This is a genomic window from Streptomyces sp. BJ20, from assembly GCF_022869105.1.
Lineage (GTDB): Bacteria > Actinomycetota > Actinomycetes > Streptomycetales > Streptomycetaceae > Streptomyces > Streptomyces griseoincarnatus.
In genome coordinates this window covers 168,083-280,548 of sequence record NZ_CP094918.1, presented here as the reverse complement: position 1 = coordinate 280,548, position 112,466 = coordinate 168,083, and the positions used below count along the sequence as shown (strand labels likewise).

Annotated in this window: 103 protein-coding genes, 1 tRNA gene and 4 pseudogenes (2 of these 108 running past the window's edge); 39 read left to right on the top strand and 69 right to left on the bottom strand. The window is 72.5% G+C overall.

Going from position 1 to position 112,466, the window contains the following annotated elements; translation table 11 throughout:
• From topA to bldG, 7 genes are all read right to left on the bottom strand, one after another.
• Positions 1-657, bottom strand: the beginning of a protein-coding gene (gene topA, locus MTR79_RS01375) for a type I DNA topoisomerase (protein WP_244788824.1). 2,172 nt of this gene lie to the left of the window's left edge; only the first 657 of its 2,829 coding nucleotides appear in the window; its start codon is at positions 655-657; its stop codon lies off the left edge, out of view.
• 244 nt (positions 658-901) lie between these two features.
• On the bottom strand, positions 902-1,099 hold the full coding sequence (locus MTR79_RS01370) for a hypothetical protein (RefSeq protein WP_244788822.1): 198 nt from the start codon (positions 1,097-1,099) through the stop codon (positions 902-904).
• A gap of 443 nt (positions 1,100-1,542) precedes the next feature.
• Positions 1,543-3,072 carry a methyltransferase gene (locus MTR79_RS01365; protein ID WP_189363862.1) on the bottom strand — a complete coding sequence of 510 codons (1,530 nt, stop codon included), beginning with the start codon at positions 3,070-3,072 and terminating at the stop codon, positions 1,543-1,545.
• Between the two features lie 82 nt (positions 3,073-3,154).
• Entirely contained in the window at positions 3,155-3,745 is a 591-nt protein-coding gene (locus MTR79_RS01360; RefSeq protein WP_086703791.1) for a small secreted protein, read from the bottom strand.
• A gap of 181 nt (positions 3,746-3,926) precedes the next feature.
• The gene (locus MTR79_RS01355) at positions 3,927-6,338 is read right to left on the bottom strand and encodes a sodium-translocating pyrophosphatase (protein ID WP_244788820.1); all 2,412 of its coding nucleotides are present in this window, start codon (positions 6,336-6,338) and stop codon (positions 3,927-3,929) included.
• Positions 6,339-6,658: 320 nt separating this feature from the next.
• A complete protein-coding gene (locus tag MTR79_RS01350; protein ID WP_086703794.1) occupies positions 6,659-7,096 on the bottom strand; it encodes an ATP-binding protein in 438 nt (145 codons plus the stop codon).
• A 110-nt stretch (positions 7,097-7,206) separates the two neighbouring features.
• A complete protein-coding gene (gene bldG / locus MTR79_RS01345; RefSeq protein WP_244788818.1) occupies positions 7,207-7,548 on the bottom strand; it encodes an anti-sigma factor antagonist BldG in 342 nt (113 codons plus the stop codon).
• A gap of 79 nt (positions 7,549-7,627) precedes the next feature.
• Here bldG and MTR79_RS01340 point away from each other — a divergent pair, with 79 nt between their 5' ends.
• Entirely contained in the window at positions 7,628-10,234 is a 2,607-nt protein-coding gene (locus tag MTR79_RS01340; protein ID WP_244788816.1) for a DEAD/DEAH box helicase, read from the top strand.
• On the opposite strand, the gene MTR79_RS01335 is transcribed toward MTR79_RS01340, so the two are convergent.
• From MTR79_RS01335 to ssd, 7 genes are all read right to left on the bottom strand, one after another.
• On the bottom strand, positions 10,170-10,550 hold the full coding sequence (locus tag MTR79_RS01335) for an Rv3654c family TadE-like protein (protein ID WP_086705505.1): 381 nt from the start codon (positions 10,548-10,550) through the stop codon (positions 10,170-10,172). The two genes, MTR79_RS01340 and MTR79_RS01335, sit on opposite strands and share 65 nt — an antisense overlap.
• The gene (locus MTR79_RS01330; RefSeq protein ID WP_244788814.1) at positions 10,547-10,993 is read right to left on the bottom strand and encodes a TadE family type IV pilus minor pilin; all 447 of its coding nucleotides are present in this window, start codon (positions 10,991-10,993) and stop codon (positions 10,547-10,549) included. The genes MTR79_RS01335 and MTR79_RS01330 overlap by 4 nt, the downstream gene beginning before the upstream one ends.
• Complete coding sequence (locus tag MTR79_RS01325; RefSeq protein ID WP_048457243.1) at positions 10,980-11,189, bottom strand: DUF4244 domain-containing protein; 210 nt, start codon at positions 11,187-11,189, stop codon at positions 10,980-10,982. Before MTR79_RS01325 ends, MTR79_RS01330 begins: the two co-directional genes overlap by 14 nt.
• A gap of 92 nt (positions 11,190-11,281) precedes the next feature.
• A complete protein-coding gene (locus MTR79_RS01320; RefSeq protein ID WP_189363859.1) occupies positions 11,282-12,067 on the bottom strand; it encodes a type II secretion system F family protein in 786 nt (261 codons plus the stop codon).
• Entirely contained in the window at positions 12,064-12,924 is an 861-nt protein-coding gene (locus MTR79_RS01315) for a type II secretion system F family protein (RefSeq protein WP_189363858.1), read from the bottom strand. Before MTR79_RS01315 ends, MTR79_RS01320 begins: the two co-directional genes overlap by 4 nt.
• Entirely contained in the window at positions 12,921-14,138 is a 1,218-nt protein-coding gene (locus MTR79_RS01310; protein ID WP_244788812.1) for a TadA family conjugal transfer-associated ATPase, read from the bottom strand. The genes MTR79_RS01315 and MTR79_RS01310 overlap by 4 nt, the downstream gene beginning before the upstream one ends.
• Positions 14,135-15,235: a septum site-determining protein Ssd gene (ssd, locus tag MTR79_RS01305; RefSeq protein ID WP_244788810.1), complete on the bottom strand. Its 1,101-nt coding sequence runs from the start codon at positions 15,233-15,235 to the stop codon at positions 14,135-14,137. Before ssd ends, MTR79_RS01310 begins: the two co-directional genes overlap by 4 nt.
• A gap of 575 nt (positions 15,236-15,810) precedes the next feature.
• Here ssd and MTR79_RS01300 point away from each other — a divergent pair.
• On the top strand, positions 15,811-16,644 hold the full coding sequence (locus tag MTR79_RS01300; protein WP_086704966.1) for an HAD-IB family hydrolase: 834 nt from the start codon (positions 15,811-15,813) through the stop codon (positions 16,642-16,644).
• Between the two features lie 410 nt (positions 16,645-17,054).
• Here the strand turns inward: MTR79_RS01300 and MTR79_RS01295 are convergent, their stop codons facing one another.
• A complete protein-coding gene (locus MTR79_RS01295; RefSeq protein WP_086704967.1) occupies positions 17,055-17,879 on the bottom strand; it encodes an oxidoreductase in 825 nt (274 codons plus the stop codon).
• Positions 17,880-17,980: 101 nt separating this feature from the next.
• Here MTR79_RS01295 and MTR79_RS01290 point away from each other — a divergent pair, with 101 nt between their 5' ends.
• Complete coding sequence (locus tag MTR79_RS01290; protein ID WP_244788808.1) at positions 17,981-18,961, top strand: ATP-binding protein; 981 nt, start codon at positions 17,981-17,983, stop codon at positions 18,959-18,961.
• Between the two features lie 3 nt (positions 18,962-18,964).
• Here the strand turns inward: MTR79_RS01290 and MTR79_RS01285 are convergent, their stop codons facing one another.
• Complete coding sequence (locus tag MTR79_RS01285) at positions 18,965-20,233, bottom strand: hypothetical protein (RefSeq protein WP_086704969.1); 1,269 nt, start codon at positions 20,231-20,233, stop codon at positions 18,965-18,967.
• A 329-nt stretch (positions 20,234-20,562) separates the two neighbouring features.
• Here MTR79_RS01285 and MTR79_RS01280 point away from each other — a divergent pair, with 329 nt between their 5' ends.
• From MTR79_RS01280 to MTR79_RS01255, 6 genes are all read left to right on the top strand, one after another.
• Positions 20,563-23,001 (top strand): SulP family inorganic anion transporter, encoded by a 2,439-nt coding sequence (locus MTR79_RS01280; protein WP_244788806.1) that lies wholly within the window; start codon positions 20,563-20,565, stop codon positions 22,999-23,001.
• A 195-nt stretch (positions 23,002-23,196) separates the two neighbouring features.
• Positions 23,197-25,152 (top strand): acetate--CoA ligase, encoded by a 1,956-nt coding sequence (gene acs, locus MTR79_RS01275; RefSeq protein ID WP_086704971.1) that lies wholly within the window; start codon positions 23,197-23,199, stop codon positions 25,150-25,152.
• A gap of 406 nt (positions 25,153-25,558) precedes the next feature.
• Positions 25,559-26,992, top strand: a complete 1,434-nt coding sequence (nhaA, locus tag MTR79_RS01270; protein WP_244788804.1) for a Na+/H+ antiporter NhaA — start codon at positions 25,559-25,561, stop codon at positions 26,990-26,992.
• An 86-nt stretch (positions 26,993-27,078) separates the two neighbouring features.
• Positions 27,079-27,567 (top strand): phage holin family protein, encoded by a 489-nt coding sequence (locus tag MTR79_RS01265; protein ID WP_086703670.1) that lies wholly within the window; start codon positions 27,079-27,081, stop codon positions 27,565-27,567.
• Complete coding sequence (locus MTR79_RS01260) at positions 27,564-28,514, top strand: alpha/beta hydrolase (protein ID WP_086703672.1); 951 nt, start codon at positions 27,564-27,566, stop codon at positions 28,512-28,514. Before MTR79_RS01265 ends, MTR79_RS01260 begins: the two co-directional genes overlap by 4 nt.
• A 99-nt stretch (positions 28,515-28,613) precedes the next feature.
• On the top strand, positions 28,614-28,796 hold the full coding sequence (locus MTR79_RS01255; RefSeq protein ID WP_078492825.1) for a hypothetical protein: 183 nt from the start codon (positions 28,614-28,616) through the stop codon (positions 28,794-28,796).
• Between the two features lie 46 nt (positions 28,797-28,842).
• On the opposite strand, the gene MTR79_RS01250 is transcribed toward MTR79_RS01255, so the two are convergent.
• The 3 genes from MTR79_RS01250 to nth all read right to left on the bottom strand — a co-directional run bounded on the left by MTR79_RS01250 (position 28,843) and on the right by nth (position 31,960).
• On the bottom strand, positions 28,843-30,042 hold the full coding sequence (locus tag MTR79_RS01250; protein WP_244788802.1) for a MarP family serine protease: 1,200 nt from the start codon (positions 30,040-30,042) through the stop codon (positions 28,843-28,845).
• Positions 30,043-30,087: 45 nt separating this feature from the next.
• On the bottom strand, positions 30,088-30,783 hold the full coding sequence (locus MTR79_RS01245) for a CoA pyrophosphatase (protein WP_086703689.1): 696 nt from the start codon (positions 30,781-30,783) through the stop codon (positions 30,088-30,090).
• Positions 30,784-30,874: 91 nt separating this feature from the next.
• The gene (gene nth / locus MTR79_RS01240; RefSeq protein ID WP_244793021.1) at positions 30,875-31,960 is read right to left on the bottom strand and encodes an endonuclease III; all 1,086 of its coding nucleotides are present in this window, start codon (positions 31,958-31,960) and stop codon (positions 30,875-30,877) included.
• Positions 31,961-32,248: 288 nt separating this feature from the next.
• On the opposite strand from nth, the gene MTR79_RS01235 reads away from it, so the two are divergent.
• Positions 32,249-32,923 carry a Crp/Fnr family transcriptional regulator gene (locus MTR79_RS01235; protein WP_006132548.1) on the top strand — a complete coding sequence of 225 codons (675 nt, stop codon included), beginning with the start codon at positions 32,249-32,251 and terminating at the stop codon, positions 32,921-32,923.
• 63 nt (positions 32,924-32,986) lie between these two features.
• On the opposite strand, the gene MTR79_RS01230 is transcribed toward MTR79_RS01235, so the two are convergent.
• The 4 genes from MTR79_RS01230 to MTR79_RS01215 all read right to left on the bottom strand — a co-directional run bounded on the left by MTR79_RS01230 (position 32,987) and on the right by MTR79_RS01215 (position 36,048).
• Positions 32,987-33,817 (bottom strand): MBL fold metallo-hydrolase, encoded by an 831-nt coding sequence (locus tag MTR79_RS01230; protein WP_086703677.1) that lies wholly within the window; start codon positions 33,815-33,817, stop codon positions 32,987-32,989.
• Positions 33,814-34,695 carry an NUDIX hydrolase gene (locus MTR79_RS01225; protein ID WP_189363852.1) on the bottom strand — a complete coding sequence of 294 codons (882 nt, stop codon included), beginning with the start codon at positions 34,693-34,695 and terminating at the stop codon, positions 33,814-33,816. The genes MTR79_RS01230 and MTR79_RS01225 overlap by 4 nt, the downstream gene beginning before the upstream one ends.
• Positions 34,696-35,419: 724 nt before the next feature.
• A complete protein-coding gene (locus tag MTR79_RS01220) occupies positions 35,420-35,890 on the bottom strand; it encodes a RidA family protein (RefSeq protein WP_122214470.1) in 471 nt (156 codons plus the stop codon).
• On the bottom strand, positions 35,887-36,048 hold the full coding sequence (locus tag MTR79_RS01215) for a DUF4177 domain-containing protein (RefSeq protein WP_003975360.1): 162 nt from the start codon (positions 36,046-36,048) through the stop codon (positions 35,887-35,889). Before MTR79_RS01215 ends, MTR79_RS01220 begins: the two co-directional genes overlap by 4 nt.
• Positions 36,049-36,175: 127 nt before the next feature.
• On the opposite strand from MTR79_RS01215, the gene MTR79_RS01210 reads away from it, so the two are divergent.
• Positions 36,176-37,153 carry an ArsA-related P-loop ATPase gene (locus MTR79_RS01210; protein ID WP_163041093.1) on the top strand — a complete coding sequence of 326 codons (978 nt, stop codon included), beginning with the start codon at positions 36,176-36,178 and terminating at the stop codon, positions 37,151-37,153.
• Positions 37,154-37,310: 157 nt separating this feature from the next.
• A complete protein-coding gene (locus MTR79_RS01205; protein WP_086703684.1) occupies positions 37,311-38,687 on the top strand; it encodes an ArsA family ATPase in 1,377 nt (458 codons plus the stop codon).
• A gap of 480 nt (positions 38,688-39,167) precedes the next feature.
• Here MTR79_RS01205 and wblA read toward each other — a convergent pair whose 3' ends face one another.
• Complete coding sequence (gene wblA, locus MTR79_RS01200; protein ID WP_037640829.1) at positions 39,168-39,506, bottom strand: transcriptional regulator WblA; 339 nt, start codon at positions 39,504-39,506, stop codon at positions 39,168-39,170.
• Between the two features lie 428 nt (positions 39,507-39,934).
• Here wblA and MTR79_RS01195 point away from each other — a divergent pair, with 428 nt between their 5' ends.
• A complete protein-coding gene (locus tag MTR79_RS01195) occupies positions 39,935-42,229 on the top strand; it encodes a transglycosylase domain-containing protein (protein ID WP_086703687.1) in 2,295 nt (764 codons plus the stop codon).
• Positions 42,230-42,338: 109 nt separating this feature from the next.
• Here MTR79_RS01195 and MTR79_RS01190 read toward each other — a convergent pair whose 3' ends face one another.
• Positions 42,339-42,803 carry a GatB/YqeY domain-containing protein gene (locus tag MTR79_RS01190; protein WP_048456992.1) on the bottom strand — a complete coding sequence of 155 codons (465 nt, stop codon included), beginning with the start codon at positions 42,801-42,803 and terminating at the stop codon, positions 42,339-42,341.
• Between the two features lie 139 nt (positions 42,804-42,942).
• Between MTR79_RS01190 and MTR79_RS01185 the strand changes: the two genes are divergently transcribed.
• The 3 genes from MTR79_RS01185 to MTR79_RS01175 all read left to right on the top strand — a co-directional run bounded on the left by MTR79_RS01185 (position 42,943) and on the right by MTR79_RS01175 (position 44,869).
• On the top strand, positions 42,943-43,866 hold the full coding sequence (locus MTR79_RS01185; protein ID WP_244788800.1) for a metallophosphoesterase: 924 nt from the start codon (positions 42,943-42,945) through the stop codon (positions 43,864-43,866).
• Positions 43,867-43,994: 128 nt separating this feature from the next.
• The gene (locus MTR79_RS01180) at positions 43,995-44,747 is read left to right on the top strand and encodes a Pr6Pr family membrane protein (protein ID WP_175446766.1); all 753 of its coding nucleotides are present in this window, start codon (positions 43,995-43,997) and stop codon (positions 44,745-44,747) included.
• Between the two features lie 48 nt (positions 44,748-44,795).
• Positions 44,796-44,869: transfer RNA gene (locus MTR79_RS01175), tRNA-Pro, on the top strand.
• Positions 44,870-44,966: 97 nt separating this feature from the next.
• Here the strand turns inward: MTR79_RS01175 and MTR79_RS01170 are convergent.
• A pseudogene (locus MTR79_RS01170) lies at positions 44,967-45,433 on the bottom strand (tyrosine-type recombinase/integrase); the annotation flags it as partial.
• Positions 45,434-45,447: 14 nt separating this feature from the next.
• Between MTR79_RS01170 and MTR79_RS01165 the strand changes: the two are divergent.
• From MTR79_RS01165 to MTR79_RS33675, 5 genes and pseudogenes are all read left to right on the top strand, one after another.
• Positions 45,448-45,855: pseudogene (locus MTR79_RS01165) on the top strand (HNH endonuclease); the annotation flags it as partial.
• A gap of 64 nt (positions 45,856-45,919) precedes the next feature.
• A complete protein-coding gene (locus MTR79_RS01160; RefSeq protein WP_086699592.1) occupies positions 45,920-46,195 on the top strand; it encodes a CopG family transcriptional regulator in 276 nt (91 codons plus the stop codon).
• Entirely contained in the window at positions 46,192-46,617 is a 426-nt protein-coding gene (locus MTR79_RS01155) for a PIN domain-containing protein (RefSeq protein WP_244788798.1), read from the top strand. The genes MTR79_RS01160 and MTR79_RS01155 overlap by 4 nt, the downstream gene beginning before the upstream one ends.
• A gap of 491 nt (positions 46,618-47,108) precedes the next feature.
• Complete coding sequence (locus MTR79_RS01150) at positions 47,109-47,702, top strand: DM13 domain-containing protein (protein WP_244788796.1); 594 nt, start codon at positions 47,109-47,111, stop codon at positions 47,700-47,702.
• Positions 47,703-47,787: 85 nt separating this feature from the next.
• Positions 47,788-47,880, top strand: a pseudogene (locus tag MTR79_RS33675) (IclR family transcriptional regulator); the annotation flags it as partial.
• 37 nt (positions 47,881-47,917) lie between these two features.
• Here the strand turns inward: MTR79_RS33675 and MTR79_RS33670 are convergent.
• A pseudogene (locus tag MTR79_RS33670) lies at positions 47,918-48,001 on the bottom strand (VapC toxin family PIN domain ribonuclease); the annotation flags it as partial.
• A gap of 162 nt (positions 48,002-48,163) precedes the next feature.
• Here MTR79_RS33670 and MTR79_RS01140 point away from each other — a divergent pair.
• Positions 48,164-48,634, top strand: coding sequence for a TrkA C-terminal domain-containing protein (locus MTR79_RS01140; RefSeq protein WP_244788794.1), 471 nt, complete (start codon positions 48,164-48,166; stop codon positions 48,632-48,634).
• 18 nt (positions 48,635-48,652) lie between these two features.
• Here the strand turns inward: MTR79_RS01140 and MTR79_RS01135 are convergent, their stop codons facing one another.
• On the bottom strand, positions 48,653-49,855 hold the full coding sequence (locus MTR79_RS01135) for a cation:proton antiporter (protein ID WP_244788793.1): 1,203 nt from the start codon (positions 49,853-49,855) through the stop codon (positions 48,653-48,655).
• A 698-nt stretch (positions 49,856-50,553) separates the two neighbouring features.
• Here MTR79_RS01135 and MTR79_RS01130 point away from each other — a divergent pair.
• The gene (locus MTR79_RS01130; protein WP_244793019.1) at positions 50,554-52,470 is read left to right on the top strand and encodes an NAD(P)-binding protein; all 1,917 of its coding nucleotides are present in this window, start codon (positions 50,554-50,556) and stop codon (positions 52,468-52,470) included.
• A 473-nt stretch (positions 52,471-52,943) separates the two neighbouring features.
• Here the strand turns inward: MTR79_RS01130 and MTR79_RS01125 are convergent, their stop codons facing one another.
• Positions 52,944-54,791, bottom strand: a complete 1,848-nt coding sequence (locus MTR79_RS01125) for a prolyl oligopeptidase family serine peptidase (RefSeq protein ID WP_244788791.1) — start codon at positions 54,789-54,791, stop codon at positions 52,944-52,946.
• Positions 54,792-55,003: 212 nt separating this feature from the next.
• Between MTR79_RS01125 and MTR79_RS01120 the strand changes: the two genes are divergently transcribed.
• The gene (locus MTR79_RS01120; protein ID WP_086703946.1) at positions 55,004-55,849 is read left to right on the top strand and encodes an SURF1 family protein; all 846 of its coding nucleotides are present in this window, start codon (positions 55,004-55,006) and stop codon (positions 55,847-55,849) included.
• A 118-nt stretch (positions 55,850-55,967) separates the two neighbouring features.
• On the opposite strand, the gene MTR79_RS01115 is transcribed toward MTR79_RS01120, so the two are convergent.
• From MTR79_RS01115 to MTR79_RS01100, 4 genes are all read right to left on the bottom strand, one after another.
• Entirely contained in the window at positions 55,968-57,470 is a 1,503-nt protein-coding gene (locus MTR79_RS01115; RefSeq protein WP_244788789.1) for a hypothetical protein, read from the bottom strand.
• Positions 57,467-58,042, bottom strand: coding sequence for a SigE family RNA polymerase sigma factor (locus tag MTR79_RS01110; protein WP_048457251.1), 576 nt, complete (start codon positions 58,040-58,042; stop codon positions 57,467-57,469). The genes MTR79_RS01115 and MTR79_RS01110 overlap by 4 nt, the downstream gene beginning before the upstream one ends.
• Before the next feature lie 523 nt (positions 58,043-58,565).
• On the bottom strand, positions 58,566-59,648 hold the full coding sequence (locus MTR79_RS01105; protein ID WP_244788787.1) for an aspartate-semialdehyde dehydrogenase: 1,083 nt from the start codon (positions 59,646-59,648) through the stop codon (positions 58,566-58,568).
• Positions 59,648-60,925 carry an aspartate kinase gene (locus MTR79_RS01100; RefSeq protein ID WP_048457023.1) on the bottom strand — a complete coding sequence of 426 codons (1,278 nt, stop codon included), beginning with the start codon at positions 60,923-60,925 and terminating at the stop codon, positions 59,648-59,650. Before MTR79_RS01100 ends, MTR79_RS01105 begins: the two co-directional genes overlap by 1 nt.
• A 382-nt stretch (positions 60,926-61,307) precedes the next feature.
• Here MTR79_RS01100 and MTR79_RS01095 point away from each other — a divergent pair, with 382 nt between their 5' ends.
• Both MTR79_RS01095 and MTR79_RS01090 read left to right on the top strand, forming a co-directional pair.
• Entirely contained in the window at positions 61,308-61,595 is a 288-nt protein-coding gene (locus tag MTR79_RS01095) for a hypothetical protein (protein WP_244788785.1), read from the top strand.
• Positions 61,596-61,602: 7 nt separating this feature from the next.
• A complete protein-coding gene (locus tag MTR79_RS01090; RefSeq protein WP_244788783.1) occupies positions 61,603-62,220 on the top strand; it encodes an ankyrin repeat domain-containing protein in 618 nt (205 codons plus the stop codon).
• A 3-nt stretch (positions 62,221-62,223) separates the two neighbouring features.
• Here MTR79_RS01090 and MTR79_RS01085 read toward each other — a convergent pair whose 3' ends face one another.
• The 3 genes from MTR79_RS01085 to MTR79_RS01075 all read right to left on the bottom strand — a co-directional run bounded on the left by MTR79_RS01085 (position 62,224) and on the right by MTR79_RS01075 (position 63,921).
• A complete protein-coding gene (locus tag MTR79_RS01085; RefSeq protein WP_048457025.1) occupies positions 62,224-62,883 on the bottom strand; it encodes a DUF5063 domain-containing protein in 660 nt (219 codons plus the stop codon).
• On the bottom strand, positions 62,876-63,475 hold the full coding sequence (recR, locus tag MTR79_RS01080; protein ID WP_048457026.1) for a recombination mediator RecR: 600 nt from the start codon (positions 63,473-63,475) through the stop codon (positions 62,876-62,878). Before recR ends, MTR79_RS01085 begins: the two co-directional genes overlap by 8 nt.
• Before the next feature lie 104 nt (positions 63,476-63,579).
• Entirely contained in the window at positions 63,580-63,921 is a 342-nt protein-coding gene (locus MTR79_RS01075; protein ID WP_078492938.1) for a YbaB/EbfC family nucleoid-associated protein, read from the bottom strand.
• A gap of 302 nt (positions 63,922-64,223) precedes the next feature.
• Between MTR79_RS01075 and MTR79_RS01070 the strand changes: the two genes are divergently transcribed.
• Positions 64,224-64,967 carry an SLATT domain-containing protein gene (locus MTR79_RS01070; protein ID WP_189363842.1) on the top strand — a complete coding sequence of 248 codons (744 nt, stop codon included), beginning with the start codon at positions 64,224-64,226 and terminating at the stop codon, positions 64,965-64,967.
• A 234-nt stretch (positions 64,968-65,201) separates the two neighbouring features.
• On the opposite strand, the gene MTR79_RS01065 is transcribed toward MTR79_RS01070, so the two are convergent.
• The 3 genes from MTR79_RS01065 to MTR79_RS01055 all read right to left on the bottom strand — a co-directional run bounded on the left by MTR79_RS01065 (position 65,202) and on the right by MTR79_RS01055 (position 68,197).
• Entirely contained in the window at positions 65,202-67,046 is a 1,845-nt protein-coding gene (locus MTR79_RS01065; protein WP_244788781.1) for a serine/threonine-protein kinase, read from the bottom strand.
• 78 nt (positions 67,047-67,124) lie between these two features.
• Positions 67,125-67,595, bottom strand: a complete 471-nt coding sequence (locus MTR79_RS01060; RefSeq protein WP_244788779.1) for a MarR family transcriptional regulator — start codon at positions 67,593-67,595, stop codon at positions 67,125-67,127.
• Complete coding sequence (locus MTR79_RS01055; RefSeq protein ID WP_244788777.1) at positions 67,592-68,197, bottom strand: DJ-1/PfpI family protein; 606 nt, start codon at positions 68,195-68,197, stop codon at positions 67,592-67,594. Before MTR79_RS01055 ends, MTR79_RS01060 begins: the two co-directional genes overlap by 4 nt.
• 194 nt (positions 68,198-68,391) lie before the next feature.
• On the opposite strand from MTR79_RS01055, the gene MTR79_RS01050 reads away from it, so the two are divergent.
• The 3 genes from MTR79_RS01050 to MTR79_RS01040 all read left to right on the top strand — a co-directional run bounded on the left by MTR79_RS01050 (position 68,392) and on the right by MTR79_RS01040 (position 71,391).
• The gene (locus MTR79_RS01050; RefSeq protein WP_086704072.1) at positions 68,392-69,747 is read left to right on the top strand and encodes an aspartate aminotransferase family protein; all 1,356 of its coding nucleotides are present in this window, start codon (positions 68,392-68,394) and stop codon (positions 69,745-69,747) included.
• A gap of 151 nt (positions 69,748-69,898) precedes the next feature.
• Positions 69,899-70,669, top strand: coding sequence for a GntR family transcriptional regulator (locus MTR79_RS01045; protein WP_086704071.1), 771 nt, complete (start codon positions 69,899-69,901; stop codon positions 70,667-70,669).
• Positions 70,670-70,740: 71 nt separating this feature from the next.
• Complete coding sequence (locus tag MTR79_RS01040; RefSeq protein WP_048457033.1) at positions 70,741-71,391, top strand: hypothetical protein; 651 nt, start codon at positions 70,741-70,743, stop codon at positions 71,389-71,391.
• Between the two features lie 68 nt (positions 71,392-71,459).
• Here MTR79_RS01040 and MTR79_RS01035 read toward each other — a convergent pair whose 3' ends face one another.
• The gene (locus MTR79_RS01035) at positions 71,460-72,743 is read right to left on the bottom strand and encodes an adenylosuccinate synthase (RefSeq protein ID WP_086704070.1); all 1,284 of its coding nucleotides are present in this window, start codon (positions 72,741-72,743) and stop codon (positions 71,460-71,462) included.
• Between the two features lie 240 nt (positions 72,744-72,983).
• Between MTR79_RS01035 and MTR79_RS01030 the strand changes: the two genes are divergently transcribed.
• Complete coding sequence (locus MTR79_RS01030; RefSeq protein ID WP_244788775.1) at positions 72,984-73,790, top strand: diacylglycerol kinase family protein; 807 nt, start codon at positions 72,984-72,986, stop codon at positions 73,788-73,790.
• Positions 73,791-73,804: 14 nt separating this feature from the next.
• Here the strand turns inward: MTR79_RS01030 and MTR79_RS01025 are convergent, their stop codons facing one another.
• Positions 73,805-74,353, bottom strand: a complete 549-nt coding sequence (locus MTR79_RS01025) for a MarR family transcriptional regulator (RefSeq protein ID WP_086704067.1) — start codon at positions 74,351-74,353, stop codon at positions 73,805-73,807.
• Between the two features lie 103 nt (positions 74,354-74,456).
• Here MTR79_RS01025 and MTR79_RS01020 point away from each other — a divergent pair, with 103 nt between their 5' ends.
• On the top strand, positions 74,457-75,422 hold the full coding sequence (locus MTR79_RS01020) for an ABC transporter ATP-binding protein (protein ID WP_189363838.1): 966 nt from the start codon (positions 74,457-74,459) through the stop codon (positions 75,420-75,422).
• Entirely contained in the window at positions 75,419-77,080 is a 1,662-nt protein-coding gene (locus tag MTR79_RS01015; RefSeq protein WP_244788773.1) for an ABC transporter permease, read from the top strand. Before MTR79_RS01020 ends, MTR79_RS01015 begins: the two co-directional genes overlap by 4 nt.
• A 31-nt stretch (positions 77,081-77,111) precedes the next feature.
• On the opposite strand, the gene MTR79_RS01010 is transcribed toward MTR79_RS01015, so the two are convergent.
• The 19 genes from MTR79_RS01010 to MTR79_RS00920 all read right to left on the bottom strand — a co-directional run bounded on the left by MTR79_RS01010 (position 77,112) and on the right by MTR79_RS00920 (position 97,236).
• Complete coding sequence (locus MTR79_RS01010; protein WP_086704061.1) at positions 77,112-78,332, bottom strand: cytochrome P450; 1,221 nt, start codon at positions 78,330-78,332, stop codon at positions 77,112-77,114.
• Between the two features lie 54 nt (positions 78,333-78,386).
• Positions 78,387-78,821: a VOC family protein gene (locus MTR79_RS01005; RefSeq protein ID WP_244788771.1), complete on the bottom strand. Its 435-nt coding sequence runs from the start codon at positions 78,819-78,821 to the stop codon at positions 78,387-78,389.
• Positions 78,822-78,846: 25 nt separating this feature from the next.
• Positions 78,847-79,512: a response regulator transcription factor gene (locus MTR79_RS01000; RefSeq protein WP_048457041.1), complete on the bottom strand. Its 666-nt coding sequence runs from the start codon at positions 79,510-79,512 to the stop codon at positions 78,847-78,849.
• The gene (locus tag MTR79_RS00995; RefSeq protein ID WP_244788769.1) at positions 79,509-80,903 is read right to left on the bottom strand and encodes a histidine kinase; all 1,395 of its coding nucleotides are present in this window, start codon (positions 80,901-80,903) and stop codon (positions 79,509-79,511) included. Before MTR79_RS00995 ends, MTR79_RS01000 begins: the two co-directional genes overlap by 4 nt.
• A gap of 115 nt (positions 80,904-81,018) precedes the next feature.
• Positions 81,019-81,681: a response regulator transcription factor gene (locus tag MTR79_RS00990; protein ID WP_086704057.1), complete on the bottom strand. Its 663-nt coding sequence runs from the start codon at positions 81,679-81,681 to the stop codon at positions 81,019-81,021.
• Positions 81,678-83,000, bottom strand: a complete 1,323-nt coding sequence (locus MTR79_RS00985) for a sensor histidine kinase (RefSeq protein WP_244788767.1) — start codon at positions 82,998-83,000, stop codon at positions 81,678-81,680. The genes MTR79_RS00990 and MTR79_RS00985 overlap by 4 nt, the downstream gene beginning before the upstream one ends.
• Positions 82,993-84,180, bottom strand: a complete 1,188-nt coding sequence (locus MTR79_RS00980; RefSeq protein ID WP_244788765.1) for an acyltransferase — start codon at positions 84,178-84,180, stop codon at positions 82,993-82,995. Before MTR79_RS00980 ends, MTR79_RS00985 begins: the two co-directional genes overlap by 8 nt.
• Positions 84,177-85,193: an alpha/beta hydrolase gene (locus MTR79_RS00975; protein WP_086704052.1), complete on the bottom strand. Its 1,017-nt coding sequence runs from the start codon at positions 85,191-85,193 to the stop codon at positions 84,177-84,179. Before MTR79_RS00975 ends, MTR79_RS00980 begins: the two co-directional genes overlap by 4 nt.
• A 159-nt stretch (positions 85,194-85,352) precedes the next feature.
• Positions 85,353-86,222 carry an alpha/beta hydrolase gene (locus MTR79_RS00970; RefSeq protein WP_189363833.1) on the bottom strand — a complete coding sequence of 290 codons (870 nt, stop codon included), beginning with the start codon at positions 86,220-86,222 and terminating at the stop codon, positions 85,353-85,355.
• A 160-nt stretch (positions 86,223-86,382) separates the two neighbouring features.
• A complete protein-coding gene (gene kynU, locus MTR79_RS00965) occupies positions 86,383-87,585 on the bottom strand; it encodes a kynureninase (RefSeq protein WP_244788763.1) in 1,203 nt (400 codons plus the stop codon).
• Positions 87,578-88,408, bottom strand: coding sequence for a tryptophan 2,3-dioxygenase family protein (locus MTR79_RS00960; RefSeq protein WP_086704048.1), 831 nt, complete (start codon positions 88,406-88,408; stop codon positions 87,578-87,580). Before MTR79_RS00960 ends, kynU begins: the two co-directional genes overlap by 8 nt.
• 165 nt (positions 88,409-88,573) lie before the next feature.
• A complete protein-coding gene (locus tag MTR79_RS00955) occupies positions 88,574-88,987 on the bottom strand; it encodes a DUF3151 domain-containing protein (RefSeq protein ID WP_086704046.1) in 414 nt (137 codons plus the stop codon).
• A 17-nt stretch (positions 88,988-89,004) separates the two neighbouring features.
• Positions 89,005-90,474: an MFS transporter gene (locus tag MTR79_RS00950; RefSeq protein ID WP_086704045.1), complete on the bottom strand. Its 1,470-nt coding sequence runs from the start codon at positions 90,472-90,474 to the stop codon at positions 89,005-89,007.
• 81 nt (positions 90,475-90,555) lie between these two features.
• Complete coding sequence (fbaA, locus tag MTR79_RS00945) at positions 90,556-91,587, bottom strand: class II fructose-bisphosphate aldolase (RefSeq protein WP_048457049.1); 1,032 nt, start codon at positions 91,585-91,587, stop codon at positions 90,556-90,558.
• 148 nt (positions 91,588-91,735) lie between these two features.
• Positions 91,736-92,284: an orotate phosphoribosyltransferase gene (gene pyrE / locus MTR79_RS00940; RefSeq protein ID WP_086704043.1), complete on the bottom strand. Its 549-nt coding sequence runs from the start codon at positions 92,282-92,284 to the stop codon at positions 91,736-91,738.
• A 10-nt stretch (positions 92,285-92,294) separates the two neighbouring features.
• Positions 92,295-93,083, bottom strand: coding sequence for an aldose 1-epimerase (locus MTR79_RS00935; protein WP_244788760.1), 789 nt, complete (start codon positions 93,081-93,083; stop codon positions 92,295-92,297).
• 522 nt (positions 93,084-93,605) lie between these two features.
• Positions 93,606-94,892, bottom strand: coding sequence for an SRPBCC domain-containing protein (locus tag MTR79_RS00930; protein ID WP_244788758.1), 1,287 nt, complete (start codon positions 94,890-94,892; stop codon positions 93,606-93,608).
• A gap of 62 nt (positions 94,893-94,954) precedes the next feature.
• Positions 94,955-96,643: a polyamine aminopropyltransferase gene (locus tag MTR79_RS00925; protein WP_107500473.1), complete on the bottom strand. Its 1,689-nt coding sequence runs from the start codon at positions 96,641-96,643 to the stop codon at positions 94,955-94,957.
• A 59-nt stretch (positions 96,644-96,702) separates the two neighbouring features.
• The gene (locus MTR79_RS00920) at positions 96,703-97,236 is read right to left on the bottom strand and encodes a DUF2617 family protein (protein ID WP_244788756.1); all 534 of its coding nucleotides are present in this window, start codon (positions 97,234-97,236) and stop codon (positions 96,703-96,705) included.
• A gap of 820 nt (positions 97,237-98,056) precedes the next feature.
• Here MTR79_RS00920 and MTR79_RS00915 point away from each other — a divergent pair.
• Complete coding sequence (locus MTR79_RS00915; protein WP_086703576.1) at positions 98,057-99,253, top strand: pyridoxal phosphate-dependent aminotransferase; 1,197 nt, start codon at positions 98,057-98,059, stop codon at positions 99,251-99,253.
• 17 nt (positions 99,254-99,270) lie between these two features.
• Here MTR79_RS00915 and MTR79_RS00910 read toward each other — a convergent pair.
• Positions 99,271-100,133, bottom strand: a protein-coding gene (locus tag MTR79_RS00910; RefSeq protein ID WP_107115281.1) for an IS5 family transposase whose coding sequence is annotated in 2 segments (ribosomal slippage) — positions 99,271-99,774 and positions 99,777-100,133 — 861 coding nt in all. Because the reading frame shifts where the segments join, the coding sequence is not laid out codon by codon here.
• 335 nt (positions 100,134-100,468) lie between these two features.
• Here MTR79_RS00910 and MTR79_RS00905 point away from each other — a divergent pair.
• Complete coding sequence (locus MTR79_RS00905) at positions 100,469-101,080, top strand: hypothetical protein (RefSeq protein WP_086703581.1); 612 nt, start codon at positions 100,469-100,471, stop codon at positions 101,078-101,080.
• Between the two features lie 367 nt (positions 101,081-101,447).
• A complete protein-coding gene (locus MTR79_RS00900; protein WP_244788754.1) occupies positions 101,448-102,170 on the top strand; it encodes a hypothetical protein in 723 nt (240 codons plus the stop codon).
• Here the strand turns inward: MTR79_RS00900 and MTR79_RS00895 are convergent.
• The 3 genes from MTR79_RS00895 to clpB form a co-directional block, all read right to left on the bottom strand.
• Entirely contained in the window at positions 102,167-102,775 is a 609-nt protein-coding gene (locus MTR79_RS00895) for a DUF1707 domain-containing protein (RefSeq protein WP_086701240.1), read from the bottom strand. The two genes, MTR79_RS00900 and MTR79_RS00895, sit on opposite strands and share 4 nt — an antisense overlap.
• 148 nt (positions 102,776-102,923) lie before the next feature.
• Positions 102,924-103,454 carry a YbjN domain-containing protein gene (locus MTR79_RS00890; protein WP_048457056.1) on the bottom strand — a complete coding sequence of 177 codons (531 nt, stop codon included), beginning with the start codon at positions 103,452-103,454 and terminating at the stop codon, positions 102,924-102,926.
• Positions 103,455-103,644: 190 nt separating this feature from the next.
• On the bottom strand, positions 103,645-106,242 hold the full coding sequence (gene clpB / locus MTR79_RS00885) for an ATP-dependent chaperone ClpB (RefSeq protein ID WP_244788752.1): 2,598 nt from the start codon (positions 106,240-106,242) through the stop codon (positions 103,645-103,647).
• 133 nt (positions 106,243-106,375) lie between these two features.
• Here clpB and MTR79_RS00880 point away from each other — a divergent pair, with 133 nt between their 5' ends.
• Positions 106,376-106,792, top strand: a complete 417-nt coding sequence (locus tag MTR79_RS00880; RefSeq protein ID WP_086701243.1) for a TIGR03618 family F420-dependent PPOX class oxidoreductase — start codon at positions 106,376-106,378, stop codon at positions 106,790-106,792.
• Between the two features lie 167 nt (positions 106,793-106,959).
• Here MTR79_RS00880 and MTR79_RS00875 read toward each other — a convergent pair whose 3' ends face one another.
• Positions 106,960-107,295: a hypothetical protein gene (locus tag MTR79_RS00875; protein ID WP_048457059.1), complete on the bottom strand. Its 336-nt coding sequence runs from the start codon at positions 107,293-107,295 to the stop codon at positions 106,960-106,962.
• Position 107,296: 1 nt separating this feature from the next.
• On the bottom strand, positions 107,297-107,491 hold the full coding sequence (locus tag MTR79_RS00870; protein WP_233226822.1) for a hypothetical protein: 195 nt from the start codon (positions 107,489-107,491) through the stop codon (positions 107,297-107,299).
• A gap of 170 nt (positions 107,492-107,661) precedes the next feature.
• Here MTR79_RS00870 and MTR79_RS00865 point away from each other — a divergent pair, with 170 nt between their 5' ends.
• Positions 107,662-108,606: a helix-turn-helix transcriptional regulator gene (locus MTR79_RS00865; RefSeq protein WP_175449583.1), complete on the top strand. Its 945-nt coding sequence runs from the start codon at positions 107,662-107,664 to the stop codon at positions 108,604-108,606.
• 16 nt (positions 108,607-108,622) lie between these two features.
• Complete coding sequence (locus tag MTR79_RS00860; RefSeq protein WP_086701247.1) at positions 108,623-109,597, top strand: helix-turn-helix transcriptional regulator; 975 nt, start codon at positions 108,623-108,625, stop codon at positions 109,595-109,597.
• Here MTR79_RS00860 and MTR79_RS00855 read toward each other — a convergent pair.
• The 3 genes from MTR79_RS00855 to MTR79_RS00845 all read right to left on the bottom strand — a co-directional run.
• Positions 109,560-110,591, bottom strand: a complete 1,032-nt coding sequence (locus MTR79_RS00855; RefSeq protein WP_086701249.1) for a helix-turn-helix transcriptional regulator — start codon at positions 110,589-110,591, stop codon at positions 109,560-109,562. The two genes, MTR79_RS00860 and MTR79_RS00855, sit on opposite strands and share 38 nt — an antisense overlap.
• A 138-nt stretch (positions 110,592-110,729) precedes the next feature.
• The gene (locus MTR79_RS00850; RefSeq protein ID WP_244788750.1) at positions 110,730-111,836 is read right to left on the bottom strand and encodes a substrate-binding domain-containing protein; all 1,107 of its coding nucleotides are present in this window, start codon (positions 111,834-111,836) and stop codon (positions 110,730-110,732) included.
• A gap of 273 nt (positions 111,837-112,109) precedes the next feature.
• Positions 112,110-112,466 carry the 3' portion of a helix-turn-helix domain-containing protein gene (locus tag MTR79_RS00845; RefSeq protein ID WP_006134641.1) on the bottom strand. Its footprint extends 96 nt past the window's final position, so the window shows 357 of its 453 coding nt (coding positions 97-453); the start codon falls outside the window, past its right edge; the stop codon is at positions 112,110-112,112.

Genomic DNA, 112,466 nt, shown 5'->3' with positions numbered 1-112,466 from the left:
GGAGAAGGTGCCGGTCAGGTCCCAGTACTCGGCGGAGCGGAACGCCATGCGCTCGCGCTCCCGCTCGACCACGAGCCGGGTGGCGACGGACTGCACGCGGCCGGCGGACAGCCGCGGCATGACCTTCTTCCACAGGACCGGCGAGACCTCGTAGCCGTAGAGACGGTCGAGGATGCGGCGGGTCTCCTGGGCGTCGACCAGCTTCTGGTTGAGCTCGCGCGGGTTGGCCACGGCCTCCCGGATCGCGTCCTTGGTGATCTCGTGGAACACCATGCGCTTGACCGGGATCTTCGGCTTGAGCACTTCCTGGAGGTGCCACGCGATGGCCTCGCCCTCGCGGTCCTCATCGGTGGCGAGGAAGAGCTCGTCGGACTCCTTCAGCAGGTCCTTGAGCTTCTTGACCTGCGCCTTCTTGTCCGCGTTGACCACATAGATCGGCTGGAAGTCATGGTCGACGTCCACACCGAGGCGGCGCACCTCGCCCGTGTACTTGTCCGGAACCTCGGCAGCGCCGTTGGGGAGGTCGCGAATGTGCCCGACGCTCGCCTCGACGATGTAACCGGGGCCGAGATAGCCCTTGATCGTCTTCGCCTTGGCAGGCGACTCGACGATGACGAGTCGGCGGCCGCCGTTCGCGGTCTCGCTGGTCGGGGACAACTTCGCTCTTCTCTCCGTCGACGCTCGGGCCTCCCCAGGCGCTTCTCCCCGGGGTCGGGTCATGGTGACGCTGCGGAGTGTGACGGTACATCCCGCCCCCGTGTCAAACGGGAAAAGCCCGCAACGGCCACTCGAACGGTAACCCGACTACCACCGTTCCTGCCGCCCGGAGTGTCCAGACTCCGCCCGCTCTCATGCGGAGGGCGACCCTTCGGTTACTGCGGGGTGCGGATCCCGGCGCGCCTCAGAGACGGCCGAAGCACCAGACGCCGAGGGCCAGGGAGACCAGCGCGACGGCCCCGGCGACCGTGGCCGATGGGACGCGGCTCACACCGAGCGCGACCGGGCGGTGCTGCCGCGCACGGGACACCGTCCAGGCCAGCAAACCGGCACCGAACAGGCAGAACACCGTCCCCGCGTAGATCGCCGGCCCGCTCTCCATGGTCGCCCGCGCCCCCTCTCGTCCGTCCCTGCGCCGACTGCTCGGGACGCTGCCACGCGTGGGCGGCGGGAGGACGAACCGGAGGTGAACGGAGCGGCTCGGGAGGGCGGCGAGGCGTCCGGAAGCGGGCGCGCGCGGTCCGCTTCCGGAAATTTTCACCGGGATCCGGACGGTCCCGCACCGGGACCGACAGGGGCGTGAAAGATGCGGCGCACGACACAGGGGCGTACGGGACCCGGTCACCGTGGCGTGTGTGCTTCGAGGGGCGCGTGTGGGTTGGTGTGGCGCGGTCTCGTTGCCGTCCGCGGGGCGGTGGGGGCTGGTCGCGCAGTTCCCCGCGCCCCTTGCGGGTGCTGCGGTGAACGCGACCCGAAGGGGCCTGGGGAACTGCCCGAGCAACCCACGACTGCCCGCACCCGGGCGGGCCGCCCGTGCCGGACCTCTCAGTCCACCGGGTCCAGGAACCCCTGCTCGACCAGCAGCCGGATCTGCGCCGGGGTGCGGTCGCGCAGCAGGACGGGGTCCTCGCCGAGAAGCTGGGCGATGGCGTCCAGGATCCGGCCCGCGGTCATGGTGCCGTCGCAGACGCCGGCGAAGCCCGCGCCGATGGTGTCGACCTTGGTCGCCCGGCGCATGCCGCGGTTCTGCCGCAGCACGACATGCTCGGGGTCCTCGGCGCCCGGCAGCCCGACCTGCTCCTGCACCACCTCGGGCGCCAGCGCGAAACGCGCCTCCAGCAGCGCGGCGTCGTCGTGCGACCGCAGGTAGTCCAGCCGATCGAAGTGGGCGCGGACCGTGTCGCCGAGCGGCTGCTCCACCGGGTGCGGCCACTCCTCCACCGTGACCGACGGCACGGCCGCGTCCGACCGGCGCAGGGTGATCCACCCGAAGCCGACCGCCTTCACCCCGCGCGCCTCGAACTCGTCCAGCCACGCGTCGTACCGCGCCCGGTACTCCGCCTCGTCCCCGCGGTGGTCGCCCGCGTCCCGCAGCCACAGCTCGGCGTACTGCGTCACGTCCTGCACCTCGCGCTGCACGATCCACGCGTCGCAGCCGCGCGGCACCCAGGAGCGGAGCCGGTCCTGCCAGTCCTCCCCCTCCACGTGCTGCCAGTTGGCGAGGAACTGCGCGTACCCGCCCCCGTTGAGCCGCCGGCCCGCCTGCTGCACCAGCGTGCGGCAGAGGTCGTCCCCGCCCATCCCGCCGTCGCGGTAGGTGAGCCGCGCCCCGGGCGAGATGACGAACGGCGGGTTGGACACGATCAGGTCGTACGTCTCGTCGTCCCGCAGCGGGGCGAACAGCGACCCCTCGCGCAGACCGGCGGCCGGGACCCCGGACAGCGCGAGGGTGAGCGCCGTGATGTGCAGGGCGCGCGGGTTCACGTCGGTGGCGGTCACGCGTGTGGCGTGCCGGGCGGCGTGCAGCGCCTGGATGCCGGAGCCCGTGCCGACGTCGAGCGCGGAGTCGACGGGCGTACGGACGGTGATGCCGGCCAGGGTCATGGAGGCGCCGCCGACGCCGAGCACCACGCCCGCGTCCCGGCTGCCGATGCCCCCGGCACCGCCGACCGCGCACCCGAGGTCCGACACCACGAACCAGTCCTCGCCGTCGGACCCGCCGTACGGCCGGACGTCCACGGTGGCCGCGAGCGTGTCGCCGCCCACGGGGCGGAGCCAGCCGCTCTCCAGGCACACGTCCACGGGCAGGACGCCGTCCAGGCCCGCGCGCGGCACCGGCTGCTGGAGCAGGAACAGTCGTACGAGCAGCTCCAGCGGGGTGTCCCCGCGGGTGGCACGGAGCGCGGGCACGGTCTCGCTGCGGGCCAGCGCCGCGTACGCGGGGGCGCCGAGCAGGTCGAGCAGTCCGTCGGCGGTGAAGGAGGCGCCGAGCAGCGCCTCCCGCAGCCGGGCGGCGGCGTCGGTGCGGTCGGACGAGGGCAGGGGCGGCAGGCTGGCGTCACTCACGCCTCCCATTGTGGCCGCCGCCCCCACCCGGCGCGCACCCGCGGCCGCTGAGCCGCCGTCAGCCGGGCGGCCCGTACCGCGCGAGCCGCCGTCAGCTCTTGGTCGCGCCCGCCGACGCGGTGGCGGTCTGGCAGCTGGCCTGACGGGACATGGCCTCGCCGACCTCGCCCTCCTCCAGGGTGCTGAGGGCGTCGCTGCCGCTCTTGCTCAGCTTGTCCAGCTCGGCCGCGATGTCCTTCAGACCGTCGGCGAAGTCCGCCTGGTCCTCGGTGTTGAGGCCGTCGACCTGCTTCTTGAGGCCGGCGTAGGACGCGGAGATGCTGTTGAGCTCCTTCACGGCGTCCTGCTGCTTCTGCTCGCCGTTCTCCACGTCGGGCGCGCCCGCCTTGTTCACGGCGGCGCCGATGGCCTTGTAGGCGTCGGACATGTCCTGGAAGGCCTTCGAATCGGCCTGCTGGACCGCCTGCGGCGTGCTGTTGTCCGAGGTCTCCTTCTGGATGGCGGTGTTGGCCGCCTTGATCTTGGCGGCCTGCGGCTGCACGGCGTCGCAGACCTCCTTCGCCCATGCGTCCAGCTTCTCGTCGCTGTCGTCGCCGCCGCATCCCGTCAGCGCCAGTACCAGTACCGCACCGCCGGACAGTGCGGCCGCGAGCTTCTTGTTCACCGGATTGGTCCCTTCCATGGCCTTCGGCCCCGGAACATACACGCCGGATGGCCTACACCCACGTGGCGAACGTCCGGTAAGAGACTTTTGTAACCATTTGCACCAGGCGAGACAAGGGTCACGGACCGGAAACCGTGCGGGCGGGCGGCGCGCCAATCCGCGCCGCCCGCCCACGCCTTGAACCGGTGTCCGGCTCGCCCTACCGGGAAACCACCGCCGGGTCGGGCGAGTTGGGCCTCGGCTCCGCGTCGCCCTCCTCGTCGTCCACGGCGATCCCGCGCCGCTTGGACACGTACACCGCCGCGATGATCACCAGCGCGGAGACGACCGCGATCAGCACCCGCATGCCGACGCTCTTGTCGGCGCCGTAGGAGAACTTGATGACCGCGGGCGCGATGAGCAGCGCCACCAGGTTCATGACCTTCAGCAGGGGGTTGATCGCCGGTCCTGCGGTGTCCTTGAACGGGTCGCCGACCGTGTCGCCGATGACGGTGGCCGCGTGGGCCTCGCTGCCCTTGCCGCCGTGGTGGCCGTCCTCGACGAGCTTCTTGGCGTTGTCCCACGCGCCGCCGGAGTTGGCGAGGAACACCGCCATCAGCGTGCCCGCGCCGATGGCGCCGGCCAGGAAGGCGCCGAGCGCTCCCACACCGAGCGTGAACCCGATGAAGATGGGCGCCGTCACCGCGAGCAGACCGGGCGTGGCGAGCTCCCGCAGGGCGTCCTTGGTGCAGATGTCGACGACCTTGCCGTACTCGGGCGTCTCGGTGTGGTCCATGATCCCGGGCTTCTCACGGAACTGCCGCCGCACCTCGTAGACCACCGAACCCGCCGACCGCGACACCGCGTTGATCGCCAGCCCCGAGAAGAGGAAGACGACCGCCGCGCCCGCGATCAGGCCGACGAGGTTGTTCGGCTGCGAGATGTCCATCATCAGGCTCAGTGGCGCGCCCTCGCCGCTGAGCCGTTCGCCCACCTCCCGCGCGCCGGTGGTGATGGCGTCCCGGTACGAGCCGAACAGCGCCGCCGCCGCGAGGACGGCCGTGGCGATGGCGATGCCCTTGGTGATGGCCTTGGTGGTGTTGCCGACGGCGTCCAGGTTGGTGAGCACCTGCGCGCCCGCGCCCTCGACGTCACCGGACATCTCGGCGATGCCCTGCGCGTTGTCGGAGACCGGGCCGAAGGTGTCCATCGCGACGATCACGCCGACCGTGGTGAGCAGACCGGTGCCGGCCAGTGCCACCGCGAACAGCGCCAGCATGATCGACGTGCCGCCGAGCAGGAACGCCCCGTACACGCCGAGTCCGATCAGCAGGGCGGTGTAGACGGCCGATTCCAGACCCACGGAGATACCGGCGAGGATCACGGTGGCCGGCCCGGTCAGTGAGGTCTTCCCGATGTCCCGCACGGGGCGCCGGGTGGTCTCGGTGAAGTAGCCGGTGAGCTGCTGGATCAGCGCGGCCATCACGATGCCGATGGCCACCGCGACCAGCGCGAGGATCCGCGGGTCGCCGCTCTTGGCCAGGACCGCCTCGTCGGTCACCCCGGTGAGGTCGGCGTACGACGACGGCAGGTAGACGAACGTCGCGATCGCGACCAGCGCGAGCGAGATCGCCGCGGAGATGAAGAACCCGCGGTTGATCGCGCTCATGCCGCTGCGGTCGGCGCGCCGGGGCGCCACCGCGAAGATGCCGATCATCGCGGTGATCACACCGATCGCGGGGACGAGCAGCGGGAACGCGAGACCCGCGTTGCCGAACGCCGCGGACCCGAGGATCAGCGCGGCCACCAGCGTCACGGCGTACGACTCGAAGAGGTCGGCCGCCATGCCCGCGCAGTCGCCGACGTTGTCGCCCACGTTGTCGGCGATGGTCGCGGCATTGCGCGGATCATCCTCCGGAATGCCCTGCTCGACCTTGCCGACCAGGTCGGCGCCGACGTCGGCGGCCTTGGTGAAGATGCCGCCGCCGACCCGCATGAACATCGCGATCAGCGCGGCCCCGAGACCGAATCCCTCGAGCACCTTCGGCGCGTCGGCCGCGTACACCAGCACGACACAGGCGGCGCCGAGCAGACCCAGCCCCACCGTGAACATGCCGACCACACCGCCCGTACGGAAAGCGATCTTCATCGCCTTGTGCGAAACGCTGGTGAGATCCTTTTCCGGCTCGCCCTCGGCCGGAGTGGCTTCCCGGGCCGCGGCTGCGACCCGGACATTGCTGCGTACCGCGAGCCACATGCCGATATAGCCGGTGGCCGCCGAGAACGCCGCTCCGATCAAGAAGAACACCGACCGCCCGGCACGCTGATTCCAGTCGTCCGCGGGCAACAGCATGAGCAGGAAGAAAACGATCACGGCGAATACGCCGAGCGTGCGCAGTTGGCGGGCCAGATAGGCGTTGGCGCCCTCCTGGACCGCGGCCGCGATCTTCTTCATGCTGTCGGTGCCCTCGCCGGCCGCGAGCACCTGGCGCACCAGGACCGCCGCGACGGCCAGCGCCGCCAGGGCCACGATGCCGATGGTCACCACGAGCACGCGGTTCTCGTCGGTCAGCACGGCGGCTGCGAGGGATGTGGGTTGGCCCGACTCGTATGAGATGGAAAGCCCCGCCATTCGTCCTCCTTGACGCTTGGGCTGAGCTCAAGATGTGGACGGGATTGTAGGTACCGGAACCTGATCTAAACAGACCGCGAGAAATGTAAATGGCGTGCAGTCGCTCTTCACCATTGATCTCCGATGACCGGCCGACCGGAAATCGGTAATGCCTTTGAGGCATTCTCGTGATCGCATATCCCGGGCGCGGAGGATCGTGAACGAATTCACGCGATCTTCCGCTGGGAACCACTGTAAGCGCGGTCCCCGGCACCCGCACATGCCGAAGGGCCCCCATGCAGGGGGCCCTTCGGAAAACGGTCGGCGTACGGGTGAACCGGTCAGGTGAACGTCGCGGCCGGCGGCGTGGTGGGCCACCTCATGCGGATCGATCCGCCGTTCTCCCCGGCACTGACCTCGACGTCGTCGACGAGGCCGCTGATGACCGCGAGGCCCATCTCGTCCTCCTCGGTCTCCGCGTCGGGGTCGCCGAGCACCTCGTCGGCCGAGCGGGCTTGGACAGGGGCGTGCGGGGCCTCGTCGCCGACCTCGATGGAGAACTGCTTCTCCTCCTCGATCAGCAGCACCTTCACGGGCGCCGAGATGCCCCCGTGCTGGTGCAGTCCGACGGCCCGGGTACAGGCCTCGCCGACGGCGAGTCTCACCTCGTCGAGGACGGCCTCGTCCACTCCGGCCCTGCGCGCCACCGCCGCCGCCACGAGCCGGGCGGTCCGGACGTGCTCGGGCAGCGCGCTGAAGCGGAGTTCGACGGTGGCCATGCATCCCCCTCGCGACTACGGGCGTGCGGTGAAGGGGCCGGGCCGCCGAACGCCCGGCCCCCTTCGGTGTCTCTCGTGCTGCCCGGGCACGACCGCCCGGGAGCGAGTGGTCAGTCGGTCGCCGCCACCGCTTCCTCGACCGAGGTGTGGATCGGGAACACCTTGGTGAGGCCGGTGATGCGGAAGATCTTCAAAATGCGCTCCTGGTTGCAGACCAGGCGCAGCGAGCCCTCATGGGCTCGTACCCGCTTCAGGCCGCCGACCAGCACGCCGAGACCGGCGGAGTCGAGGAAGTCCACACCCTCCATGTCGACGACAAGGTGGAAACTGCCGTCGTTCACCAGCTCGACCAGCTGCTCGCGCAGCTTGGGCGCGGTATATACGTCGATTTCGCCACCGACCCTGACGATCGTGCGATCGCCCACGGTCTCGGTCGACAGGGACAGGTCCACGGATCCTCCAGCACCTAGCTATCGAGCGGTCGCCCTTGGGACATCTCGGCTCAGCCCCCGGGACGGTTCGCCAGCCGCCATGGCATTCAATCACTTACCGGCAGGCGTGCACGACGCCTTGGCCCCATTGTCCGTCACGCCGGTGACACACTCGGTGCCGATGGCCAAGAATCACCGATCCGATCGACCCCCGACGGACACGCGATCCGGGACCGCCGCGCCGGGCGACGTCCTGGACCGGCTCGCGTCCGGAACGAGCCGGGCTTCGCGCATTACTCATACGGAGCACTTGCCCCCGCGTGCGGGTCGCCATGCCGTCTGGCCGGACCGGATCCGCGCGGAGGTGATCGCCGCGGTGCATGCCGCGGGAATCGAACACCCCTGGGCCCACCAGGCGCGGGCCGCCGAGCACGCTCTGGACGGCGACTCGGTGGTGGTCGCCACCGGCACAGCCTCCGGCAAGTCCCTCTCGTACCTGGTGCCCGTGCTGTCCACGCTGCTGGACGGGGCCGAGGCGCCGAACGGCAGGGGCGCCACCGCCCTCTACCTCGCCCCCACGAAGGCCCTCGCCGCGGACCAGTGCCGGTCCGTGAAGGAACTTTCACAGCCACTGGGCCATTCGGTGCGCGCGGCGGTCCACGACGGCGACACTCCGTTCGAGGAACGCGAATGGATCCGCCAGTACGCCAACTACGTGCTGACCAACCCCGACATGCTGCACCGGGGGATCCTGCCGTCCCACCCCCGCTGGTCCTCCTTCCTCAAGGCGCTCAAGTACGTCGTGATCGACGAGTGCCACACCTACCGGGGCGTGTTCGGCTCGCACGTCGCCCAGGTGCTGCGCCGGCTGCGGCGGCTGTGCGCCCGCTACGGCGCGTCGCCCGTGTTCCTGCTGGCCTCGGCGACCGCCGCCGAGCCTGCCGTCGCCGCCCGCCGCCTCACCGGCCTGCCCGTGGTCGAGGTCGCGGACGACGCCTCACCCCGCGGTGAACTGGTGTTCGCCCTCTGGGAGCCGCCGCTGACCGAGCTGCACGGCGAGAAGGGCGCCCCGGTGCGGCGTACCGCCACCGCCGAGGCCGCCGACCTGCTCACCGACCTCACCGTGCAGGGTGTCCGCTCGGTCGCCTTCGTCCGCTCCCGGCGCGGCGCCGAACTGATCTCCGTGATCGCCAAGGAACGCCTCGCCGAGGTCGACCGGTCCCTGACGGGGCGGGTCGCCGCCTACCGGGGCGGCTACCTCCCCGAGGAGCGCCGCGCCCTCGAACGCGCCCTGCACTCCGGCGAACTCCTCGGGCTCGCCGCCACCAACGCCCTCGAACTCGGCATGGACGTCTCCGGCCTGGATGCCGTCGTCATCGCCGGCTATCCGGGCACCCGGGCCTCCCTGTGGCAGCAGGCCGGCCGCGCGGGACGATCCGGGCAGGGCGCGCTCGCGGTGCTCGTGGCCCGCGACGACCCGCTGGACACCTTCCTCGTCCACCACCCCGAGGCGCTCTTCGACCGTCCCGTGGAGTCCACGGTCCTCGACCCCGACAACCCCTACGTCCTCGCCCCGCACCTGTGCGCGGCCGCCGAGGAACTGCCCCTCACCGAGGACGACCTGGCCCTCTTCGGCCCCACCACGGAGGAACTGCTGCCGCAGCTGGAGGCCGCGAAGCTGCTGCGCCGTCGGACGCGGGCCTGGCACTGGACGCGCCGCGAGCGGGCCGCCGACCTCACCGACATCCGCGGGGAGGGCGGGCGCCCCGTCCAGGTCGTCGAGGCGGGGACGGGCCGGCTGCTGGGCACGGTCGACGCGGGCGCCGCGCACACCAGCGTCCACGAGGGCGCGGTCCATCTGCACCAGGGCCGCACCTACGTCGTCCGCTCCCTCGACCTGGAGGACTCCGTCGCCCTGGTGGAGCAGGCCAGCCCGTCCTGGACGACGGTGGCCCGGGACACGACGTCCATCTCCGTCCTGGAGACCGACACCGAGATCCCCTGGGGCGACGGACGCCTCTGCTTCGGCTCCGTCGAGGTGACCAACCAGGTCGTCTCCTTCCTGCGGCGGCGGGTCATCACCGGCGAAGTGCTCGGCGAGACCAAACTCGACCTCCCTCCCCGTACGCTGCGCACCCGCGCCGTGTGGTGGACGGTCACCGAGGACCAGCTCGACCGGGCCCGGATCAACCCGGAGATCCTCGGCGGCGCCCTCCACGCGGCCGAGCACGCGTCGATCGGCATGCTGCCGCTCTTCGCCACCTGCGACCGCTGGGACATCGGCGGCGTCTCGGTCCCGCTGCACCCCGACACCCTGCTGCCCACGGTCTTCGTCTACGACGGCCACCCGGGTGGCGCGGGCTTCGCCGAACGCGCCTTCCACACCGCCCGCTCCTGGCTCACGGCCACCCGCCAGGCCATCGCCTCGTGCGAGTGCGAGGCCGGCTGCCCCTCCTGCATCCAGTCACCCAAGTGCGGCAACGGCAACGACCCCTTGCACAAGCGGGGCGCCGTGCGGCTCCTGGACGTGCTGCTGGAGGGGGCGCCCGAGGAGAAGACGGACGGGGCGGAGGACGGGGCCGAGGAAGGAACCGAGGAGGCGGAGGCTGTGGCGGGGGCTTCCGAGGGGAGCGGCGGCCGGCTCAGCGCGCCGGCCGAGGGGGCGGCGGAGGCTGCGCCGGACCGGGAGGTCCCGCCCGTGCCCTGACCTCCGCGCTGAACGGCCCCGCGCCGGACGCCACCGACACGTCCGACACCTCACCGGTCAACACGCACCGCACGAGCAGCGCGTCCTGGGCCCGGGCCACCCGGCCCGCCCGCGCGCACGCCTCCGCCGCACCGTGCGCCCAGTGGTCGGCGGCGGCGAGCGCCGCGAGGTCCGCGCCTCCCGCCGCCCGGTGCCGGACCACCACGGCGTGCCCCAGGGCGAGCACCACCCCGAACACCACGCACAGCACGGCGACCGCACCGACGCACCAGACGGAGGCGGAGCCGCGGTCCTGCCCCGGCGAGGCGTCGCTCACCTCACCGCGCCCACGGCCACCACCGCCTCCTCGACCGCCGCGACGGCCTCCTCCCTCAGCTCGAAGGGCAGCGCCCGCAGCATCGGTGCCCTGGCCACCACGGTCACCGTGACCTGCTCGGCGTCCCGGCCGACCGTGACCCGCGCACCGGCCGGCGCGGCCTCCCGGGTCACCTCGACCACCGCGTCCGGTGGATCCTGCCGCGCCGCCGCCCGCGCGCCTGCACGTGCCGCGTCCACACACTGGATCTGCGCGGCCACCACCATCAGCCCCCACACCAGCGCCGTCACGAACAGCACCAGCACGGGCAGCACCAACGCCGACTCCGCCGTCACGAAGCCGCGGTCGCGCCACCTGTCGCCCCGTCCACCGCGCCGTCTGCCGCGTCCCCTGTCGTCCCGTACCCCGCGCCATCTGCCGCGTCCCCGGTCACATGCGGCCATCGAGGGCCTGCTGCACGATGTTCCGCAGGGCCGTACTGACCGGGCCGCTGTTGACCACCCGGTAGAGCACCACGGCGAACGCCACCGCGGCCACGATCCCCATCGCGTACTCCGAGGTCACCATCCCGGTGTCCCTCCGCGCCCCGCGCACCCTCGCCGTCAGGGCACGCAGCCGCGCCCGCACCACCTGATACATCCGAACCTCCATACGTGCCATGTCTGTTGTCCTCGCCGGTCGTCGCCGGTCCTCGTTGTCTGCTGTCGTCCTTCGCCGTCCGCCGCGCCTCCTCACCCACCCCCGCCCAGCACCCCGCCCGCGAGCCCGATCACCACGGGCAGGACGCCGACGGCGATGAAGGCGGGCAGGAAGCACAGACCCACCGGCGCGCTGATCAGGACCGCCGCCCGCCGGGCCCGCGTGGTCGCCGCGCGGGACCACGCGGCCCGCGACTCGGCGGCGAGCCGGCCCACCGGTGCGGCGAGCGGAAGGCCCGACACGTCGGCCCGCTCCAGCAACCGGGCCAGCGGGACCGCGCCGGGTAGGGCGGCCAGCCGGCGCCAGGCCTCCCCAGGCTCACCGCCGAGCCGCACCTCCGCGGCGCCCCGCACCAGGGCCTCCCCGACCGGGCCGCCCAGGGTCTCCCCGACGGCCTGCGCCGCCGGTACCGGTCCGGCGCCCGCCGCGATGCAGGCGGACAGCAGGTCGGCGGCGAGCGGGAGTTGGCGGGCCGCCAAAGCCGAGTCGGGCGCGCTCCCGTCAGGGGCCGCCCGCGTCTGCCGCCGGCGCCACCGCCACAGTCCCGCCGCCAGGACCAGTCCCAGCCCGACACCGCCGATCCCGCCCACCGTCACCAACCCGGCGCCCACCACCGCCACGTACGGCAGCCCGCCGCGCGCGGTCCTGAGCAGCGGGAGGCGCACTCCCGTCCTTCGCCGCTCCCGGGCCGCGAGCGCGCCGAGTCGCCGCCGTGTCCGACGCTCGTGCCGGAGGCGGCGCCACCAGGCCCACGCCACCATGAGCACGGCGGCGACTCCCACGACCGTCCCCAGCCTGTGGACGACGTCATCACTCATGGCGCCGCCTCCTCGGCCCCGCGCATGATCCGCAGCGCCCACCACAGGCCCAGCCCTTCCAGCACCCCGCCGGCCGCCAGACAGACCGTCCCCGACGGCGTGTGCAGCAGGACGTGCAGCGGATCGGCGCCCAGGGCCGCGCCCAGCGCCAGCCCGACCACCGGGAGCCCCGCGAGCATCACCGCCGTGGTGCGGGCCCCGGACAACTGGGCGCGCAGGTCGGCCCGCTGGTCCCGCTCGGCGCGCAGGGCCGCTTCCAGCCGGTCGAGGCCGTCCGCGAGTCCCGCGCCCTGGTCCACCGCCACCCGCCAGCACGCGGCGAGTCCGCGCAGTCCCTCGGCGCCGGGCTGCCGGGCGGCCGCCGTGAGCGCGCCCGGCACGTCGCCGCCGAACCGCGCGGCCGCCAGCACGGCCGCCTGGTGGTCGCCGAGCCCTTCGGAGTCCCGGGCGGCCGGCAGCAAGGCCTCGCCCGGCTGCCGTCCCGCCCGTAACTCCCCGGCGAGCGCCCCGCACAGCGCGACCACCGCGTCCGCGCGGCCGTCCCGCTCCTTGCGCGCCGCGGCCGCCCGCCGCACCCTGCGCAGCACAGGCACCCCGGCCGCCCCCGCGACGACCGGCAGCACCGACGCCCCGAGGACCGCCAGCACCACGCCGACGGCCAACGACACCCACTCGACGCGAAGTCGCGCCCGAAGCCGGTCCGCCGCCGGTGCGAGAAGCGGCCGTCCCGCCGAACCCCCGTCGTCCCCGGTGAGCGCCCGCGCCCGCCTGGCCTCCCCGTGTCCGCCGCCCAGCATCCAGGCCGCCGTCCCCAGGCACGCCACCGCACCCACCGTCGTCCCGCTCACCCCGCTCATGCGCCGACCGCCTCTCGCCCCGCCCGGGCCTCCTCGTCGCGCGCGGCGCGCAGCAGATGCCGCAGGCGCGGCCAGGCGGGCTCGGCGACGAAGGTCTCCGGTCCCCACCGCAGCGCCGGGGCCGTCCGCACCAGCCCCGAAGGGTCGCGTTCCAGGACGTGCACCTCGGCGATACGCCGTCTGCCGCTGCGGTCCCGCACCAGGTGCAGCACCACCGACAGCGCGGCCGCGAGCTGGCTGTGGAGGGCGAACCGGTCGAGGCCCGCCGCCGTGCCGAGCGCCTCCAGCCGGGCGGGGACGTCGCTCGCCGCGTTGGCGTGCACCGTGCCGGAGCCGCCGTCATGTCCCGTGTTGAGCGCGGCGAGCAGATGCACCACCTCGGGCCCGCGCACCTCGCCCACGACGAGTCGGTCCGGCCTCATCCGCAGGGCCTGGCGCACCAGGTCCTCCAGGGTCACCAGTCCCGCGCCCTCCTGGTTGGCGGGCCGGGTCTCCAGCCGCACGACATGGGGGTGGTCGGGCCGCAGCTCGGCCGAGTCCTCCGCGAGCACGATCCGCTCGTCCGGCCCCACCAGGCCCAGCAGAGCGCTGAGCAGGGTGGTCTTGCCGGTGCCCGTGCCGCCGCTGACCAGGAAGGACAGCCGGGCGTCCATCAGGGCCCGCAGTACCTGGTCCCCGCCCGGTGGCACCGTCCCGGCGGCCACCAGTTCGTCGAGGGTGAAGGCGCGAGGCCGTACGACCCGCAGGGACAGGCAGGTGCCGCCCACCGCGACGGGCGGCAGCACCGCGTGCAGCCGGGTGCCGTCGGGGAGCCGGGCGTCCACCCAGGGCCGCGCGTCGTCCAGGCGCCGGCCGGCCACCGCGGCGAGCCGCTGCGCCAGGCGCCGCACGGACGGCTCGTCCGGGAAGGAGACCGAGGTGAGCGTCAGGCCCCCGCCGCGGTCCACCCAGACCCGGTCCGGCGCGGACACCAGCACGTCGGTCACGGTCGGGTCGGACAGCAGCCGCTCCAGCGGTCCGCTGCCGACCAGCTCGGACCGCAGCTGCTCGGCCGCGCCGAGCACTTCCGCGTCGCCGAGCACCCGGCCCTGTTCGCGCAGGGCCTGCGCCACCCGCGCGGGCGTCGGCTCGGCGCCGCTCTCGGCCAGCCACCGCCGCACACCGTCGAGCAGCCCGGGAGGCATCGCCGCCCCGGTCGTCCGCGTGCCGCTCATGCCGCCCTCGCCTCCACCAGCGCGCGGTCCCAGAACTCGCGGCAGAAACGGGCCAGCGGGCCCCGTCCCGTCACACCGGGCGGACGTCCCGTGCCGTACGGGCGCTGGAGGGCCGGTTCGACGGGCACGTCACCGACGAGGGGCAGGCCGAGCAGCCGGGCCACCTCCTGGCCGTGCAGGCCCGGTGCGTACGGCCCCCGGACGGCGACGCGCAGGTCGCGCAGGACCATGCCCACGGCGGAGGCGACGCGGCCGGCCGCCGCGACGGCGCGGAGCTCGGCGGGGACCACGAGGAGCGCGAGGTCGAGCTGGGCGAGGACCTCGGCGACGCCCTCGTCGACGCGTCGCGGCAGGTCGACGACGACGGCTCCGCCGCCGCGCCGGGCGGCGGCGAGGACCGCGCGCACGGCCCGGGGCGGCACCGAGAGACAGTCGCCGCGGTCCCAGCTGAGCACCCGCAGCGAGTGCAGCTCGGGCAGTGACTCCTCCAGCGCGCCGCCGCCGACCCGGCCGTGCGACGACGCGAAGGCCGGCCAGCGCAGCCCTTTCGCGGTCTCGCCGCCGAGCGCCACGTCCAGCCCGCCGCCCAGCGGGTCGGCGTCCACCAGCAGGGTGCGCAACCCTTCGCGGGCGGAGGTCACGGCGAGGGCGCACGCCAGGGTGGACGCGCCCGCGCCGCCCCGGCCGCCGATGACGCCGACGGTCAGCGCGGGCCGTCCGACGCCTTCGGCGACGTCGGCGATGCGGTCGACGAGCCATTGCTCGCCGTCGGGCAGCATCAGCACGTGGTCGGCGCCGATCTCGACGGCACGCCGCCACACGCCGGGGTCGTCCTGGTCGCGGCCGACCAGCACCACCCCCTGTCTGCGGGGCACGCCGCGGGCCCGCCGGGCGGCGTCGTCACCGACCAGGACCAGGGGCGCGGCCTCCCAGCTCCCGCGCGGCCCGGGCAGCCCGTGGTGGACCTCCGGTGTGGCGCCGGCGGCCGCGCACAGGCGCAGCAGGTCGTCGAGGAGACCCGTGTCCTCGGTGACGATCAGCGGTGCGCCCGGCCGGTTCCCTCCGGGCGGCGGGTCGTGTGTGACGGTTCCGGTCATGTCGTCCCCAGTGCTCCCTACCTCGCGCGGCCCTCGGGCCCCGCCGGTTCCAGGTGTGGGAGGACCGCGCTGCGGCCTCCCGCGGACCGGCCGGAGGAAACCGGCCGGGCGCGTCCCGGCCGAGCGCAAGCGGGTGTGCACTCGCGGCGATCGGGACGCGTGGGAATGACAGTGCAGCGGTCCCGGAAATCGTGGGGATCTTGGTGAAAACCGTGGACAGGGCGATGGCTGTGAATATCGCGGTCACCCATACCGGTGAGACCGCCACGGCGTCTGTGCGCCAACCGCGGAGCAGCCCGAGCGCTACCCTCCGTCACCAGTCACGCACATGACAATCAATTCCTCATGCGGACCCGCACGGGAGGAAGAAGAAGAGAAAGCGGCGGAAAACGCGTCCGGACATGCGACGACCCCCGCCGGGGGGGAGAGCGGGGGTCGTCCCCACGGCCGACTCGGGGGGGGAGGAGTCGGACCGGGTTAGCACGGTCGCGAACGATCCGTGACTTCCATGGTGTACCCGAGGGCCCTCTCAGGCAAACCCACGCGCCACACACTACGCCGAATGGGCTGCGCCTATGCTCAAGGGCGTGGAAAACCACTTGTCGCCCCGCACAGCCGCCTTCTTCGACCTGGACAAGACGGTCATTGCGAAGTCGAGCACACTCACCTTCAGCAAGTCCTTCTACCAAGGCGGACTGATCAACCGCAGGGCCGTTCTGCGGACCGCGTACTCCCAGTTCGTGTTCCTCGCCGGCGGCGCGGATCACGACCAGATGGAACGGATGCGGAAGTACCTGTCCGCGCTGTGCCGCGGATGGAACGTCGATCAGGTCAAGGAGATCGTCGCCGAGACCCTCCACGACCTGATCGACCCGATCATCTACGACGAGGCCGCCACCCTCATCGAGGAGCACCACACCGCCGGCCGGGACGTGGTGATCGTGTCCACCTCGGGCGCCGAGGTGGTCGAGCCGATCGGCGAGCTGCTGGGCGCCGACCGGGTCGTGGCCACACGCATGGTGGTGGGCGACGACGGCTGCTTCACCGGCGAGGTCGAGTACTACGCGTACGGCCCGACCAAGGCGGAGGCGGTCCGGGAGCTGGCCGCGTCCGAGGGCTACGACCTGTCCCGCTGCTACGCCTACAGCGACTCGGTGACCGACATCCCGATGCTGGAGGCCGTCGGGCATCCCCACGCCGTGAACCCGGACCGCGCGCTGCGCCGGGAAGCGCTGGCGCGCGAGTGGCCGATCCTCGATTTCCACCGTCCGGTGCGGCTGAAGCAGCGTTTCCCGGCGTTCTCCGTACCGCCGCGTCCCGCTCTTGTCGCGGCGGCCGCGATAGGTGCGGCGGCGGCCACCGCGGGCCTTGTCTGGTACGCGAGCCGACGCCGCTCGACTGTCGCCTGAACGTACTTCCCTCTTCGCCGCGCGTCCCCGTTCCGGGACGCGTTCGCCATTTCGGCGTCCGTTTACTGCTTGTTTGAGCCCAAAAGTAAAGGAACGCGGCCAGGACTTCCCCTCTCCGTGAAGCCGGAGTACAAAGGAGTTGACGGCCCGCGAGACCAAGGACGTCCGAGAGGACGACCTCCAGAACGCTTTAGGCCCCACGGACCGCGCATGGAAACCGCGCACCCACGCGACGTCGACCCGTCGATTACGGGCCAGCCGCACCAGGCCGGGCAAAGTCCCCGGCCTGATGGGTACACATCGAGGACGCTTGGTAACGCGGTGGACATGCCAGCGGCGGTACGAGTATTCGTACCGCCGCATTCTCGCGCGGAGCCCCTCCGCCCCGGCCCGCGTGCCCCTTCGGCCGGTCAGGCGGCTCCGCGCTGCAGCGCCTCGCACACCGCCGTGGACTCGCGCGCGCCCAGCGTCACGGCCCGCCCGCAGTGGGCGATCCAGGCGGCCATGCCCTCCGCCGTGCCGGACAGATAGCCCCGCAGCGCCTCCCGATAGGCGTCCTGGCCCAGCTCGGCGTGGCCGACCTCGGCGGGGCACACCGACTTGGGGTCCAGGCCGCTGCCGACCAGGACGATCCGCTCGGCCGTGCGCGCGACCAGGCCGTTGTGCGACGTGAAGGGACGCAGCGCGAGCAGCTCGCCGTGCACCACGGCGGCCGTCACCAGCGCCGGCGCGGAACCGCCCGCGATGACGATCTCGGCCAGGCCCTCCAGGCGGCCGTGCATCTCGTCGGCGCCCGGCAGGGGCAGGTCGGTCAGGGGCTCGTCGACCGGCTCGCCCGCCCGGCGGGGCCGGCCCACGTGCTCGGCCTTGTCGGCAGCGGCGACCAGGTGCAGCCGCGCCAGCACCCGCAGCGGCGACTGCCGCCAGATCGACAGCAGCTGACCCGCCTCGGCCGTCAGCCGCAGCGCGGCGCCCACGGTGCGCGCCTCGGCGTCGCCGCTGAAGTCGCTGCGCCGCCGCACCTCCTCCAGAGCCCAGTCGGCGCCGGACAGCGCCGCCGAACCCCGGGCTCCGCGTAGGGCCGCCTCGGAGGTGATCTCGTTGCTGCGCCGCCGCATGACCCGGTGCCCGTAGACCCGGTCCACGGCCTTGCGCACGGACTCCACGGAGTCGGCCACACCGGGCAGGTCGCCCAGGGCCGCGAGGGGATCGGCGGTCGCGCCCGTCGTACTCATGAGTACGACCCTACGCACCTCGGACGCCCGCCCCACGATGGAGTGGTCTTCTTCACGCCCTACTGTGACATACAGCTATCAACGCACTACGCTTCGTGAACATGAAAATTGCTTTCGTTGGGAAGGGCGGGAGCGGAAAGACGACTCTGTCCTCCCTGTTCATCCGTCACCTCGCGGCCGAGGGCGCCCCGGTGGTCGCCGTGGACGCCGACATCAACCAGCACCTCGGGGCCGCGCTGGGCCTGGACGAGCCCGAGGCCGCCGCCCTCCCCGCGATGGGAGAGCACCTCCGGCTGATCAAGGACCACCTGCGCGGCAGCAACCCGCGCATCGCGTCCGCCGACACAATGATCAAGACGACCCCGCCCGGCGAGGGCTCCCGGCTGCTGCGGGTCCAGGAGGACAACCCGGTCTACGACGCCTGCGCGCGTCCCGTGGAGCTGGACGGCGGCACGGTCCGCCTGATGGTCACCGGCCCCTTCACCGACGCCGACCTGGGGGTCGCCTGCTACCACTCCAAGACCGGGGCGGTGGAGCTCTGCCTGAACCACCTGGTGGACGGCCCCGGCGAGTACGTCGTGGTCGACATGACGGCCGGCTCGGACTCCTTCGCGTCCGGCATGTTCACCCGCTTCGACATGACGTTCCTGGTCGCCGAGCCGACCCGGAAGGGTGTCTCCGTCTACCGCCAGTACAAGGACTACGCCCGTGACTTCGGCGTGGCGCTGAGGGTCGTCGGCAACAAGGTGCAGGGCCCGGACGACCTCGACTTCCTGCGCGCGGAGGTCGGGGACGACCTGCTGGTGACCGTGGGCCACTCGGACTGGGTGCGGGCCATGGAGAAGGGCCGCCCGCCGCGGTTCGCCGCGCTGGAAGGGTCCGACCGGCTCGCCCTGCGCACACTGCGCGAGGCGGCCGACGCGACGTACGAGCGGCGGGACTGGGAGCGGTACACGCGCCAGATGGTGCACTTCCACCTCAAGAACGCCCAGTCCTGGGGGAACGAGCGAACCGGGGCCGACCTGGCGGCGCAGGTCGACCCCGGTTTCGTGCTCGGCGAGAGCGTCACCGCCGGGGCCTGAGCCTCACTCCTTCGGCGCGGGGGAGCCCGGCGCACCCTTGGGAGCCGGGGCGGGGCCGGAGGCCAGGAAGGTCTTCCAGCCCTTCTTCGGGGCCTCTCCGACACCCAGCGAGCGCAGCTTCTCCAGGGTCGCCGGGTCCTGCGCGTCCAGCCAGTCCACCAACTGGCGGAAGGAGACGCACCGCACGTCGGACTTGGTGCACACCGTCTCGATGACCTCCTCGACGGCCCGCATGTACGTGCCGCCATTCCAGGACTCGAAGTGGTTGCCGATGATCAGGGGCGCCCTGTTGCCGTTGTAGGCGCGCTCGAAGCCCTGGAGCAGGCCGTCCCGCATCTGGTCGCCCCACATCTCGTGCTTGGAGGGGTCGCCCTGGGTGGTGGTGCCGGACTGGTTGACCATGAAGTTGTAGTCCATGGTGAGCTGCTCGAAGGAGTGCCCGGGGAAGGGCACGAGCTGCATCGACACGTCCCACAGCCCGGACTTCTTCTCGGGCCAGACCTGGTTGTTGACACCGCTGGTGTCGTAGCGGAAGCCCAGCTCCCGGGCGGCCTTCATGAAGTTCTTCTGCCCTTCCAGGCAGGGCGTACGGGCGCCGATGAGCTCCTTGTCGTAGTCGAAGGGCAGCGGGGCCTCGTTCTCCATGCCCGCGTTGGTCTTCCAGGTCTTCACGAACTGCTTGGCCTGGGCGATCTCCTCCTTCCACTCCTCGACCGACCACTCGCCGACCCCGCCGTCGCCGCCGCAGAAGTGGCCGTTGAAGTGGGTGCCGATCTCGTTGCCCTCGAGCCAGGCCAGGCGCAGCTGCTTCACGGTGTCGGCGATGCCCTGCTGGTCGTTGAAGCCGATGTCGGACCGGCCCGGCGAGTGCTGCGGCGGGTTGTACAGGTCGCGCTTCTCCTCCGGCAGGAGGTACACGCCGCTGAGGAAGTACGTCATGGTCGCGTCGTTCTCCTTGGCGACCTTGCGGAAGTGGGAGAACAGCTTCTGGCTGTCCTCGCCCGCGCCGTCCCAGGAGAACACCACGAACTGCGGAGGCTTCTCGCCGGGCTTCAGCCGCTCCGGCTTCGGCAGGTGCGGCTGGGCGCCGGTGTAGGCGGTGGAGCCGTCGCCGATCAGCCGGACGACGTTCTTGGGCGCGGGGGCCGGCTGCGCCTTCTCCTTTTCCGGCCCGCCCTGCCCACCTCCGCCGCCGGTTCCGCAGCCGGCGAGCGTGGCGAGGCAGACCGCGGTGATCACGGTGCCCGTGGCGATCCTGTGGGTGGCGGCCATTCGCCCACCTTCTTCCTTCTCTCGGGCCGAGCTCGATGAGGCGTTGTGCGGTGCCGGGCCGGTCCATGCCGACCGCGCCGTCAACGTCGCACGGAAAGAAGAAGTGAATTAATACGACAAGCCGATGAAATGGCTACTTCATCCCTCAGAGTGATGCCTGCCGCCATTTGCCCGGAAAGTCTATGCCGGTCCTTTACTCGCAATTACGATCTGTTTACTGAGAGTTGCCATCCCGCCGTTCTGGGGCCGTTCCCCACGGCCGCGACCGCTCCGCCCGAGCGGGCCCCCACCGTCACGCGACCGCGCAGACCCGAAGGAGACGGGAGTCCATGTCAGCCTGCGTTCCCGCCGGCGCCACCGAATCGGCGCACATCGAGCGAGCCCATCCCCCGCACAGCCCGCCACCCGGCCGCCGTCGCCGCTTCCGCGTCGCGGGCGCCGACCTCTCGGCCGCCGTGGCGGTCTTCCTCATCGCCCTTCCCCTGTCCCTCGGCATCGCCCTCGCCACCGGCGCGCCCCTCCAGGCCGGCCTGGTCGCCGCAGCCGTGGGCGGGCTCGTCGCCGGACGGCTCGGCGGCTCCCCGCTCCAGGTGAGCGGCCCCGCGGCGGGACTCACGGTCGTCACCGCCGACCTCATCCACCAGTACGGCTGGCGCACCACCTGCGCCATCACCGTCCTCGCCGGCGTCGCCCAGCTCGGCCTCGGCTGCCTGCGCGTGGCACGCGCGGCCCTCGCCGTGAGCCCCGCGATCGTGCACGGCATGCTCACGGGCATCGGCGTCACCATCGCAGTCGCCCAGGCGCACATCGTCCTCGGGGGCGAGCCGCAGAGCTCCGTACCCGACAACCTCCGCGCGCTGCCAGCGCAGTTGGCGCGTCTCGACACCGCCGCTCTCGCGGTGAGCGTGCTGACGCTGGCCGTCCTGCTGCTCTGGCCCCGGCTGCCCGGCCGCGCCGGACACCTGCTGCGCCGGATGCCCGCCGCACTGGTCGCCGTCACGGGCGCCACCGCGGTCGCCGCGGCGGCCGGCCTGGTGCTGCCCGTGGTGGACCTGCCGTCGTGGCACAGCCACGCGCTGGCCGGGCTGCCCGACGGTCCGGTGCTCGGTCTCGTCGCGGCCGTGCTGACCACGACGCTGGTGTGCAGCGTGCAGTCGCTGCTCGGCGCGACGGCCGTGGACAAGCTGGCCGCCGCCCGCCCCGGTGCGGGGCACGTCGTCCGCTCCGACCTGGACCGGGAGCTGCTCGGCCAGGGCGCGGCCAACGTGGTCTCCGGCACGCTCGGCGGTCTGCCCGTGGCCGGCGTCGCCGTCCGCAGCACGGCCAACGTCCACGCGGGCGCCGTCAGCCGCAACTCCACGATCATCCACGGCGCCCTGGTGGTGGCGGCCGCGCTGCTGCTGGTCCCGCTGCTGGAGCTCATCCCGCTCGCCGCGCTCGCCGCGCTCGTCATGGCCGTCGGCCTGCGCATGGTGTCCCTGCACCACATCCGCACGGTGACGCGCCACCGCGAGGTCCTGGTCTACGCCGTCACCGCCCTCGGGGTGATCTCCCTCGGGGTGCTGGAGGGAGTGGCGCTCGGCATCGCCGTGGCCGTGGGCGTGGCCCTGCACCGGCTCACCCGGACCCGGATCACCCACGAGGAGGAGAACGGCGTCCACCACGTGCACGTCCGCGGGCAGTTGACGTTCCTCGCGGTGCCGCGGCTCAGCCGGGCCCTGCACCTCGTCCCCCAAGGCGCGGACGTGGTGGTGTCGTTGAACGGGTCCTTCATGGACCACGCCGCGTACGAGACGCTGCAGGACTGGCAGAGCACGCACACCGCGCGCGGCGGCACCGTGGAGATCACCGGCCGGCGCACCGGAGTGCGGATCGCCGAACCCGGCGAGCTCGCCACCGAACCGGCGCACGGCGGGGAGTCCGGCACCTCCGGCGACTGCCGCTGCCGCCCCTGGACGGCCTGGCGCAACCACCAGTGCGAGCGGCCCTCCCCCGCCCCGGACATCGCGGCCGGGCCGGACGGGACGCCCGGGGCCGACGAGGGGGATCGCGGGACCGACCCGGCGTCGAGCGCCCCGGCCCGCGGACGCACCCCGAGCGGCCGTCAACTGGTGCGCGGACTCAGCACGTTCCAGCGCCGCACGGCACCCCTGGTGCGCGGTGAGCTGGCCCGGCTGGCGCGGGAGGGGCAGCAGCCGTCGCAGCTGTTCCTGACGTGTGCCGACTCCCGGGTGGTCACCTCGATGATCACCTCCAGTGGCCCCGGCGACCTGTTCGTGGTGCGCAACGTCGGCAATCTCGTGCCGCCGCCCGGAGTGGAGAGCGGCGACGACTCGGTGGCCGCCGCCATCGAGTACGCCGTCGACGTGCTGGCGGTGCGGTCGATCACGGTGTGCGGCCACTCGGGATGCGGCGCCATGCAGGCCCTGCTCGGCTCCCGCCCCGGCTCCCCCGCCGTCACGCCGCTCGGCCGCTGGCTGCGGCACGGCGGGCCGAGCCTGGAGCGGCTGCGCGACCCCGGTGCGCCCGCGCCCCGACTGGCCGGGCGGGCCCCCGCGGACGACGTCGAGCGACTCTGCCTGACCAACGTGGTGCAGCAGCTGGAGCACCTGCGTGCCCACGAGGCGGTCGCCCGCGCCCTGGAGGAAGGGAGCCTCGAACTGCACGGGGTGTACTTCCACGTGGGTGAGGCACAGGCATACCTCCTCGCGGAGCAGGAGGGGGCAAGGGTCTTCGACCGGGTACGCGAGGTGGATCTGGTGGTGTGACGCGCGCCAGGTGTGAGAGGCGTTACACCACTTGAACCAGGTTGCCCGGCGCCCCGTGGGAAGGGGTGTCGGGCAACCGCACGACACGAGCCCGACAGGTCTAAACCAATTTCCCGTCGACCCTTGTCAGCGTGCCCCCAGGTCTGATGAGCTGTGGCCTGGGACACAACGGACACCCTGGGAAAGGCAGATGCCGTGAGCAATGAAAGCCTGGCCAACCTCCTGAAGGAGGAGCGACGCTTCGCACCCCCCGCCGACCTGGCCGCGAACGCCAACGTCACGGCGGAGGCGTATGAACAGGCCAAGGCTGACAGGCTCGGCTTCTGGGCCGAGCAGGCCCGCCGGCTGACCTGGGCCAAGGAGCCCACCGAGACCCTCGACTGGTCGAACCCGCCGTTCGCCAAGTGGTTCCAGGACGGCGAGCTCAACGTCGCCTACAACTGTGTCGACCGGCACGTCGAGGCCGGGCACGGCGACCGGGTCGCGATCCACTTCGAGGGCGAGCCGGGCGACAGCCGCGCCATCACCTACGCCCAGCTCAAGGACGAGGTCTCCAAGGCCGCCAACGCCCTGCTGGAGCTGGGTGTCCGCAAGGGCGACCGGGTCGCCGTCTACATGCCGATGATCCCCGAGACCGCCGTCGCGATGCTGGCCTGCGCCCGCATCGGCGCCGCGCACTCGGTCGTCTTCGGCGGCTTCTCGGCGGACGCCCTCGCCACCCGCATCCAGGACGCCGACGCGCGGGTCGTCATCACGTCCGACGGCGGCTACCGGCGTGGCAAGCCCTCCGCCCTGAAGCCGGCCGTGGACGAGGCCGTCAGCCGCGTGGAGAGCGTGGAGCACGTCCTCGTCGTCCGCCGCACCGGCCAGGACGTCGCCTGGACCGAGGGCCGCGACGTGTGGTGGCACGACGTGGTCGACCGCCAGAGCAGCGAGCACACCCCGGAGGCGTTCGGCGCCGAGCACCCGCTGTTCATCCTCTACACCTCGGGCACCACGGGTAAGCCGAAGGGCATCCTGCACACCTCCGGCGGCTACCTGACCCAGACGTCGTACACGCACTGGTCGGTGTTCGACCTCAAGCCGGAGACCGACGTGTACTGGTGCACGGCGGACGTCGGCTGGGTCACCGGGCACTCGTACATCGTCTACGGGCCGCTCGCCAACGGCGCCACGCAGGTCATGTACGAGGGCACGCCGGACACGCCCCACCAGGGCCGCTTCTGGGAGATCGTGCAGAAGTACGGCGTGACGATCCTCTACACGGCGCCCACCGCGATCCGGACGTTCATGAAGTGGGGCGACGACATCCCCGCGAAGTTCGACCTGTCGTCGCTGCGGGTGCTCGGTTCCGTCGGTGAGCCGATCAACCCCGAGGCGTGGATCTGGTACCGCAAGAACATCGGCGCGGACCGCACCCCGGTCGTCGACACGTGGTGGCAGACCGAGACCGGCGGCATCATGATCTCCCCGCTGCCGGGCGTGACCTCCGCCAAGCCCGGCTCCGCCCAGACCCCGCTGCCGGGCATCTCCGCCACGGTCGTGGACGACGAGGCGAACGAGGTGCCCAACGGCGGTGGCGGTTACCTGGTGCTGACCGAGCCGTGGCCGTCGATGCTGCGCACCATCTGGGGCGACGACCAGCGGTTCATCGACACCTACTGGTCGCGCTTCGAGGGCAAGTACTTCGCCGGTGACGGCGCGAAGAAGGACGACGACGGCGACATCTGGCTGCTCGGCCGGGTCGACGACGTGATGCTGGTGTCCGGCCACAACATCTCCACCACGGAGGTCGAGTCCGCGCTGGTCTCCCACCCGTCGGTCGCCGAGGCGGCCGTGGTGGGCGCCGCGGACGAGACGACCGGCCAGGCGATCGTCGCCTTCGTCATCCTGCGCGGCACCGCGGCGGAGACCGAGGACCTCGTCGGCGAGCTGCGCAACCACGTGGGCACCACGCTCGGCCCGATCGCCAAGCCGAAGCGGATCCTGCCGGTGGCCGAGCTGCCGAAGACCCGCTCCGGCAAGATCATGCGGCGTCTGCTGCGGGACGTCGCGGAGAACCGCCAGCTCGGCGACGTCACCACGCTGACGGACTCCACGGTCATGGACCTCATCCAGGCGAAGCTTCCGGCTGCGCCGAGCGAGGACTGACCGGCACCCCTGCCCGCGCACGGGCGACGGCGGCGGGCCCAAGCCCGCCGGCACCCGTCCGGCCCAGTGCACCGCCGCCCGTGCCCCTGCTCGTGGGGGCACGGGCGGCGTCCTGTGCGGCGGGTCCCCGCCCTGTGAGCCAAACCACGTCAGGCCCCGCGCGGCGGCCGGGCGCGGCTGGGCGCACCCGCCCGCCGGTCACCATCTCCGCAGGTCAGGGCCCACGACCCCGCCCGTTGCCCTGCCAGGGGCCCGTCGGCCGCTCCGCGCCCGGGTCGCTGATGCTGCTGGTGCGGTCCGTGAGCACGTTAGCTAAGCTAAAGAACGGCAAAAAGTAATCTCATGGGGCGCCGGGAAGTCTGGTCGGCACACGATTTGTGCTGCCCGTCTACCAGAGGACATGCCTGTGAGCGCCCCTACCCCTTCCCCCCGCAAGACCTTCGGCCGGCTCTCCCTGCCCGAGCGGAACTTCGTCGCGGAGGCCCTGCGCACGGAGACCGTCGGCGGCGTCCTGCTGCTGCTCGCCGCCGTCGCCGCGCTGGTGTGGGCGAACATACCCGCACTGGGTGACAGCTACGAGACGGTGAGCCACTGGCACTTCGGCCCCTCCTCGCTCGGACTGGACCTGTCCGTCGCGCACTGGGCGGCCGACGGCCTGCTCGCGATCTTCTTCTTCGTCGCCGGCGTCGAACTCAAGCGGGAACTCGTCGCGGGTGACCTGCGCGACCCGAAGGCCGCCGCCCTGCCGGTCGTCGCCGCCCTGTGCGGCATGATCGCGCCCGCGCTGGTCTACGCGGTCACGGCCGGAGTGGGCGGCGGCTCCCTCGCCGGCTGGGCCGTGCCCACCGCCACCGACATCGCGTTCGCGCTGGCCGTGCTCGCCGTCATCGGCACCTCGCTGCCCAGCGCGCTGCGCGCCTTCCTGCTCACCCTCGCGGTCGTCGACGACCTGTTCGCGATCCTGATCATCGCGATCTTCTTCACCGACCAGCTGAACTTCGCCGCACTCGGCGGCGCGGTGGCGGGCCTGGCCCTCTTCTGGCTGCTGCTGCGCAAGCGGGTGCGCGGCTGGTACCTGTACGTTCCGCTGGCCCTGGTCATCTGGGGGCTGATGTACAACAGCGGCATCCACGCCACCATCGCCGGTGTCGCCATGGGCCTGATGCTGCGCTGCCACCGTGAGGAGGGCGAGGAGCACTCGCCCGGAGAGCACATCGAGCACCTGGTCCGGCCGGTGTCGGCCGGTTTCGCCGTGCCGATGTTCGCGCTGTTCAGCGCCGGTGTCGCGGTCTCCGGTGATGCCCTCGGCAAGGTGTTCACGCAGCCCGAGACGCTCGGCGTCGTCCTCGGCCTGGTCGTCGGCAAGACGCTCGGCATCTTCGGCGGCACATGGCTGACGTCCCGGTTCACCCGCGCCTCCCTCAGCGACGACCTGGCCTGGGGGGACGTGTTCGCGGTGGCCGCCCTCGCCGGTATCGGCTTCACCGTGTCGCTGCTCATCGGCGAGCTGGCCTTCGAGGACGACGCGACGATGAGCGGCAGTGTGAAGGCCGCCGTCCTCACCGGTTCACTCCTCGCCACCGTCCTGGCGACCGTCCTGCTGAAGATCAGGAACGCCAGGTACCGCAAGTTGACCGAGGAGGAGGAGCGGGACGAGGACCTCAGCGGGGTACCGGACGTCTACGAGCAGGACGACCCGGAGTACCACCTCCGTATGGCCAGCATCCTGGAGAAGAAGGCCGCCGAGCACCGGCGGCTCGCCAAGGAGAAGGCCGCCGCACGCGACGCGCTTGCACAACTGCCGGGCGGGGCAGGCGATCGGCACGACGGTCCGGCATGATCTGACGGGACGGTACAAACGAACGGGACCGTCCCGCGCAGGCACGACGGACGTACGCGAGGCGTACGGAGAAGAGGGAGACCGCGATGAGCGCACCCGACGGCAGCCCGGTCGGCGCCGAACGCAGCATCGGCCAGTTGTTCGCCACGGCGACGGCGGAGATGTCGGCGCTGGTGCACGACGAGATCGCGCTGGCGAAGGCGCAGCTCAGGCAGGACGTGAAGCGGGGCGCGACCAGCGGCGGCGCGTTCACGGCGGCGGGCGTGCTGCTGTTGTTCTCCCTGCCGATGCTGAACTTCGCGCTCGCCTACGGCATCCGCACCTGGAGCGGCTGGAACCTGGCGGTGTGCTTCCTGCTGTCCTTCGCGGCGAACTGCCTCGTCGCCGGGCTCCTCGCCCTCATCGGCGTCGTCTTCGCCAAGAAGGCCAAGAAGGGCCGCGGCCCGCAGAAGGTCGCCGCCTCGGTGAAGGAGACGGCCGGCGTGCTGCAGAAGGCCAAGCCGCACCCGCGTCCGGCCCTCCCCGCGCACCGTGGCCCCGAGGCCATCGAGGCTGTGGCACGCTCGTCCTCATGACGGACCCCGCCACTCCTTCGGCGCAACCTGCATCGGTCGTACGCCTGGACCTCCCGGACGCCCCGGGACTCGTCCACCGGGACGTCGCCGCCAATGGCGCCCGCTTCCACATCGCGGAGCTGGGCGACGGCCCGCTGGTGCTGCTGCTGCACGGCTTCCCCCAGTTCTGGTGGACCTGGCGGCACCAGCTCACGGCGCTCGCCGGCGCCGGGTTCCGGGCCGTCGCCATGGACCTGCGGGGCGTAGGTGGCAGCGACCGCACCCCGCGCGGCTACGACCCGGCCAACCTCGCGCTGGACATCACCGGCGTGATCCGCTCCCTGGGCGAGCCGGACGCCGCGCTCGTCGGCCACGACCTGGGCGGCTATCTCGCCTGGACGGCCGCGGCGATGCGCCCCAAGCTCGTCCGGCGGCTCGCGGTGTCCTCGATGCCGCACCCGCGGCGCTGGCGCTCCTCGATGCTCGCCGACGCCCGGCAGACGGCCGCGCAGTCGCACATCTGGGGCTTCCAGCGGCCCTGGATCCCGGAGCGCCGGCTCACCGCGGACGACGGGGCGATGGTGGCGCGGCTCATCCAGGAGTGGTCGGGGCCGCAACCGCCCGACGAGAAGGTCCTGGAAACCTACCGGCGGGCCATGTGCATCCCGTCCACGGCGCACTGCTCGATCGAGCCGTACCGGTGGATGGTGCGGTCGCTGGCCCGCCCTGACGGCATCCAGTTCAACCGCAGGATGAAGCGCCCGGTGCGGGTGCCGACGCTGCATCTGCACGGCTCGCTGGACCCGGTGGTGCGCACGCGCAGCGCGGCGGGTTCGGGGCAGTACGTCGAGGCGCCGTACCGCTGGCGGCTGTTCGACGGGCTGGGGCACTTCCCGCACGAGGAGGACCCGGTGGCCTTCTCGACCGAGCTGATCAACTGGCTGAAGGATCCCGAGCCGGACCGGTGACGGGTCACCGGTCATACGAACGCCAATTGCCTGGCGCATAGGCCAATTGGCGGCCCCTCAGGCGGTTATCGACCTTGGGGCGGGGGCACACGTCCGGGTATGGGCTGGACGCACGACTACAGTGACGCAAGCCGCAATCGCCGCTCGGCGAGCGGTGTGGGCTCCCACCAGCGAGGCGGTGCACCACAGATGGCAGCTACGGATCTCAGGGTCGGCATCCCGCGCATTCTCCGCCGCCGTGCGCGCTGGGTATCGGTCCGGCTCCGTCACCCGCGGGGCTGACGGTCCGACCGGCCGTTCCTGACGTCCCGGCAGCTCCGGTTTCCGCTCAGAGCGCGCACTTGTCGCTGTCCACCTCCTGGGCGGCGCTGCGGCCCCTGGCGATGTCCTCGCGGATCTCGTCCACGGTCAGCGCGTATCCCGTCTGGGCGTCGTCCAGCGACTTCGCGAAGATGACGCCGTAGACCTCACCCTCGGGGGTGAGGAGCGGGCCGCCGGAGTTGCCCTGACGGACCGTCGCGAACAGCGAGTACACGTCGCGGCGCACCGTGCCGCGGTGGTAGATGTCGGGGCCGTTGGCCGTGATGCGCCCCCGCAGCCGTGCCGCGCGGACGTCGTACGCGCCGTTCTCCGGGAAGCCGGCGACGATCGCGCTGTCCCCGCTGCCCGCGTCCTCGGTGGCGAACCGCAGCGCGGGCGCGTCCATGTCGGGCACGTCGAGCACGGCGATGTCGCGCTTCCAGTCGTACAGGACGACCGTGGCGTCGTACGTGCGGCCCTCGCCGCCTATCTGCACGACCGGCTCGTCGACGCCGCCCACCACATGGGCGTTGGTCATGACGCGCCGGTCGTCGAAGACGAAGCCGGTGCCCTCCAGGACCTTGCCGCAGCTCGTCGCCGTGCCCGTCACCTTGACGATGGAGCGCTGCGCGCGGGCGGCGACAGGGCTGCCCGCGAGCGCCGGGTCGGGCGGACGGACGTCCGTGATGGGCTCGTTGGCGAACGGGCTGAAGACCTGCGGGAAGCCGTTCTGAGCGAGGACGGACGAGAAGTCGGCGAACCAGATGTCCGCCTGGTCCGGCAGTGCGCGGGAGACGCCGAGCAGGACCTTGGAGCCGCGCACCTCCTTGCCGAGCGTCGGCAGCGTCGTCCCGGCGAGGGCGGAGCCGATCAGCCAGGCGACCAGGAGCATCGCGACGACGTTGACGAGGGCCCCGCCGGTGGCGTCGAGGGCGCGGGCCGGGGACCAGGTGATGTACCGGCGCAGCTTGTTGCCCAGATGGGTGGTCAGGGCCTGGCCTACGGAGGCGCAGACTATGACGACCACGACCGCCACGACGGCGGCGGTGGTGCCCACCTCGGAGTTGTCCGTCATCGCGTCCCAGATGACGGGCAGCGTGTAGACGGCGACGAGGCCGCCCCCGAGGAATCCGACCACCGACAGGATGCCGACGACGAAGCCCTGTCGGTATCCGACCACGGCGAACCACACGGCTGCCACCAGCAGCAGGATGTCCAGCACGTTCACCGATTCACGCCTCGCCTCGTCCTACGCAGCACGGCGCCCACCCTGTCACGCCCTCCAGTCCAGCGGGACCTGCTTGTCCCGATCCCAGGGACGCTCCCAGCCCGCGAAGTGCAGCAACCGGTCGATGACCCCCGCGGTGAACCCCCACACGAGGGCCGATTCGACCAGGAACGCGGGTCCGTGGAAGCCGCTGGGGTGGATCGCGGTCGCACGGTTGTCCGGGTGGGTGAGATCGGCCACGGGCACGGTGAACACCCGCGCCGTCTCGTTCGGATCGACGACGCCGACCGGGGTGGGCTCGCGCCACCAGCCGAGCACGGGCGTCACGACGAAGCCGCTGACAGGGATGTAGAGCCTCGGCAGCACGCCGAAGAGCTGCACGCCGGACGGGTCGAGCCCGGTCTCCTCCTCGGCCTCGCGCAGCGCCGCCCGCAGCGGTCCTTCACCCTGCGGGTCGCCGTCCTCGGGGTCGAGGGCGCCGCCCGGGAAGGACGGCTGCCCGGCGTGCGAGCGCAGCGAACTGGCCCGCTCCATGAGCAGCAGCTGGGGTCCGCGCTCGTCCTCACCGAAGAGGATCAGAACGGCCGACTGCCGTCCCGAGCCGTCCTCGGGCGGCAGGAAGCGGCTCAGCTGTGTGGGCCGGACCGTCTCGGCGGCGCGGACCACAGGGTCCAGCCACGCGGGCAGCCCGTCCCTGCTCAGGGCCACCGGGCCCCCCTGCGTCCCACTCGTGCGCGTCATGCCCACCCCCGTCGTCCGGCCCCGTCCCACGCGTCCAACGCGCGACGTTCCCGAGATCGTTCCGGGGCACGCGAGGGCTCCCGGCCTGCCTTCATCCGGCCCCCAGCGGCGGGGCCGCTCTGCCCCCGGCGTCCAGATACGCCTGCGGAGGCTTCAGCCGCTGGCCCGGCCGGCCGGCCTTCTCGTACTTCAGCAGCTTCTCCGCCTTCTCCGGGTCCGTCTCTCCCTCGCCGTACGCCGGGCAGAGCGGGGCGATCGGGCAGGCGCCGCAGGCGGGCTTGCGGGCATGACAGATACGGCGGCCGTGCCAGATGACGTGGTGGGACAGGTCCGTCCAGTCGCTCTTCGGGAACAGCGCGCCGACCGCCGCCTCGATCTTGTCCGGGTCGGTCTCGTCGGTCCACTTCCAGCGGCGCACCAGGCGCTGGAAGTGGGTGTCCACGGTGATCCCGGGGCGACCGAAGGCGTTGCCGAGCACGACGAACGCGGTCTTGCGGCCCACACCGGGCAGCTTGACCAGGTCCTCCAACCGGCCCGGCACCTCTCCGCCGAACTGCTCCACCAGCGCCTTCGACAGCCCGATGACCGACTTGGTCTTGGCGCGGAAGAAGCCGGTCGGGCGGAGGATCTCCTCCACCTCCTCCGGGTCGGCGGCCGCCAGGTCCTCGGGGGTGGGGTACTTCGCGAACAGCGCGGGGGTCGTCTGGTTGACGCGCAGGTCGGTGGTCTGGGCCGACAGCACCGTGGCGACGACGAGTTGGAAGGGGTTCTCGAAGTCCAGCTCGGGGTGGGCGTACGGGTACACCTCGGCGAGCTCGCGGTTGATACGGCGGGCCCGCCGCACCAGCGCCGTACGGGACTCGCCCTGCGGGTGCGCGGCGACCGTCTTCGCCGGGGCGGCCGGGACGGAGGCGGTCGCCTTCTTGGGCGCGACGACCTGCTTCCTGGGCGCGGGGGCCTTCTTGAGAGCGGCGGAGGACTTGGCGGGAGCGGCCTTCCTGGCGGACGCCTTCTTGGCGGCGGGCTCCTTCGCCGTGGCCTTCTTCGCCGTGGCCTTCTTCGCAGGCGTCTTCCGCGCAGGCGTCTTGCGCGCAGGTGCGGCCTTCTTCGCGGAGGCGGATCCTCCGGCGGCAGCCGTCTTCGCGGCCTTCGCCGTCTTCCTACCGCCATCGGAGATCTGTTCGCCCACGGCGGAATCGCGTTCTGCACTCACCCGCGCAGCCCCCTCGGCCTGTGCTCTCACCGGCGATTTGGACACCCGGCCAGCCTACGACCCGGCACGGACATCCGCCCCGGACCCAGAAGATCGGCGTCCAATTGGACCCCTGCCGCATACCCCGGCCGACCCGTGCGGCATCCTTGTGACAGATCACACTGTTTGGACGGTCCGGCAAAATGGGAACCACGGTCCCCTGGCACGCAGGAGAACCAAGATCCCCTGAGCAGGTCGAATAGGAGAGAACTCGTGGACGACGTTCTGCGGCGGAACCCGCTTTTCGCGGCGCTCGATGACGAGCAGGCCGCGGAGCTTCGCGCCTCCATGAGTGAGGTGACCCTGGCACGGGGCGACTCACTGTTCCACGAGGGGGACCCGGGCGACCGCCTGTACGTGGTCACCGAGGGCAAGGTGAAGCTGCACCGCACCTCCCCCGACGGCCGCGAGAACATGCTCGCCGTGGTCGGCCCGGGCGAGCTGATCGGTGAGCTGTCCCTCTTCGACCCGGGCCCGCGCACGGCGACCGCCACGGCGCTCACCGAGGTGAAGCTGCTGGGCCTCGGCCACGGCGACCTGACGCCCTGGCTGAGCGCCCGCCCCGAGGTGGCCACGGCGCTGCTGCGCGCCGTCGCCCGCCGGCTGCGCAAGACCAACGACGCCATGTCCGACCTCGTCTTCTCCGACGTCCCGGGCCGTGTCGCGCGCGCCCTGCTGGACCTGTCGCGCCGCTTCGGCGTGCAGTCGGAGGAAGGCATCCACGTGGTGCACGACCTCACGCAGGAGGAGCTGGCCCAGCTGGTCGGCGCCTCCCGCGAGACGGTCAACAAGGCCCTGGCGGACTTCGCCCAGCGCGGCTGGCTGCGGCTCGAGGCCCGCGCGGTGATCCTGCTCGACGTGGAGCGGCTCGCCAAGCGCTCCCGCTGACGCGTCACCCCGGCTTTCCACGCGCCCCCATGGCCTGCCGGCCGTGGGGGCGCGGGCGTGCCGTCAGATGAGGCCGTGCTCCTTCAGATACTCCAGCTGGGCGCGTACGGAGAGTTCCGCGGCCGGCCAGAGGGAGCGGTCGACGTCGGCGTAGACGTGGGCGACGACCTCGGGGGGTGTGCGGTAGCCGTCCTCGACGGCCGTCTCCACCTGGGCGAGCCGGTGGGCGCGGTGCGCGAGGTAGTACTCGACGGCGCCCTGGGCGTCGTCGAGCACGGGACCGTGTCCCGGCAGGACCGTGTGGACGCCGTCGTCGACGGTGAGGGACCTGAGCCGGCGCAGGGTGTCCAGGTAGTCGCCGAGGCGGCCGTCGGGGTGGGCCACGACGGTCGTGCCGCGTCCCAGCACGGTGTCGCCGGTGAGGACCGCCCGGTCCGCCGGCAGGTGGAAGCACAGGGAGTCGGCGGTGTGGCCGGGGGCCGGTACGACACGCAGTTCCAGGCCGCCCACGGTGACGACGTCCCCGGCGGCCAGCCCTTCGTCGCCGAGGCGCAGCGCCGGGTCCAGGGCGCGCACCTTGGTGCCGGTCAGCTCGGCGAAGCGGGCGGCACCCTCGGCGTGGTCGGGGTGACCGTGCGTCAGGAGGGTCAGGGCGACGCGCTTGCCGGCCTGCTCGGCGGTGCCGATGACGTGCCGCAGGTGCCCGTCGTCCAGCGGCCCGGGGTCGACGACGACGGCGAGGTCGGAGTCCGGCTCGGACAGGATCCAGGTGTTCGTGCCGTCCAGCGTCATCGCCGAGGGGTTCGGGGCGAGCACGTTGACGGCCCGCGCGGTCGCGGGGCCGGAGAGGACCCCGCCGCGCGGCTGGCCGGGAAGGGCGGTGGCGTCCGTCATGCGAGGGCTCCCCCGGTCGGGATGTGCTTGGTGAACTCGTCGTGCCCGGGCCAGGAGAGGACGATCTCGCCGTCCACCAGGCGCGCGGAGGCCAGCACCGGCGTGAGGTCGCGCGCGGGCGCCGCGTCGAGCGCCTGCGCGGCCGTGCCGTACGCGACGAGCTGGCGCAGGGTCGCGATCGTCGGGGGCATCATCAGCAGCTCGCCCCGGTCGTAACCGTCGGCCGCCTCGCGCGGGGTGGTCCACACCGTGCGGTCGGCCTCCGTGGAGGCGTTGCGGGTGCGCTGGCCCTCGGGGAGGGCGGCGACGAAGAACCACGTGTCGTAGCGGCGCGGCTCGAACTCGGGAGTGATCCAGCGGGTCCAGGCGCCCAGCAGGTCGGAGCGCAGCACCAGGCCACGGCGGTCGAGGAACTCCGCGAAGGACAGCTCGCGCGCGACGAGCGCGGCGCGGTCCGCCTCCCAGTCCGCGCCGGTGGTGTCGCCGACCACGGCGTCCGGGGCCGGGCCGGCGAGCAGCACGCCCGCCTCCTCGTACGTCTCCCGCACGGCCGCGCAGACGATCGCCTGGGCGCCGGCACGGTCCACGCCGAGCCGGTCGGCCCACCAGTCGAGCGAGGGCCCGGCCCAGCGGACGTGCCGGTCGTCGTCCCGCGGGTCGACGCCGCCGCCGGGGTAGGCGTACGCGCCGCCCGCGAACGCCATGGACGTACGGCGGCGCAGCATGTGCACGGCGGGTCCGTCCCCGGTGTCCTTGAGAAGCATGACGGTGGCCGCGCGTTTCGGCGTGACGGGTGCCAGCTCACCGCTCGCCAGCGCTCGGATCCGCTCGGGCCACTCCGGCGGGTACCACTGTCCGCCAGCCTGCGCATTCGCCATGGCCGGAGGCTATCCCGAGACGCCCGGATGTTCGAGTGCCCCTCGGGACGGAGGGGGCGCCGACGCAGGCGTGGGGTGCCCCCTCCGTCCCGAGGAGGGGCGCCGACGCAGGCGTGGGGTGCCCCTGGCCGGCCTGGGGATCACCGGTCGGCCGACGGGCCGGGGGGCCGCTCGCGGCCGGGGCAGCCGGACGACCGAGGCACCCGTCACCGGCGCCAGGTGGTCCGCCCCGGGGCGGGACTGGGGCGGGCGGGACGATCGCCGGCCGGCCGCAGCAGGGAACAGCGGCGGCGACTGGCGGCGGCCCGGCGGGTCGGGGCGTCACTCGCGGAAAGGGCATGCAGGCCGGGCCCACAGCCCACGGGAGCGGACGCCGGGCCCACAGCCCACGGGAGCGGACGCCCTGGGCCGGCGCAACCGCCCCGAGGAAGGGGCATCAGGGCCGACGCCCACAGCCCCCGACGACGAAACCCCGGGCCGGCGCAATCGGAGCGAGCACCCGGGCGGGGACGTCGCCCACAGCCCTCGGGCAGCGGAAGCCCCGGGGCCGGCGCAACCGGGACGAGCACCCGGGCGGGGCCGGCACCCTCCGTCGAAGGTCCGGACGTACCGCCCCCACCGGAGTCCGGACGTGCCGCGCCCCGGCGGGCGCGGGGCCGGCCGGGGCGGCGTTGGGCGAGTGTGGGGCGTTCCCCGAGGACATCCGGGACGGCGCCCGGAGGGCTCACGCCTCCGTGAGTTCCACCTGCATCTCGACCTCGACCGGCGCGTCCAGCGGCAGGACCGCGACGCCGACCGCGCTGCGGGCGTGCACGCCCTTGTCGCCGAGCACCTCGCCCAGGAGTTCGCTGGCGCCGTTGACGACGGCCGGCTGTCCGGTGAAGTCCGCGGCGGAGGCGACGAAGCCGACGACCTTCACCACGCGCGCGACGCGGTCCAGGTCACCGACGACGGACTTGACCGCGGCGAGCGCGTTCAGCGCGCAGGTGCGGGCCAGGTCCTTGGCCTCCTCGGGGGTGACCTCCGCGCCGACCTTGCCGGTCACCGGCAGCTTGCCGTCCACCATCGGCAGCTGGCCGGAGGTGAACACGTACCGGCCGGAGACGACGGCGGGCTGGTACGAGGCGAGCGGCGGGACGACCTCGGGCAGGCTCAGGCCCAGCTCGGCCAGCCGGGACTCGACGACGCCGCTCATGCCTGCTTCTCGCGCTTCAGGTAGGCCACCAGCTGCTCGGGGTTGTTCGGCCCGGGCACGACCTGGACGAGCTCCCAGCCGTCCTCGCCCCAGGTGTCCAGAATCTGCTTCGTCGCGTGGACGAGCAGCGGCACAGTCGCGTATTCCCACTTCGTCATGCGGCCGACTCTAGCCGCTGCCGCGTCCGCCGCCCGCGTCGCCGTCACCCCGCCCGGGACGGCACACGGAGGCGGGAACATCACCCGGAGCCACCGCCACGCGCGGTGAGCATTTAGGCTCGAAGGCGTGAGCAGGCTCCAGGTCGTGAGTGGCAAGGGCGGAACCGGCAAGACCACGGTGGCCGCCGCTCTGGCGCTGGCCCTGGCCGAGGAGGGGAAGCGGACGCTTCTCGTCGAGGTCGAGGGCCGGCAAGGCATCGCGCAGCTCTTCGAGACGCAGGCGCTGCCGTACGAGGAGCGGAAGATCGCCGTCGCTCCCGGGGGCGGGGAGGTGTTCGCCCTCGCCATCGATCCCGAACTGGCCCTTCTGGACTACCTCCAGATGTTCTACAAACTCGGCAGCGCCGGCCGGGCCCTGCGCAAGCTCGGCGCGATCGACTTCGCCACCACCATCGCCCCCGGCGTGCGGGACGTGCTGCTCACCGGCAAGGCGTGCGAGGCGGTGCGGCGCAAGGACCGCGGCGGCCGGTTCGTCTACGACTACGTCGTGATGGACGCCCCGCCGACCGGCCGCATCACCCGCTTCCTCAACGTCAACGACGAGGTGGCCGGGCTCGCCAAGATCGGCCCGATACACAATCAGGCGCAGGCCGTGATGCGCGTGCTGAAGTCGCCGGAGACGGCCGTGCACCTGGTGACCCTGCTGGAGGAGATGCCGGTCCAGGAGACCGCGGACGGCATCGCGGAGCTGCGCGCGGCCCGGCTGCCGGTGGGGCGGGTCATCGTGAACATGGTGCGACCGCAGGTGCTGGACGCCGCCGACCTGGAACTCGTCGGGAGCGTCTCCCGTTCCGCCGTGGCGCGCTCGCTGTCCTCGACGGGGCTCGGCGGCGCGCGGCGCGGCGGGCACGCGGAGCGGCTGGTGGAGCCGCTGCTCGCGCAGGCCGAGGAGTACGCCGAGCGGTACGCGCTGGAGACCGAGCAGCGCGCCGTGCTGGCGGAGCTGGACGTGCCGCTGCACGAACTGCCCTTGCTGGCCGAGGGGATGGACCTGGCCGGGCTGTACGCGCTGGCGCGGAAGCTGCGCGGACAGGGCGTGTCATGACCGGCCGCGCCCTTGCCTCCGGCCGTGCCCTTGCCTCCGGCGACCACCCGCACCACCGTCACCCTCACCACCGCCATCCGCACCCGCACCACCGCCACCGCCGTACCGGCCCCGTCGTCATGTGCACGAGTCGGATCCACCGGAAGCAGGGGATGTCATGAGCCGTCGTCCGGAACCGGCACAGGACCAGGACCCGGTCCGTGAGCACCTCTCGCCCGCCCACGCGCTGGAGATCGATCCGCTGATCGAGGACCCGGACACCCGGATCGTGGTGTGCTGCGGCTCGGGCGGCGTCGGCAAGACGACCACGGCCGCGGCGCTGGGCCTGCGGGCGGCGGAGCGGGGCCGCAAGGTGGTGGTCCTCACCATCGACCCGGCCCGCCGGCTCGCCCAGTCCATGGGCATCGACTCCCTCGACAACACCCCGCGCCGGGTGAAGGGCATCGACGACTCCGCGGGCGGCGAACTGCACGCGATGATGCTCGACATGAAGCGCACCTTCGACGAGATCGTCGAGGCGCACGCGGACCCGGAGCGGGCCGCCGCGATTCTGAACAACCCCTTCTACCAGTCGCTCTCCGCGGGCTTCGCCGGCACACAGGAGTACATGGCGATGGAGAAGCTGGGGCAGCTGCGGTCGCGGGACGAGTGGGACCTGATCGTGGTCGACACCCCGCCGTCGCGTTCCGCGCTGGACTTCCTGGACGCGCCCAAGCGGCTCGGCTCCTTCCTCGACGGCAAGCTGATCCGGGTGCTGCTGGCCCCGGCCAAGGTGGGCGGCCGTGCGGGGATGAAGTTCCTGAACGTCGGGATGTCGGTGATGACCGGCGCGCTCGGCAAGGTGCTCGGCGGTCAGCTGCTGCGGGACGTGCAGACGTTCGTGGCGGCGATGGACTCCATGTTCGGCGGGTTCCGGACGCGCGCGGACGCCACGTACAAGCTGCTGCAGGCGCCGGGGACGGCGTTCCTGGTGGTCGCGGCGCCCGAGCGGGACGCGCTGCGGGAGGCCGCGTACTTCGTGGAGCGGCTGGCCGCGGAGGACATGCCGCTCGCGGGTCTGGTCCTCAACCGGGTGCACGGCAGCGGGGCCGGCCGGCTGTCGGCCGAGCGGGCGCTGGCCGCCGCGGAAAATCTTGAGGAGTCCCGCATTGTGGATCAGCCGGACGGGAAAGCTGGACTTCGTAACTCTCCCGACACGTACGGCAGTTCAGAATCACCCGCGCGTAACGTCACCGACGGAGGCTCCCCCGCCACCGAGGACGTCGACGGCGCGGCTCCCGAAGACGAACCGACAGCGACGGACGGCGAGCGCTCGGTCGAGCGTCTCACCGCCGGTCTGCTGAGACTGCACGCGGAGCGGATGCAGCTGCTCGCGCGCGAGCGGCGGACGCGTGACCGCTTCACGGCGCTCCACCCCGAGGTGGCGATGACCGAGGTGGCCGCCCTGCCCGGCGACGTCCACGACCTCGCGGGGCTGCGCGACATCGGCGAACGACTGGCGACGGGGCACGCGGAGCTGTCGGGTACGTCCTGAGGGGCGTCCGGCCTGTCGAAAGGTGCCGTGAGCGCGTGCGGGCACGGTGCCTGCCGCAGACACTGTGTGCAGTTGGCGCACGGTTCCTGGATACGGGCGCCGCGTTGCCGCTGGCGCACGGTGTGCAGTTGCGGGCGCCGTGTTGCCGATGGGCGCGCGCCCGGCGCACCGGTCGGCGGCCACGTGTACGCCACGCGTGCCGGCGTACGCCTCAGGCGTCACCGCGCTCGGGCGTGACCGTGGAAACGGCCGTTGGAACGGCCGTAGGCGCCCTTCAGGTGCCCGCGCGTCACCCGGCAGGCGTCAGCGCCCGCGCACACCCCAGGCGCACAGGGCGCCCCCGCGCACGACGAGGCGCCCTTGACCGTCCGGGACGCCCCGCGTCCACGGACCGGACCTGCCCACCGCCGAAGGTGAACGCGTGGGCCCGGTCACGGGACCGGCCACGCCGAGGACCCCCCGAGAGCCCTCACCGAGAGCTCAGCTCACCGCGGCGTAGTCCTCATAGACCTGGTCGTCGTCGAGCGGCACGACGCCCGTGCCACGCTCGTACTCCGAGCGCGCGGTCTCCAGCAGCCGGCGCCAGGAGGTCACGGTCGGCCGCCGGCGCAGCAGCGCACGGCGCTCACGCTCCGTCATGCCTCCCCACACGCCGAACTCGACGCGGTTGTCGAGCGCGTCGGCCAGGCACTCCGTACGCACCGGGCAGCCGGTGCACACCGCCTTGGCCCTGTTCTGCGCTGCTCCTTGAACGAACAGTTCATCCGGATCGGTAGTGCGGCAGGCAGCCTGCGCACTCCAGTCGGTAACCCAGCCCATACCGGCGCCGTCCTCTCCCGAATCGAGGCTCCCCCACGGCGGCAGCGGCATATTCACCGCCGCCAGTTGAGGACGTTACGGAAGGTGGGCACAGCGCAACACCCCCAGCGGGCCCAATCTTGAATGGTCCGAACGGACTATGGGTAAGCGGCAGATCACCCGGGGGAGTGAGGGGGCGACATGCGTGACAATGGGGGCATTACGGGTCAGTTCACTTGTGTCACAACGGGCACCGCGTGACACACGAGGCGATCCGGACACGGTCTCCACGCCCCTCGACTCAACTGGTACGAAGAAAGTCGAGAAGATCCGGAACGATTCGGGGTCGCCGGACGTATTGATGCGTGGCCTCACTGCTGTGACAGTTGAGTGCAGCTTAGGCCAAGGCATATACGCTTGTCCGGCGAATGAGAACGTAGGCTGCTCCCATGCCAAAGAAGCGCTCGGGCGGTGGTCTGTCCTCCACGCAGCAGGCCGCCAAGTTCCTCGGTGTCAGTGTCCTGGCCGGTGCCGTCATGGCCGGCATCGCGCTGCCCGCCGTGGGCGCGCTGGGCCTGGCGGCCAAGGGGTCGGTGGAGAGCTTCGACGAGCTCCCGGCCGCCCTCAAGACGCCGCCGCTGAGCCAGCGCACCACCATCCTCGACGCCGACGGCGGCCTGATCGCCACCGTCTACTCGCGCGACCGCACGGTGGTGGATCTCAAGGACATCTCGCCGTACATGCAGAAGGCGATCGTCGCCATCGAGGACTCGCGCTTCTACGAGCACGGGGCGGTCGACCTGAAGGGCGTGCTGCGCGCGCTCAACAAGAACGCCCGCAGCGGCGAGGTCTCCGAGGGCGCCTCGACGCTCACCCAGCAGTACGTGAAGAACGTCTTCGTCGAGGAGGCGGGCGACGACCCGACGAAGGTCGCGCAGGCCACCCAGCAGACCATCGGCCGCAAGATCCAGGAGCTGAAGTACGCGATCCAGGTCGAGGAGGAGCTGGGCAAGAAGAAGATCCTCGAGAACTACCTGAACATCACGTTCTTCGGACAGCAGGCGTACGGCGTCGAGGCCGCGTCCCGGCGCTACTTCTCCAAGCCGGCCAAGGACCTCAACCTCCAGGAGGCCGCGCTCCTCGCCGGCATCGTCCAGTCGCCGAGCCGCTACGACCCGGTCAACGACGAGGCGGAGGCGAAGAAGCGGCGCAACGTCGTGCTGAAGCGGATGGCCGAGGTCGGGGACGTCTCCCCGGAGGATGCCGCCGAGGCGATGCGCTCCCCGCTGGGCCTCGAGGTCAGCGAGCCGAAGAACGGCTGCATCACCGCAGCCAAGGGCGCGGGCTTCTTCTGCAAGTACGTGGAGAAGGTCTTCCTCAACGACCCGGTCTTCGGCAAGACGCGCGAGGAGCGGGCGAAGGTCTGGAACCAGGGCGGCCTGACCATCCGCACGACGCTGGACCCGCAGGCCCAGGAGTCGGTGCAGGAGTCGCTCAAGGACCACGTCTACGAGTCGGACAAGGTCGCCGCCGCGTCGACGCTCGTGGAGCCGGGCACCGGCAAGATCGTCGCAATGGGCCAGTCGAAGCCGTACGGCTACGGCAAGAACCAGACGGAGATCAACTTCTCCGTGGACTCCGCCTGGGGCGGCTCCAACTTCGGCTTCCCGACCGGTTCGACGTTCAAGCCGTTCGTGGCCGCCGCCGCCCTGGAGGAGGGCCGGCCGCCGACGCAGGAGTACTCCGCCCCGTACGAGATGCCGTACCCGGCCACCGTGCGCGGCTGCGAGAAGCCGTGGGTGAACGACGGCGACTACAAGCTGGAGAACGAGAACGAGACCGAGGTCGGGCCGTACGCGCTGAAGGACGCGATGGCCAAGTCGGTCAACACCTACTTCGTGCAGATGATCGAGGACATCGGGATGTGCCCGGTGGTGACCATGACCGACAAGCTCGGCGTGGTCCAGGGCAACGGGGACAAGATCCCCGAGGTGCCGTCCTCGATGACCCTCGGCTCCACCGGTCTGTCGCCCCTCACCATGGCGAGCGCCTACGCGGCCTTCGCCTCCCGGGGCATGTACTGCACGCCGGTCGCCATCGAGTCGATCACCCAGAAGACGGGCGATCAGTCGCAGTCCCTGCCGGTCCCCAAGTCCACGTGCTCGCGCGCGATGAGCGAGAAGACGGCGGACACGGTGAACGAGCTGCTCAGGGGCGTGATCGACTCCGGTACCGGTCAGCAGGCCGGCCTCGGTGACGGCCGCGACAACGCCGGTAAGACCGGTACGACGGACGAACGCAGGAACGCCTGGTTCGTCGGCTACACGCCGAACATGTCGGGCGCCGTGTGGGTGGGCAGCGCCAGCCAGAAGGTGAAGATGCGGGACATCAGCATCGGCGGCCAGTACCACGAGCTGGTCTTCGGTGGCGCCGTCCCGGGCCCCATCTGGCGCGACGCGATGTCCGGCGCGCTGGAGGGCAAGGAGGCCCCGGAGTTCAACCGGGTGCACATCCCGGACCCCGAGAAGCCGGAGGACCGCGACCGCGGCCGTGGCCGTGACGACGGGGGCAACGGCGACGGCGGCTTCATCGGCGGCCTGATCAACGGCGGCAACGGCAACGGGGGCGGTGACGGCGGCAACGGCGGCAACGGTGGCAACGGCGGTGGCGAGCCCGACCCGGGCTTCAGCATCCCCGAGGGGTTCATCCAGGGCCCGGGCAACGGGCCGGGCGGCCGGGACTGACAGCGCCGGCGGTCACCTGACAACGGTCACCTGACAACAAGGTGCGGCCCCTTCCCTGTACGGGGAAGGGGCCGCACCCCGTTGTGGTCCTGTGCCGTGTGGCGGCGTCTCAGCCCGCCAGCAGCTTCTTCACGGCGGCCGCCACGCGGCCGCCCTCCGCCTGACCGGCCACCTTCGGGTTCACGATCTTCATGACGGCGCCCATGGCCCGCGGGCCCTCGGCGCCGGCGGCGCGGGCCTCCTCGACGGCCTGGGCGACGATCGCGTTCAGCTCCTCGTCGGACAGCTGCTTGGGCAGGTAGCCGGCGAGCACCTCGCCCTCCGCCTTCTCCCGCTCGGCCTGCTCGGCGCGGCCGCCCTGCGCGAAGGCGTCCGCCGCCTCACGGCGCTTCTTGGCCTCGCGGGCGATCACCTTCTGCACCTCGTCGTCGGAGAGCTCGCGCTTCTCCTTGCCCGCGACCTCCTCCTTGGTGATCGCGGCGAGCGTCAGCCGGAGCGTCGAGGAGCGGAGCTCGTCGCGCTCCTTGATCGCGGCGTTGAGGTCATCCTGCAGCTTCGACTTGAGCGTGGTCATGACTTGATTGTCGCAGGTGCGGTTGTGACCGCGCCTGCTGATTTGCGGGGGGCCTCGGTACGCCTGCGGGTGAACTCCCGGGAGGGGCGGCCCCCGTGGGTCGTGCGGAGGAACCCTCAGGGTCTGACACGATGGGCGCATGCGCGCGCGATACCGAATCCCCCTGGGAATCACGGCGGCCGGCACCGCCGGGCTGCTGTACGCCGCGGGCTTCGAGGCCCGCTCCTTCCGCCTCCGACGGGTGACCGTGCCCGTCCTCCCCTCCGGGATGCGCCCCCTGCGCGTGCTGCAGGTGTCCGACATCCACATGGTCGGCGGCCAGCGCAAGAAGCAGCGGTGGCTGCGCTCGCTGGCGGGCCTGCGCCCCGACTTCGTGATCAACACGGGCGACAACCTGTCCGACCCCGAGGGCGTCCCCGAGGTCCTGGACGCGCTCGGCCCGCTGATGGAGTTCCCCGGGGCGTACGTCTTCGGCTCCAACGACTACTACGGCCCCCGGCTGCGCAATCCCGCCCGCTACCTGCTGGAGAAGGTGCAGGGGCGGCACGGCCTGAACGGCAACCCGCCGGTCGTCGACGCCGTCCACAACCCGTGGGAGGACCTGCGGGACGGCTTCGACTCGGCGGGCTGGCTCAACCTCACCAACACGCGGGGCACCCTGAAGATCGAGGGCACGTCGATCGAGCTGACGGGACTGGACGACCCGCACATCAAGCGGGACCGGTACCCGGAGGTGGCGGGCGGCCCGTCGACCGGGGCGGACTTCTCGATGGGCGTGGTGCACGCGCCGTACCTGCGGGTGCTGGACGCGTTCGCGGCCGACGGCTACCCGCTGATCCTCGCCGGCCACACGCACGGCGGGCAGCTGTGCATCCCGTTCTACGGCGCCTTGGTCACCAACTGCGACCTGGACACGGACCGCGTGAAGGGCCTGTCCACGCACACGGCGGAGGGCCGCAAGTCGTACCTCCACGTCTCGGCGGGCTGCGGCACGAGCCGCTACACGCCGGTGCGCTTCGCGTGCCCGCCGGAGGCGACGCTGCTGACGCTGGTGGGGCGCTGAGGCGGGTCAGCATGTTGGTGGGCTGGCGGGTCGGCGGGTTGGCGGGTCGGCGGGTTGTCTGATGTACGGATAACCCGACCGGCCCACGCCACATCGCCGCGTCCCTGCCCTCGCCCCACGCTGGGGGCATGACCGCCCCGATACCCAGGGACATCCCGGACCTCCCCGCCCTCCCGCGGACGGCTCCGCAACTGCTCCCCTCCGTCGTCCCCGCCCGAGCCGTCGTACCGCCGGTGCGCCGCCCGCTGACCGCGGTGTACCGGCTGGCCCTGGCCGTGCTGGCGACGGCGGCCGCGCTGACCGAGATCCTCCTCGGCAGCCCCACCCGGGTACTGAGCTACTTCGTGATCCAGAGCACGGCGCTGCTGGCCCTGGTGACGTTCGCCTCGGCGCGCCGCGCGTGGACGGCCCGCCACCCCCTGCCGGGCGCCGTCACGGGGGCGGCGCTCCTGTACGTGGTCGTCGCGGCCCTGGTCCACCACATCGCCCTCGCGGACGCCGCGCCGGCGTACGCCATGGCGGCGGGTTCCGGCGGAGGCGCGACGTGGCTCGAGCCGGTCGCGGGCCACCTGCTGCACACGGTGCTGCCGGTCGCAGCGCTGCTGGACTGGCTGGTCCTGACACCGCCGGCCCGTATGCACCTGCGCCACGCCACGACATGGCTGCTGTACCCCTTGGCGTACCTGGCCTTCACCCTTGCCCGGGGCGAGCTGCTCCCCGGCTCCGCCGGCCGCTACCTCTACCCGTTCCTCGACGTGGCCCGCCACGGCTACCGGAGCGTGCTCGCCAACGCGCTCCTCGTGGGACTCGCGATCTACGCCGTGGCGGTCCTGCTGGTGGCACTGGACCACACCCGCCCGAAAACCAGATTTCGTCTCTAGCCACCAGTGGGCTAAAGTAAACGTCGTCGCCGCGACAGCGAGCGGCACCGGGGTGTGGCGCAGCTTGGCAGCGCGCTTCGTTCGGGACGAAGAGGTCGTGGGTTCAAATCCCGCCACCCCGACAGCCATAACAACAGGTGAGGCACCTACTCATGTGAGTAGGTGCCTCACCTGTTTTCGTGTGCGTGTCTATCTGCGTGACTAACGCGTCCCGCGTGTCTACGGCCGCTGCGGATCAGCACCGAAGATCCCGTCCATGACCACAGCGCCGGTCTGGATCACGGGCCGGATCTGCTTCCGGTAGACCTCCTCGGTCACGGCCGTCCCCGAGTGCCCCACGAGGCGTGAGATCACTTCCAGCGGGACGCCGCGGTCGGAGGGACACGAAGCTGTGCCGGAGTTCCCGGGGCCTCCACTCGTCGGGGTTGATCCCGTCGATGCCCTTGAGCGCTTGCCGGAAGGCACGACGCACATTGGCCGCGTCCAGCGGCTTGCCCACGGCCGAGGAGAAGACGAGTCCGTGCTCCTCACCATTTGTCGCCGGCCGCCAACCGATCCCATCCCTGATCCTCGAACTGCTGCCACAGGGCTTCGACGCAGCGAGCCGGCAGCGCGAGCGTCCGCCGGGACTTGCGAGTCTTGGTGTCTCCGCCCCGCCGGACCGAGCGCCACACCGCAATGTGCGGCGCCTACGGCGGGGCGGCGGGATCCCCGGATGCGGGAGCAGGTCCTGACGGCATACGAGTACCAGTGCGCCTTCTGCGGCTACAACGGCAGGATCGGCACGGTGCCGGTCGGACTGGAGGCTGCGCACGTGCGCTGGTGGGCGTTCGACGGCCCTGACGACGTCGACAACGGCCTGTGCCTGTGTTCGCTGCACCACAAGCTCTGCGACAAGGGCGTCCTCGGCATCGGCGACAGCCACCGCTTCCTGGTCTCGCAGCGCTTCGTCGGCCACAGTCCCGCCGCCCGCGAGCACGTCATAGCGCTCGCAGGCCGCCCGCTCATCGGACCTCAACCGGGTGCCCGTCCCGTCGCGGCGGTCCACCGCTCCTGGCACACCAACCAGGTCTTCCACGGCAGCCCACGCCTCGCCCCGGCCGCCTGATCGCCGAGCGTCGATCACGTGACCCACTGGTAAGGAGTGTGATACCAGGAGTATGGTCACTTGTATGGCGACGAAGAAGGTAACGGTGACGATCCCCGAGGATCTCCTGGACGAGATCCGCGCGGACGCGGCAGAGCGGGGCCTGTCGGCGTACGTTGCCGAGGCGCTGCGCTTCAAGCGTGACCGGGACCGGCTCCTGGAACTGGTCGACTGGCTGCAGGAAGAGCACGGCCCCGTCACCGAGGACGAGCATGCGGCAGCGCTCGTCGAGCTGGATGAACTCGACGCCGAACACGAGCGGCGCCGAACCGCCGCAAAGCACGCCGGAGAGGCTGCGTGAAAGAGCGAGCCGGTGAGCACGGACAGCGGCCACTCCGTGTCTTCGTACTGGACTGTGAAGCCCTGTCCCTTGCGGTGCGCGGTGACCGGAAGATGATCGCCTGGCTCGACCTGGCGGCACGCGGGGAAGCCGAAGTGGTGACGTCCCCGATGACACTGGTCGAGGCGTACGACGGCAGAACGACCGAGCAGCGCTGGGACTGGGTACTGTCCCGGCTCCAGGTCGTCGACATCGGGAAGGACGAGGCCCGCCAGGCACGCCGGCTCCTGGCCGACGCCAAGTTGCACGGCCACAAGTACGCGATCGACGCCGTGCTCGCCGTCATCGCGCGACAGCAGAAGGGACAGGTCACCGTCTTCACCTCGGACGTCGACGACCTGGAGAAACTGGTTTCGGACACGATCGTCGTCAAGAAGGTGTGACCTCGCCCCCTCCAGCGCCCACATCCACGCTGGTGAGCACCCGCGACCCTTGGGAGCCATCTGGGAGCCGACCCGCTCCCGAAGTCCTCTCCACGCCTCCCGAGACCAACCAGGACCACCGACCTGACCTGCGCAAACACAGTCCATGCGGGAAAGATCATCAACCGATCCTCATTCGGGACGAAGAGGTCGTGGGTTCAAATCCCGCCACCCCGACAGCCATACAGCAGGTGAGGCACCTACTCAAATTGAGTAGGTGCCTCACCTTTTGCGCTTGCGTGCCTGTCTGCGTGAACACCGACGACGCGATCCCCGTCCTCCGGGCCGACGACGCCGCTGTCGAAGCCCGCCCGAGAACCGGTCCCCCGTCTCGGCCGTGCGCGCGGGTGCGTCGTAAGGGTTTCGTCACCTCCCTGCGGTGCGGGGACGGCCGCCCGGCTAGTTGGATGGGGGACGACAGTCTGACCGGAAAAGGGGAGAGGCGGGCGGGCATGACACGCGTACGGAGGCTGCTGGGCAGGCCGTTGGGCATCGGGGTGCTGCTGGTGACGGTCGCCGCGGCAGGCTTCGGGCTGTACTGGTTCCAGCCGTGGAAGCTGTGGCAGGACCAGACCGTGGAGGAGGCCCTGCCCACGGCCCAGGCGACCCCTGATCCCGCCGAGGAGCAGCAGTCGGCCGGCCCGGAGGCCGCCGGGACGGAGCCGTCCGGGGCACCCTCCTCGCCTGCCGGACCCCGGACGCTGGCCGACGGTGAGCTGATCAGCCATGAGCACGCGACCTCGGGCACGGTGAAGCTCGTACGGCTGGACGACGGCTCGCATGTCGTCCGGCTGGAGAACCTCGACACGAGCAACGGACCGGACCTGCGGGTGTGGCTGACCGACGCGCCGGTGAAGGAGGGACGGGCCGGCTGGCACGTCTTCGACGACGGCGAGTACGTCAGTCTCGGCAAGCTCAAGGGCAACAAGGGGAGCCAGAACTACGCGGTGCCCAAGGACGTCGACCCGTCCCGTTACACCAGCGTGAGCATCTGGTGCGACCGCTTCGACGTGTCCTTCGGCGCCGCGGAGCTCGGCCGCGCCTGACGTCGGGCCCCCTGGCCGCCCTCAGCCGGGAAACTGGCGGGGGGGCGGTCTGCCCCTTCTGTTACGGCATGCCGGGCGTGCCGTTGCGCCCACGGCGACGGCCGTCTCGGTCTCGGGCCCGGCGGGCCGCGTCACGGAGTCGGCGACGGAGCGGATCGTGCCGGTGCTGCACCAGGTATGGCCGTGCGGAGCAGACGCGCCGGCCTGCCACCCGGCTACTTCAGGTCGATCATCCGGACCGGCTGGCCCGTGGCGCGCGCGATTGTTTCGAAGTCGCGTTCGTAGTGCAGCAGCGTGAGTATCTACGTATCAAGGGGGTTCGGTCGTCGAGAGCTGCCACTGTCTCCCTCCCCCCGCCCGGATGTCGTCCCCCACCCCCCGTGTCGTAGGGTGCCGTCGGTCATGGCCCGTAGGTGAATCCGAGACGGTGCAGGGGGACGGTCATGGGCGGCGTCGGGCGTATGGGGCACACTCCGCTGCCGGGGATCGGGGTGCGGTACGACCTCGTGACGCGGGAGCGGCGGCGGTTGTCGGTGATCGCCCACCTCGACGGTTCCCGGACGCTGAACGTCTACCGCGGGGACGACCCGGACGACACCGCGGTGTGCCTGAAGCTGAACGCCGAGGAGGCCGACACCGTCGTCGACGCGCTGCTTCCCTCGCACCACAGCCCGAACCTGCTGGCGACGGCCGAACTGGGGCTGGTCGCCGAGCGGATCGAACTGCCGTCGACCTCCTACTGGAACGGGCGCCTGCTCGGCGACACCCGGATGCGCACCGAGACCGGTGTGTCCGTCGTCGCCGTACTGCGCCGCGCCGAGGCCGTTCCCTCCCCCGGACCGGACTTCCGGCTGGCCGGCGGCGACACCCTCATCGTCATCGGCACCCGTGAGGGTGTCGGTGTGGCCGCCGGCGTCCTCGGTCGCGAGTGACCCGCAGCCCCGAGATCCTCACACCTTCACCGGCTCCGGCGCAGCCCTCCCCGGCTCCACGGGCGTCTCCGGACGGCCGGTGACCTTGCGGGCCAGCGGCTCTGTCCAGCGCGCGGTCAGCGGGCCGACGACGACCAGGATCAGGACGTACGCCGTGGCCAGCGGGCCGATGCGGGGCTCCACGCCGACCGCGAGACCCGCGATGACGACGGAGAACTCACCGCGCGCCACCAGCGTGCCGCCCGCCCTCCAGCGGCCTGCGCCCTTGATGCCCGCGCGCCGGGCCGCGTACCAGCCCGTCGCGATCTTCGTTGACGCGGTGACGATCGCCAGGAGCAGCGCCGGGACCAGGACCGGCGGGATGTCCGACGGGTCGGTGGACAGGCCGAAGAAGACGAAGAAGACGGCGGCGAACAGGTCCCGCAGCGGGGTGAGCAGGTTGCTCGCGCCCTCGGCGACCTCCCCGGACAGGGCGATGCCCACGAGGAACGCGCCGACGGCCGCCGACACCTGCAGTTCCTGTGCGACACCCGCGACGAGGAGCGTCAGGCCCAGCACGACCAGCAGCAGCATCTCCGCGTTGTCCGAGGACACCGCGCGGCTGATCAGGCGTCCGTGGCGCAGTGCCAGGTAGAGGACGGCGCCCACGGTGCCGAGCGCGATCAGCAGGGTGACCGAACCGCCCGCCAGGCCCGCGCCCGCCAGCACGGCGATGAGGATCGGCAGGTAGACCGCCATCGCCAGGTCCTCGATGACGAGGACGCCGAGCACCACAGGTGTCTCGCGATTGCCGAGCCGGCGCAGATCCCCGAGCACCTTCGCGATCACACCGGAGGAGGAGATCCACGTGACGCCGGCCAGCGCGACCGCCGCGACCGGCCCCCAGCCGAGGATCAGCGCCGCCACGGCGCCCGGCACCGCGTTGAGGACGAAGTCCACCACCCCGGACGGATACTGCGTCCTCAGGTTGGTGACCAGCTCGGACGCGCTGTACTCCAGGCCCAGCATGAGCAGCAGCAGGATGACGCCGATCTCGGCGCCGACGGCGATGAACTCCTCGCTGGCCTGCAGCGCCAGGATGCCGCCGTGGCCGAAGGCGAGTCCGACGAGCAGGTACAGCGGGATGGGCGAGAAGCCCACGCGTCCGGCGAGGCGGCCCAGCAGGCCCAGGACGAGGATGATCGCGCCCAGTTCGATGAGCATGGTGGCGGTGTCGTGCACGGGCGTCGGTCCTCCGGGTCGGTGACGGCGGCGTCAGTGCCTGAGAAGGGCTCGGGTGAGATGCGTGCGGACGGCGGGGCGCCGGGTCGCGCGCGGGATCCGCGGGTGTGCGGTGAGAGGTGACGGCGGGTGGGCCTGGTCCGCGAACGGCGCGACGCCGGGGGGCCCCGGGTCAGGCGGGCGGTGGCGTACGGACGGGCTGCCGCGCCCCTGACGGAGGGTGGGCGGGCGGCCGGGCGTCAGGCGCCGGAGACGGCGGTGCCGGGTTCGGGAACGCTGTCGCGAGGGGTGATGTCGATGCGCACGGGCCGGTTCGTGTCACGACGTACTGTGCGTCGGTTCATGTCACGTCCCCCCTCGCATCCAGGTCCGCTTCCCGCGGGCTGAGCGTTCGTCATCTCGGCAGAGCGCCAAGGCGAGGCAAAGTTTACCGTACGACAAATTTCGTGTATGTCGCATACATGTATGAGACGCGTTAAACGCCTGTCAGCGCTCGGTGTCCAGGTGGTGACACAGCGCCGCACGCGTCCGGCGTCCGTGGTCGCGTACCGCCCGCCTCGGGGTACGGCGTTCACCTCACCTGTGCGCCCGTCGTGCCGGTCGTGCGCCCTGGAACCACCCGCCACGATCAGGCAGTCTTCTGCCCTGTGGTGAGCCTCCTTCCCAACCCCGCCCCGCCCAGCGATCCGTCCACCCACATGGTGGTGTGCGGCGACGACGGGCTGGCGCACCGCCTCGCCACCGAACTGCGCGGCGTGTACCGGGAACAGGTGGTCCTCGTGGTGCCGCCCTCGCGGCGCACCCCGCCCCAGCCGATGGCCGGACGGGCCCGGGCCGCCTCCGCCGCGCTGTTCGGCCGGATGGTGACCGCGGTCAACCGCGGCACGGGCGACTCCGACGACACCCTCGTCCCCGACGAACGGGTGATGGAGGCCGCCGAGCCCACCGAAGCCGTGCTCGCCGACGCGGGCGTGGACCGGGCCGCCGCGCTCGCCCTCGTGTACGACGACGACGAGACCAACATCCGCGCCGCGCTGACCGCCCGCCGGCTCAATCCGCGGCTGCGCCTGGTCCTGCGGCTCTACAACCGGCGGCTCGGCCAGCACATCGAGGAACTGCTCGACCAGGCCGCCGAACTGGCGGCCGGCACGACCGCGGGCCACCGCGACGGCCACGGAGGTCACGGAGGTCACGGGGGCCACCACGGGGGCCACGGCGCCGATATCGCCACCACCGTGCTGTCCGACGCCGACACCACCGCGCCCGCGCTGGTCGCCACCGCCCTCGTCGGCACCAGCAAGGTCGTCGACGCGGAAGGGCTGCTGCTGCGGGCGGTGGAGCGCCGGCCGCCGCGGCCCGGGGAGGTGGCCGACCCGGGGCTGTGCACGCTGGCACTGCTGTCCGCGACCAGCAACGACCCTGCGGGCGCGGAAGGTTCGGAGGACAGCGGCGACGGACCTCGACTGCTGCCGGACGCCGAGGCGGTGGCGGCGGCGACCGGGCGCGGTGCGGTGGTGCTGGAGCAGGTGTCGTACTCCGGTCCCCCGCTGCCGGCCCGGCGGGCCGGTGTGATGCCGTTCGCCTCGCTGTTCTCGGCGCGGCTGCGCTGGTCGCTGGCGGGGCTGGTGGCCGCGGTGGTCGCGCTGGCGGTGGCACTGATCGTGGTGACCGACGACCATCCGCTGCACGCCATCTACATCACGCTGCTCGACCTGTTCGCCATCAACGATCCCGCGGTCGACGCGCCGCTCGGGCAGCAGGTGCTGCAACTGCTGTCCGGGCTGGTCGGGTTGCTGCTGCTGCCGGTGCTGCTGGCGGCGGTCCTGGAGGCACTGGGGACCTTCCGCACGGCGTCCGCGCTGCGGAAGCCGCCGCGCGGGCTCAGCGGGCACGTGGTGCTGCTGGGGCTCGGCAAGATCGGCACCCGGGTGCTGACCCGGCTGCGCGAACTGCACATCCCCGTGGTGTGCGTCGAGGCCGACCCCGAGGCGCGGGGCATGGCCGTCGCCCGGCGGTTACGCGTACCGGTCGTGGTCGGGGACGTCACCCAGGAGGGCGTCCTGGAGTCGGCGAAGATCCACCGCGCGGACGCGCTGCTCGCGCTCACCAGTGTCGACACCACCAATCTGGAGGCCGTCCTCTACGCCCGCTCCGTACGCCCCGACCTGCGGGCGGTGCTGCGGCTGTACGACGACGACTTCGCCAAGGCCGTCTACCGGACGCTGCGCACCGCCCACCCGGCCGCGCTGACCCGGAGCAGGTCCGTGTCCCACCTCGCCGCGCCCGCCTTCGCCGGGGCGATGATGGGGCGCCAGATCCTGGGCGCGATCCCCGTGGAGCGGCGGGTGCTGCTGTTCGCGGCGGTCGTCGTCGACGGGCATCCGCAGCTGGAGGGGCGCACGGTCGCGGAGGCGTTCCGGCCAGGCGCCTGGCGGGTGCTGGCCCTGGACACGGCCGCCCGGGGCGACACCCCGGGTGCCGAGCCGCCGGGCTCCGGCCTGGTGTGGGACCTGCCGGGCACCTACGTCCTGCGCGCCGGCGACCGCGTGGTCCTGGCGGCGACCCGCCGGGGGCTGGCGGAACTGCTGGGGCGGCGGACGCGGAGCCCACGCTGATCACGGCGCGGGGCGCCGCCGTTCCGGGGTGACCGGACTCCCGTCGGCCCCTGGGCAGCAGTACAGGGGCCTCGCGTCCGGCGAGGGTGCGCCGGACCCTCCTCGCGGTCCCCGCCCGCGACGGGTGTGCGGCACGCGCGTGCCGAGGGGCCGGGCCCTCCGGCGGACACCATGACTGGGGCAGCACACGCGGGCCGCCACGCGCGGGTGAGTTGGGGCTTCCCCCCGGTCAGCCCCGGCGCACGGCGAGCCGGCGGCGAGGGACCTGAGCCTCGGCGGACGCGGGGCCGCAGCCGCACACCCCGCGCCACGGAGCGCGTCGTCGTTCCGCCCGGCAGGCGCGGAGCCGCGCGGTCACGACGTGGAGCCGGCACGCGGCCGAGGAGGGCCCGGGGGCCGCTCCCGTCATGACGGGCTCGGGGCCTCCGCGCGCCGGAGGGAGCCGGAGCTCTCCCCGGCGCGCGGGGGCGCCGTCACATCGGCAGGTGCCGGGCCGCGAAGTCGAGTTCCAGGCGGATCTGCTTGATCCGTTCGTCCACCACCAGCGAGCCGTGCCCCGCGTCGTAGCGGTAGACCTCGTGGACCGCGTCGCGCGACTCGAGCCGCTTCACGTAGTTCTCGATCTGCTGGATCGGGCAGCGCGGGTCGTTCACCCCCGCCGAGATGTAGACCGGGGCCTTCACCTGGTCGACGTAGGTGAGGGGGGACGACGCCTCGAAGCGCTCGGGGACCTCCTCGGGCGTGCCGCCCAGCAGGGTGCGGTCCATGGCCTTCAGCGCTTCCATCTCGTCGTGGTACGCCGTGACGTAGTCGGCGACCGGGACCGCCGCGATGCCCAGCGCCCAGTGCTCCGGCTGCGTGCCGAGGCCCAGCAGAGTCAGATAGCCGCCCCAGGAGCCGCCGGTGAGGATCAGCCGGCCGGGGTCGGCCAGGCCTGAGGTGACGGCCCACTCGCGGACCGCCGCGATGTCCTCCAGCTCGATCAGGCCCACCCGGTGCTTCAGGGCGTCCGTCCAGGCGCGGCCGTATCCGGTGGAGCCGCGGTAGTTGACGCGGACCACCGCGTAGCCGTGGTCGACCCACGCCGCCGGGCCCGCCGCGAAGGAGTCGCTGTCGTGCCACGTCGGGCCGCCGTGGATCTCGAAGACGGTCGGCAGCGGGCCGGTCGCGCCGGCCGGCTTCTGCACGAGCGCGTGGATGCGGCCGCCCGGCCCCTCCACCCACACGTCCTCCACCGGCACCGAGCCGGGCGACTTCATGCCGGGCGGGTCCAGGACCACACCGCCGGACGTGGAGCGGACCGCCGGCGGCTGCGCGGCCGACGACCACAGGTACTCCACGGTGCCGTCGGGCCGGGCCGTCGCACCGGAGACCGCGCCGCGCGGCGTGGGGATCTTCTCCAGCCGGCGCGCGGCGAGGTCGTAGCGGAAGAGCTCGCCGCGGGCCTCGAAGCCGTGGGCGATGAGCAGGGCGCTGCCGTCCGGGTACCACTCGGCGCTCACGTCGCCGGGGAGGGCCAGCTCCAGGTCGGTCTCCTCGCCCGTCGCCACGTCCCACACCATGGGCTCCCAGCGGCCGCGGCGCTGGTGGCCGATGAGCAGCCGGGTGTCGCCCGCCACGGGTGCGAAGCCCAGCACCTCCAGGCCCAGCTCCTCGGTGCCGCCGCGGGTGTCGTCCATCTCGGCGACCGTGGTGCCGTCGGGGCGCATCACGCGCAGGGCCGAGTGCATCGCGTCCCCGTGCTCCGTGTGCTCCACGGCGATCAGCGAGCCGTCGTGGGAGAGGTCGCCGACGCCCGCCGACTCGCGGTGCCGGTACAGCTCCACCGGCGCCTCGCCCGTCCGCACCAGGTGGATCGTCGTACCGTCCTCGTCGGTGGAGCGGCCCACGACCGCCGTGCGGCCGTCGCGGCCCAGCGCGAGACCCGCCGGGTACGAGGGGTCCAGGCCCGGGGCGGCCAGCTCGTCCTCGCCGCCGGAGAAGCGCTGGCGGCGCCACACGCCGAACTCGTCGCCGTCCTTGTCGTCGAACCACCAGATCCACTCGCCGTCCGGCGAGAGGACCCCGTCCGTCGTGCCGTTCGGCCGGTGGGTCACCTGGCGCTGCTCACCGGTCGCCCGGTCCCATGCGTACAGCTCGTACGTCCCCGTCGCGTTCGACACGAACAGGGAACGGTCGGGGGCGTCCTCCGCCCAGTCGGGAAGGGACACCCGGGGCGCGCGGAAGCGCTTCTCCCAGTCCGGCATCTCCCCGGTCTGCTGCACTCGCTCGGTCTGGTGGTCCGCCCGGTCCGGCGCGTCGGACCCGTTGCTCTCAGTCATGACCCCATACTGCCCGTCCGGACGGGCATCGCGCGTCCTCGGTCCCCAGCCTGTGGACAACTTCCTGCGGAACTTCCACCGGACCTGTCACACGAGGTGACGAGCGGACCGCGTACCGCCCGTCACCGGACGCTCGCGCGGACCCTCCGAGGGCCGCCCCGCCGACGACCCCGCGGGACGGGAACCGTCCGCGGGCCCGTACCGTTGAGGGCGTGTACCGGTTCTTGCTGACCCCCCGCTGGTGGGCGATCAACGTCTTCCTGCTGCTCTCGATCCCCTTCTGCGTGTTCATGGGGTCCTGGCAGCTGGGCCGGTTCGAGGACCGGGTGGACAACCACCGCGAGGCGGAGGCGCAGGTCGCCGACGCCAAGAAGGACAAGCCCCGGCCGTTGGACGACCTGCTGCCCGTGACCAAGGCCACGTCCGGCAAGCAGGCCACCGCGACCGGCCGGTACGACAAGCAGCTCCTGGTCCCCGACCGCGCGCTGGACGACAAGGGCGGCTACTACGTCCTGACCCTGCTGCGCACCGACACCGGCCGCGCCCTGCCCGTCGTACGCGGCTGGCTGCCCGGCGAGCCCGACCCGGCGAAGGCGCCCGCGCCGCCCGCCGGCGAGGTCACCGTCACCGGAGCGCTCCAGGCCTCCGAGACCCCCGGCAGCAACGGCGTCAGCGCCCGCAGCGGCCTCCCGGAGGGCCAGACGGCCGCGATCAGCGCGGCCTCCCTGATCAATCTCGTCCCGTACGACGTCTACGACGCCTGGGTCACCCTGAACGACGGCGACTCGGGCATGCGCGCGGTTCCCGCGTCCGCGCCCGGCGGCACCGGCCTCGATCTGAAGGCGTTCCAGAACCTCGGCTACACCGCGGAGTGGTTCGCCTTCGTCGGCTTCGCGATCTTCATGTGGTTCCGCCTGTTCCGCCGCGAGGTGGAACTCGCGCGGGACGCGGAGCTGGGGATCCTGCCGGACGAGGCGGAGGCCGAGACGGCGGAGGCCGCCACGGAACCCAAGGCACCGGCGACGGAGCGGGAGCCGTCCAGCACGACGGGGGTGTGACTCCCCGAGGCCCTCTGGGCCCTGGGCCACTTGGTCCCCTCACGGTGCGCGGACCACGGCGCCCGACGAGTTCCCTCATGGCCGGGCAGCGGGCTGCTCCCCGGCCGTCCGCCGAGTCCTAGGCCTGGGACAGCAGCCCCGTCCAGTAGACCGTCCCCGCGCAGGCGTTGGGGACCGTTGCGGTGGCCGTGCCCGAGCCGGTGGTCGTCGTGTAGGTCACCGCCACGCTGCCCTCGGTGCCGCCGTCCTGGCGGAGGAGCTGGGTCGTCGTGCCGGGGGCGGTGCCCGTGCCCGTGGACGCGCCGGTCGTGTTCGTCGGCTCCTCGGTCGGGGTCGGGTCCGCGGACGGGCCGCCGGTGCCGCCGCCCGCGGTGTCGCCGGGGACCGGGCAGGTCTCCGAGGGCACCCACGCGAACCGCACCTCGTACGCCTCGCCCGGCTTCAGGACCACGGTCGCCGCCTCCAGCGACGGGTCCGGCAGGGCGGCCGCCGCGTCGCCCGCGACATGCCGGGCCGTGCCGATCCTCGCCGCGTCGGCCGCGCCCTGCGGGGTCGCGCTCACGGTGCCCGGGCCGTCGACGGCGCACGCCGCGCCGGAGACGTTGGTGACCCGGAAGGAGCCGTAGACCGCGCCCGCCGAGTCGGGGGCGGCGCTGGTCGCGGTGGCCGGGCCGAGCTGCTCGGCGGTACAGGCGGGGGCGTCCGCCGTGGTGCCGGCCGAGGGGTCGGCGCCCTCGGAGGCGCCCGTGCTCGTCCCGGTGCTCGCGCCGGCCTTGTCCCCCTCCTTCGTGGGGTCCTTCCTGTCGCCGCCGACCTCGTCGGAGGCGCCGCCGGCGGTGGTCTCGCCCTTGCCGGCGTCCTTGCCCTGGCCGGTGCCGCCCTGGGCCTGCGAGGCGTGGCCGACGGCGGACGGGTTGGCGTCCGGGCCGGAGGCGGTGGAGACGTGGACCAGCGCGGGGACGGCCGTGCCGAGGAAGAGCGCGGCCGCCGCCGCGCCGACGAGTGCCTGGCGCTTGCGCGCACGGCGGGCGGGGACGGCTCGGCGCAGGTAGTCCAGGGTGCCGTCGCTCGGCTCCACGTCCTGGACGGCCTGGTGCAGCAGGGTGCGCAGGTGCAGTTCGTCCGAGGCGAGCCCGTCGGGGCTCTGTTCGTCCCGGCCGTCGTTCACAGTTCCGTTCCCAGCGTGCGTGTCTGTCGGGTTCTGCCCGTGCGGTGTCACGAGCGCGCGCAGCCGCGCGAGCCCGTCCCCCTCGGGCACGCCCCCGTGGTCCGGACCCCGTACGGGGTCCGGACGGCGTTCCGCGGCATCCGTTTCCGGGTCCGGTTCAGGTTCCGGAGCCTCTTCCGGTTCCGGGTCCGGTTCGGTGTCCTCCGCGTCCTCGGCCCGCGGCTCCGGGGCGGAGCCGTCTTCCCCCACGGCGTCCGCGGTACGTCCGGATCCGGCCGGGCACCGGTCGCCCTCGGGTCCGCCGTCGCCGTCGCCGTCTGCGGAGTTCTCGCCGGCGCCGTCCGCGGGCTCCCGGCCCTTCGCGGTGTCCGACGCGTCCCCGGAGGAGCCCCGCGAGCCCTCCGGCTCGCGTTCCTCGGGGCGCGGGTCCCGCGCGTCCTGGCCGTCGCTCATGCCGACGCCTCCATGGCCACCCGCAGCGCGGCGATGCCGCGTGAGCCGTACGCCTTGACCGAGCCGAGCGAGATGCCGAGCGTCTCGGCGACCTGGGCCTCCGTCATGTCGGCGAAGTAGCGCAGCACCAGCACCTCGCGCTGGCGGCGCTGAAGCCCTTTCATCGCCTTGATGAGGGAGTCGCGTTCGAGCTGGTCGTACGCGCCCTCCTCCGCGCTCGCCATGTCGGGCATGGGCTTGGACAGCAGCTTCAGGCCCAGGATGCGGCGGCGCAGCGCGCTGCGGGACAGGTTCACGACCGTCTGACGCAGATAGGCCAGGGTCTTCTGCGGGTCACGGACGCGTTTGCGGGCGGAGTGGACGCGGATGAACGCCTCCTGGACGACGTCCTCGCAGGAGGCCGTGTCGTCGAGGAGCAGCGCGGCGAGGCCCAGCAGCGAGCGGTAGTGCGCGCGGTAGGTCTCGGTGAGGTGGTCGACCGTGGTGCCGGCCGCCACGGTCTCGTCGGCGCCGTCGCGCTGACCTGGGATGCGGGCGGGGCGCGCTGCGGGCATGGGCGCGATCACCGGCATGCCACCGGACGCGCCGGCCACGCGGGGCCGGAGCGTGCCGCGAGGCGGCCGGAACGCCGTGCCACGGGGCGCTGTGAAGTCGAGTACTTCTGCCACGCCAGTTGGACACACTTCCCCCCGGGAGGGTTGTACGTGCCGGGCGTCACGTCTGCGCCGACCGGTACCGTCCACCGCCCACCCGCGTCAGGCAGCACCACCGACAGCACACCGAATGCCCTCATGCGTCCCGCTCTTCCCCTGTATTTCATATGAACGGACGTCCCCACGCCCGGCTCCAGACGTCCCCACGTCTGGGAAGCAGCGTCCCCACGCCCCGGAGGGTGACCGCAAAGACGCTCCCCGCCCTCCGCTCGGTTGCGGCTGGCGGGGAGGTGAATCCTCGTCTGTAATCCTCGGCCCAGGAAGTTGCATGTTCAAGTGGCTCGACCGACCGGCCCAGCCCACGAGCTCCTCACAGATCCTACAAATGAATCCCCTGTGATCCAGCGCTTTTACCCGCGGCCACCGGGCCGTCCGTCCCGGGTCAGACCGCCTTGCGCTCCGCGGCCACCAGCTCGGCGATCTGCGCGGTGTTGAGCGCGGCCCCCTTGCGGAGGTTGTCCCCGCACACGAAGAGCTCCAGCGCCGTGGGGTCGTCCAGGGCCCGGCGCACCCGGCCGACCCAGGTGGGGTCGGTGCCGACGACGTCGGCGGGCGTCGGGAACTCCCCGGCGGCCGGGTTGTCGAAGAGGACGACGCCGGGGGCGGTCGCGAGGATCTCGCGCGCCTTGTCGACGGTGACCTCGCCCTCGAAGCGGGCGTGGACGGTGAGGGAGTGCACGGTGACCACGGGGACGCGGACACAGGTGACGGCGACGGGGAGGGCGGGCAGGCCGAGGATCTTGCGGGACTCGTCCCGGACCTTCATCTCCTCGGACGACCAGCCGTCCTCGCGCAGGGAACCCGCCCACGGCACGACGTTCAGCGCGACCGGCTCCGGGAAGGGCCCGGTGTTGTCGCCGACGGCCCGCCGCACGTCGCCGGGGTTCGTGCCCAGCTCCGTGCCGGCGACCAGGGAGAGCTGGTCGCGCAGGGTCCGCACGCCGGCCTGACCGGCGCCGCTGACCGCCTGGTACGACGAGACGACCAGCTCGCGCAGGCCGAACTCGGCGTGCAGCGCGCCGAGGGCGACGATCATCGACAGGGTGGTGCAGTTGGGGTTGGCGATGATGGAGCGGGGGCGGCTGCGCACCGCGTGCGGGTTGACCTCGGGGACGACCAGCGGCACGTCCGGGTCCATGCGGAAGGCGCCGGAGTTGTCGACGACGACCGCGCCGCGCGCGGCGGCGACGGGCGCCCATTCGGCGGAGACCTCGTCGGGCACGTCGAACAGGGCGACGTCCACTCCGTCGAAGGCGTCCTCGGTGAGCGCCATGACCTCGACCTCCTCCCCGCGCACGGCCAGCTTGCGGCCGGCCGAGCGCGGGGAGGCGATGAGCCTGATCTCGCCCCAGATGTCCGCGCGCTGGGACAGGATCTGGAGCATGACCGCGCCGACGGCCCCGGTCGCCCCCACGACCGCCAGCGTCGGCCGCCCGGAACGTCCGGGTCCCGCGGTGCCGGTCATCAGCGGCCGGTGCCTCCGTAGACCACGGCCTCGTCGCTGTCGGAGTCGAGACCGAAGGCGGTGTGCACGGCGCGCACGGCCTCCGGCACGTCGTCCTTGCGGGTGACGACCGAGATGCGGATCTCGGAGGTCGAGATCAGCTCGATGTTCACACCGGCGTCGCTGAGCGCGGTGAAGAAGTCGGCGGTGACCCCTGGGTTGGTCTTCATGCCCGCGCCGACCAGGGAGATCTTGCCGATCTGGTCGTCGTAACGCAGCGAGTCGAAGCCGATGGCGCCCTTGTTCTTCTCCAGGGCGTCGATGGCCTTGCGGCCCTCGGTCTTGGGCAGCGTGAAGGAGATGTCCGTCAGGCCGGTGGACGCGGCGGACACGTTCTGCACGACCATGTCGATGTTGATCTCGGCGTCCGCGATGGTGCGGAAGATCGACGCGGCCTCGCCGGGCTTGTCGGGCACGCCGACGACCGTGATCTTGGCCTCGGAGGTGTCGTGTGCGACACCGGAGATGAGAGCCTGCTCCACCTGCTTGTCCCCTTGCTCGATCGGCTCGCTGCTGACCCACGTGCCCTTGAGTCCGCTGAAGGACGAGCGGACGTGGATCGGGATGTTGTACCGGCGGGCGTACTCCACACAGCGGTGGAGCAGCACCTTGGAACCGGAGGCGGCCAGTTCGAGCATGTCCTCGAACGAGATCCAGTCGATCTTCTTGGCCTTCTTCACCACGCGGGGGTCGGCGGTGAACACACCGTCGACGTCCGTGTAGATCTCGCACACCTCGGCGTCGAGCGCCGCGGCGAGGGCGACGGCGGTGGTGTCGGAGCCGCCGCGGCCGAGCGTGGTGATGTCCTTGGTGTCCTGGCTGACGCCCTGGAACCCGGCGACGATGGCGATGTTGCCCTCGTCCACCGAGGCCTTGATGCGGCCCGGCGTGACATCGATGATGCGGGCTTTGTTGTGGACCGAGTCGGTGATGACACCTGCCTGGCTGCCGGTGAAGCTCTGGGCGTTGTGGCCCAGGTTCTTGATCGCCATGGCCAGCAGGGCCATGGAGATCCGCTCTCCGGCGGTCAGCAGCATGTCGAGCTCGCGGCCGGCAGGGATCGGGGAAACCTGCTCGGCGAGATCGATCAGCTCGTCCGTCGTGTCGCCCATCGCGGAAACCACGGCGACCACCTGGTGGCCGTTCTTCTTGGCTTCCACGATCCTCTTGGCGACGCGCTTGATGCCTTCGGCATCGGCTACGGAGGAGCCTCCGTACTTCTGCACGACAAGGCCCACGTGCGCTCCTCGCTCAGTCCGTCGTTGTCCACAGTCCGCCCACGTATGTGTGCGCTGCGGTCCGCTCAGTCTATCGACGTCCGAAAATCCCCCCTTCGCGATATCGCATGGTGAGACATCGGACGCTCGCGAAGGGCTCCTGCCCAGCCCCACGCCGACCACTCGGAAAGTGCCCTGCGTCACACCGGGCACGGTCCTTTTCGGCCGGTACCACCACCCCACGGGCAGCGGGTGGTTCAGCACGCAACAACCGGATTTCCGGCCGTGTGACGTTCCTGCCGCGTCGAACACACCGGGCCTGACCAGCCAGGTCGAGCGCACAGGCCGCCGTCGCCCGGCCGGCGCGGCGGCACGAGGGGCACGTTTCACGGGGGACACATCCATGACCGACCCGGGCACCCCACAGGCGCTGCGGCACCTGTGGGCGTCGCCGGCGCTGTTCGCGCTGGGGGCGGTCGTCGCGTTCGACGTCGTCGGGAGCCCGGAGGCGGGGCGGGCCCTGATGGCCGGGGGACTGTCGGGGCCGGTCGTGGTACTCCGGTGGCAGACGGTAAGGCGGAAGCGCCCGGAGAAGGCGTTCGTCGTCGTACCGCTCGCCCTGCCGGCGCTGATGACGGTGCTGTTCGCAATGGACGAAGGGCTCCCCGGCACCGGTGCGGGTGGCTCATGATCGGGGCATGACGGGTCTGAGGGAGAGGTCGGAGGCGCTGCCCCTGGCGGCGAGGGACAACCGTCCGGCGGAGGTCGCGCGGCTGCTGGCCTCGGGGGTCGGTGTCGACGCGATCGACCGGGAGGGGCGCTCGGCGCTGGATCTCGCCGTGCAGGAGGGGCACGCGGACGTGGTCCGGCTGCTGCTCGCCGCCGGGGCCGACCCAGAAGGACACGCGGGTCCGTACCAGGAGCTGACGCCGATGACCGAGGCGGCGATGTTCGGCCGCGCGGCGGTCGTCGAGGCCCTGATCGACGCCGGGGTGTCCACGGGGGCCCAGCGGGACCGCATCCCGTACGTGCCCTTGGTGCTGGCGGCGACCCTCGGTCACACGGACGTCGTGGACGTGCTGCTGGACCGCGGGGCCGACATCGAGGACCGGGGCTTCAAAGGGCGTTCGCCTCTGGAGTGGGCCGTTTCGTTCGGGCAGCCGGCCGCGGTGCGGCTGCTGCTCCGGCGCGGTGCGGAGCCCACGGAGAAGGCTCTGGCGTCGGCGCGCGAGGGCGCGGAGAGGTGCCCGGAACGAGCCGGGGACCGCGCGCTGGTCCTCCGGGCCCTGGAGGCCACCAGGGCCGAGGGCCGGTGACGGTTACTGGACCGGGCGCATGCCCAGATGGGTGCCGATTTCCTCGGCCATGACCTTGCCGGCCTCCGCCTCCAGGGTTTCGTCGCCCAGGCCCTGGTCCGTGTCCAGGCCGTCGAGTTCGGCGAGGGGCTGGTTCAGGCGGACGTGGGCGACGACCGACTGGAGGGCGCGCAGGGTCGCCGACGCCGTGGAACCCCAGTTGGAGAAGTAGGAGAACTGCCACCACCACAGCGCCTCCGACGTGCGGCCCGCCTTGTAGTGGGCCATGCCGTGACGCAGGTCGGTGATGACGTCGGTGAGGTCGTCGGAGATGCGGGCCGGGACCGGGGCCTTGCGCGGCTCGTACGGGTCGAAGACCTCGGAGTAGACGTCGATCGGGTCGAGCAGCCGCGCCAGGTTCTCGCGCAGCTCGTCCACGTCCGGCTCGGGTCCCATGTCCGGCTCGTAGCGCTCCTCGGGGACGATGTCCTCGTGGGCGCCCAGCCTGCCGCCGGCCAGGAGCAGCTGGGAGACCTCCAGGAGGAGGAAGGGCACCGCCGAGTCCGGCTCGTCGCCCTTCGCGACCTCCGTGACGGCCACCAGGAAGCTCTCGATCTGATCGGCGATCTGGACCGCGAAGTCGTCCGGGTTCCGGTCGGTCGCGTGCAGCGTGGCGTCAGACATCTAGGAGTCGTCTCCCCTCGAAGGCGCGGCCGAGCGTGACCTCGTCCGCGTATTCCAGGTCGCCGCCCACCGGGAGGCCGCTGGCCAGGCGGGTGACCTTCAGGCCCATGGGCTTGATCATGCGGGCGAGGTACGTGGCCGTGGCCTCGCCTTCGAGATTGGGGTCCGTGGCGAGGATCAGCTCGGTGACCGTGCCGTCCGCCAGCCGGGCCAGCAGCTCCCTTATGCGCAGATCGTCGGGGCCCACCCCGTCGATCGGGCTGATCGCGCCGCCCAGCACGTGGTAGCGGCCCCGGAACTCACGCGTGCGCTCGATCGCGACGACGTCCTTCGGCTCCTCCACGACACAGATGACCGCGGGGTCGCGCCGGGTGTCGCGGCAGATGTTGCACTGCTCCTCCTGCGCGACGTTCCCGCACACCGCGCAGAAGCGGACCTTCGCCTTGACCTCCATCAGCGCCTGCGCCAGACGCCGTACGTCCGTCGGTTCCGCCTGCAGGATGTGGAAGGCGATCCGCTGCGCGCTCTTGGGACCGACGCCGGGAAGCCGCCCCAGCTCGTCGATGAGGTCCTGGACCACGCCTTCGTACAACGGACTGCCGTCCTTCCTGATGTGCCTTCACTACGTACGGTAGAGGGCCGCGGCCCTGCTTAGAAGCCCTGTAGGAGCGGGAAGCCCCGGCCGGCCGCCCTTCGTCAGAAGGGGAGGCCGGGGATGCCGCCCCCGCCGAGGCCCTGGGCCAGCGGTCCGAGCTTCTGCTGCTGCAGCGTCTGCGCGTTCTCGTTCGCCGCCTGGACCGCCGCGACGACCAGGTCCGCGAGGGTCTCGGTGTCCTCCGGGTCCACGGCCTTCGGGTCGATCTTCAGCGCCCGCAGCTCGCCGGAGCCGGTGACGGTGGCCCGCACCAGGCCGCCGCCCGCCTGACCCTCGACCTCCGTACGCGCCAGCTCCTCCTGGGCCTTGGCCAGGTCCTGCTGCATCTTCTGGGCCTGCTGGAGCAGCTGCTGCATGTTGGGCTGGCCACCACCGGGGATCACGATTCGCTCCTAGGTCGGTATGTCGGGTCGTTACGTCGGTCCGGGTGCGGGGGCCGCACCCTCGGCACGAGCCTACGTGCTCGGGACGGCCGTTGCCCCGGCACTCTTTCGGGTGAGTCCGGTCCGGGGCCCTATACCCGATGACCGCCTTCTTCCGGGCGTAAAAGCGCGCGAACCCCCGACGCGCCCACCCGTTGGGCGGTAGGAAGGGCCCGGCGCGCGAGCACCACGCGTGACCGGCCGAACGCGCACGGTGCGTGCGCGGGGGGTCGGTCAGGTCGGTTCAGGAGGGGAGATACCGGGTGGGTCAGCCGGAGATGCAGCCCGAGGGTCGGCCTCACGACGGGCGGGGCGAAGGCGCGGCGGGGCTGCGTCCGGGCGACCCCGTCGGCCGGGCGTTCCCGCTCGGGGACTGGGGCGAGCCGGCCGCGCGGCTGGACGAGCTGTACCGGTGGGTGGAGCGCGGGGCGCTGGACACCGCCGCCTGGTACCTCGAGGACCGGATGTGGAAGCGGCGGTGCGCCTGGGCGCTGCGCGCCGGTACGGCGTTGGGGGCGCTGGCCGGGGCCGCGTTGCCGCTGCTGGATCTGACCGGGGCGGTGGACGGTGTCACGGCGTGGGGGTATCTGGCGTTGCTGGTCGCCGTGGCGTGTGTGGCGGCCGATCGATTCTTCGGGATGACGTCCGGGTGGATGCGGGACGTGGCGACCGCGCAGGCCGTGCAGCGGCGGCTGCAGGCGTTCCAGTTCGACTGGGCGTCGGAGTGCGTGCGGGAGGTGCTGGGGCCTGCCGAGGGGACGGCGAGTGAGGCCGCGGAGCGGTGCCTGACGGTGTTGCGGCGGTTCACCGAGGACGTGACGGAACTGGTTCGGGTGGAGACTGCGGACTGGATGATGGAGTTCCGGAGCGGGGTGCCGCTGGGGGTGCGGAACGCGCTGGCCGGCGGGGGGCGGCCGGAGGTGGCGCTGCCTGTCGGGCGGTTCGCCGCCGCGCCGAACGGGGCTCGGCCGAACATGCCTCGGCAGCGGCCGCCGGAGGCGCGGTGAGGTTCGGTTGGGGGCGGTTTGGGGGCGCGGTGCGGTGAGGCGCGCTCGGTGTAGGTGAGAGGTGCGGTGCGTCCGATGCGCGTCGGTGTGGGCGTGGACGCGGTGCGTTCGATGCGCGCCGGCGTGGTCGCTGGGCGCGGAGGGTGTCGCGCAGCCCGGCGCTTGCGGGGTGCCGTCCGCGCCCACCCGTGCCGCCCCATCGGCACGACTGTCCGCGGACGGCGGCGGTAGCCGTCAGTCGCGTGTGTACGTCAGTTGCTCGCCCGTGCCTGTGCTTTCGCGGCGGAGGGTGCCGTCCGGGAGGAGGGTGATCTCGCTGGCCGAACCGGGGGTGCAGGCGGATCGGGGTTCGCCGGCGGTGACGGTGGAGGGGCCGATCCGGAGGCGGCCGTCGGAGGTGCCGGTGAGGCGGGCCTCGAAGACGCAGTGGTAGGTGCCGTTGCCGGTGGGGCCGTCGGCCACCAGGGACATCACCGTGTCGCCGACCTCGCCCTGCTGCACGGTGAGGCGGCGGCCGTGGGAGCCGCTGTCGTTGTCGATGGTGGTGGACCAGCGGCCCAGGAACTCCCCCGGGACCGTCCCGTCCGCGGGCGCGCTGCTGCTCGGTGAGCGCGTCTCCGCGGGCGGCACGTCGTCGGTGGCGGCCGCGTCGCCGGTGCTCTGCGGTGCGCTGCTCGGCGCGGCGGGCGTCGACGGGTCGCCCCCCGCACGGTCGTCGTCCCGGGCGCCGCTCATCAGCGCGTACACGCTGCCGCCCGCGGCGAGCGCCACCACCAGCGCGATCACCACGAGCAGCGCGGTGGAGCGGTTGTCGCGGCGCGGCTCCTGCTGGGGCGGGACGTACGGCGGGGCCCCGTAGGGCGGTGGGCCGTAGGGCGGGGTCGCGCCCGCGCCGTGACCGCCGTACGGGTGGCCGTACGCGGGCGGCTGCGGGTGCTGCTGCGGCCGGCCGTAGGCGCCTCCGCCGTACGCGCCACCCGGCGCGGGTCCCGGAGTCGGTCCCGACGGAGGGGCCGGTTCGCCGCCCCGGCCGGCCACCACCGTGGGCAGGTGGTTCACGTCGGGCTGCCCCGGCAGGGGCGGGGCCGCGCCGTCGTCGGCGGCGCGCGCGTGCTCGGCGGGCGCGTCCCCTCCGGGCTCCCCGGAGGGCGCCGGCGCCTGGGGGTCCTCCGCGTCGAGGAGCCGTACGGCGTGCCGGCCGAGCTGGGCGACCAGCGCGCTGGGCAGCCACGGGTCGCGGGAGCGGCCGTCGGCGACGGTGTCCTCCGCGCCGGTGGCGGCCAGCACCTCGTCGAGCGTGGGCCGGGCCGCCGGGTCCTTGCGCAGGCACGCCCGCACCAGGTCGGCGAGCCCCTCGGGCACCTGCGTCAGGTCGGGTTCCTCCTGCGCGATGCGGAACATCAGCGCGTGCACCCCGCTGTTGGCGGTGCCGAACGGCAGCGCGCCGGTCGCCGCGTAGGCGAGCACGGAGCCGAGGCAGAACACGTCGCAGGCGGGCGTGATGCGGTCGCCGCGCACCTGCTCGGGCGCCATGAAGCCGGGCGAGCCGACGAGCGCGCCGGTGCGGGTGAGCCCGCCGTCGGTCACCGTCTCCAGCGCGCGGGCGATGCCGAAGTCGATGACGCGCGGCCCGTCGATGGTGACGAGGACGTTGGACGGCTTGAGGTCGCGGTGGATGATCCCGGCCGCGTGGATGTCCTTGAGCGCGTACGCGAGGCCGGCGCCGAGGATGCGCACCGACCGCTCGGGCAGCGCCCCGTGGTCGTGGCCCACCACCTGCTGGAGGCTCGGCCCGGCGACGTACCCGGTGGCCACCCACGGCACGGCCGCCTCGGTGTCGGCGTCCAGCACGGGTGCGGTCCAGTCGCCGCCGACCTGCCGGGCGGCCCGCACCTCCTGGCGGAAGCGGGCGCGGAACTCCTCCTGGCGGGCCAGCTCCTCGCGGACCAGTTTCACGGCGACGGTGCGTCCCCGGTCGGAGCGGGCGAGGTAGACCTGGCCCATGCCGCCGGCGCCCAGCCGTGCGAGCAGCCGGTAGCCCCCGATCGACTGCGGATCCCCGGTCCCGAGCTGGTCCATCGCTGCGCCGCCTTCCCCCCGCAGTGAGCAACGGATCGAGGATAGTGGCGGGCCGGTGCCGGGTGAGCCGGCCGACGCCTACGGTTCCGTAACAGGCGGGCCGAGGCCGTCGAGCACCGTGGACAGGCGTTCCAGCGCCCGCACCGCCTCCGCGAGCCCTTCCTCCCCGTGGGTCTCCCGGTACGCCGTCGCGAGCCGTGCGGCGAAGGCCGCGTGGCCGGGGTCGATGCGGCGGACGGCCGCGTACCCCTCCTCGGTCGGGGCGAGGAGTTTGGCGCGGCGGTGGGCGGGGTTGGGCCGGTACTCGGCGAGCCCCTGCTCCACCAGCAGGTCGGCGACGCGCTGCACGCTCTGCCGGGTGACGCCCATGACGCGGGCTATCCCGGACACCGGCAGCGGCTCCCGGAGCACCGCGCCCAGCACCTGCCACCGTGCGGCGGTGAGCCCGGCGGGCCGGGCCAGTTCCTCGGCGACCGCGAGGAACTGGCCGTTGAGCCTGAACGCGCCGAGCGCGGCCCGGCTGAGCAGGTCCTGTTCCTCCTCGCTCACCTGCTCACCGCCTCCGTCCACTCGGCGTACGCGGCCGGGTCGGAGTGGTGGAACAGCCGGTACCAGGCGTCGACCGCCTTGTCGTCGTAGGCGCCGAGCAGGCGGAGGATCTCGCGGGCGAAGGCGACGGGTTCGGTCGGGCCTGCGGTGACGAGCGGGCCGTCGGTGACGGCGTCGGCCTCCACGTACCGCCCGGCGCCCGCGTACCCCGTCGCCGCGAGGTAGGGGACGGCGGCACTGGTGTGCGCCCGGTCGTCGAGCAGGCCCTCGCGGGCGAGGCCGGCGGTGGCGCCGCAGATCGCGGCGACCGGCACGCCCGCGTCGAGGAAGGCGCGGGCGGTGCGCGCGACGGGGGCGAGGTCGTCGCCCTCGTCCCATGCGGTGGCGCCGGGGAGGATCAGCAGGGAGCTGTCCTCGGGGCGCAGCTCCTCCAGCGCGAGGTCGGGCCGGGCGTGGAGGCCGCCCACGCTGGTGACGGGCCTGCCGCCGGGGGTCGCGGTGCGCACCTCGAAGCCCGCGAGGGCGAGGTGGGCGGTGGCGTGACCGGTCTCCCAGTCGGCCCAGGTGTCGTAGAGGGCGAGATGCACGGGCTTGCGGGTCATGACCGCTCCCTGGGGTCGATTCCTCTGGCGAGCTACGACAGTAGCCTGTCAATATGACAGCAAGCTGTCAATAGCTCGCCCGGTCACTCACCCCCCCCGCCCTCCCCCTGGTCGACAACCTGTCGCGGAAACCCCCGCACCGCAGACACCCCGCCGATGTCGCTCGTCCACCGCCGCCGCCTACGCTCGGGCGCATGACCCCTCAGCCCGACCCCGAGGCCGGCGCCGCCGTCAAGGCCGCCGACCGTGCGCACGTGTTCCACTCCTGGTCCGCGCAGGAGCTCATCGACCCGCTCGCCGTCGCCGGGGCGGAGGGGTCGTACTTCTGGGACTACGACGGCCGCCGCTACCTGGACTTCACCAGCGGCCTCGTCTACACGAACATCGGCTACCAGCACCCCAAGGTCGTCGCCGCGATCCAGGAGCAGGCGGCGCGGATGACGACGTTCGCGCCCGCGTTCGCCGTCGAGGCGCGCTCGGAGGCGGCCCGGCTGATCGCCGAGCGCACCCCCGGCGACCTGGACAAGATCTTCTTCACCAACGGCGGCGCCGACGCCGTGGAGCACGCCCTGCGCATGGCCCGGCTGCACACCGGCCGCCCCAAGGTGCTCTCCGCGTACCGCTCGTACCACGGCGGCACCCAGCAGGCGGTGAACGTGACCGGCGACCCGCGCCGCTGGGCCTCCGACAGCGCCACCGCCGGGGTCGTGCACTTCTGGGCGCCGTTCCTCTACCGCTCGCGCTTCTACGCCGAGACCGAGGAGCAGGAATGCGCGCGGGCGCTGGAGCACCTGGAGACGACGATCGCCTTCGAGGGGCCCTCGACGATCGCCGCGATCATCCTGGAGACCATCCCGGGCACGGCCGGCGTCATGCCGCCCCCGCCCGGCTACCTCGCGGGCGTCCGCGCGCTGTGCGACAAGTACGGCATCGTCCTGGTGCTGGACGAGGTGATGGCCGGGTTCGGCCGGACCGGCACCTGGTTCGCGGCCGACCTGTACGACGTCGTGCCGGATCTGATGACCTTCGCCAAGGGCGTGAACTCCGGTTACGTCCCGCTGGGCGGTGTCGCCATCTCCGCGGAGATCGCGGCCACCTTCGCCACCCGCGCCTACCCGGGCGGCCTGACCTACTCCGGGCACCCGCTGGCCTGCGCCGCCGCCGTCGCGACGATCAACGTGATGGAGGAGGAGGGCCTCGTCGGGAACGCGGCCTCCCTCGGCGCGTCCGTCGTCGGCCCGGGTCTGCGGGAGCTGGCCGAGCGTCACCCGAGCGTGGGCGAGGTGCGCGGCACCGGCATGTTCTGGGCGGTGGAGCTGGTGCGCGACCGGGAGACCCGGGAGCCGCTGGTGCCGTACAACGCGTCCGGCGAGGCGAACGCCCCGATGGCCGCCTTCGCCGCCGCCGCGAAGAAGGCCGGCCTGTGGCCGTTCGTGAACATGAACCGCACCCACGTCGTGCCCCCGCTCAACACGGGTGAGGCCGAGCTGAAGGAGGGCTTGGCGGCCCTGGACGCGGCCCTGTCGGTGGCCGACGAACACGTGAGGTGACCGGCCGGGTCACCGGCGTTCCAGCGGGCGCGAGGGGTCTCCCCTCGCGCCCGTTCGAACATCCGGCGCCGCCGTCGAACCGCGTAAGGTGGCGTGCCCGTGGACTTCTGTGAGCACGCCACTCGAACGCGATGAGGGAGACGCCCCGACCATGCCCCGCCTCGGCAACGTCGCCGTGACCCGCAGCACCCTGCGGCAGCAGATCGCCGACGCGCTCCGTGACGAGGTGCTGGCCGGGCGGCTCCAGCCGGGGCAGGAGTTCACCGTCAAGGAGATCGCCGACCAGTACGGGGTGTCCGCGACGCCCGTGCGGGAGGCGCTGGTCGACCTGTCGGCGCAGGGACTGCTGGACGCCGACCAGCACCGGGGCTTCCGGGTGCACGAGTACTCCCCCGACGACTTCCGCGGCATGATCGAGGCGCGCAGCCTGGTCACCGAGGGGATGTTCCACGCGCTCACCCACGGCGGCGCACCCCGCCTGCGGCCCGACGAGCCACGGCTGGCGGCGCTCCTCGCCGGGGTGCGGCGGCGCGGCGAGGAGGCCCGGCGCGCGGCCCTGGCCGGCGAGGTCACCGTGCTGATCGGCTACGACCTGCGCTTCTGGCGGGAGCTGGCGTCCGCGTTCGGCAACCCGTACCTCACCGACTTCCTGCACCGGCTGCGGGTGCAGATGTGGGTGTACGTGGTGCAGCACCTGCGGCAGCTGCCCGATCCGCGGGGCCGGCTCTGGGCGCGTCACACCGAGCTGGTGGACGCCCTGACCGAGGGCGACACGACCGCCGCGCGCGCCGTCCTCGACACGTACACCGCGTACTCCCTGTCCCTCGTCGAGGGCCTGACGGCCGACGCGGCGGGTAAGGGACCTGTACGACGGCCCGCACAGGAGGATCCGCCCGCCCGGGACGCCGATACGCTTCCCTGACCCCTGTCCCGAACCGTCTTCCCGGACCCGGACGTCCCACCCGACGACCGCGCGATGCGAGGAGTCCTCTTTTGGCCTGTGACCTGTGGCTGGTACCGCTCGTCGACGTGTTGTGCCACACGCCCGACAACCCCTTCGCCGAGGAACTCGCGCAGTACAACACGGTGCTGGCCGACGCGGGACTGCCGCCGGTGCCGGTGTACCAGTACATGCCGGGACTGACCGGGGACGTCGCCCCGGTCGCCGGGTTCGACTACGACGCCCTGCACTTCCTGCGGCGCGTGCACCTGCTCCAGGTCTGCGGCCTTCCTGTCACCCCGGTGGACGAACTGGGCGGTGACTACGAGCAGTTGCTGGAGATGTTCGAGGCGACGGCCCAGCAGTCGCACCTGGTGTGGCACTACGACCACGCGGGCGCGTACGTGCCCGTGGACTTCCCCAGCCCGCTGTCCAGCGACGAACTCCTCGCCGGGGGCGGCCCGTTGGGGTCCTCGCACGCGCTGCTGCGCGAACTGGAGTCGGTCGCGCCGTCGATCGGCATCGACCCGGCGAACCCGCCGGCCGCGCCCGAGCCGCCGCGGGCCCCCACCGAGCTGGAGGAGCCGGCGGTCCCCGCGCCCTACGACCCGAGCCCGTTCGCCCGTGAGCGGCATGTATGGCTCGGCCTGCACGCGGCGGCCACCCGGAGCCTGGCGCAGGGCTCGATGATCGTCTTCAGCTGAGGCCGGACACGCGTCGGCCACCGGCGCCCCTTCCCGGGGACGCCGGTGGCCGGTCGCAGCGGGTGCTCCTAGAGGAACGAGTTGATCTCGATCGTCTCGGTACGGCCCGGGCCCACGCCGATCGCGGAGATCGGGGCGCCGGACATCTCCTCCAGGGCCTTCACGTACGCCTGGGCGTTCTTCGGCAGGTCGGAGAAGGACTTCGCCTTGCTGATGTCCTCGCTCCAGCCGGGCAGCATCTCGTAGACCGGCTTCGCGTGGTGGAAGTCCGTCTGCGAGTACGGCAGCTCCTCGACGCGCTTGCCGTCGATCTCGTACGCCACGCAGACCGGGATCTGCTCCCAGCCGGTGAGGACGTCGAGCTTGGTGAGGAAGAAGTCCGTCAGGCCGTTGACCCGGGTCGCGTAGCGGGCGATGACCGCGTCGAACCAGCCGCAGCGGCGGTCACGACCGGTGGTGACGCCCCGCTCGCCGCCGATGCGGCGCAGCGCCTCGCCGTCCTCGTCGAACAGCTCCGTCGGGAACGGTCCGGCGCCGACACGGGTGGTGTACGCCTTGAGGATGCCGATGACCCGGCTGATCTTCGTCGGGCCCACGCCGGCGCCGGTGCAGGCGCCGCCCGCGGTCGGGTTCGACGAGGTGACGAAGGGGTACGTGCCGTGGTCGATGTCGAGCAGGGTGCCCTGGCCGCCCTCGAAGAGGACCACCTTGTCCTGCTCCAGCGCCTCGTTCAGCACCAGCACGGTGTCGGCGACGTACGGCGCCAGCTTGTCCGCGTAGTCCAGCAGCTCCTCGACCACCTGGCCGACGGCGATCGCGCGCCGGTTGTAGAGCTTGGTGAGCATCTGGTTCTTGACGTCGAGCGCCGCTTCCACCTTCTGGGTGAGGATCGACTCGTCGTAGAGGTCCTGCACCCGGATGCCGACGCGGTTGATCTTGTCGGCGTAGGTCGGGCCGATGCCGCGGCCGGTGGTGCCGATCTTCCGCTTGCCGAGGAAACGCTCGGTCACCTTGTCCACCGTCACGTTGTACGGCGTGATGATGTGCGCGTTACCGCTGATCAGGAGCTTGGACGTGTCGACGCCGCGCTCGTTCAGACCGCTCAGCTCGGAGAGCAGGACCGACGGGTCGACGACGACGCCGTTACCGATGACCGGCGTGCAGCCGGGGGAGAGAATCCCGGAAGGGAGCAGGTGAAGGGCGTACTTCTGATCGCCCACGACCACCGTGTGGCCGGCGTTGTTGCCGCCCTGGTAGCGCACCACATAGTCGACGGAACCACCGAGCAGGTCCGTCGCCTTTCCCTTGCCTTCGTCACCCCACTGAGCACCGAGCAGCACAAGTGCGGGCACGCGCGTACACCCCTTCCGGGCGGGGCATGTCCAAGGTCAGGGGCGCACACGGAGGATCTCCGCCGCGTGCACCGCGACCACCGTTGGCCGCCAACCGTCGGACCGGATGCCCCGGAATAGACGAAGCCCCTGGCGCAATAGCGCAAAGGGGCTCTTGCACAAAGATGCTACCCGAGGAAGCGAGGCAGGGCCGAGGTGGCGACATCCGGGACATCTTCCGCGACGTCCGATCAGCTCCTGGTGGTCATCGATCCGGTCGCCCGGCGGGCGGACGGCGAGTCGGTCCGGATCGCGCGGGACGTGCTCCGCGCCGGTGCGGCCGGCGCGAAGGTGTGTCTGCCGGACGGCCCGGAGGAGTTCGCCCGGGCGCTGGCCCGGCGCGGCTCACGCCGTCCGGTGGTGGTGGGCGACGACCGGGCGCTGGTGCGCGCGGTGGAGCTGCTGCACCGGCACCGGGAGCTGGCCGGATGCGCGCTGTCCCTGGTGCCGGTCGGGGGCGCGGTGTCGCTCGCCCGGTCGCTGGGCGTCCCGTCGGGGGCGGTAGCCGCGGCGCGGGCCGTGCTGGACGGGGCGGAGCGCCGGATGGACCTGCTGGTCGACGACAGCGACGGCGTGGTGCTGGGCGCGCTGCGGATCCCTCCGCTGGGCTCGCCGTCCCCCGAGCGGGACTCCGCCGACGGGGTGACCCACCCGTGGCTGCGGACCTGCCGCTCCCTGGTGCGCACGCTGGCGCCCGCCCGGCCGCCCGCCGCGCCGGGGTCGGGGCCGACGCGGCTGCGGGTGGAGGTGGACGGGGAGACGCTCGTCGACCTGCACCAGTCGGTGGAGGCCGTCTCGGTCGTCCCCGGCGCCCCGGGCACGGCCCACGTCGAGGTCCGCCCGGCCTCGGTCGGGGCGGAGGCGTCCCCCCTGTCGGCGGAGGGCCGCACGGTCACCGTGTCGGGCGCGCATTTCCGCTACCGGGCGGACGCGGTGGTCTCGGGGCCGGTGCGGACGCGGACGTGGGAGGTGCGGGAGGGGGCCTGGGGGCTGACGGTGCCGGGGTGAGTCACCTCCGGACGTCACTCGTCGTGCCGGACCGGCCGCTGCCCGGGGGCTGCTCCCGGGTCTTCCCCGGCATCGCCGAACAGGTTCCGCCGGTGCCCGTGCCAGCGCTCCATCATCGCCTCGAGCTCCTTCTCCATGAACTCGAAGAAGGCCAGCGTCTCCGCCAGCCGCCGGCCTGCCGGGGTGTCCCGTCCCAGACTGGCGATGCCTTCCCGCAGGGCCCCCTCCCAGCGCCTGATGACGGCCTCGCGATTGGTGAGGGCCTCGTACCACTGCTCGCCGTGGACCCGGTAGCGCTCCCGGCGGGAGCCCGGTTCACGCTCGCGGGACACCATGTGCTGGCGCGCCATGTAGCGCACCGCCCCCGACACCGCGGCCGGTGAGATCCTGAGCCGTTCACTCAGCTCGGCGGAGGTCAGGACGCCGTCGTCGGAGGCGAGCAGGGCCACGAAGACGCGGGCGGGCATCCGCGGCAGCCCGGCCTCCACCAACTGCGCCGCGAAGTTCTCCACGAACCGCGAGACCGCCTCCGGGTCCCGGACCGTCCCGCCCGGTTCCGCCATGTCCGACCCTTTCCCCTGCTCAGGCACCACCGGTTCAGTCTAGTCAGCGTTTATACGCTTCCTTAACTTCACAAATCCGTGAACGAAGCGTACGTTCCCAGGCATGACGAAGGCCATCTCCGTGTCCGGGCTGCGCAAGTCGTTCGGCCGGACCCACGCACTGGACGGGCTCGACCTGACCGTCGGGACCGGCGAGGTCCACGGCTTCCTCGGCCCCAACGGCGCCGGCAAGTCGACCACCATCCGCGTGCTGCTCGGTCTGCTGCGCGCCGACTCCGGCACCGCCGAGGTGCTGGGGCAGGATCCGTGGCGCGACGCCGTGGCGCTGCACCGCCGCATCGCCTACGTCCCCGGTGACGTGGAGCTGTGGCCGGGGCTGACCGGCGGCGAGGCCATCGACCTGCTGGCCCGGCTGCGCGGCGGGCTCGACGAGCGGCGCCGCGCCGAACTCGTCGAGCGGTTCGACCTCGACCCGACCAAGAAGGGCCGCGCCTACTCCAAGGGCAACCGGCAGAAGGTCGCCATCGTCGCCGCGCTCGCCTCCGACGCCGAGCTGCTGCTGCTCGACGAGCCGACCGCGGGGCTCGACCCGCTGATGGAGGTCGTCTTCCAGGACGTCATCGCCGAGGCCAAGGCGGCCGGCCGGACCGTGCTGCTCTCCAGCCACATCCTGGCCCAGGTGGAGAAGCTCGCCGACCGGGTGAGCATCGTCCGCCAGGGCCGGACCGTCCAGTCCGGCACCCTCGGCGAGCTGCGTCATCTGACCCGCACCACCGTCGAGGCGGAGACCGAACGGCCCGCCGCGGACCTCGCCCGTCTGCCCGGCGTCCACGACCTGCGGACCGTCGACGAGGCCACCGGCCGGATCCGCTTCACCGTCGACGGCGCCCAGGTCGGCGCCGCCGTCCGCGCGCTCACCGACCTCGGCGTCCGCAGCCTGGTCAGCCATCCGCCCACCCTGGAGGAGCTGATGCTGCGCCACTACGGCGACGAGCTGGCCGCCAACGGGCACGGCGCCGGCGCCGACGGGCACACCACAGGACAGGGCACGAACGGAGAGCCGCGATGACCTCCGTCACCGCCGACCCCGGCACCCGTGCGCCCGCCGCACCGGTCGCGGGCGGCAACGCGCTGGCCGGCACGAGGACCCTGATCCGCTTCGCCCTGCGCCGGGACCGGGTCCGGCTCCCGGTGTGGATCCTGGCCCTGTTCCTCTCCACCCTCATGACGGCGAACAGCTTCAGGACGCTCTACAGCGACCCCGAGGACCGGGCGAACGCCGTCAAGAGCGTGGACAGCCCGGCCGGTCTGGCCATGTCCGGCCCCCGCCACTACCTCACCGACGACGGCTTCGGCTCCATCCTCAGCCACCAGATGATCGGCTTCACGGCCGTCCTCGTCGGCCTCATGAGCGTGCTGATCGTCACGCGGCACACCCGCGCGGAGGAGGAGACGGGCCGCGCCGAACTGGTGCGCTCGACCGTCGTCGGCCGGCACGCCCACCTCGCCGCCGCCCTGGCCGTCGCCACCCTGGCCAACCTCGCACTCGCCCTGCTGCTGGCCCTCGGCCTGGCCGGTCTGGGGATGGAGGGCATCGACACGGCGGGCTCGCTGGTCTACGGCTCCGCCCACGCCGCCGCCGGTCTCGTCTTCGCCGCCGTCGCCGCGGTCACCGTCCAGTTCACCGCGCACACGCGCGGCGCGTCCGGAACGGCGCTCGCGGTCATCGGCATCGCCTACGTGCTGCGCGCCGCCGGCGACAGCGGCACGAACGACACCCTGTCCTGGCTGTCCCCGATCGGCTGGGTGCAGCGCAGCTACCCGTACGTCGACAACCGCTGGTGGCCGCTGCTGCTGTGCCTGCTGTGCGCGACGGGGTGCGCGGCCGCGGGCTTCTGGCTCTCCACCCGCCGGGACGTGGGCGCGGGGCTGCGTCCGCAGAAACCGGGCAGCCCCACCGCCTCCGCCGCGCTCACCACATCGCTCGGCTTCGCCCTGCGCCTGCACCGGGGCCTGCTGGCCGGTTTCGGCGCCGGCCTGTTCCTGATGGGCGCGATGTACGGGTCGATCCTCGGGGACGCCGAGGAGATGCTGGCGGGCATCGACGAGATCGAGGAGGCCCTGGAGCGCATCGGCGGGGCGAGCGTCGCCGAGTCCTTCGCCTCGATGGTCATGGTCGTCCTGACGGTCGTGGCGTCGGTGTACGTCGTGATGGCGGCCCTGCGGCCCCGGTCCGAGGAGACGGCGGGCCGCGCCGAGCCCCTGCTCGCCACCGGCCTCTCACGCTCCCGCTGGGTCGGCGGTCATCTCGCCGTGGCCATGGGCGGCGGCACGGTCGTCCTGCTGCTGGCCGGGCTCGGCTTCGGCCTGGCCGGGGCGGCCTCGACCGGTGACGCCGGGCTGGTGCCCGACCTGACGGGCGCGGCCCTCGCGTACGCACCGGCCCTGTGGGTCACGGTCGGCGTGGCGGTGGTCCTCTTCGGCTGGTTCCCCCGGGCGAGCCAGACGGCCTGGGTCGTGCCGGTGTACGCGTTCGTGGCCGGCTATCTCGGCCAGATCCTCCAGTTCCCGGACTGGATGAACAACCTCTCCCCCTTCGGCCACATCCCCCGCCTGCCCGCCGCCGGCATGGACTGGACCCCGCTGTTCCTGCTGACCCTCGTCGCCGCCGCCCTGGTGTGGCTGGGCCTGACCGGCTTCCGCCGGCGGGACCTGGAGACGAAGTAGCCGTCATGGTGCTGATCAGCCGGGCGGATGATCAACCCAGTTCCACGGCCAGCCCCTCCAGCCCCCTGATCACGAAGTTCGGCTTGCGGACCGGCTCCGCGGCCGGACGGAGGGTGGGGGCCCGCTCCAGGAGGGCTGTCATCGAGGCGGCCAGTTCGATGCGGGCCAGGGGCGCGCCGATGCAGTAGTGGATGCCCGCGCTGAACGAGATGTGCGGGTTGTCGCGGCGGGCGAGGTCCAGGCGGGACGGGTCGGCGAAGACGGCCGGGTCGTGGTTGGCGGAGCCGAACAGCATCGCGATCTCCGCGCCGCGCGGGATCACCTGGCCGTCGATCTCGATCTCGTCCAGTACCCAGCGTTCGAAGAGCTGGAGCGGGGTGTCGAAGCGCATCAGCTCCTCGACGGCGGTGGGGACGAGGGAGTGGTCGGCGCGCAGGGCGGCGAGCTGGTCGGGGTGGCGGAACAGCGCCCACCAGCCGTTGACCGTCGAGTTCACGGTCGCCTCGTGGCCCGCGTTGAGCAGCAGGACACAGGTGGAGATCATCTCCTGCTCGGTGAGCCGGTCGCCCTCGTCGTGGGCGGCGATCAGACCGGAGATCAGGTCGTCGCCGGGGTTCTTGCGGCGCTCGGCGATCAGGTCGCGCAGGTAGTCCGAGAACTCGGCCGACGCGCGGACCGCCTTCGCCGCGGCCTCCTCGGACGGGTTCAGCTCGTACATCCCGCAGATGTCCGCCGACCAGGGGCGCAGCGGCGCGCGGTCGGACTCAGGGATGCCCAGCATCTCCGCGATCACCGCGACCGGCAGCGGCTCGGCGACGTCCCGCAGCAGGTCGCCCCCGCCCGCTTCGACGAGGCCCGCCACCAGCTCGTCGGCGAGCGTGCGCACGTACGGCCGCAGGCGCTCGACCGTGCGCGGGGTGAACGCCTTGGACACCAGGCGGCGGATGCGGGTGTGGTCCGGCGGTTCGAGGTCGAGCATGCCGTGGTCGTTGAGCGTGTGGAACGGCTCGTGCTCCGGCGGGGGCGGGGTGCGGCCGAACTCCTCGTGGCTGAACCGGTGCAGGTAGGTGCGCCCCAGGCGCCGGTCGCGCAACAGCGCCGAGACGTCCGCGTGGTGGGCGACCAGCCACTGGTCGGTCGGCTCGAAGTACCGTACCCGGCCCTGTTCCCGCAGCTCGGCGTAGGCGGGGTACGGGTCGGCGACGAACGCGGGGTCCCACGGGTCGAATGCGAGGTCGGAAGCGACTGCCATGGACGGACGGTAGTCCGCCGCCCCTCCCTCTGACCAGGGGTGCCGGGCGGTCCGTCAGGCGGCGCCGAAGTCGGGGAGGGTGACCGTGCCGTCCTCGGCGAGCGGGAGGCCGGGGTTGTGGGCGACCTCCCAGGCGTGGCCGTCGGGGTCGGTGAAGACGCCGGAGTAGAAGCCGATCTCGTTGAACACGGCCGGCTTGGTGACCGTGCCCCCGGCCAGGTCGGCCGCCGCGAGCAGCTCGTCGACCTCGGCGTCGGAGCGGACGTTGTGCGCGAGGACGATGCCGCCGAAGCCGCCCGGTGTCCCGGGGGCGAGGCCGGAGTCCCGGGCCAGCTTCTCCCGGCCCCACAGGACCAGTCCGAGACCGCCCGCCTGGAAGAAGACCGTCCCCTGGACCTCCTGGCCCCGCCAGCCCAACGCCTCGTAGAAGGCCTTCGAGCGGGCGAGGCCGGTGACGCCCAGCGTGATCAGGGTGATGCGCTGTTCCATGCGCCTCACCCTAGGCCGCACCGGCTCAGCCCGGCGTGACGAGACGCGCCTCGTAGGCGAAGACGGCCGCCTGGGTGCGGTCGCGCAGGCCCAGCTTCACCAGGATGCGGCTGACGTGCGTCTTGATCGTCGACTCGGCGACCACCAGCCGTCCGGCGATCTCCGCGTTCGACAGGCCCTGCGCGATCAGCACCAGCACCTCCGTCTCCCGCTCGGTGAGGTCCCCGTACGCGGCCTGCGCGGACGGCAGCACCCTGGGCACGTCGGAAAGCTTGGAGAACTCGGTGATCAGCCGCCGGGTGACCGACGGGGCGAGCAGCGCCTCGCCGGCCGCGACGACCCGGACGCCGTCGGCGAGCCGGCGGGCGGAGGCGTCCTTGAGGAGGAAGCCGGAGGCGCCCGCGCGCAGCGCCTGGTAGACGTACTCGTCGAGGTCGAAGGTGGTCAGGACCAGCACCTTGGCCGCGCCGTCCGCGGCGACGATCTCGCGGGTCGCCTCGATGCCGTTCAGCTCCGGCATGCGGATGTCCATCAGGACGACGTCGGGGGCGAGTTCGCGGACCTTGTCGACCGCCTGACGGCCGTTGACGGCCTCGCCGACGACCTCGATGTCCGGCATCGCGTTGAGCAGCACCGAGAAGCCCTCGCGGACCATCATCTGGTCGTCCGCGATCAGCACGCGAATGGTCATGCGTCACCCTCGTTCACCGCGGCGACCGGCAGGAACACCGCGACCTCGTAGCCGCCGTCCTCGGTCGGCCCGGCGGTCATCTCACCGTCCAGCATGGCGACCCGCTCCCGCATGCCGGTGATGCCGTGACCGGCGCCGATCGGAGAAGGCGGGCGAAGCCCTCCGTCAGGGGCGGTGGCCGGGTGACGGGTGGGCTTCACCAGGCTCGCCTCGGGCATCGGGCCGTTGACGACCCGGACCCCCAGACCGCCGAGGACGTACCCGATCTCCACGCGGGCGCTCGCGCCGGGCGCGTGCCGCAGGCTGTTGCTCAGCGCCTCCTGCACGATCCGGTACGCAGACAGCTCCACGCCCTGCGGCAGCTCCCGCACCGCGCCGGTCACCACCTTCTCCACGGTCAGCCCGGCGCCCCGCACGTTGACCAGGAGGGCGTCCAGGTCGGCGAGGGTGGGCTGCGGGGCGTCGGGAGCCTCGTAGTCCTCGGCGCGGACCACGCCGAGGATGCGGCGCAGCTCGGTGAGGGCGGCGACGGCGTTCTCCCGGATGGTGGCGAAGGCGCGTTCCAGCTCCTCCGGCGGGTTCTCCACCCGGTACGGCGCGGCCTCGGCCTGGATGGCGACCACCGACATGTGGTGAGCCACCACGTCGTGCAGCTCGCGGGCGATGGTGGTGCGCTCCTCCAGCAGCGTGCGCCGGGACCGCTCCTGCGCGGTGACCGTCTGCTGGGCGGTGACCTCCTGCTGCGCGGTGTGCCGGACGTGCCAGAGACAGACCAGGAGCAGGGCGAACGCCGAGAGGACCAGCATCGGGGCGCCGTTGGAGTAGTAGTACGACCCGCCGAAGATGATGTCCCCGAACACGGCGTACAGGGCGGTGACGCCCCACATCCACACGGCGGTGCGGGGCCGGGTGCGCAGCGCCACCACCACCAGGACGGTGAGGTGGGAGACGAACGAGCCGGGCATCCACGGCCAGTCGGACCCGGCGCCGTTGAGCAGCGCGGTCAGCGGGCCCGACGCGAGGGACAGCCAGAACGCGCCGACCGGCCGGGACAGGGTGACGACCACGGGGACCGCGCACAGCAGTCCGGCCAGCAGGGCCCGCCCGTCGCCGCCCGGCTCGCTGCCGGAGACGGCGCCGACCATCAGGGTGAGCAGCGCGATCGCCCCCACCACCGCGTGCGGGAGGCGCTCCGCGGCCGTGCGCATCCGCGCGGGCAGCCGGCGCAGGAGCGGGCCGTCCGCGGGACGGCGCCCCAGCGGGCGGTAGGCGAAGGGGTCGTGGAACAGGTCCTGGCGCAGCCCCTGGAGGGCGTTCTGGGCCAGCCGGTACTCCGGGCTGCGGTCACCGTCCCCGGTGCGCGGGGACTGCTGGTGCGTCGTCTCGGTCACGCTCACACGGTAGGCCGAGCGGGTGAGCCCGGTCGTCCCCGCTGAGAGGGGTTCCGGGGCGTCCGTCTGAAGTACTACGCAGGCCACGCGGGGTTACGCCACGGTACGCGCGGGCTCAGTAACCGGAGGGACGCACCAGCCCCGACTCGTAGGCGAACACCGCCGCCTGGGTGCGGTCGCGCAGGCCCAGCTTCACCAGGATGCGGCCGACGTGCGTCTTCACGGTCTGCTCGGCCACCACCAGCCGTACCGCGATCTCCGCGTTCGACAGGCCCTGCGCGATCAGCGACAGGACCTCCGTCTCCCGCTCGGTGAGGTCGCCGACCCTCTGGCGCAGGGGAGTGCGGGGCCGGGGGTCGAGCCGGGAGAACTCGGCGATCAGCCGCCGGGTGACGCCCGGCGCGAGCAACGCGTCCCCGGCGGCCACCACCCGCACCGCCTCGGCGAGCTGCTCGGCGGAGGCGTCCTTGAGGAGGAACCCGGAGGCGCCCGCGCGCAGCGCCTCGTACACGTACTCGTCGAGGTCGAAGGTGGTCAGCACCAGCACCTTCACCTCGGGGTGGGCGGCGGTGATGCGGGCGGTGGCCTCGATGCCGCCGAGTTCGGGCATGCGAATGTCCATCAGGACGACGTCCGGGGGGAGTTCACCGACCTTCTCGACCGCCTCGATCCCGTTCACCGCCTGGCCGACGACCTCGATGTCGGGCTGCGTGTTCAGCAGCACCGTGAAGCCCTGCCGGACCATCTGCTGGTCGTCGGCGATCAGTACGCGGATCATGCGGCGCCGTCCTGGGGAAGGGGGTCGGTGGCGGAAGGTGCGGACACGGGAAGGCGGGCCGCGACGCGGTAGCCGCGTCCTGACCAGGGCCCGGCGGTGAGCGTGCCGCCCAGCATGACCGCCCGCTCCCGCATGCCGAGCAGCCCGTGCCCGGCACCGGCGGACGGCGGCGCCTCCCGGGTGGGGGCGGTGTTCACCACCTCCACCCGCAGGGCGCGCGGCCCGTAGGCGAGGGTGACGTGCGCGGTGGCGCCGGGCGCGTGCCGCAGCACGTTGCTCAGCGCCTCCTGCACGATCCGGTACGCGGACAGCTCCACGCCGGGCGGCAGCGGCCGGCGTGCGCCGGTGACCTCGGTGGTCACGGTGAGTCCGGCGGCGCGGGTGTTCTCCACCAGCGCCTCCAGCCGGCCCAGGGTGGGCTGCGGGGCGTGCGCGCGCTCGCCGGGGGCGGGGTGTTCGGAGCGCAGCACGTCGAGGACGCGGCGCAGTTCGGTGAGCGCCTCGACGGCGTTCTGCCGGATGCCGGCTAGGTTCTCCCTCAGCTCGTCGGGCGGGTTCCGTACGAGGTGCGGAGCGACCTGCGCCTGGATGGAGATGACCGACATGTGGTGTGCCACCACGTCGTGCAGCTCCCGTGCGATGCGGCTGCGTTCCTCCAGCAGCGTGCGACGGGCCCGCTCCTCGGCGGTGAGCGTGGTCTGCTGCTCCAGCTCGGCGCGGGCCTCGCGGCGGCCGCGCAGGGCGATGCCGAGGACGACCACGACCGCTGACAGCGCAACGGTGACCTGGCCGGTGGGCGCGTAGTTCCACGCCCCCCACAGGCCCTGGAGGGCGTAGGTGAACAGCCCCGTCAGGAACAGCGCCTCGACCGACACCCGGGTGGGCACGCGCAGGGCGAGCAGCAGCAGCACGAGCAGGTGGGCCACGACGGCCCACGCGGTCCAGGGCCACGCGAAACCGTCGATCTGGCCGGCCATCAGCATGCGGCGCGTCAGTACGGCGACGGCCAGCGTGGCGCCGAGCGACAGCCACAGCGCCGGCACCGGCCGCCGCAGCGCGAGGACGGCCGCACAGCCCTGCCCCACCCCGAGCAGCATGGAGTAGCCGAGGTCCAGCCCTCCCTGATCGTTCAGTTGAACGGCTCCCACGATGGTCAGGACGACGGCGACGATCCATACGACCCCGTGCGGAAGCCACCGCAGCCACATCGACGGCGGCATGGGGTCGACCCGCGCGGTCAGCAGGTCGTCGCGCAGGATGCCCAGCCACCGCCGTATGTGCTCCGCCCCCGTGTCCACCACGCCGTTCAGACTAGACATGCGGGGCCCTCCCGGTCACAGGGTGGTGTGCGCGGACCACCTTCGACGGCCGCAGGCGCCGCCGGCCTCCGCCCCGTTCCCAGGTGCGGAACGCCGCCCCGCACACCGCGAGGGCGAGGACGAAGGCGACCAGCCAGGGCAGCCGGGCGGCGGCCCAGCCCAGGCCCTCGGGGACGGTGTGCAGGCCGGGCAGCGGGCCTGCCGGGAGAAGCGCGGCGGTGGTGGCCATCAGGGCGGTCTGGTGCCACAGGAAAACCGTCATCGCGGACAGGTTGACCAGCGCCACCGCCGCCCACGCGACCGGACTGCGCATCGCGTGGCGCAGCCGGTCCCGCAGCAGCAGCGCGAGCCCGCACTGGGCGAGACCGAAGGTGACGGCGGCCAGGGTCGGCGGGTTGAGGTTGGACACCTCGGCGCCCGGCACCCCGACCATCGCGGCCGGATACCCCGCCCATGCGACCAGTGCCGCCGTCGCCGCCGTACCGCCGCCCAGCAGCACCCACCCGGACCTGCGGCCGTCCAGCTCGCCCCGGGCCCAGGCCGCGCCCAGCGTGTACGGCACCAGCCAGCCCGCGGCGAGGTTCAGCCAGCCCAGTCCGTCGGGGGCGCCGAGGCCGAAGCGGAGCACGTCGACGTGGAGGACGACGGCCGACGGCCACAGCGGATGCAGCCGGGCGACCAGCGGGGTCGCGGCCGTGAGGACGGCGAAGACCAGCAGGAACCACATCGGGGACAGCGCCAGCTTCACCAGCGTCCGCACGGTCCCGTACTCGGCGTCGGACAGCAGCAGCGCGAGCGTCACGACCGTCCACAGGGTGAGGAGTGCGACGACCGGCCCGAACAGCCGCGCCAGCCGGGCGTGCAGCCACCGCCGGTACGGCGTCCCGCGCTCCCGCGCCGAGGCGTACGAGCGGGTCGCGACGTGCCCGCCGACCAGGAAGAACACGGCGAGGGTCTGGAAGGCCCAGGACACCGGGGCCAGCCAGGGCATGTGCTGGAGCGGGCTCGCGGCGCGCAGGCTGCGCCCGTCCGCGACCAGCGCGGTGACCAGCCAGTGCCCGAGGACCACGCCGAGCACGGCGAAGGCACGCAGGGCGTCGACGGCGCGGTCACGGTGGGCGGGTGTGGCCGCGTCGACGCGGGCGGCGGTGTCGCGTAGCGCGACGGTGAGGCGGGTCATCGGGTCACCTCCTGGGTGTGGCCGAGGACGATGCGGGTGAGGGTGGCCAGGGAGAGGGAGCCGGGGGCGAAGTAGTCGCTGTGTCCGCCGTCGCCGGCGGCGAAGACGCGGGCGCCGTACTCCTCGGACACGGGGTCGGTGCCGAAGCCGACGGTGGTGCCGAACAGGGCGGCGTCGAGGTGCGGGACGTGCTCGACCCAGTCGCCGGCGCCGCGCGCGGCCCACACCCGGGCGCGGGTGCGCAGATCGGCGGCGGTATCGGCGCCGGTGCCGGGGCTGCCGAGGAAGACCAGGTCGTCGACGTCGAGTCCGGCGGCGGCCCGCGCGCAGACGACGGAGCCGTAGGAGTGGCAGAGCAGGGAGACACGGGCGCGGGGGGCGGCGACCGACCGCAGGTCCTCGACGAACGCACGCAGTTCGGGTGCCGCCTCCTCCGCGCGGCCGGTCGTCGCGACGGAGGGGCTGACCGTGCCGGGTGTCTCGTAGCCGAGCCACGCCACGACCGCCGTGCGGACTCCGGTGGGCGCTTCACGGTTCAGCCGCTGGTGCAGGGCGAGGGCGGTGGCGCGGAAGCGGTCGTAGGTGTCGATGCCGGTGTCGGACCCGGGGACCAGGACGGCGACGCGGTCGGCGTGCGCGAGGTCGCCGAGGACCTCGGTGACCAGGCCGGCGCCACGTCCGTCGAAATACAGCAACTGCGCTTGGGCCAGGGCGCGTTCGACGGCCGCGCGGTCCCGGTACCCGTGGTCGGCCGCGGTGCGGGCCGCCTCGGCGGCGTTGGCCCGGTGGGCGGCGTAGGTAGCGTCGAGTCCGGCGACGGCCGGGGGCGCGAGCTGGGCGGGCGGCGGGGCGGGCGCCTGCGGGCCGGCGGCCCCGGCGAGGGGCACGGCCACGGCGGCGGCGACGAGCGCGGCGAGCAGACCACGCCGCAGCCGGCCCGCCGGGCGGTGTGCCGTGGTCTCCGCCCCGTCCGGTCTCGTGCCGGGAGTCCCCCGCTCGCGCCCCTGTTCCATCGTCGCCGCTTCCCTTCCCGTCCGCCCGCCCATCGGGCCTGTCAGGAAGGGAAGTTACGGAGCGTGGTCGGTAACCCGCGTCCCACCGGGGGACTCATCCGCGGGGTAGCTCTCAGGTACTAGGGGTACGACGAAGCTTGCCTGTAGGCGGAGTTGGGCTCACCACGCGAGCTGGGCGATCTCCTCCGCGACGACCGCGCAGGCGTCCGCCGCGGGATCGATGAGCGGGAAATGGCCGACGTCCGGCAGCAGGGTGACCCCGACGACCTCGCCGGCCTTCGCCGCCGCGTCCGCGTACGACTCGGCGACCGCGTGCGGGACTTCGATGTCGGCGCGGCCCTGGACGAGGGTGGTGGCGATACCGGTGGGCAGCAGCAGCGCCGGGTCGGCGTGCGGCCTGCGCTCGGCGAAGTGGTCGTCACCGCCGAGGAGTTCGCGGATGGCACCGCCGCACACGCCGAGCTTGTCGGCGACCTCGAGGTCCGCGACGGGGGCGAGGGCGACGACCCCGCGCAGGGGCGCCGGGGCGTCGGTGCGCCAGGGCGAACCGGCGGGCAGGACGTGCCGGGCGGCGGCCCACAGGGCGAGGTGCCCGCCCGCGGAGTGGCCAGTGAGGACGACGCGGCGCGGGTCACCCGCCGGGAGGTGCTCGCGTATCAGCGCGGGAAGGGCGTCCAGCGCGGCGGCGACGTCGTCGAAGGTGTCGGGCCAGCGTCCGGCCACCGGGTCGCCGCCGTCCGCCCCGGCCGCTCCGCGCCGGTATTCGACGCTGGCCACGGCGAAGCCGCGGTGCGCGAGGAACGCGGCGAACGGGCTGATGTGACGCCGGTCGTAGGGGGCGCGCCAGGCGCCGCCGTGCAGGACGACGACCACCGGCGCGGATCCGCTCCCGCCGCGCGGCGTCCAGAAGTCGATGACGTGGTCGGGGTCGTCGCCGTAGGCCGCCGTGGCGTCCGGATCGACCGGCGGGTGGGAGAAGGCCGACTTCTCCTCGGCGGCGGCCCGGGCGGCTGCGACGTCGTCCGTCATGCTCCAACCTCTCAGCGATACAACGTGGTTCGACCGGACCGGGCGTGTACACGGCCGTTCGGGCGGGACGGTACCAGCACTGCACCCGCCCCTCTCACCAGGAGGCCCCGCCTGACCGGCGGGAACGGGGCCGGAACACCGCCGTCCCGGCCCCGTCGGGTCAGCCCAGCTCCTCGGCGAGTGCCCGCGCGGCCCGTTCCACGTCGGCGAAACCGACGTAGAGCGGGGTGAATCCGAAGCGGAGCACGTCCGGGTGGCGGAAGTCGCCGACCACGCCCCGGTCGATGAGCCGCCGCATCACCGGTCCCGCGTCCGGACAGCGCAGGGCCACCTGGCTGCCCCGCTCCGTGTGCGGCAGCGGGGTGAGGCACTCCACGCGGCCCTCGGGGACGTACTCCCCGACGCACTCCAGGAAGAAGTCGGTCAGGGCGAGGGACTTGGCGCGGACCGCCTCGACCGTCACCCCGTCCCACACCTCGAGCGCCGCCTCCAGGGCGAGCATGGAGAGGATGTCGGGGGTGCCGACCCGCCCGCGCACCGCGCCCTCCGCCGGCGCGTAGTCGGAGCGCATCCCGAAGGGCTCCGCGTGCGAGTTCCAGCCCGGCAGCGGGGAGTCGAAGCGGTCCTGGAGGTCCGCCCGCACGTACAGGTACGCGGGCGATCCGGGGCCGCCGTTGAGGTACTTGTAGGTGCAGCCGACGGCCAGGTCAACGCCGTGCGCGTCCAGGCCGACCGGCAGCGCGCCCGCACTGTGGCACAGGTCCCAGACGGCGTACGCGCCCGCCGCGTGCGCGGCCGCCGTGAGCGACGGCAGGTCGTGCAGCCGGCCGGTGCGGTAGTCCACGTGGTTGAGCAGCACGGCGGCCGTGCGCTCCCCGAGCGCGCCCGACACCTCCGAGGGCTCCACGGGACGCAGCGTGCAGCCGGTCATGCGGGCCGCCGACCCGGCGATGTAGCCGTCCGTCGGGAACGTGGTCGCGTCGACCAGGATCTCGTCCCGGCCCGGACCGGTCTCCTGGGCCAGCCGCACCGCGCCGACCAGCGCCTTGAACACGTTGACGCTGGTGGAGTCGCCCACCACGATCTGCCCGGCCGCCGCGCCGACCAGCGGGGCGACCCGGTCGCCGATCCGCTCCGGCGCCGTCCACCAGCCGCTCTCCGTCCAGGAGCGGATGCGCATCTCGCCCCACTGGCGGCCGACCACGTCCGCGACCCGGCCGGGCACGGCGACGGGCAGCGCGCCCAGCGAGTTGCCGTCCAGGTAGACCGCGCCCTCGGGCCCGTCGAGGACGAACTCCGCGCGCTTGGCGGCGAGCTCGTCGCCCGCGTCCAGCTTCTCCGCCTTCCGTGTCAGCTCAGACATAGGACCGCGCCGTCCACAGCTCGGGGAAGACGCTCTTCTGCGCCCGCTTCTCCAGCCAGGCCACTCCGGCGGACCCTCCTGTCCCGGTCTTGGCTCCCATGGCCCGGCGGGTGGCGACCAAGTGGTCGTTGCGCCAGCGCCACACCAGTTCGGCGACGTCGGTCAGCGCCTCGCCGAGCCGCGCCACCTCGTCCCGCTCGTCGCCCGCGTAGACGGACGTCCAGATCTCCTCGACCTCACGCGACGGCTCGTACTTCCGCGACACGTCGCGCTCCAGCACGTCCTTGGGCACGGGGTGGCCACGCCGGGCGAGGAACCGCAGCACCTCGTCGTAGAGGCTGGGCTCGTGCAGGGCCTTCTCCAGCTCGGCGTGCACCCGCGGCGCTCCCCGGTGCGGGACGAGCATCGACGCGGACTTGTCACCGAGCAGGAACTCCATGCGCCGGTACATCGCCGACTGGAAGCCGGAGCCCTCGCCGAGGGCGCTCCGGTAGGAGTTGAACTGGGCCGGGGTGAGTCCGGCCAGCGGCCGCCAGGAGGCGTTCAGCGCCTCCAGTTCGCGCCGTGAGCGGCGCAGCGCGTCGACCGCGGTCGGCACGTCGTCGCGGCGCAGCGCCTGCGCCGCGGTCTCCCACTCGTGCACGATCACGGTGAACCACAGCTCCATCACCTGGGTGGTGACCAGGAAGACCATCTCTCCGGGATCGTCCGAGAGGGTGTGCTGGAGGTGGGTGAGGACGTCGGCCTTGACGTAGTCCTCGTAGGGGGTCGTCCCTTGGAAGTCGAGATGCGGGGTCTCGGGCTCGTGAGCCTCGTGGGACATCGCTGTCTCCTGAAATGTTCTCCGGGTAGCGGTCCGCCCCTGCCGTTACCGGCACGGGGGCCCCGGTCCCCACGGTGCATCCTGCGCAATCGTCCCCCACCGCCGCAAGGCCCGCCTGCCGAGCAGACGGGCCTCGCTGTGATCACATTCCGTTTTCCGGCCGGTTCAGCCCAGGACCTGGGCCGCCGTGGGCGAGGAGTCCTTCAGGAACTGGCTGCAGCGCTCGTACTCCTCCTGCTCACCGATCGCCTGCGCGGCGCGGGCGAGGGCGTGCAGGGCGCGCAGGAAGCCGCGGTTCGGCTCGTGCTCCCACGGCACGGGGCCGTGGCCCTTCCAGCCGTTGCGGCGCAGCGCGTCCAGGCCGCGGTGGTAGCCCGTGCGGGCGTACGCGTAGGACTCGACGACGCTGTCCCGCTCGAACGCCTCGTCGGCGAGCCGCGCCCAGGCAAGCGAGGAGGTGGGGTACCGGCCGGCGACCTCGGCGGCGGTGGCGCCGGACGCCAGCAGCTCACGCGGCTCGGGGTCGTCGGGGAGGTGGGTCGGGGGCGGGCCCCCGAGGAGGTTCTCGTGAATGGACATGGGTCCAGTCTCGTACATCAGGCGATGCTGCTCCCCCGGCGCGGGTCCGCCTCCAGCGGGGGCACGGCCACACTGCCGTGGGTACGGCACTCGGGGCGCCGGCAGCCCGGTGCGGGACGGCGCACGGTCGCCGCGGCGAGGAGCGCGCCGATCACCAGGATGCCCGCGCACAGCAGCATCGCCCGGTCGAAGGCGGCGTCGAACCGCTCCGGCTGCCGGAACGCCTCCGGGCCCATCCCGGCGAGCAGCGGCAGCGCGGCCACCGCCAGCAGTCCGGCGGCCCGGGCGGCCGCGTTGTTGACCCCGCTGGCCAGGCCCGCCCGCGCGACGTCCACGGACGCCAGCACGGACGCCGTGAGCGGCGCGACCAGGGCGACCATGCCGAGGCCCAGCACGAGCAGCGCCGGCAGCACGTCGGCCGCGTACGAGGCGCCGGGCCCGACCCGCAGCATCATCAGCACCCCGGCGGCGCACAGCAGCGGGCCTACGGTGAGGGGCAGGCGCGGTCCGATCCGGTCCGCCAGCTCGCCCGAGCGGGCGGAGAGCAGCAGCATCAGGGCGGTCGTCGGCAGCAGGGCCGTCCCCGCGGCGAGGGCGGACCAGCCGACTGCGACCTGGAGCTGGAGCGCGGCGAGGAAGAAGAACCCGCCGAACGCCGCGTACACGCACAGGGTGACGCCGTTGACGGCGGAGAACTGGCGGGACGCGAAGATCTCCAGCGGCATCATCGGACCCGGCCGCCGCTTCTCCACCAGCACGAAACCGACGGCGGCGGCGAGCCCCGCCACCGCGGACACGACGACCAGCGGCGACCCGTCACCGGCCCCGATCAGCGCGTACGTCACCAGCGCGAGCGCGACCGCGCCGAGCGCCGCGCCGAACACGTCGAAGCGTCCCTCCGCCGGTCCGCCCGACGACTCCGGCACATGGCGCAGGGCCACCGGCGCGCACAGCAGGGCGAGCGGCACGTTGATCAGGAACACCCAGCGCCAGCCGGGCCCGTCCACCAGCCAGCCGCCGAGGAACGGGCCCACGGCCGCCCCGATGCCGCCGAAACCGGACCACAGGCCGACCGCGCGGCCCCGGTCGTCGGGGTGGAAGGACGCCTGGATCAGCGCGAGCGAGCCGGGGGTGAGCAGCGCCCCGCCCGCGCCCTGGAGCGCCCGGGCCGCGATCAACACGCCCTCGTTCGGCGCGATCCCGCACAGCAGGGAGGCGGCGGCGAACCAGAGCACACCGACGACGAAGACCCGGCGCCGTCCGAACCGGTCGCCCAGCGCCCCGCCCAGCAGGATCAGCCCGGCCAGCGTGACCAGATAGGCGTTGACGGTCCACTGGAGCGCGGCGAGGTCGGCGTCGAGGTCCTCGCCGATGCGCGGCAGGGCGACGTTGACGACGGTCGAGTCGAGCAGGGCCATGCCGGAGCCGAGGACCGTGGTGAACAGGATCCACCTGCCCTGGGGGGACGCCAGCCGGACATCGGGCATACCGGGAGCATACGGAAGAGCCCGGCACCTGGGCAGGTGCCGGGCTCATTCGTGTGCGTGCGTGCGGGCCGGGCGCGCGGGTTACTTGATGCGGGTGCCCGTCGAGCGCAGGTGCTTGCAGGCCTCCAGGACGCGGGCGGCCATCGACGCCTCGGCCAGCTTGCCCCAGGTGCGCGGGTCGTAGGTCTTCTTGTCGCCGACCTCGCCGTCGACCTTGAGGACGCCGTCGTAGTTGCGGAACATGTGGTCCGCGACCGGACGCGTGAACGCGTACTGGGTGTCGGTGTCGATGTTCATCTTGACGACGCCGTTCTCCAGGGCGGTGCGGATCTCCTCCTCGGTGGAGCCCGAGCCGCCGTGGAACACGAAGTCGAACGGCTGCGCGCCGGCCGGCTTGCCGTACTTGGCGGCGACGCCCTCGTTGAGCTCCTTCAGCAGCTCGGGCCGGAGGACGACGTTGCCCGGCTTGTACACGCCGTGCACGTTGCCGAAGGAGGCGGCGAGCAGGTAGCGGCCCTTGTCGCCCAGGCCCAGCGCCTCGGCGGTGCGGATCGCGTCGTCGACCGTCGTGTAGAGGGAGTCGTTGATCTCGTGGGAGACGCCGTCCTCCTCGCCGCCGGTCGGGGTGATCTCGACCTCGAGGATGATCTTGGCGGCCTGGGCGCGCTCCAGCAGTTCCTGCGCGATGGACAGGTTGTCCGCGAGGGTCTCCGCGGAACCGTCCCACATGTGGGACTGGAACAGCGGGTTACGGCCGGCCTTGACGCGCTCCTCGGACACCGAGAGCAGCGGACGCACGTACCCGTCGAGCTTGTCCTTCGGGCAGTGGTCCGTGTGCAGGGCGATGTTGACGTCGTACTTCTCGGCGACGATGTGCGCGAACTCGGCGAGCGCGACGGCGCCGGTCACCATGTCCTTGTTGTGCTGGCCGCCCAGGAACTCGGCACCGCCCGTGGAGATCTGCACGATGCCGTCGCTCTCCGCCTCGGCGAAGCCGCGCAGAGCCGCGTGCAGGGTCTGGGACGAGGTGACGTTGATGGCCGGGTAGGCGAACTTGCCTGCCTTCGCCCGGTCGAGCATCTCGTTGTAGACCTCGGGAGTTGCGATGGGCATCTGTCCGCTCCTTAAGAGTGCGGGGTGGGGTGCTGCGTACTGTCGGCCCTGACCTGGAACCTTGGATGCGACGTCATTGTCGGTCACATCCTTCCAGACTCGGCCGGAACGTCCATCCTGCCGTCCGCCCTGTGGAAGGCGGGGCCGGTCAGTCCAGGCCGAGTTCGTCCTTGGAGAAGGCGAACAGGTACGGCACCCCGGCGCCTTCGCGGATCTTCTCGGCGGCGCCGGTGGCCCGGTCGACGATCGTCGCCACGGCCACGACCTCGCCGCCGGCCTCACGCACGGCCTCCACGGCGGTGAGCGGGGAGCCGCCGGTGGTGGAGGTGTCCTCCACGACCAGCACGCGGCGGCCCTCGATGTCCGGGCCCTCCACGCGGCGCTGCAGACCGTGCGCCTTGGCGGCCTTGCGCACGACGAACGCGTCCAGCTTGCGGCCGCGCGCGGCGGCGGCGTGCAGCATGGCGGCGGCGACGGGGTCGGCGCCCATGGTGAGCCCGCCCACCGCGTCGAACTCCAGTTCCTCGGTCAGGTCCAGCAGCACCTGACCGACCAGCGGGGCGGCCTCGCCGTCGAGGGTGATGCGGCGCAGGTCGACGTAGTAGTCGGCCTCCAGACCGGAGGAGAGGGTCACCTTGCCGTGCACCACGGCCTTGTCCTTGATCTGCTGCAGCAGCGCGCCGCGAGTGTCCGTCATGCCTGTCAGCTTAAAGCCGGGTCCAGGTCCAGGTCGTGGAGGCCTCCAGCGGCTCCAGCGGGGTGACCAGGCGCGGGTGGGTGTTCAGCCCGTCCGGCGGCCCGGTCTGCGGCTCCACGCAGACGGCTTCCCGCTGTTCGTCGTAGACGACGACCCAGTGCTCGCGGCTGGTCACCTTCAGCTTCAGCTGCCCCGGCCAGGTGAGGGTGACGTCGACGCCGTCGGGCATCCCGAAGCAGTCGTCCCACGGGCCGGGCCTCGGGTCGATGCGGCGTCCCGTGGGCAGGTGGTCCTCGCCGCGTTCCTCCTGCCAGGCGGGGTCGAAGTCGATTGTCACGTCCTCCCCGCCGAGGTTGCGCAGGAACCACGGGTGCCAGCCGATCTGGGCGGGGAACGACGAGCCGTGCGTCTCGACGCTCATGGTGAGCGTCAGGGCGTCCCCGGTGAGCGACACCTGCTGGGTGACCCGCCCCGGGTACGGCCACGGGTCCGTCAGGTCGTACGTCAGCACGGCCTCGTCGCTGCTCTTGCGCGCGGTGCGCCAGGGGGCGTTGCGCGCGGTGCCGTGAATGGCGTGCGGGGGCGCGTTGAGCGGCATCTGCCGCACGGCGGCGCCGTCCCGGAACCGGCCGTCGCGCAGCCGCCCGCACCAGGGGACCATCGGGAAACACCCGAACCGCTCCCCCTGCCGCAACAGCTCCACACCCCCGAGCCGCAGCCCCCCGACCCGCCCGCCGTTCCCCGGCAGCACGTCCACCTCCGCGTCACCCGCGGTCAGCGTGATGTGTTCGTTACTCACGCCTCGACCCTACTGGGGCGATCACTCACGTGGGGTACGCCTCCGGCGGGACGGTGGGTACGCCTCCGGCGGGACGGTGGGAGGCGGGCGCCTCCGCCACGGGCGCGGGCAGGGTCCGCGCTTCCGGCGCGGGGAAGACCGGGGCCTGGCACGGGGACCGCAGGGTCCGCCTTCCGGGCTGAACCCCGGCGCCCCGGCGCGGGGTGAGGCGTGCCGCGCACCTGGCACGGCATCTGGGGGCACCTGCGCTCACGGCATGGGGGCTCGGCGCCGGCGGCTGGAACGTGCGCGCCTCGAAGCACCAGGGAGAGCGCGGTCCCGGTGCGCGACCTGGGCCGGGCTGGTCCCCGCCGCCCGGCCCGCCGAGGTCGCCGAGGCGGCCGTGCGGCGCACCGGGGTCGCCGATACGGCCGCGCGGCGCGAGCCCGGCCCCGGTGCGCGACCCGGGCCGCTCGTGCCTGCGAAGTCCTGGGCCAGGCAGGGCGCCCGGCGGGTGGCAGACAGCCCGTCGCCTCGGCGGCGTCAGCGGCGGCGGCGCAGGGCGCGGATGGCGACCACGGCCGAGGCGACCGCCAGCGCCGCTGCGGGGGCCGCCCAACGGAGGGGGGCGGAGGACGCGACCGTCTGGGGGGCCGGGACCGGGGCGTAGCGGCCGCGCGGGGGTGCGTGGTCGACCTCCTCGGCGCTGCGCCCGATCATCGTCCGCCGCGCGTGCGCGGCCTCCGCGAGGGAGTCGTCATCGTCGTCACCGGGGAGCGGCCGCCCGTCGATGCCGCCTCCGAACTCCGCGTCGAGCGGCTCGGGCGTGGGCGGCACGGGACCGGTGCCGGAAGCCTCCGGCTCGGGGGCGGACTCGGCGTCCCGAGGGGACGCGGGTTCCGGCCCCGTCCCGGCCCCCGGGCCGGGCACGGCGTCAGGAGCGGACTCGCCCCCCTGGCCGTCCCCCTCCGGGGCGGGCGTGGTGCCCGAAGCAGGCTCGGTCCCCGGCGAGGCGTCGCCCTCCGGACCGGACACGGCGTCCGGCCCCTGCTCGGTCCCGGGGCCGGAGTCGCCCTCCGGTGCAGGCGCGGTGCTGGCGGCGGGACCGCCCTCGGCGCTGGGGCCGGAGGCCGTCGCCGGTTCGGACGGCGTGTCCGGGACGGTGTCGCTCGGCTGTTGCGGTGGTGGCGGAGGGGCGTCTTCCGCGTCGGGGGTCGTCTCGAAGTCCGTCGTGGCGCCGGGTTCGAAGTCGCCGACCGCGAGCTGCTCGGGGGACTCCGGCGGACCCGGCGTATTCTCCGCCTCGTTCCCGGCCGCCAGCTGCTCCGGAGACTCCCGCGGACCCTGCCTATCCTCCGCCGCGTCCCCGGCCGTCAGCTGCTCGGGGGACTCCGGCGGGGCCGACTCCTCCGCCGCCGTTGCCAGGTTTTCCGCGAAGCGGTTCAGGAGGCGGGTGACCGCCGAGGTGACCGCGTCCTGAGGGAGGTCCGTCACGCGGCCGTCCGCCGTGGCGGTGCCCGTGACGACGAGCGCCGTGCCCGCGTCGGCGGGGCGCGGGGTCAGCCGCAGGGACAGCCGGACCGTTCCGTCGCCCCGGGACTCGGACGCCTCGCCCTCGACCGCATAGACGCCGTCGTCCTGCGCGGACACCCGTACCGACCCGCGGTAGGTGATGGAGGAGCCGCCGATCCGTACCTTCAGCCGTCCGGTGACGGGTTCCGCACCGGCGTCGTGCTGGAGCCCGGGCACCGCCCGGGCGACCCGCGCGGGGTCGTCCAGCACCTCCCTGAGCCGCTGCGCCTCGACCGGAACGAACACCTCGTGCTCCATGAGTGCGGAGCCTACCCACGCCACGCCGTACCGCACCCCCGTCCGTGAGAAGTCGCGGCGCGTCAGTCGCTGTACCGGGGGTGGACCAGGGTGGACGGCGGGAGTCCGGGGACGCGGGTGCGTTCCGCCGCTCGGACGTCCGCCGCGAGGGACGCGTCGGTGAGCGTCCGGGGCCGGGGCCCGGCCGGGTCGAGGCGGGGCCGCGGGGTGTGCCGGTCGGCGGCCAGCACGAACCCCCAGTCGCGGTGGGCGCGGGCCCCGTCCGCGGGCCCCCGGTCGGGTCCGGCCGCGTACCCGGCCTGCCGTCCGCGCACCCGGTACGCGGTGGTGCGCAGGCCGGCCGCGCGCAGGGTGGCGTCGAGGGTCCAGAAGTCACGGGGCCGGGACTCCACCGCGCCCCCGTGCACCACGAGCCGCCCGCCCGGGGCGAGCACCTGCCGGGCCAGCCCGTAGAACTCCTGTGCGTACAGCTTGGTGCTGGCGGTGATCCCGGGGTGCGGCAGGTCGGACACGACGACGTCGTACGCGGCCGTCGGCGCGGTCCGCAGCCAGTCGAAGGTGTCGGCGGTGACCACGTGGACGCGGGGGTCGTCGAGGGAGTGCGCGTTGAGCCGGGACAGGGCGGGGTCGGTGCGGGCCAGCCGCACCACGCCCGGGTCGAGCGCGACGACGTCGACCCGCCGGACGCCCGGATGGCGCAGCACCTCGCGGGCGGCGAGCCCGTCACCCCCGCCGAGCACCAGCACGCGCGCGTGCCGCCCGGTCATCGCGGGGTGCACGAGAGCCTCGTGGTAACGGAGTTCGTCGCGTCCGCTGACCCGCAGCCGCCCGTCGAGGAACAGGTTGAGCGGCCGCCCGTCCCGCCCGCCGGTGAGCAGCACCTCCTGCACGTCGGTGTGCACGGCGACGCGGACGTCCGCGCCGTACAGCGCGTGCCGGGCGGCCCGTTCGAAGTCGTCGACGAGGACGGCCGCCGAGGCGAGCAGCGTGAGCACGCAGATGTTGGCGGTGAGCAGCAGGCGGCGGGCCCGCCGGCTGAGGTCGTGCCGGAACAGCCCGAGGACCAGCGCGCCGCCGACGACGGCGTTGACCGCGCCGGTGATGAGGGCGCCCGTCAACTGGCCGAGTACGGGCAGGAGGAGGAAGGGAAAGGCGAGTCCGCCGACCAGCGCGCCGACGTAGTCCGCGGCGGACAGGTCGGCGACCGCGCCGCCCGCGTCCTGCCGCCGGATCCGCTGGATCAGCTCCATCAGCAGCGGCACTTCGGCGCCGATGAGCAGCCCGGTGGCGAGGGAGAACGCGACGAGCAGACAGCGCGGGCCGTCGGCCCACATCCCGCCCCAGTCGCCGGTCCAGGCGAACACCGCGTACAGCGCCATCGCGCTGCCTCCGCCGACCAGCGCGAGGGTTGCCTCGATCGCGCCGAACCCGGCCGCCGCGTGCCGCCGCAGCCGCTTCGCGGCGAGGGAGCCGATGCCCATGGCGAAGACCATCACGGACAGCACGACGGAGGTCTGGGCGATGGAGTCGCCCATCAAGTACGTGGCGAGCGCGACGAGTTCCAGCTCGTACACCAGACCGCACGCCGCGCAGACGAACACCCCGGCGAGAACCAGCCACCGCCCGGTGCCCTGCCGCACGGGCAGCGGCACCACGCTCCCCGCGACGCCCGGGCCGTCCGCCAGGGGGCCGTCCGGCCCGTCCCAGGTCTGCGTCGAGCCTGGCGGAACGGGGGCCTGCCGATCGATCACCCCAGGGACGTTACGTCACGTACTCATCGCACAACGTCACCCACACGCGTGATAATTGTTTACGCCCGGACGGCCCCGGCGTGGGCGGTGACGCGCGCTCCGACCCGGGTCCGGGTGGCCACGAGCTGGCCGTCCTGCGGGTAGGCGTGCCAGGTGCGCCAGTGAACCTGACCCTCGTGACAGCGGGCGAGCATCGCGGTGAACGCGTGCGGGCTCCCGGGGAAGACCCCTGCGAGGCCCTGCGGGTGGTCGGAGACCAGGGCGAGCAGCTCCTGCGCCCGGCCGGCGAAGGCTCCCGGAGGGAGCTCCTCCACCCGGGCGGCGAACTCGTACTCCCAGTCGTCCACCCGCTTGGCCACACCGAGCGGCAGCGGCGTGCTGCTGCCCGGGATGCACGCCACCGTCTCGGAGCAGAGGCCCCGCTCCTCCTCCAGAAGCACCTGGTGGGAGGCCCCGAGCAGCCTCAACTGGAGCTTGAGGCCGTGGAGTTCCAGGTCAAGGGTGGCCAGCGCCGGAAGCGGCTCGCGGCCCAGAGCCCAGGCGAGATCGGCGGCGCGCGTATCTGAGTAGGCGGTGTTCAGGGTCGTGAGCATGGATCGGCTCCGCAAGCACACAGGGGAGAGATTCGGGTCCGCGCACCCCGGGGACCGGGGACTCGGCCCGTCAGCCCGGTCACCCGGCCGGAAGAGGGTCCGCGGGGAGATCCGATGGCTGCGATGGTTGTTTTATAGGGAATCATGAACTGTGCCGCCACCACAGCGTTTTTACCCAACTTCGTGGGCTTTCCATCCCCTCGGGGGCTCCACAGCTCACGTGTTCAACTCCGGCGTACGCCGCCGGTTATGGCGCAGCCCGGCGCACAAGACACCAACCGGAACCGAATGCTTCACCACCTCCGGAGACACCACAGCGGGGCCCGCCCCAGGTGCGGACCCCGCTGCCGCGGATGCGTTCTCCCGAAGTGGAGCCGCGCTGCCCCGTGTCAGCTGCCTCCACCGCCGCATCCGCCCCCTCCGCAGGACGACCCGCCTCCGCAGGACGAGCCTCCGCCGGAGGACGATCCGCAGCTGTGGCCGCCCCCGCTGTCCCCGGCCCACCAGCCGCCGCCGGAGTCCCCGCCGGAGTAGCTGCCTCGGCGCCTCGACCCCGCTCCGGAGCCCCGGGACGCCCGCGCGGCGAACATCACGAGCAGGACGAACCCACCGACCAGGATGATGCCGACCATCATGGCGTCACCCTCCTTCCGTGTCCCCCCGTGATCCCCCGTGGCATCCCCCCGTGGGTGCCTGGTTCACGGTGTGACCGGGTCATGCCCTCCCCGCTTCCGGGCCAAAGCAGAGTTGAGGAACTCCAGAGGTTCCACACGCACGCGTCGGTGCGGGTGAGTTGAGGACGGCTCCGATCCGGCGGAGGATTGCCCGCATGACCTCCAGTGATCGTCCTCTTCTCAACCGTCGCCTCGCGGAGTTCGGGACGACGGTCTTCGCCGAGATGTCGGCGCTGGCCCTGCGCACCGGGGCCATCAATCTCGGGCAGGGATTCCCCGACACCGACGGCCCGGAGGAGGTCAGGGAGGCCGCCGTGCGGGCGCTGCGGGACGGGCGCGGCAACCAGTACCCGCCGGGGCCCGGCATCCCCGAGCTGCGCACCGCGGTGGCCGCCCACCAGCAGCGCCGGTACGGCCTGTCCTTCGACCCCGACACGGAGGTGCTGGTCACCGCCGGCGCCACCGAGGCGATCGCCGCCTCCCTGCTGGCGCTGGTCGAGCCGGGCGACGAGGTGATCGCGCTGGAGCCGTACTACGACTCCTACGCTGCCAGCATCGCCATGGCGGGCGGCACCCGCGTCCCCGTCACGCTCCGCCCGAGCGAGGGCCGCTTCCGTCTCGACCTGGACGAGCTGCGTGACGCCGTCACCGACCGCACCCGCCTCCTGCTGATCAACACCCCGCACAACCCGACCGGCACGGTCCTCACCCGCGAGGAGCTGGCGTCGATCGCCGAACTGGCCGTCGAGCGGGATCTGCTCGTCGTCACCGACGAGGTCTACGAACACCTGGTGTTCGACGACGCCGAGCACGTCCCGCTGGCCTCCTTCCCCGGCATGCGGGACCGCACGGTCACCATCAGCAGTGCGGGCAAGACGTTCTCGTTCACCGGCTGGAAGGTCGGCTGGATCACCGCCTCCCCCGAGCTGGTCACGGCCGTCCGCTCGGCCAAGCAGTACCTCACCTACGTCTCCGCTGGCCCCTTCCAGTACGCGGTCGCCGAGGCGCTCGCCCTGCCCGAGTCGTACTTCACGGACTTCCGCGCGGACATGCTCGCCAAGCGGGACGTCCTCGCGGCCGGCCTGGAGGACGCCGGACTGACCGTCTACCGCCCGTCCGGCACCTACTTCGTCACCGCGGACATCCGTCCCCTGGGCGAGTCCGACGGCGTCGCCTTCTGCCGCGCCCTCCCGGAGCGCGCGGGCGTCGTCGCCATCCCCACGGCGGTCTTCTACGACCACCGGGAGATGGGAGCGCCGTTCGTCCGCTTCGCCTTCTGCAAGCGTGCGGATATGTTGCGCGAAGCGAGCGACAGACTTTCTGACCTGCGCAATCGGACGTAGTCAGCTAGAGTCCGTCTTCAAACGGATCTTGCCCAGAGCAGGAGCGACGCGAGACTGACCGCTGCCTCGTATGAGGTGGCGGTCTTGTCGTATCTGGTCGCGATGCCGCGGAAGCCCTTGAGCCGGTTGAAGCAGCGCTCGACGAGGTTGCGCCGGCGGTAAGTCTCCCGGTCGAACCCTGGCGGTCGACCGCCGCGGCTCCCGCGCCGCAGTCGGTGCCGCCGCTGGTCGGCCTTCTCGGGAATGGTGTGCGCGATGCCGCGTCGCCGCAGGTAGGCGCGGAAACCGCGGGAGCTGTAGGCCTTGTCCGCGATGACCTGGTCGGGTCGGCAGCGTGGCCGGCCGAGGCTGCTGCGGGGAACGCGGATGCGTTCGAGCAGGATGCGTGCGCAGACACTGTCATGGCGCTGGCCCGGCGTGACGAGGAGGGCCAGAGGACGGCCCTTGCCGTCGCACGCGAGGTGGACCTTGGTGGTCAGTCCGCCCCGGGATCGGCCGAGGGCGTGATCGTCCGGTTCGTCCGGCCGCTGATTCCCCCTTTTCGGCCGGTGGCGGCGGCGTGCTGGTGGGCGCGGACGATGGTGGAGTCGATCTGGACCAGCCAGTCGATGTCACCGGCGGCGTCGGCCCGGGCCTGGATCTGCTGCAGGGCCCGGGTGAACACCCCGTCGATCGCGTAGCGGCGGAAGCGGGTGTAGACCGTCTGCCAAGGCCCGTAGCGTTCGGGCAGGTCACGCCACGAGATCCCGGTGCGGATCTTGTAGACCATCCCGTTGATGACCTGCCGGTCCGACACCCGGGGCCGGCCCGTCGCGGCCCGCGGTATCAGCGGAGCGAGCAACTCCCACTCCTGGTCAGTGAGTTCATGACGACGTACCACTCCACCATGATCCACCACCTGAATGATCTTTGAAGACGGACCCTAGTCCGCACGGGACACAGAGGGAGCGGCGGGCCGACCCTGTCCGCCGCGTGTCCGTCGTATCCGGCGATGGCTGCCCGCAGACGTCCCCCTTCGGGACTCCAAGGTGCCGGACGGGTCGGCGGTGCTCTTCTCGTGAGTCGGACGAGCCGCGTTCGTCGCCGCCCTCGAGGAGTGACACCCTCACCGAAAAGCGTGAACACTTCGGCTCTCGCTGTTCACGCATCGCTCATCTGAGTGGTCGAACGACATTCCGCCGTCCACTGTTCACGCCGTTCAGCACAGTGGCCGACATGAGCTCGCGTTTCAGCTACGGCCACAACCCCTACAGCACCGGGCACGTCATCAGCACGGTGCGCGCCCTCATGCGCACCGGTGGCCTGGACGTGTCCCTGACCGCCATCGCCCGCGGCTGCGGCACCACACGGGCCTTCCTCTACAGCAACTGGAAGACCGCCTCCGCACTCCACCTGCGCGCGCTGCGGGCGGAACTGGCGCAGGCCTTCGTCACGGCGCAGCGCACCTGCCCGAGCGACGGCACCGTTGCGGGCATCACCGCGCACCTGACGGAGGTCGTCCGGACCGTCCGACGTCACCCGACCACGGCGGCCGTCGCACGCTCCTCCCCTGAGGTCTTCTCGGCGGCGTACACGGCGGCGACGGGCCCGCTGACGCAGGACGCGGTGGAACGCATCGGCGACCTGCTGCACCCCCTCCACCCGCACGGGGGCGTCTGGGGCGATTCCGAACTGGGCTCCAGACCCTGGAAGATCCTGTGGATCGCCCGGCCGGCCGCCCTGTGCCCCGACGCCGTCGGCGACCGATGCCGGGAGGACACCCTGGACAACGCCTTCGCCGAGCTGCTGCGCGACCTGCTCGCCCCCTGGGCCCCCGCCCCACGGTGACGACGGCGGACCACCGACGGAACCCGCCTGGACAGGACGGAACGGCTCAGTGCCCGGCCCAGGCAAGCACGGCCCGCGGCCCGCACCTGGAGTCCGCCACACGATCACGGGCGGCTCTCTTCACCACGATGCGATGCGATGCGACAGGCGAACTGCAGTCGGCCACCTGGGCGACGCCCCCTGTCCACGCCCGCAAGCGGCCGGCAAACCGGCCGGGACAGGTATTCCGCTTCGCCTTCTGCAGTCAGCGTCACGTGCCGGAGGAGGCTGCCGCCCGCCTGACGGCCGTGGGAACCGCTGAGGAACCCCTGCGTCGGCACGTCCCGGACCGAGTCCCCACCTCACCTGGACTTGAGTACCGGTACTCATGTCCGGGCAGGCCCGCCGGATCACCCTGGTGATCACCAACCCGCACCGGCTCCAGGAAGGGCCTTCGATGCCGACCTCCGAGCGCTTCCGCCCGCGGCGCCTTCTCGCACTCGCCACGGACAGCTTCCCCGCCCGCGCCTACCTGGGCCTCGTCGCCGTCGGCGTCGCGGTGCTGCTCCTCGCCCCGGACAGCCCGTACGCCATGGCGCCGGCCCTGCTCACCGCACCGCTGTCCTTCCTGCCGGTGGTCCTGCCCTTCGGGGCCGGCACGGTGGGAGGCGGGGCCGCCGAGGCCGGGGCCGCGGTGCTGTGGGGCGGGTGGCTGCTGCTGTGCGCCCTGGTGAACGCCGCCGCGTTCGGCGCGCTCGCCCGCAGACCGGACCGGACGCCCTCGGCGCGCCCCAGACGTACGCTGCTCGCGGCCGCCGTGGACAATTGGCCCGCGCGGGTCTACGTCGCCGTGGTCGCGGCGGCCCTGGGCACCTTCCTGTACGCCGTGCTGCTGTCGCCGGACCCCGGGTTCGCGGGCATCTGGCCCCTCCTCGCGGCGGCGCCGCTCAGCTTCCTCGCCGCGGCGGCCTCGGCGCCCGCCGAGTACCACTCGCTCCCCTGGCTCGGCACGCTGGTCTTCTCCGCCGGCGTGGTCCTGGCCGCACTGGTCAACGCCGTGCTGATCGGACGCCTCGCCCGCAGGATCGGGAGCACGCCGGCCCGCGGCTAGTCCCGCGGCGGGTTGCTCGCCAGCTTCCGCCGCTCCCACCGGTTCGGATGCCTGACCACCACGCCCGCCATGCCGCCGGAGCCGACGACGCGGATCAGGGGGGTGCCCGGGAGGCGGTCGGGGGTGGTGGTGTCCTTGAGGCCGCCGATGCCGGGGTCCATCGCGGTGGTGTCGGCAGCCCAGCCGTCCGGGAGGACGATCGTGACGCCCGCCGCCTCCCCGTACGCCTCCACCGTGACCTCGGGCAGCCGGCACTCGGCGCGGCTGAAGTCGAGCTTCACGCCTGCCAGGCCGCCGCGCGCGATCACCTGTGCGGGGACCTCCCAGCGGCCGGGGCCGCGGGACACTCCGTGGAGGCCGCCCTTCAGCTCCAGGGGCGGCAGGTCGGCGGGGGCCGGCGGCCTCGGCAGGTCCACGGTGAGGGCGTCCAGCTCCGCGTAGGTCTTCGCGGTGAGCGCCCGCTCCAGCCGCTCGTCCAGCTCGTCGAGGTCGATGCGCCCCTCGGCGGCCGCGTCGCGCAGCTGCTCCACCACCGCCTCCCGGTCGTCGTGGGAGGCGCGCAGGCCGCCTCGGTCGTCGTCGCGCGGGGCGGGCTGGACTGTCATGTCCCCAAGAATAGGCGGGCCCGGCGGGCCGGTGGCCGGGCATGAGAGAGCCCGGCCCCGCGACCGGCCACGTGGGCCGGCTTCCGGGCCGGGCTGGGCTCCCCACGGCGTGCGCCTGGCCGGCGCAGCCGCTCGCGCGCGAGGGCGCTTACGCGTCGTCGTCGGGCTTGTCCGCGTCGTTGATCTCCTGCTCCAGGCCGAGCTGCTCGACGAGCCACTTGTCGAACTCGATGGCGGCCCGCACCCAACTGACCGTCGAGGAGACGAAGTGCTCCAGGCTGACGCCCATGCCGATCAGCATCTGGGCCTCACCGATGAGACGGACCGTGCCGTCGTCATGGGTGTGCGTGTACACCTTGGGCCACAGCGTGCGGCGGTTCCAGTCGTCGACGGACTCGAGCAGCTGGGGCTTCTCGTCGATCTGGTGCGGCCGGTCGTAGAACGTCCGGACGGAGAAGATCTGCTGGTCGCCTTCCCCACGGAACATGAAGTACGTGCGGAACTGCTCCCACGGCGCCGCGAGGTCACCCTCGTCGTCGACGACGTACTTCAGCTCCATCTGGTCGAGGAGCTGCTTCACGAGGTCCTGATCCGGGACGACGGGGCCCGCCGGTCCTTGGGGCTGCGGCTCGGGCTGCTGGCCCCCGAAATTCGGAATCGAGGACGGGTCGATGGTCACCGTGAATTTCCCTTCGTACGGATCCCGCCATCCTCCCCCATGCGGGGAGGGGGGTGGCAAGCCCCGACGGGCCTGTCAGCCGAGGGCTGACTCGATCCGGTCAGGTCCGGGGTACCCGGAAAGGCTCCGGGCCCAACGTGCGCGCGGAAGATCCGCACGTCACGTCGGGCCCGGTAACCGGAACCGTGATTCAGAGTGTCTTGCCCGTGGCGGGGCCGACGATCAGCTCGTCCCCGAAACGGTCCACCCGGACCGTGTCGCCGTCCTTGACCTCGCCGGACAGGATCTCCTTGGCGAGCCGGTCGCCGATCGCGGTCTGCACCAGCCGGCGCAGCGGCCGCGCGCCGTACGCCGGGTCCAGGCCCTCGTCGGCCAGCCACCGAAGCGCCTCGGGTGTGACGTCCAGGGTGAGCCGCCGCTCGGCGAGCCGCCGCCCGAGCGCCTCGATCTGCAGCCCCGCGATCCGCTCCAGCTCGGCCTTGCTGAGCGCGGAGAAGACGACCAGGTCGTCCAGGCGGTTGAGGAACTCCGGCTTGAACGACGCCCGGACCACCTCGAGCACCTGCTCCCGCTTCTCCTCCTCGGAGCTGACCGGGTCGACCAGGTACTGGCTGCCCAGGTTGGACGTCAGCACCAGGATCGTGTTTCGGAAGTCCACCGTGCGGCCCTGACCGTCGGTGAGACGGCCGTCGTCGAGCACCTGGAGCAGGATGTCGAAGACCTCCGGGTGCGCCTTCTCCACCTCGTCGAGCAGCACCACGCTGTACGGCCGGCGCCGCACCGCCTCGGTGAGCTGGCCGCCCTCCTCGTAGCCGACGTAGCCGGGGGGCGCGCCGACCAGACGGGCGACGCTGTGCTTCTCGCTGTACTCCGACATGTCGATGCGGACCATCGCCCGCTCGTCGTCGAAGAGGAAGTCCGCGAGTGCCTTGGCCAGCTCGGTCTTGCCGACACCGGTCGGGCCGAGGAACAGGAAGGAGCCGGTGGGCCGGTCCGGGTCGGACACCCCCGCCCGCGAACGCCGCACCGCGTCGGAGACGGCGCGCACGGCCTCGGACTGCCCGATCAGCCGCTTGCCGATCTCGTCCTCCATGCGCAGCAGCTTCTGCGTCTCGCCCTCCATCAGACGGCCGGCGGGGATACCGGTCCAGGAGGCGACGACGTCGGCGATGTCGTCGGCGCCGACCTCCTCCTTGACCATGGTGTCCTTCGCCACCTCTTCCTCGGCCTCCGAGGCGGCCTCCAGGTCGCGTTCGACGCCCGGGATCTCGCCGTAGAGCAGCTTGGAGGCGGTGTCGAAGTCGCCGTCGCGCTGGGCACGCTCGGCCTGGCCGCGCAGCTCGTCCAGCTTCTCCTTCAGCTCACCGACCCGGTTGAGGGACTGCTTCTCCTTCTCCCAGCGGGCGGTGAGGCCGCGCAGCTCCTCCTCCTTGTCGGCGAGGTCGCGGCGCAGCTTCTCCAGGCGCTCCTTGGAGGCCTGGTCCGTCTCCTTGCCGATGGCCAGCTCCTCCATGCGCAGCCGGTCCACGGCGCGCTGGAGCTCGTCGATCTCGACGGGCGAGGAGTCGATCTCCATGCGCAGCCGGGAGGCGGCCTCGTCGACCAGGTCGATGGCCTTGTCCGGCAGGAAGCGGGAGGTGATGTACCGGTCGGAGAGGGTCGCGGCGGCGACGAGCGCGCTGTCGGCGATCTGCACCTTGTGGTGCGCCTCGTAGCGGCCCTTGAGGCCGCGCAGGATCGCGATGGAGTCCTCGACGGACGGCTCGGCGACCAGCACCTGCTGGAAGCGCCGCTCCAGCGCCGGGTCCTTCTCGATCCGCTCGCGGTACTCGTCGAGCGTGGTCGCGCCGACCATGCGCAGCTCGCCGCGCGCGAGCATCGGCTTCAGCATGTTGCCCGCGTCCATCGCGGAGTCGCCGCCGGCGCCCGCGCCCACCACGGTGTGCAGCTCGTCGATGAACGTGACGACCTGCCCGTCGGACTCCTTGATCTCCGCGAGCACGGTCTTCAGCCGCTCCTCGAACTCGCCGCGGTACTTGGCGCCCGCGACCATCGCGCCCAGGTCGAGCGCGACCAGCCGCTTGTTCTTCAGCGACTCGGGCACGTCGCCCTTGACGATCCGCTGGGCGAGGCCCTCGACGACGGCGGTCTTGCCGACGCCCGGCTCGCCGATCAGCACGGGGTTGTTCTTGGTACGGCGGCTCAGCACCTGCACCACCCGCCGGATCTCCTGGTCCCGCCCGATGACGGGGTCCAGCCTGCCCTCGCGGGCGGCGGCGGTCAGATCGGTGCCGAACTTCTCGAGGGCCTTGTACTGGCCCTCCGGGTCGGGAGTGGTCACCCGGCGCGTCCCCCTCGCCTTCTGGAAGGCCTCCTGCAGCTTGTCCGCGGTGGCGCCCTGCCGGGACAGTACCTCCCCGGCGGCCCCGCCCTTGGCGGCGATGCCGATCAGCAGGTGCTCGGTGGACAGGTACTCGTCGCCCAGCTCCTGCGCGCGGGCCTGCGCGTCCGCGACGACGGCGAGCAGCTCACGGTTGGGCTGGGGCGGCGCCACCGTGGATCCGGTGACGCTCGGCAGCCCGGCGAGGACGCGCTCGGCCCCGGCGCGCACGGCGGCCTGGTCGGCGTCGACCGCGGCGAGCAGGTCCGTGATGTTCTCGTTCTCCTGCCCGGCGAGCAGGGCGAGCAGCAGGTGCGCGGGGGTGAGGTCGGGGTGTCCCTCGGTCACGGCCCGGTTGCCGGCGGCGGCCAGTGCGTCCCGGCTCCGGTTGGTCAGCTCGGCGTCCACGTGTCCGTTCTCCTCCTTGGTGCCCTTCGATGACCCTCGGCGTGTGTCTGGCTGACTGTGCCAGCGTCCACAAACTTGAGTCTATTCCACTCAAGGCAGTACCCGCGAGAGGCCAAGGGCTAAGTTCCGGGGCATGACCCTCACGTATTCGGTCGATCCGGGCGATCCGGACGCCTCCTATCTCAGCTTCTGGCGCGAGCGGCACCTGTGCACGCTGACCACGCTCCGCCCGGACGGCACGCCACATCTGGTACCCGTCGGGGTCACCTACGACCCGCAGCAGTCGCTGGCGCGGGTGATCACCAACCGGACCAGCGCGAAGGCCCGCCACGTCCGGGCGGCCGGGGACGAAGGAGCACCCGTCGCGGTCTGCCAGGTGGACGGCCGCCGGTGGGCGACGCTGGAGGGACGGGCGCGGGTGCGCACCGAGCCGGAGCGCGTCCGGGACGCGGTGGAGCGGTACGCGGAGCGGTACGGGCGGATGCCGGGGCCCAACCCGGACCGGGTCGTCATCGAGATCGCGCTCACGCGGGCGATGGGGCGCGGGTGAGGAGCGGTGTGATCATCACCGGAAAGCGGCGGCTTCCGGCCATCACCCGATCCGGCCGATACCCGGAAATGTCCCCTAAAACTGCAGCGGCGTCACCGTGTTCAGGTCACGGTGACGCCGCTGCGGGGGGAAGCACCTGAGCGATCTGTTACGACGGGGGAATCGCGTCAGGCACTGCGGGGGGTGGCCGAGATGGTCCGGGGGGACCGGGTGTCGGGCTCCACCTGCCGGTGGTCCCGCTGGTCCAGGTTCACGAAGATCATGCCGTACCGGACGGCACACCGGACGGGCTTCGGCGCCCCCCTGGGCCGGCGCAGGCACCGGTACGCCCGCACGTCGCCGTCCTCGTCACGGGTGACGACCACGGGCTCACCGAAGACGGTCACCATCAACGAGTCACCGTTGTGGGGGATGGCGGTGACCAGGTCGATGAAGTGCCATCCGGACCGGTAGGCGGTCGCCATCTCACGCCGGAAGGAGCGGTCGTCTGGTGGGGTGGTCACGTCAGCTCCAGACGGTGTCTGCCGGGAAGTAGGCCACGTCCTCGCCGTCGCCCGCTCCCGCGACCCCGGTCGACCAGACGGTGTCGCCCTCCGTGTTACCACTGTCCTGCGCGCCGGAGAGGCCACTCAGCGCGCCGAAGGCCACAACGGCGGACAGGGCGGCGACAAGCACCGAGCGAAGCATTCTCTTACGCATAGTCGGCTTCGTCCTCACTTGAAGGTCCCCTTTTCCCCCGTCAAGTAAGACGATGGCTCATTCGGGCACGTCATGGCCACACGATCGGTGCATCATGTTCCTGCATGTTCAGGAGCCTGGGGGGTGGAGATTTGACAACGAATCGGACCAAAACCGTGCATCCCCATCCCATGACGGAGCTGTGCGCGGAAGGAAGTCGTCTGTACGCGAACGCTCTGCGCACGGGACGTATCACCCGGGCCGAGGTCGAAGCCGCACCCTGTCTGGTCGACTTCGCCCTGCTCCACCCCGATCCGGACGACCCCGACTGGCTGCGCCCCGTACCGCCCTCCGTCGTCCTGGCCCAGCAGCTGGACCCGATCGAGCGGGAGATCACCGAACGCAGGCGCCTGACCATGGACCTGGCGGAGGCATTCGAGCCGTTCATGGCCCTCGGCGTGCCCATGACGGAACCGGTCCACTCCATCACTGTGCTCGAAGGACTCGACCGCATCAACGAGGCGCTCGACTTGGCGACCTCCCAGTGCCGGCACGAGGTCCTCACCGTCCAGCCGAAGAACCGTCACCCGGAGCAGCGCCTGATCGAGGCGCTGGAGCGCGACCGGCCCCTCATCGAACGCGGGGTGCGGATCAGGACGCTCTACCAGCACACCGCACGGTACAACCCCGAACGCATCGCCTGGACCGAGCAGTTCGCCGACGGCAAGGTGGAGTACCGCACCATCGACGAGCTCGTCGAACGCCTCATCATCTGCGACGACACCGTCGCCTTCATCCCCGTCCGGGACGACCGCCAGGTCGCCCTCGAACTGCGTCACCCGGGCCTGGTCCGCTACCTCATCAAGGTCTTCGAGTTCATGTGGGGCCGGGCGGTCCCGCTCACCGCCGGAACTCCGTACGAGACCGCCGCGGACGGTCTCACCGACATCCAGCACTCGATAGCCAAACTGCTCGTCGAGGGCCACGTCGACGAGGCCATCGCGCGCCGCCTCGGCATGAACGTCCGCACCTGCCGGGCGCACATAGCGAAGCTGGCCACCGCGCTCGGCAGTGGCAGCCGTGCCCAACTGGGGTATTTGATCGCCCAGTCGGGCATTCTCGAGCAGGACCACTGACCGGGGGGCGACCAGCATGAGCGGCGACGCGCCACACGAGGGGACGGACGCGCTGCGGGATGAGGCACTGGACCTGTACGCCCGCGCCCTGGACGAGGGCCACCTCCCCGCCGCGTCGGACGCGCAGGCACCCCTCCTGCTCGACCTGGGGCTCCTCCGTCCCGCACAGGACGACCCCGCGCGGCTGGAGCCGGTCGCACCGCACCACGCCCTGCACCGGTTGCTGCGCGCCTCCGAGGACCGCGTCGCGGAGGAGCGGCGGCGTCAGGAACGACTCGCCAAGACCCTGGCCCCGCTGCTACGCGCCCCGGAACCGGAGGAGCAGGGGTCACCGTCCGTCACCCGGCACAACGGCATGGAGCGCATCGGGCAGGTCATCGGCGAGGCGATGACCGACGCCACGGAACTCCTCGCCGTCCAGCCGTACCGCAGCTACGTCAGGTTCGATCCGGCAGTCCACGAGCCCGCAGTCCGGCGCGACCAGGCCCTGCTGGACCGTGGTGGCCGCATCCGCGCCCTGTATCAGCACACCCTGCGTCACGCGCCCTCGCTGGCCTGGCGGTACGAGCGCCTCAGCGGCGACGTCGAGGCCCGCTCCCTGGACGAGATCACCGACCGTCTCGTCATCGTCGACCGTGAGGTCGCCTTCATCCCGGCCGGCCCCGAACGCGCCACGGCCCTGGAGGTCCGCCATCCGGCGATCGTGACGTTCCTGGCCACCACCTTCGACCGGCTGTGGCGCCTCGCCACGCCCATGTACCCGGAGGCGGACCAGCAGCCCACCCTCAACGGCGTCACACCGCGCCAGCGCGCCATCGCCGCGCTGCTCGTCGAGGGACACACGGACGCCGTCGTCGCCGACCGGCTCGGCATGAACATCCGCACCGCGCGGGAGCACATCGCCAAGCTCGCCGCGGTTCTGGGCAGCGGCAGCCGCGCTCAGCTCGGCTACCTCATCGGGCAGTCGGGGATCCTCGACCAGGGGGAATGACCACCGGGGGCCGTGCTCCGTCCAGCCCCGCCTGGGCGATCCGCACGCCCAGCTGTGTGCGGCTCGCCGCGCCCAGCGTCTCCGAGAGGCGGGCGATGTGGGCGCGGCACGTGCGGACGCTGATGCCCAGGCGCTCCGCGATGACCGCGTCCTGGTGACCCTCCGCCAGCAGCGCCGCGATGGCCTGCTCGCGGTGCGAGATGCCCTCGATGCCCGTGTCGGGGAGCGGCGCGGTCAGCGGGATGGCGAGCCGCCACAGCCGCTCGAAGACCGTGCCCAGGTACTCCACCAGCGCCGGGTGGCGCAGCTCCAGGGCCATCGTGCGCTCGGCATTGGCGGGGATGAAGGCGACCGTGCGGTCGAAGAGGATGAGCCGCTCGATGACCTCGTCCAGCGTGCGCGCCTCCACCGCGCCGCCCATCAGCTCGAGATAGCTGAGCAACCCGTGCCCGTGCCGGGCGACATGGGTGTACAGGTCCCGCATCCGCACGCCCCGCCCGCGCAGCGCCATCGCCCGGTGCAGGCCCTCCGACAGCTCGGCCTCGCGCCGGATACCGCCGGGCTGCACGGTGAGCACCTCCGTGGTGCACGCCTGCGTCGCCTCGTCCATCGCGGCCTGGATACGGGCCAGTCCGTCCAGCACACGGATCGCGGGGCCCTCCGAGGCGCCGCCCGGGGCCGGCACCTGACGGCCGAGACCGGCGTACCACTCGAAGGCGGCGACCGCCGAGCCGACCCGGCGCTGACTCGCCCGCACCTCGTCGTACATGCCGCGCAGCAGCCGCGTCATGACCTCCTGCGGGGAGGTGGGGACCAGCCAGTCCATGTCGTCCGGGTCGGGGTGCAGCAGGGCCAGCTCCATCAGGCAGGGGACCCGCTCGGCCTCCCGGCGCGGCAGCCGTCCGCGCCGTACGGCCCGGGAGTACACGCGGTCCCCGGCCTCGCACAGTCGGTCAGCACCGTGCGGATGCTCGTCCGCCCCGTGCCCGGCCATCGCCCATCCCACCCCCGGTTCAGCGTCTTTCCGCAGCGCAACTATGCGCGGCCGGAACCTGCTGTGCAACACGGGACCGGCCACCGCGCCGGCCCAGGGGCGGGCGGATGGCCGGATTCGTACGCAGGTGTACGGGAGTTACTTGAGCCCGATCTCCGCGCAGGCGTCCTTGAACTCGCCGGTGCAGATGTCGGCCACCTCGTAGAAGCCGTCGGCGATGACGGTGTCCTGCAGGCTGTCCTGGGTCAGCGCGACCACCGGGACCAGCTGCGCCGGGATGTCCTGCTCGGTGGGGCTGTCGACACGGTCGCGGGTGAGCGCGTCGAACTGGATGTCCCGGCCCTGGACCTTCGCCACGGCCATCTCCGCGGCGTTCTCCGCCTCTTCGGGGTAGGACTTGTAGACGCTCATGTACTGCTCGCCGGTCACGATCCGCTGCACCGCGGCGAGTTCCGCGTCCTGGCCGGTGATGGGCGGCAGCTTGGTCACGCCCGCGGCGCGCAGCGCCTTGACGATGCCGCCCGCCATGCCGTCGTTGGCGGAGTACACGCCCTCGATGTTCTCCAGGCCGATCTCGGTGATCGCCTCTTTCATGTTCTTCTCGGCGTTCTTCGGGTCCCAGTCCTTGGTGTCGAAGGACTTGGCGATGGTGACCTTGCCCTTGAGCTCGGAGAGCGCGCCGGCCTTGAACTGCTTGGCGTTGGGGTCGGTGGACGAGCCGTTCATCATCACGATCTTGTCGGTGATGGACAGGTCGTCGCCCAGCGCCTCCAGCAGGGAGCGTCCCTGCACCTCGCCCACGAGGGAGTTGTCGAAGGAGATGTACGCGTCGATCGGGCCCTCGGCCAGCCGGTCGTAGGCGATGACCGGGATGCCGGCCTCCTTCGCCTTGGTGACGCTCTCCGCGATGCCGTGCGCGTCCACCGCGTCCAGCACGATGACGTCGACCTTCTTGTCGATCATGCGCTGCATCTGGCCGGCCTGCTTGTCCGCGTCCGCCTCGGCGTTGGCGTACTCGACCTTGCCCTTGTTGTCCGTGAGCGACTCGACCTTCTTCTTGAACATGGGGTAGTCCCACTGCTCGTAGCGCGTGTTGGCCTTCTCCGGGAGGAGCAGGCCCACCGTGATGTCGTCGCCCTTGACCGGGCTGGCGTCGTCGCTGCTGCCCGTCGCGTCGAGCATGCCGCAGCCGGCGAGCGTGACGGACATGGAGACGGCGGCCACGGATATGGCGATACGACGCATGCGAGGGCTCACTTCAGGTGCGTTTTGGACGTGGGCACAGCTTTGCGGCCCATGTGACTGAAAAGCCAACGCTTCGGCGTCCACCGCGTCAAGAGGCAGCCACCTAACGAGATGAACACGACACGGTGCGCTGAACTCGTGAAAGTCCTGCGGACACGCTGCGGGGATCACCTGGACACGCAGGCATACCATAGCCACAGGTGTGCTCGTGGATAAGAGAAGGGGCCCGTGGGTTCTGCGAACCCATGGGCCCCTCTTCGCCTTCGCGCGCCGTCAGTCGGACTGCTGCTGGCGCTTGGGACGCCAGACCACCAGCGCGCTGGTCTGCTGCACCTCCTGGTAAGGCACCAGGTCACGGCGGTACGAGGCGTGCACGGCGGCCTCGCGCTGACGCATGGCCGCCGCCGCGCCGTCGAGCGCGTCCTCCAGCTCGGCCACACGGGCCTGGAGGGCGGCGACCTGGTTCTCCAGTTCGATGATGCGCTTGATTCCGGCCAGGTTGATGCCCTCGTCCTGTGACAACTGCTGCACCTGACGGAGCAGTTCGATGTCACGGGCCGAGTAGCGCCGGCCACGGCCCGCCGTACGGTCCGGCGACACGAGTCCCAGACGGTCGTACTGACGCAGCGT

Excerpts from the sequence above, each read along its gene's own strand:
- MTR79_RS00880 (WP_086701243.1), top strand. The coding sequence starts at position 106,376 with ATGACCCTCACGTATTCGGTCGATCCGGGCGATCCGGACGCCTCCTAT.
- MTR79_RS01350 (WP_086703794.1), bottom strand. The coding sequence starts at position 7,096 with ATGGCCACCGTCGAACTCCGCTTCAGCGCGCTGCCCGAGCACGTCCGG.
- MTR79_RS00950 (WP_086704045.1), bottom strand. The coding sequence starts at position 90,474 with ATGCCCGATGTCCGGCTGGCGTCCCCCCAGGGCAGGTGGATCCTGTTC.
- MTR79_RS01370 (WP_244788822.1), bottom strand. The coding sequence starts at position 1,099 with ATGGAGAGCGGGCCGGCGATCTACGCGGGGACGGTGTTCTGCCTGTTC.
- MTR79_RS00970 (WP_189363833.1), bottom strand. The coding sequence starts at position 86,222 with ATGACGGACGACGTCGCAGCCGCCCGGGCCGCCGCCGAGGAGAAGTCG.
- MTR79_RS01085 (WP_048457025.1), bottom strand. The coding sequence starts at position 62,883 with ATGTCTGACGCCACGCTGCACGCGACCGACCGGAACCCGGACGACTTC.
- MTR79_RS01115 (WP_244788789.1), bottom strand. The coding sequence starts at position 57,470 with ATGAGCGACGGCCAGGACGCGCGGGACCCGCGCCCCGAGGAACGCGAG.
- MTR79_RS00980 (WP_244788765.1), bottom strand. The coding sequence starts at position 84,180 with ATGACCCGCCTCACCGTCGCGCTACGCGACACCGCCGCCCGCGTCGAC.
- MTR79_RS01190 (WP_048456992.1), bottom strand. The coding sequence starts at position 42,803 with ATGACCACGCTCAAGTCGAAGCTGCAGGATGACCTCAACGCCGCGATC.
- MTR79_RS00860 (WP_086701247.1), top strand. The coding sequence starts at position 108,623 with ATGAGCGGCGACGCGCCACACGAGGGGACGGACGCGCTGCGGGATGAG.
- MTR79_RS01230 (WP_086703677.1), bottom strand. The coding sequence starts at position 33,817 with ATGACGGACGCCACCGCCCTTCCCGGCCAGCCGCGCGGCGGGGTCCTC.
- MTR79_RS01340 (WP_244788816.1), top strand. The coding sequence starts at position 7,628 with ATGGCATTCAATCACTTACCGGCAGGCGTGCACGACGCCTTGGCCCCA.
- MTR79_RS00855 (WP_086701249.1), bottom strand. The coding sequence starts at position 110,591 with ATGGCCGGGCACGGGGCGGACGAGCATCCGCACGGTGCTGACCGACTG.
- MTR79_RS00850 (WP_244788750.1), bottom strand. The coding sequence starts at position 111,836 with ATGCGTCGTATCGCCATATCCGTGGCCGCCGTCTCCATGTCCGTCACG.
- MTR79_RS00975 (WP_086704052.1), bottom strand. The coding sequence starts at position 85,193 with ATGGAACAGGGGCGCGAGCGGGGGACTCCCGGCACGAGACCGGACGGG.
- MTR79_RS00870 (WP_233226822.1), bottom strand. The coding sequence starts at position 107,491 with ATGCGTAAGAGAATGCTTCGCTCGGTGCTTGTCGCCGCCCTGTCCGCC.
- MTR79_RS00985 (WP_244788767.1), bottom strand. The coding sequence starts at position 83,000 with ATGTCTAGTCTGAACGGCGTGGTGGACACGGGGGCGGAGCACATACGG.
- MTR79_RS01095 (WP_244788785.1), top strand. The coding sequence starts at position 61,308 with ATGACCGACCCGGGCACCCCACAGGCGCTGCGGCACCTGTGGGCGTCG.
- ssd (WP_244788810.1), bottom strand. The coding sequence starts at position 15,235 with ATGACCGGAACCGTCACACACGACCCGCCGCCCGGAGGGAACCGGCCG.
- MTR79_RS01005 (WP_244788771.1), bottom strand. The coding sequence starts at position 78,821 with ATGGAACAGCGCATCACCCTGATCACGCTGGGCGTCACCGGCCTCGCC.
- MTR79_RS01330 (WP_244788814.1), bottom strand. The coding sequence starts at position 10,993 with ATGGCCGCATGTGACCGGGGACGCGGCAGATGGCGCGGGGTACGGGAC.
- MTR79_RS01285 (WP_086704969.1), bottom strand. The coding sequence starts at position 20,233 with ATGGCCGCCACCCACAGGATCGCCACGGGCACCGTGATCACCGCGGTC.
- MTR79_RS01215 (WP_003975360.1), bottom strand. The coding sequence starts at position 36,048 with ATGACGAAGTGGGAATACGCGACTGTGCCGCTGCTCGTCCACGCGACG.
- MTR79_RS01290 (WP_244788808.1), top strand. The coding sequence starts at position 17,981 with ATGAAAATTGCTTTCGTTGGGAAGGGCGGGAGCGGAAAGACGACTCTG.
- MTR79_RS01255 (WP_078492825.1), top strand. The coding sequence starts at position 28,614 with ATGGGCTGGACGCACGACTACAGTGACGCAAGCCGCAATCGCCGCTCG.
- MTR79_RS01025 (WP_086704067.1), bottom strand. The coding sequence starts at position 74,353 with ATGGCGGAACCGGGCGGGACGGTCCGGGACCCGGAGGCGGTCTCGCGG.
- MTR79_RS01130 (WP_244793019.1), top strand. The coding sequence starts at position 50,554 with ATGGTGGTGTGCGGCGACGACGGGCTGGCGCACCGCCTCGCCACCGAA.
- MTR79_RS01180 (WP_175446766.1), top strand. The coding sequence starts at position 43,995 with ATGACCGCCCCGATACCCAGGGACATCCCGGACCTCCCCGCCCTCCCG.
- MTR79_RS01065 (WP_244788781.1), bottom strand. The coding sequence starts at position 67,046 with ATGGACCAGCTCGGGACCGGGGATCCGCAGTCGATCGGGGGCTACCGG.
- MTR79_RS01020 (WP_189363838.1), top strand. The coding sequence starts at position 74,457 with ATGACGAAGGCCATCTCCGTGTCCGGGCTGCGCAAGTCGTTCGGCCGG.
- MTR79_RS01310 (WP_244788812.1), bottom strand. The coding sequence starts at position 14,138 with ATGAGCGGCACGCGGACGACCGGGGCGGCGATGCCTCCCGGGCTGCTC.
- MTR79_RS01105 (WP_244788787.1), bottom strand. The coding sequence starts at position 59,648 with ATGACCGGCACCGCGGGACCCGGACGTTCCGGGCGGCCGACGCTGGCG.
- MTR79_RS00960 (WP_086704048.1), bottom strand. The coding sequence starts at position 88,408 with ATGTCCCACGAGGCTCACGAGCCCGAGACCCCGCATCTCGACTTCCAA.
- kynU (WP_244788763.1), bottom strand. The coding sequence starts at position 87,585 with ATGTCTGAGCTGACACGGAAGGCGGAGAAGCTGGACGCGGGCGACGAG.
- pyrE (WP_086704043.1), bottom strand. The coding sequence starts at position 92,284 with ATGACGGACACTCGCGGCGCGCTGCTGCAGCAGATCAAGGACAAGGCC.
- MTR79_RS00900 (WP_244788754.1), top strand. The coding sequence starts at position 101,448 with ATGTCCGGGCAGGCCCGCCGGATCACCCTGGTGATCACCAACCCGCAC.
- MTR79_RS01245 (WP_086703689.1), bottom strand. The coding sequence starts at position 30,783 with ATGACGCGCACGAGTGGGACGCAGGGGGGCCCGGTGGCCCTGAGCAGG.
- MTR79_RS01320 (WP_189363859.1), bottom strand. The coding sequence starts at position 12,067 with ATGAGTGATGACGTCGTCCACAGGCTGGGGACGGTCGTGGGAGTCGCC.
- MTR79_RS01365 (WP_189363862.1), bottom strand. The coding sequence starts at position 3,072 with ATGGGAGGCGTGAGTGACGCCAGCCTGCCGCCCCTGCCCTCGTCCGAC.
- MTR79_RS00905 (WP_086703581.1), top strand. The coding sequence starts at position 100,469 with ATGAGCTCGCGTTTCAGCTACGGCCACAACCCCTACAGCACCGGGCAC.
- MTR79_RS00955 (WP_086704046.1), bottom strand. The coding sequence starts at position 88,987 with ATGTCCATTCACGAGAACCTCCTCGGGGGCCCGCCCCCGACCCACCTC.
- MTR79_RS01205 (WP_086703684.1), top strand. The coding sequence starts at position 37,311 with ATGAGCCGTCGTCCGGAACCGGCACAGGACCAGGACCCGGTCCGTGAG.
- MTR79_RS01010 (WP_086704061.1), bottom strand. The coding sequence starts at position 78,332 with ATGGCAGTCGCTTCCGACCTCGCATTCGACCCGTGGGACCCCGCGTTC.
- MTR79_RS01015 (WP_244788773.1), top strand. The coding sequence starts at position 75,419 with ATGACCTCCGTCACCGCCGACCCCGGCACCCGTGCGCCCGCCGCACCG.
- MTR79_RS01260 (WP_086703672.1), top strand. The coding sequence starts at position 27,564 with ATGACGGACCCCGCCACTCCTTCGGCGCAACCTGCATCGGTCGTACGC.
- MTR79_RS01055 (WP_244788777.1), bottom strand. The coding sequence starts at position 68,197 with ATGACCCGCAAGCCCGTGCATCTCGCCCTCTACGACACCTGGGCCGAC.
- MTR79_RS00920 (WP_244788756.1), bottom strand. The coding sequence starts at position 97,236 with ATGCTCACGACCCTGAACACCGCCTACTCAGATACGCGCGCCGCCGAT.
- fbaA (WP_048457049.1), bottom strand. The coding sequence starts at position 91,587 with ATGCCCATCGCAACTCCCGAGGTCTACAACGAGATGCTCGACCGGGCG.
- MTR79_RS01185 (WP_244788800.1), top strand. The coding sequence starts at position 42,943 with ATGCGCGCGCGATACCGAATCCCCCTGGGAATCACGGCGGCCGGCACC.
- MTR79_RS01315 (WP_189363858.1), bottom strand. The coding sequence starts at position 12,924 with ATGAGCGGGGTGAGCGGGACGACGGTGGGTGCGGTGGCGTGCCTGGGG.
- wblA (WP_037640829.1), bottom strand. The coding sequence starts at position 39,506 with ATGGGCTGGGTTACCGACTGGAGTGCGCAGGCTGCCTGCCGCACTACC.
- MTR79_RS01045 (WP_086704071.1), top strand. The coding sequence starts at position 69,899 with ATGCCCCGCCTCGGCAACGTCGCCGTGACCCGCAGCACCCTGCGGCAG.
- MTR79_RS01355 (WP_244788820.1), bottom strand. The coding sequence starts at position 6,338 with ATGGCGGGGCTTTCCATCTCATACGAGTCGGGCCAACCCACATCCCTC.
- MTR79_RS01000 (WP_048457041.1), bottom strand. The coding sequence starts at position 79,512 with ATGACCATTCGCGTGCTGATCGCGGACGACCAGATGATGGTCCGCGAG.
- MTR79_RS01295 (WP_086704967.1), bottom strand. The coding sequence starts at position 17,879 with ATGAGTACGACGGGCGCGACCGCCGATCCCCTCGCGGCCCTGGGCGAC.
- MTR79_RS01195 (WP_086703687.1), top strand. The coding sequence starts at position 39,935 with ATGCCAAAGAAGCGCTCGGGCGGTGGTCTGTCCTCCACGCAGCAGGCC.
- MTR79_RS01300 (WP_086704966.1), top strand. The coding sequence starts at position 15,811 with ATGCTCAAGGGCGTGGAAAACCACTTGTCGCCCCGCACAGCCGCCTTC.
- MTR79_RS01265 (WP_086703670.1), top strand. The coding sequence starts at position 27,079 with ATGAGCGCACCCGACGGCAGCCCGGTCGGCGCCGAACGCAGCATCGGC.
- MTR79_RS01050 (WP_086704072.1), top strand. The coding sequence starts at position 68,392 with ATGACCCCTCAGCCCGACCCCGAGGCCGGCGCCGCCGTCAAGGCCGCC.
- MTR79_RS00930 (WP_244788758.1), bottom strand. The coding sequence starts at position 94,892 with ATGGAGCACGAGGTGTTCGTTCCGGTCGAGGCGCAGCGGCTCAGGGAG.
- MTR79_RS00895 (WP_086701240.1), bottom strand. The coding sequence starts at position 102,775 with ATGACAGTCCAGCCCGCCCCGCGCGACGACGACCGAGGCGGCCTGCGC.
- MTR79_RS01150 (WP_244788796.1), top strand. The coding sequence starts at position 47,109 with ATGACACGCGTACGGAGGCTGCTGGGCAGGCCGTTGGGCATCGGGGTG.
- MTR79_RS01280 (WP_244788806.1), top strand. The coding sequence starts at position 20,563 with ATGTCAGCCTGCGTTCCCGCCGGCGCCACCGAATCGGCGCACATCGAG.
- MTR79_RS01110 (WP_048457251.1), bottom strand. The coding sequence starts at position 58,042 with ATGCCGGTGATCGCGCCCATGCCCGCAGCGCGCCCCGCCCGCATCCCA.
- MTR79_RS01220 (WP_122214470.1), bottom strand. The coding sequence starts at position 35,890 with ATGAGCGGCGTCGTCGAGTCCCGGCTGGCCGAGCTGGGCCTGAGCCTG.
- MTR79_RS01225 (WP_189363852.1), bottom strand. The coding sequence starts at position 34,695 with ATGGCGAATGCGCAGGCTGGCGGACAGTGGTACCCGCCGGAGTGGCCC.
- MTR79_RS01160 (WP_086699592.1), top strand. The coding sequence starts at position 45,920 with ATGGCGACGAAGAAGGTAACGGTGACGATCCCCGAGGATCTCCTGGAC.
- MTR79_RS00865 (WP_175449583.1), top strand. The coding sequence starts at position 107,662 with ATGACGGAGCTGTGCGCGGAAGGAAGTCGTCTGTACGCGAACGCTCTG.
- MTR79_RS00990 (WP_086704057.1), bottom strand. The coding sequence starts at position 81,681 with ATGATCCGCGTACTGATCGCCGACGACCAGCAGATGGTCCGGCAGGGC.
- MTR79_RS01090 (WP_244788783.1), top strand. The coding sequence starts at position 61,603 with ATGACGGGTCTGAGGGAGAGGTCGGAGGCGCTGCCCCTGGCGGCGAGG.
- MTR79_RS01325 (WP_048457243.1), bottom strand. The coding sequence starts at position 11,189 with ATGTATCAGGTGGTGCGGGCGCGGCTGCGTGCCCTGACGGCGAGGGTG.
- MTR79_RS01125 (WP_244788791.1), bottom strand. The coding sequence starts at position 54,791 with ATGACTGAGAGCAACGGGTCCGACGCGCCGGACCGGGCGGACCACCAG.
- MTR79_RS01360 (WP_086703791.1), bottom strand. The coding sequence starts at position 3,745 with ATGGAAGGGACCAATCCGGTGAACAAGAAGCTCGCGGCCGCACTGTCC.
- MTR79_RS01140 (WP_244788794.1), top strand. The coding sequence starts at position 48,164 with ATGGGGCACACTCCGCTGCCGGGGATCGGGGTGCGGTACGACCTCGTG.